The sequence below is a fragment of the Bradyrhizobium sp. 35 genome, assembly GCF_023073215.1.
GTDB lineage: Bacteria > Pseudomonadota > Alphaproteobacteria > Rhizobiales > Xanthobacteraceae > Bradyrhizobium > Bradyrhizobium canariense_D.
The window spans coordinates 168160-283502 of sequence record NZ_JADPJC010000144.1; the positions used below are offsets into that span (position 1 = coordinate 168160).

The following is a 115343-nucleotide window of genomic DNA, read 5'->3' on the forward strand; positions in this document are numbered from 1 at the left end:
GCGACCGGGGACCACATGCGCGAACGAGGCCGCGACCAGGCCGGCAACAAGCACGGCGAGCCAGCGCGCGGTCACCTTCGAGGTGCCGTTGCCGCGTTGGACCACCGAGATCCAGCCCATGCAGAAGCCGAGCAGCAGCGAGCCGATCAGCCAGCCCAGATGGAACGAGACGAGATAGGGCATCGTCACCTCACCAGAAATTCGATGCGGCGGTTCTGCGCCTTGGCGTCTTTGCTGTCATTGCCGGCGACGGGCTGCGTGCTGCCGTAGCCGACCGCGGTGAACCGGTTGCCAGGCAAGCCGGCCTTGACCAGGTAGTCGATCACCGCCTTCGCGCGCTTCTCCGACAGTGCCTGGTTGAAGGAATCCTCGCCGTCGGCATCGGTATGCCCGGCGACCTCGATATTGGTGGTGGGACATCGCAATGCCGTCTCGATCAGATGATCAAGAATGCCGGCGGAATCCGGATCGATCTCGGCGCGCTTCGCCCCGAAGCGAATCTTGGCCTTGGCCAAGAGCTCGGAGAACAATTGCTGGCACACGGTGCCGTCGACCGGCCCGGCCGCGGGTTTCACCGTGATTTCCGGCTTGTACTGCCAGTTTTTCGGAAAATCCTTGCCGAGGCCTGCGCGGATGTCGTTGGCGGCACCTTCATAGAGCGCATCGCCCGACAGCTTCACCTCGCGGTCGGACACGACGAGCGTGCCGGTCGACAGTCGCGACAGCGCGCCGAGCGCTGCGACCACGGCGGGGCTGAAGGAGCCGGGCGCGCCGACGCTGGCCTTGAGATTGTCGACAACCTTTTCGTTGAAGAATTTCCGCGACGCGCTGGTGGCGATGGCCGCGTGGACATTGTTGTCGGGAACATAGCCGGTCAGCGTCACCGTCGCGGCCACCGGATCCTTGTAAGCCTGGAACACGTAAGGCGGCGCCTTGACATCGTTGGCGGCGATCGAAAAGCCCTCGGGCAGGTTTTTAAGGGCCGCTGCGACCGCTTCGCGGCCGCCGAGATCGCGCGCCATCCCTGACAGAGTGACTTTGGTGTCTGTGATCGTGATCTTGCCGTCCTTGAGCTTGCCGATCTGGTCGAGCAGCAGCATCGCAGCCGCCTCGAACCGCGGCGGTGCGCCGCGGGCCAAACCCATCTGATCGGCCACCTCGGTGCCGCCGACCTCCTTGCGGGCCGCCTCGGTCAGGCGGCCCTTCATCGACGGCAGGGGCGCGGAGCCTGACAGCGTCACCCGCACCACGTCGCGCTCGGCGTTCCAGACGAAGGGCTTTGCCTCGGGCACGAGGCGGGTCCGGTCGTCGACCAGGCGCACGCCGGGGACGGTCTCGACCGCCACAACAGCGTCGCGGCGCCCCTCCTCAGAAAACGCGTCCGCAGCCAGGCTGACGTCGCGGCCATCCACCGCGATCCGGGTCTTGTCCAGAACGGTATCCTTTAGCGCCGCCGAGCTGCGGGCGGAAAGGTCCGCCTCGACCGGCAAAGTGTTATTCCAGGCCGCAAATCCCCACATGACGGCCAAGGGGATCAGCCCCGGCCACCATTTGCTGGCCCACCTGAAAAGCTTGTGCATTCGACGACCCGAACTCTGGAACCGGAGACAAAACAAACCCTTGGCAGGCTGTCAAACCGGAAATGACGCCCTTCCGAAGGCCGGGCCTGGACAATTGGAATAACTTTTTCTTCAAGGGTTCTTCCGTAAGTTGAAAGCGGAATGCCAAAGTCCGCCAGCGGGTCATGAAACAACTCCGTAACAACGTCATCCGCGCCGGGCTGGAAGCACTCTATTTCAGCGGCGCCCACCACCTGTTGCGTCCGCTTTTGTCGGGCGTCGGCGCCATATTCATGCTGCATCACGTGCGGCCGGCCCGCGGCGCGGCGTTCCAGCCGAACCGGCATCTCGAAGTCACCCCCGAATTCCTGCGTGCCACACTGCGCCACCTGCGCGCGCGCGAGATCGACATCGTCAGCATGGACGACCTGCACGAGCGGCTGGTGCGGCGCCGGTTCGACCGCCGCTTCGCCGCCTTCACGCTCGACGATGGCTATCGCGACAATCTCGATTTTGCGCTGCCGGTTCTGCGCGAATTTGACGCGCCCTTGGCGGTCTATGTCGCCAGCGATTTCGCGGAGGGGACGGGCCGGCTGTGGTGGGAGGCGCTGGAGGCCGTGATCGCCAAGACCGAGCAGATTGAGGTGACGATCGGCAATGCCGCGCTGCGGCTCGATGCGACGACGCCAGCCGCCAAGCAGGTGGCGTTCGATCGCCTGCACGACTGGTTGCGCGCACTGCCCGGCGAGCACGATCTCAAGCGCGAGATCGAGGCGCTCTGCACGAAGTACGGCGTCGACATGGCCGCGCTGTGCCGCAGCCTCTGCCTGTCCTGGGACGAGGTGAAGACATTTGCCGCCGATCCCCTGGTCACGATCGGCGCGCATTCCGTCAGCCATTGCAATCTCGCCAAGCAAAGCGAAGCGATCGCCACGCAGGAGATGGCCGTGAGCCGCGCGCGGATCGAGCAGGCGCTCGGCCGCAACGTTCAACATCTGGCCTATCCCTATGGCGATCGCGAGGCGGCGGGCGAGCGTGAATTCGTGCTCGCTGCATCCGCCGGCTTCAAGACCGCGGTGACGACGCGGCCCGGCATGCTGTTCGCCGAAGACGCCGGCCGCATGACGGCGCTGCCACGGGTCTCGCTCAACGGCAATTACCAGGACACGCGGATTCTGCCGGTGCTGACCTCGGGCGCCGCGACCGCGATGTGGAACGGCTTCCGCAGGATCGCGGCGGCTTAATCTCTCCGTCTTGGCTGCCCGAACTCGGACGTCGCATGGCGAAAGCCAGGACGACGATGCGGCACTTTCCTTGACTCCCCTCCCTACCCCGCTCAAAACGTCGCCAAACACCAAGGGAGGCACCATGTTCAACGATCTGTTCTCGCTCAAAGGCCGCGTCGCGCTGGTGACCGGTGGTTCGCGCGGCATCGGCAAGATGATCGCGGCGGGATTTCTCAGCGCGGGAGCCGCGAAGGTCTACATCACCGCGCGCAAGGCAGGACCTTGCGAGGCCACCGCGAGAGAGCTGTCAGGCCGATATGACGGTGAGTGCATCGCGCTGCCGATCGACATCTCGACCGTCGACGGCTGCGACAGGCTCGCTCGCGAAATCATCAAGCTGGAGCCGAAGCTCAACATCCTCGTCAACAATGCAGGGGCTGCCTGGGGCGCGGAGTTCGACGAATTCCCCGAAAGCGGCTGGGACAAGGTGATGGACCTCAACGTCAAGTCGCTGTTCTTCCTGACCAAGGCGCTGGCCAAGCCGCTGCGCGCGGCGGCTTCGCATGAGCGGCCCGCCAAGGTCATCAACATCGCCTCGGTTGACGGCATTTTCGTCAATCCCGGCGAGACCTACTCCTATGCCGCGAGCAAGGCCGCGGTGATCCATTTGACGCGGCGCATGGCGACGAAACTGATCAAGGACAACGTCAACGTCACCGCGATCGCGCCCGGCGCGTTCAAGTCCGACATGAACCGGGCTGCGCGCGACCATTCGGACGAGGTCGCCAAGCGCATTCCGGCGCGGCGGATCGGAACCGACGAGGACATGGCCGGCGTGGCGATCTATCTCGCCTCGCGCGCGGGTGACTACGTGGTCGGCAACACCATCGCGGTGGATGGCGGCGTGGTGTACGCGAACGCGGGGCTGGAGATCGCGGGGTAGGCGGGGGCGCGTCAGCACGACGCCCTCACCTCACACTCCGGTGTAGTCCCGGCCTTCGCCGGGACGACAGGTGAGTATGTAGCGCGGCCGTCGCGCCTCGCTGGCGGCCCTTACGACTCGATCCTCACATATTCGAAATCGCCGGGCTTGTTGTCGATGCCGACTTTCGGCGGTGAGATCCAGGAGGCGAACTGGCCGGTCTCGGTGACGGGCTGCATCAGCGAGGTGATGAAGTCGCCGTCCGCGGTCGAGGGCAGCCATTCGTCCTTGCGCTTCGCCCAGGTGGCATCGTCGATCAAAATGCCGTCGGGCGTCGCGTGGATGCCCTTGAACTCGCCGATATGGCGGTGGAAGGCGACGTTGGGCAGCTTGAGCTGAAACTGGTAGCCCGCGGTCGAGATCACCTTGTTCCAGCGCAGCATGCCCTTGACGCAATCCTGGCTGTAATCGTCGCGCAGGCGCATGTTGAGCGCGGTCAGCGCCGGCTCGTCGACGAGCTTGATCTCACCGTCGATGAACTTCAGCACCGGATAGGTGGCGTTCTTGAGCTGATGATCGTCGTCGATCTGGGTCTCGTGATAGCGACCCTTGATGCCGGTGTTGAAGGCGTTCGCCGCGTTGGTCGAGACTTCCGAGCCAAACAGATCGAGCGACAGCGTATAGTGCAGGTTCAGCTTCTTCTGAATGGTCGGCAGGTCGATCACGCCGAGCGCGCGGACCTTCGCGATGTCGGTGGGATCGGTGATGCCGGCTTCGCGCATCGCATCGCAGGTGCGCTGCACGACGCGGGTGATGCCGGTCTCGCCGACGAACATGTGGTGCGCTTCTTCCGTCAGCATGAAGCGGCAGGTGCGCGACAGGGGATCGAAGCCGGACTGCGCAAGCGAGTGCAGCTGCATCTTGCCGTCGCGGTCGGTGAAGTAGGTGAACATGAAGAAGGACAGCCAGTCCGGCGTCGCCTCGTTGAAGGCGCCCAGCATGCGCGGCGAGTCGGCGTCGCCCGAGCGGCGGCGCAACAAATCGTCGGCCTCTTCACGTCCGTCGCGACCAAAGTACTTTTGCAGCAGGTACACCATCGCCCAGAGGTGACGGCCTTCCTCGACATTGACCTGGAACAGATTGCGCATGTCGTACAGCGAGGGCGCGGTCTTGCCGAGATGGCGCTGCTGCTCGACGGAGGCGGGCTCGGTGTCGCCCTGGATCACGATCAGACGGCGCAGCATGGCGCGATACTCGCCCGGGACTTCCTGCCAGGCCGGCTCGCCAAAATGCTCGCCGAACGGCACGACGCGGTTCTCTTCCTGGGGAGCAAGGAGAATGCCCCAGCGATACTCGGGCATCCGCACATAGTCGAACTTGGCCCAGCCGCGCGGATCGACCGAATAGGCGGTGCGCAAGTACACCAGCGATTCCTGGAAGCCTTCCGGCCCCATGTCTTTCCACCAGTCCATGTAGCCGGGATGCCAGCCTTCCAGCGCCTTGAGCACCTGGCGGTCTTCGGCCAAATTGACGTTGTTCGGAATCTTGGTCGAGTAGTCGACGTTCATGATGTTCATGGAAGACCTCCCGTGTGGGACTAGTTCATTAAATCGCGGGCATCGAATTGTGGGATCGCGAATAGCGAGGCGAATGACGTCTCTATTCGCTATTCGCCACTCTCCATTCGCGCTCTACACTCGCGTCATATCGAATTTCGGCTTCTGGCCGCTGCCGTAGCGGCGCAGCGCGCCTTCCTCGCCGACCGCGTTGGGGCGCTGGAAGATCCAGTTCTGCCACGCGGTGAGGCGCGAGAAGATCTTCGATTCCATCGTCTCGGGGCCGACGAAGCGCAGGTTGGCTTCCATGCCGGTGAGGCTGTCGGGCGAGAAGCTGGCGCGCTCCTCCAGGAACACGCGGACCTCGTCGTCCCAGTCGATGTCGTCGAGTGCGAAGGTGACGAGACCGAGCTCTTCGGCCTGCTCGGCGTCCAGCGCGGTGCCCGTCGTGGCTTCCGCGCGTTCCACATCGGACGGATCGGCCTGGAAGCGCGACTGAAGCCGCGTCAGGCCATGGCTCATCGGATACGGGCCAAAATTCATCGCTGACAGTTCGATCGACGGCGGCGGGCGGTTGTCGCCCTGGCGCGTGCCGATCAGCATGTAGGAACGGTCGGCGGCGAAGACGAGCTCGGCGAGCGTGCCGGCGAAGCAGGAGCCGGGCTCGACCAGCGTCACCAGCGTGCGCGAGGTGACGTCGATGCGCTTCAAGACACGCTTCCAGTAGTGCCTGATTTCGTTGACCAGCCAGTGCGCCTTGTTGGCTTCGAGGAAGGCGTCGCAGGCGAGCACATGGGCGCGGTCGCCGTGACTCTTGAACACCAGCATCGCGATCTCGAGCTCGTTGATACGCAGATGCAGGATGGCGTCGTCGAGTTCGCGCGCGACCTGGAGCGGCCAGAACGCGACACCCTGCGCCATCATCCCGTCGATATCGGCGGGCGGCGCGGCTTCAGGCGCCTTGATCGAGATCGTGGCGATGCGGGCGGCGCGGTCGACGTCGACGGTGACAAAGCCGTAGCGGATGCTCGTCTCATCGATGATGCGCTTGAGCGGCGTCAGCGCGATGCCCTTGCCGCTGCCCTTGCGCTTCGAGGCCTGGGCGAATTCCCTGGCGCGCTCGGCAACCTTGCCTTCGAGCTTGCTGTTCGGCGCGATCTCGTCGACCAGGCGCCATTGCACGGCGCGCTTGCCCTTCACGCCTTCTTCGATGGTGCAGAAGAAATCGGCGTGATCGCGGCGCACCTTGCGCTTGTCGACCACACGCGTGAGGCCGCCGGTGCCCGGCAGCACCGCCAGCAGCGGCACTTCGGGCAAGGCGACGGCGGACGCGCCGTCATCGGCAAGCATGATGTAGTCGGTGGCGAGCGCGAGCTCATAGCCGCCGCCGGCGGCCGAGCCGTTCACGACGGTGATAAAGCGCTGGCCGGAATTCTCCGACGAGTCTTCCATGCCGTTGCGGGTCTCGTTGGTGAACTTGCAGAAATTGACCTTGTGGGCATGCGTCGAGCCGGCGAGCATGCGGATGTTGGCGCCGGCGCAGAACACGCGGTTCTTGGCCGAGCGCATCACCACGACCTTCACCTCGGGGTGCTCGAAGCGCAGGCGCTGGACCGCGTCGGCAAGCTCGATGTCGACGCCGAGATCGTAGGAATTGAGCTTGAGCAGATAGCCCTCGAACAGGCCGCCATTCTCGTCGACGTCCATGGTCAGGGTGGCGACGTCACCGTCAACCGCGAGCTTCCAGTGCCGGTAGCGGGACGGCTCGGTCTGGAAATCGATGAATGTCGCGCCGCCTGCGAGGCGCCGATCTTCCTCGGCCATGGGCCACCCTTGAGTTCGTCTTGGTTTACCGTTAGATGCACAATAATGCATATTGTTGGGCGCGTCTAGACTTTAACGGCCCATACATGCATTTTGTTGCATGTCCTCTCCTAGGGCCGCTGCTGCAAATTGCTCAATCGCGTGAAGCGTCGCTCCCGGAGCTTCGCGATGCGGAGAATGCGCCGCGCCTGACATGACTTTCAAATCGACCGGGCAATAGCATTCGTGCTGCGCGATCTCGGCCTGACGCAGCGTCCCGTATTGGTCGTCCACGCCTTGAAGGATCAGGACGGGAACGCGGATATAAGCGAGATATTCCGAGATATCCCAGTCGCGGAATTTGGGATCGAGCCAGGCGGCGTTCCAGCCGTAGAAGGCGTTGTCGACGTCCGTGTGCCAGCGCGCGAGCTTTGCCTTCAGGTCGGTGGTCTCAAATGCCGTCTTGATGTCCGCAATCGACTTCACCGAGATGTCCTCGACGATGAAATGCGGCGCGATCAGTACGAGGCCGTTCAGGCGATGATCCTGATGCGCGCCGGCATAGATCGTCGCGATCGACGCGCCGTCGGAATGGCCGAGCAGCAGGCCACGCCTGAAGCCGATCGCGTCGAGGATCTTCGGCAGCACGTCGAGTGCCTCGCGCTGCATGTAGTCGAGCGGCCGCGGCAGCGCGACCTTGCTCGACTGGCCGTAGCCCGCGCGCGAATAGACGAAGATGCCGGCGGAGGTCGCCTCTCGCAGCTTCTCGGGGAAGTCACCCCAGAGCCCGACCGAGCCGAGGCCTTCATGCAGCATGACGATGGTCGGTGCATCGGCGGATTGCGGCGCCAGCCATTTGTATTCGAGGCTGGCGTCGCCGATGCTGAGGAAGCCGGTGGGGGCGAGGTTGGTCATGCTCTGTCGCTCTTCTCTCTCCGTCGTCAAGCCCGGCCATGACGACCTGTTGTCAATTCGCCCCGTCCCGCAGCTTGAACCGCTGGATCTTCCCCGTCGCCGTCTTCGGCAAGGAATCCACCACGTCGATCCAGCGCGGATATTTCCACGGGCCGATCTTCTGCTTGACGTGATCCTTAAGCATCTCCTGCAGGCCCGCCGTCGTCGCGCCGGGGCGCAGCACGACGAAGGCCTTGGGCTTCAGCAGACCTTCCGGATCGGCTTCGGGCACGACGGCAGCTTCCAGCACGGCGGGATGCGTGATCAGCGCGCTCTCGACCTCGAAGGGCGAGACCCAGATGCCAGAGACCTTGAACATGTCGTCGGCGCGGCCGCAGAAGGTATAGCGGCCCTCGGAATCCCTGACATATTTGTCGCCGGTGCGGGTCCACGGCCCCTCGAACGTGCGGCGGCTCTTGTGGCGCTGGTTCCAGTACCCCTCGCCGGCGGAGGGCGCATCGACCAGGAGCTCGCCGACCTCGCCGTCGGCGACATCCTGTCCGGCCTCGTTGACAAGCCGCACCGCATAGCCGGGCACCGGTTTGCCGGAGGAGCCGTATTTGATGTCGCCGGGCGCGTTCGACAGGAAGATGTGCAACAGCTCGGTCGAGCCGACGCCGTCGAGAATATCGACGCCGAAGCGCGCCCTCCAGCTGTTGCCGACGGACTCCGGGAGCGCCTCGCCGGCCGAGGTGCAGATGCGGAGCGACTTGCCGCCGCGCCCGCTCTTCATCGCTTCGTCGTTGAGCATCGCCGCGAACAGGGTCGGCACGCCGTAGAAGATCGAGGGATTGTAGCGGTTCATCAGGTCGAACATGCGTGCGGGCGTCGGCCGTTCGCTGTTGAGCACCACGCTGGCGCCGACCGACATCGGAAAGGTCAACGCATTGCCGAGGCCATATGCGAAGAACAGCTTTGCCGCGGAAAGACAAACGTCGTTCTCGCGAATGCCGAGCACCTGCTTCGCATAAGTGTCCGCGGTCGCCTGCATGTTCGAATGGATGTGCCGCACGCCCTTGGGCATGCCGGTCGAACCTGAGGAATACAGCCAGAATGCCGGTTCGTCGGAATGGGTGGCGGCGGTGGTGAACTGATCGCTCTCGTCCGCAATCTCCTCGGCGAGCTGCTTGTGGCCGTTCTGTTTGGCGCCGGAGACCACGACATGCTCCAGATCCGGCATGCGGCCGACGACGTCCTTGATGACGGGATAGAGCGCTTCCGAGACGAACAGCACGCGCGCGCGGCAATCGGCGAGGATGTAGGCGTATTGATCTGATGTCAGCAGCGTGTTGAGCGGCACCGGCACGATGCCGGCGCGGATCGCGCCCAGAAACACGATCGGGAAGTCGACCGTATCCAGCATGATCATGGCCACGCGCTCTTCGCGGCGGCCCCCGAGCCGGCGCAGCATGTTGGCGGCGCGCCGCGTTTCGCGCTGGAGCTCGCCATAGGTGAGGCGTGAGACGGTGTCGTCGAAGGCGAGCTTGTTGCCGCGTCCCTCCTCGACGTTCCGGTCGAGCAGCCAGGTCACCGCGTTATAGGATCCCTCGCTCACGGACTTCTCCCCTGAATTTAGAATTATAATTCATAGAAAGACACCGCCTCGGCTTGCTGTCAATGCCAGCAGGCACTATGTTTCATTAATACGCGCCGCAGGACCTCTTTAAAAGAAGACATCCGCTCAAGCAGGCCCATGATCCGCAGTCCATGACCGACAGTCCCGACGCCGAATCCCGATTTCTCGAACAGCTCGGCCAGCGCGTGCGCACCATGCGCGCGCTGCGCGGCATGTCGCGCAAGGTGCTCGCTAAGGTATCAGGAATATCGGAGCGCTACATCGCGCAGCTCGAAAGCGGCAAGGGCAACGTCTCCATCGTGCTGCTGCGCCGCGTCTCCGACGCGATGGGCGCGCATCTCGAAGACCTGCTTCCCTCGGCCGATCCGACCCCGGACTGGCAGATGTTTCGCGATCTCCTGCGCAAGGCGACGCCGGCGCAGGTCGCACAAGCAAAAGATCTGCTCGCAGGCGGCAGCGCCTCCGCGCCGCGGCGCGCGCCGTTCTGCGGCATCGCGCTAATCGGCCTGCGCGGCGCCGGCAAATCGACGCTTGGGCGGATGCTGGCGAAGAAGGTCGGCTGGAGCTTTGTCGAGCTCAACAAGGAGATCGAGCAGCAGAACGGGCTGTCGGTCGCCGAGATCATCGCGCTCTACGGCCAGGAAGGCTTTCGCCGCATGGAGCAGGCGGCGCTGCAGCAGCTGCTCGCGCGCAACGAGCTGATGGTGCTGGCGACCGGCGGCGGCATCGTCTCCGAACCTCTGACCTTCGACCAGATCCTGTCGTCGTTCTACACGATCTGGCTGAAGGCCGAGCCCGAGGAGCACATGGCCCGCGTCCGCCGCCAGGGCGATTTGCGCCCGATGGCCGACGACCGCTCCGCGATGGCGGAGCTGCGCAACATCCTCTTGAGCCGCGAGCCGCTATATGCGCGCGCGACGGCGGTGGTCGACACGGCGGGGCTGTCCGTCGATGCCGCCGCGGCGCGCCTGGTTGATGCGGTCCGGCCGGTGCTGCAGAACGAAGCGCGCAGCTTCGGGCTGCGCAGCGTCGCGCTGTAGGTCCGAACTCCCATGACCGAGAGCGACGTCGCAATCGCCATGTTCGAGCGGATCGGCGGCAGCGCCACGATCGATCGACTGGTCGATCGCTTCTACGACCGGATGGATACGCTGCCGGAGGCGAAGATCATCCGCGCGATGCATGCGGACGACCTCGGCCTGATCAGGGATGTGCTGAAGCGCTATCTCACCGAATGGACCGGCGGCCCGAAACTCTATTCGGTCGAGAAGGGCCACCCGCGGCTGCGCCAGCGCCACATCGGCTTTGCCATCGGCGATGCCGAGCGCGACGCGTGGATGCTCTGCATGCGCGGTGCGCTGGAGGAGACGGTTGTGGACGCCGCAGCGCGGCAGGACCTCGACAAGGCGTTGTCCGGCCTCGCCGACTGGATGCGCAACCGCTAGTGATTTTTGCACGGGCGCGTAGCCCGGATGAGCGAAGCGACATCCGGGTCTTCACGATGACTTTCCCGGGTATCGCTTCGCTCACCCGGGCTACAAGAGTTGCGACCGCAACGCCTCCGCGCCCTCACGCAACAGCGGCAAAAATCGCTCGATCAATTCCTGCGCCGGCACGCGATCGACGTGCGCGCCCATGTTAATGGCGGCGACGATCACGCCGTCGTAGCGGCGGACGGGGACCGAGATCGAGCGGAAATGCGGCTCGGCCTCGCGGTCCACCAGCGAATAGCCCTGCGCGCGATCGGCGACGGTGCGCGCGAGCAGCACCTTGGGATCGGTTACCGTCTGCGGCGTCAGCGCTTCGCGCTTCGTCGCCGTCAGGCGCGCAGCAAGCTCGGCATCGTCGAGTTGACCGAGCATGGCGCGGCCGACCGAAGTGCAGAAGGCCGGAAGCCGGTAGCCGATTTCCAATCCGCCCGAGAACATCCGCGCCGGACTGCTGCGCGCGATGAACACGACCTCATCGCCGTCGAGCACCGCGAGCGAGGAGATTTCGTTGGCCGCTGTCGCGACGCGGTCGAGCACCGGTTGCAGGACCGTGACGAGTTGGCTCGACCGCAGATACGACGCGGCGAGTGTCAGCACATGTGGCGTCAGCGAGAACAGCTTCCCGTCGCCACTGACGAAGCCGCCGCGCTGGAGCGTGAACAGCATGCGCCGCGCGGTGGCGCGGGGAAGCTCAGCGGCACGGGCGAGATCGCTCAGCGTCATCGGGCCGGCCGTGATGCCGAAGCATTGCAGCAGGCGCAGCCCGCGATCGAGGCTCTCGACGAAATCCGTCGCGCGTTCGTCGCTCTCGCTTCGCTTCAGCTTGGGCATGGTGTCGGGTCATTCGTGCAAAATAGTGCTTGCTGCCGCGTCAAGGCATGCCATAATTCGCCCATTCGTTCAATAGGCGAACAAACGCCATTCCATAAAGGATGCACTCGCCATGATGAGCCAGGAGCAGAACGACCTGATCACCCGCACCGGTGCGAAGGACCCCTGCGGGAAGCTGATGCGAAGCTACTGGCAGCCGGCGGCGCTGGTGGACGAGCTCGACGGCGATCGACCGATCCGTCCCGTCAGATTGCTCGGCGAAAGCCTGGTGCTGTTCCGCGACGAGACGGGGCGTTACGGCCTGATCGATCGCCACTGTGCGCATCGCGGCGCCGATCTCGCCTTCGGACGGCTCGAGCATGGCGGCCTGCGTTGCGCCTTCCATGGCTGGCTGTTCGACGCCACCGGGCAATGCATCGAGACGCCGGCGGAGCCGAAGGACTCAAAGCTCTGCCAGAACATCCGTCAGCGCTCTTACCCTGTGGTGGAGAAGAGCGGCATCCTCTGGGCTTATCTCGGCGAGGGCGAGCCGCCGGCATTTCCCGAGCTCGACTGCTTCGTCGCGCCCGGCACGCACACCTTCGCGTTCAAAGGCCACATGGCCTGCAACTGGCTCCAGGCGCTCGAAGTCGGCATCGACCCCGCGCACGCCTCCTATCTGCATCGCTTTTTCGAGGACGAGGACACCTCGACGGCCTACGGCAAGCAGTTCCGCGGCACATCGGCAGGCAGCGACTTGCCGATGACGAAGATTTTGCGCGAATACGACCGCCCGATCATCAATGTCGAGCACACCGAATACGGCCTGCGGCTGATCGCGCTGCGCGAGATCGACGAGGAGCGCACCCATGTGCGCGTCACCAACCAGCTCTTTCCGCACGGCTTCGTCATCCCCATGAGCACGGAGATGACGATCACACAGTGGCACGTGCCGGTCGACGACGAGAACTGCTACTGGTACGCGATCTTCACCAGTTATTCGAACCCCGTGGACAAGCAGAAGATGCGCGACCAGCGGCTCGAGCTCTATGAGCTGCCGGATTACAAATCGCGCAAGAACGGGACGAACGATTACGGCTTCGATCCGCACGAGCAGCAGACGGCGACCTATACCGGCATGGGCACCGACATCAACGTCCACGACCAGTGGGCGGTGGAATCGATGGGCGCGATCCAGGACCGCACCCGGGAGCACCTCGGCACGAGCGACAAGGCGATCGTGCAGTACCGGCGCCTGCTGCGGCAGGAGATCGAGAAGGTCGCAGGCGGCGAGAAGCCGATGCTGCATCTCGACGAGGCCACCGCACGTTCGATCCAGGGTCCGGCGACCATGGACGGCATCGGGCCGACCCGAGGCTGGGAGATCTACTGGATGGAAGTCGACGTCAAGCGCCGCCGCAGCGCGCCGTGGACGGCGCCGGTGCCGAAGGAGATCGCGGACAACGTGCATCGCCTGACGGCGGCGGAGTGATAATGCAGTTCGCCGCTAGCGAGGCGAGACGGCGGCTCCACATTCTCCGCTGTCATGCTCCGCGAAAGCGGGGCATCCAGTACGTCGCGGCCTCTCGTGAACACACGGACGTCTCTGGAATACTGGATCGTCCGCCTTCGCGGACGATGACAGTGTGCGCTATACTCTCGCCGAGCAAGAAGGAACTGCCAAAGTGACTTTCGTCGCGCGTCATGCGCTGTGGTCGGATGAGCAGAAGGACGCCGCATTGCGCGTGCGGCGCATCGTCGACGAGAAGAATCTCGAGGTCATCCGCCTCGCCTTCCCGGACCAGCACGGCATTTTGCGCGGCAAGACCATCGTCGCCTCCGAGGCGATCGCCTCGCTGGAGAGCGGCTGCTCCATCACCACCACCATGCTCGCCAAGGACACCTCGCACCGCACGGTGTTTCCGGTGTTCACGTCAGGCGGCGGCTTCGGCATGAAGGAGATGGAGGGCGCGGCCGACGTGCTGATGGTCGCCGATCCCACGACGTTTCGCGTTTTGCCATGGGCGCCAACCACGGGCTGGGTTCTCTGCGACCTCTATTTCAACGACGGCCGTCCCGTGCCGTTCGCGACGCGCGGGCTCTATCGCAAGGTGCTCGACGAGCTCGCAAGTCGCGGCCATGATTTCGTGGCAGGCCTCGAGGTCGAATTCCACATCTTCAAGCTCGACGATCCGCATATGCGCCCGGAGGATGCCGGCCAGCCCGGCACACCGCCTTCGGTGAGCCTGCTCAGCCACGGCTATCAATACCTCACCGAGCAGCGCTTCGACCAGATGGAGCCGGTGCTGGAGATCTTGCGGCGTGACATCGTCGCGCTCGGTCTGCCCTTGCGCTCGGTCGAGGTGGAGTTCGGGCCGAGCCAGTGCGAATTCACCTTCGCCCCGAAGAAAGGCATTGAGCCCGCGGACAACATGGTGCTGTTTCGCTCTGCCGTGAAGCAGATCGCGCACCGCCACGGCTATCACGCCACGTTCATGTGCCGGCCGAAGCTGCCGAACCTGTTCGCGAGCGGCTGGCATCTGCACCAATCGGTGGTCTCGCGCGCGAGCGGCGAGAACCAGTTCATGGCCAAAGACGGCGGCGAGCCGCTCAGCGCGTTCGCCCGCGCCTGGCTTGCGGGCCTGCTCGACCACGCCCGCGCGTCGACCGTGTTCACCACCCCGACCATCAATGGCTACAAGCGCTACCGCTCCTATTCGCTGGCGCCGGACCGCGCGATCTGGGGCCGCGACAATCGCGGCGTGATGATCCGCGTGCTCGGCGACGCCGGCGACGCCGCCACGCGCCTGGAAAACCGCATCGGCGAGCCCGCCGCCAATCCCTATCTCTACATGGCCTCGCAGATCCTCTCCGGCCTCGACGGGGTCGACCGCAAGCTCGATCCCGGCCCGTCGGCCGACACGCCTTACGAAACCAAGGCGCCGCTGTTGCCGAAATCGCTGCGCGACGCGGTCAGCGCGCTGAAGGACGATCCGTTCTTCCGCGAAAAGCTCGGGCCTGAGTTCGTCGATTATTACACCCACATCAAGAATGCCGAGATCGACCGCTTCCTGTCCGAGGTGACCGACTGGGAGCACCGCGAATATTTCGAGGTGTTTTGAGCCAGACACGCCCTCACCTCCCCGTGAGGCGACTTCGTCCGCTCAGTTCCGACGACATTTCACCGCTCCCGACGAAGCCATTTTCCAAGGCCCACGAAAACCGCCGGAAAGACGGGCGATGTAGATTTGCTCCGTGATCAACAAAGGAGTTCGGTCATGTGGGGTCATCTGTTCAGTTTGATCTATCGCCTGTCCTGCCGCGCCACTCTGATTGAGATCGGGGCGGGTCGCTCGTCGCGATAGAGGCCCAGCGGATTTAGGTAAGAGCGATTGACTAGCGAACGGAGGGTGTCATGCGAAAGCTGATCCTGATCGCGGCAATGTCGCTGCTGGCAAGCCAGGCCTATGCCGGCGGACCACGGAGCCTTAGCCTTGCGGCGACAAATGCGAGCCAGCAGACCGCCGAGCCGGGAACGACAGCAGCCACGCCGCCACAAGCTCCGGCGGCAGCACCCACGAATGTCCAGACGGCGACCACGGCCGCAGCTTCAACGTCTCCGGCAGCGACTGCGACGACAACCGCGATCGCTCCGGCCGCAACTCAGTCCAGTGCCGCGCCGATTGCCAGCACAAGAGAAATGACCAAGCCGAAACGTCGCCAGCCATCCACCGAGGCCCGCGTGATTCGCGAACTGCATCGGCACGGGATTTACTGGTGATTGCCAATGTCGTCCTGGCGAAAGCCAGGACCCATTACCCCAGGGAAAAGTTGTCGCACGCGGCTGCTAACCGCCAATCTTCGCCAAACTGAATTCGGTGGCTATGGGTCCTGGCTTTCGCCAGGACGATAACGTATGAGCGGCGCCCAGCATCGCGCCCTCACCCTCAAATCCCTAGATATTTGTGCTGCAGATCCGGCTCAGCCAACAGCTCGTCCGAGGTGCCGCTCCATACCGTCTTGCCGCGCTCGATGATGGTGTGGCGGTCGCAGATGCGGGCGAGGTGGTCGACGTTCTTGTCGACGACCAGGATCGACTGTCCCCGGCTCTTGAGCAGCGACAGGCAGCTCCAGATCTCTTCGCGGATCAGAGGCGCCAGGCCTTCGGTCGCTTCATCCAGGATGAGCAGCTTCGGGTTGGTCATCAGCGCGCGGCCGATGGCGAGCATCTGCTGCTCGCCGCCGGAGAGCTGGTTGCCCATATTGGAAGCGCGCTCGGCCAGGCGAGGAAACATCACGTAGATCGCCGCCAGCGTCCAGGGATTGCTGCTGCCGAAACGATCGGCCGCTGCCGCGACAAGGTTTTCGCGCACGGTGAGGTTCGGGAAGATCTGCCGCCCCTCGGGGACGAGGCCGACACCGAGTTGCGCGATCCTGTAGGACGGCTGCGTCCGCACTTCCGAGCCCGCAAAGCGGATGCTGCCGGCGCACGCCGGCGTCAGGCCCATGATGGATCGGATGGTCGTGGTTTTGCCCATGCCGTTGCGACCCATCAGCGAGACCATCTCGCCTGATTTGACCGACAGGGACAAGCCGAACAGCACCTGGGACAGGCCGTAGCAGGTCTCGATGCCGTCGACCTCGAGCAGCGTGTCATCCATGGTGCGTCACCACATGGGCCTCGCCGAGATAGGCGCGCTTGACGTCCTCGTTCGCCCGAATCGCGGCCGGATCGCCGGAGGCGATGACGCGGCCATAGACCAGCACGGAGATGCGGTCGGCGAGCGCAAACACCGCCGGCATGTCGTGTTCGACCAGGACGATCGAGACCTCCTTGCGCAGCTCCTGGAGCAGCTGCACCATGCGCTGGGATTCGGTGACGCCGAGTCCCGCCATCGGCTCGTCGAGCAGCAAAAGTTTCGGCTTGCTTGCCAGCGCAACCGCCAGCTCGATCTGGCGACGCTCGCCATGGCTGAGCCTGGACACCAGGACATCGGCACGATGGACGAGACCGACGCGATCGAGCGCGGCATGCGCGGCATCGCGCAGGCCCTTCTCCTTGCGTGCATCGGCGAAGAAGCGGAACGAGGTGCCGGCATGCGCTTGCGCCGCGAGCGCGACATTGTCGGCGGCGGTGAAATCGAGCAGCAGCGAGGTGATCTGGAAAGAACGTGCCAGGCCCAGCGCGCAGCGGCGATAGGCCGGCAGATAGGTGATGTCGCGCCCCGCCAGCGAGACGCTGCCGGAATGCGGCTCCAGATGCCCTGTGAGCTGGCTGATCAGCGTGGTCTTGCCGGCGCCGTTCGGGCCGATGATGGCGTGCAGCTCGCCTGCCGCAACGTCGAGCGAGACGTTGTCCGTCGCAATGATGCCGCCGAAGCGGCGCACCAGCCTGTCGACGCGGAGCAGCGGCTCAGCCACGATTGAGCCTCCCGAGCAGGCCCATGATGCCGCCGCGGCCGAACAGCACGATCAGCAGCAGCAGCGGACCCATGATCAGCGCCCAGTATTCGGTGAGCTGCGACAAGAACTCTTCCAGCAACAAATACACCACCGCGCCGATGACCGGACCGAACAGCGTGCCCATGCCCCCGAGGATCACCATCACCATGAGGTCGCCGGAACGGGTCCAGTACATCGCGGCCGGGCTGACGAAATCGGTGTTGTTGGCGAGCAGCGCGCCGGCGAGGCCGCACATCATGCCCGAGATGACGAAGCAGACCAGCTGGTAGCGTTTCGAGGGAAAGCCGATCGCCTGCATGCGCTGCTCGTTGGAGCGCAGGCCCTGCAGGACGAGGCCAAAGCGCGAATTGACGATGCGCCAGATCAGGAAGACCACGCCGAACAGGCAGGCGAGGCAGAGATAATAGAATTGCGTGCGGTTCGACAGATTAATCAGCCCGGAGAAGTCGCTGCGCTTGTAGACGGTGAGGCCGTCATCGCCGCCATAACGCGCCAGCCCCGAGGCGACGTAATAGGCCATCTGCGCGAACGCCAGCGTGATCATGATGAAATAGACGCCGCGGGTGCGCAAAGACAGCGCGCCGATCACCAACGCATAAAGCGCGGAGGCCGCAAGCGCGACCGGAAACTGGATGAAGCCCGAGCCCACGCCTTCCTGCGCCAGCATGCCGACCGCATAGCCGCCGATGCCGAGATAGGCGGCGTGGCCAAAACTCATCATGCCGCCAAAACCCATGATGAGGTTGAGGCTCGCGGCCGCCAGGGCCAGGATGACGATGCGGGTGAGCAGCGTCAGGATGAAGATGTTGCCGGATGCTTGCGAATAGAGCGGCAGCAGCACGAGACCCGTCAGCAGCAGGACCGTGACGACCTTGCTCACAGTGAAAGCCTTCATCGGCGGTTGGCCGGAAACAGCCCCTCCGGACGCACCACCAGCACGATAGCCATCAGCAGATAGATCAGCATGGAGGACAGCGCGGGCGCGGCGGTGGAGGCCGCGGCGCCGCTCAGCACCTGCCGCAGCAGATTGGGCAGGAAGGCGCGGCCGAGGGTGTCGATCATGCCGACGAAGATCGCGGCCAGGAACGCGCCGCGGATCGAACCGATACCGCCGATCACGATGATGACGAAGGCGAGGATCAGAATGTTCTCGCCCATGCCGATCTGCACGGTGAGGATCGGCGCCTGCATCAAGCCGGCAAGGCCCGCGAGCGCGGCACCGAGACCGAACACCAGGGTGTAGAGCAGCTTGATGTTGATGCCGAGCGCACCGATCATCTCGCGATTGGAGGCGCCGGCCCGGATCAGCATGCCGATGCGGGTGCGCATCACGCCGAGATAGAGCAGCAGCGCAACCAGCAGCGCCACGACGATGATGGCGAGGCGATAAGCGGGATAGTGAATGCCCGGCAGGATCGGCACCGGCACGGTGAGCCAGGCCGGCAGCGGCAGCGCAAGGCCGGCCGGCCCCCAGATCAGCCGCACGGCCTCGTTGAAGAACAGGATCAGGCCGAAGGTCGCGAGCACGTGGTCAAGATGGTCTCGTCCGTAGAGATGCCGCAGCGCGGTCATCTCGAGCACGATGCCGAGCACGAGCGTCGCGCCGAGCGCCAATAGCGCACCGAGCAGGAAGCTGCCGGTCCAGGCTGCGAAGGTCGCGGCGAAATAGGCGCCCATCATGTACAGCGAGCCGTGCGCGAGGTTGACGAGATCCATGATCCCGAACACCAGCGTCAGGCCGGCGGCGAGCAGGAACAGCAGCAGGCCAAACTGCAATCCGTTCAAGAACTGTTCGACGACGAGCAGCATCAAAACTCTTTCAGGCGCACGCAGGTTCGCGCCGATGTTCGAACACGGTCGCCATCAGTGAAAGAGCTCCCCCTGCCTGGACAAGGCGGAAAAATGGGTAATGGCAGTATCGTTCCGAGGCAAGAGCGATTCGACACCCAACATGCACTTTGTTGCATGCCGATGCATCCGATCGGTCCTGGCCCTGCAATCGGTCTTGCAAGAAGACTGCCGCGCAGGATGGGTCAACCTGCCGCACCCAAACGGATCACCCTCCCTCCGTTGCGGGAGAGAGGGTGTGAATTCGTCGCAACGTGTGGATGGAGACGCCTAGTGCGACGTCATCTGCCGGCGAAGGTCATCCGGCTCGGCAAGCACGCTGTTGGCCGTCGAGGCCTCCAGCGCCGCCATCCGGAACAGATAGGCGAGCGTCGCCAATCCGGTGTCTTCCGCCATCTGCGCGAGTTCGAGCGCCATGTCGGACATGTAGCCCAGATTTTCGTCCTTGATCTGCGCCATGATCTGGCTGTCCCGCATCATGTTCGACATCTCAGGCGCTCTTTCGTTGCGCGGCAGCGAGGCCGCAGAGGTTGGCAAGGGCGATGCAATTGATACGCGGACCGTCCTGTTGGACGATGGAAGGCACGCCGATGCGATCATGCAGGGCATCGAGCGTCTCGCGGAGAATGTCGATCGTCGCCGCCATGGTCCATGCGTTCTCCACCAGTGCCGGCAGACCGAGCGGGGTCACGACGAAGCCGGCCTCATGAAAGCGCGGCAACCACCAGGTTTCCATGATCGCGCTGACCTGCGCGATCCCCTGACCGAGGCAGAACTCCTGCACGGCCGCCATCAGTTGCAGGTTGAGCGCGCCGTCGCGGCGATCGCGCACGACGAAGTAGCGCGACCATTCCCAGACCAGAGGATCCACCGGGTAGCCGCGCACCGCTGCCAGATGGGGAAAGACCTCGCTCATCATCGAAGGCTTGGTGGTCGGGTAGAGCCGGTGACCGCCGATGACGCGGCGTCCCTCCAGCGCAAGCAGATAAACGGTGTCCTCGTCGTCATAGGAATCGATTTCGCGGCAATCCGGCCTGCGCAGCGTCTCCCAGCGCCGCTCTTCGACGAAGATGTCGTGCCGCAGCCGAAAATGCTGATCGAGTACATCTTCGTAAAGGTGGCGATTTACTGCAGAAATGGCGTGAATCATGAAAACCCCCATTCATCCTCAATGGAGGGCACCCTCTGCGAAAAGAGGATGGTTCGGTATTGGGAAATTTCCCAGTACGTCGCTTAGGGATTGATGATCTTGTTGCGAATCGCCAGTGCTACCGCATGCGTACGGTTGACGGCTCCGAGCTTGCGCCCGGCGGTTGCAAGATGCTCTTCGGCGGTGCGCTGCGTGATGTGCAGGATCTCGCCGATTTCCCAGGCCGATTTGCCCTGCGAGGCCCAGGCGATCACCTCGCGCTCGCGCGGGGTGAGGCGTGCCGAGGGATACGGCGCTGGATCGAGCAGACGGCGAATGTGGTCGAAGCCATACATCGCCATCAGGTGCAGTGCCGGCTTGCTGCGGGGATTGAGGTCGAGATGGACGCCCCCGAGCGACACCGCGGCCTCGTAGCCGGTGAGTCCGTGGATCGGCACAATGAAGCCGCGCGTCATGCGAAAATCGGTGGCGCGGTTCATCACCTCGGCCGCGTTCGGCTCGAGCTCCGCATCATAGGGTGCTTCCGACCATTCGAACGGGTTGACTGACTGGCGGCACAACCGCACCACCGGGTCGAAACGGTCGTAGTTATTTTCGGTGTAGAGACCAAACCAGCCCGCGGGCCAGCGCTTGGCGAGCACCATCTGTGCAAACTGTTGGTCGGGATTGGGCAACCCCGTCACGATGATAGTTTCAAAACCGAAGCGACCAAAGGCCGATTCGAGCGCATTCATGGCGTCGGGCACCTTGCGATAGGCCCCAAGCCCCTCGATGAAGTCGAGCGCTTCCCGGCCATAATCCACGGCGGACATCGGTGCGTTTCCTGACCCTCGCTGTGCGATATAGCACGTCTTGGGGCACTGCCTCAATTCACGGATTCCGTAGTTTCCCGGTATCCCATTGACCCCGAAGGCTTAATCTACTTGTGGAAGAAGGGACGTCAAGATACACCTACAATGTCTGAAGCGGGGAAACCACGATGGAAGACGAGGACATCGCCCTCAACAGCGTGCTCGGCCTGGAACTCAACCGCGTATTTTTCGCCGTCCGCGAAACGGCAAACAAGCAGAAGATCATCGAGTTCGCACGCGGGGTGCTGCAAAGCGAGCGCAGCAAGCCGGCAGAGAGCGCCACGCCGGACGGACCGGCGAGCTAGCACGCAATTGCTGTGAGCGCACGAACGGTCCGTTCGGCGCCATGCCTTCCTCTGATCTGAACCGAACAACCGAACGCGAATGTTTCCTTCCTTCTCCCCTTGTGGGAGAAGTGGCATAGGCGGCCTTCGGCCGCCGTTCTTAAAACAAAACGCCGACGCTTCGCATCGGCTATGGCGCCGGATGAGGGGTTGTTTCCACGCGTTCAAATGCGCGAGGCTCGTGCGGGGAGAGAACCCCTCACCCGCCTCGCGCTATCGCGGCGATCCGCCCTCTCCCACAAGGGAAGAGGGAAAGGCAGCGCCGACCACGATTACCTTCGGATGCCCAGGACATGATGACGCTGCGCCAGGTTGAAGTGATCCGTGCCGTGATGGTGACGGGCACGATCGGCGGCGCGGCGAAGCTGCTGAACGTTTCGGCGCCGGGCATCAGCCGCCTGGTGAAATATACCGAGCGCTCGCTCGGCATCCGCTTCTTCCAGCGCCAGAACGGCCGCTATTTCCCGACGCCGGAAGCCGAGAACATCTTCGAGCAGATCAACGGCGTCTACAAGAAGGTCGACGACCTCTCCGAGATCATCTCCAAGATCGGGCGCGGCGGATTGTCGGAATTGCGCATCGGCTCGGTGCCGAGCATTTCGCAAGTCATGGTGCCGCGCGCGATCGAGCGGGTCCGGCGGCGCTATCCGGATTTGGGCATCGACATCAACATCCTCAAGCTCGAGGAAGCCATCGACTATCTCATGCTCGGCCGCGGCGAGTGCGTGGCGATGAGCTATCGCCTGGAGCATTCCGGGCTCGACTTCATGCCGCTCGCCTCGGGCGAGCTCTATTGCATCGTGCCGCCGGGCCACGAGCTCGCCGGCCGCAAGCAGGTCTCCGCCGCCGAGATCACGCGCTATCCGCTGATCGGCATCGATCCCAATGATCCCTACGGGCGGATCATGGCCGAGATCTTCGCGCGCCACCGCCTCGAGTACAACATCACCATCCGCGCCCGCTTCGGCACCACGGTCTGCGCGCTGGTGAAGGCGGGGCTCGGCATCGCCATCATCGACCAGTTCACGGTGGCCCATGGGGGCTATCCCGGCATCGAGCTGATCAAGATCACCGAGCCGACGCGATTCGACACCTATATCGCGGTGAAGCGCGGCGCGCCGCTGTCGCTTCATGTCGAGTATTTCATCGAGTCCCTGCGCGCGGAGATGCGCGCGGTCGAGCCGTCGCGGGGCAAAGGCAGGGCCGCGCCGCCACGGGCGCGGAAGAGATAACATTATGTTAGGTTTGCAGCACAAAAGGGTAATTGTGTTAGGCCGAGGAAAGGCTATCGTTCCTGGGGGAAGCCCCTTGGAATTGGGCGGATCTCCCCGCTAAAGGCCGGGATCAAACGCTCCCAACGAGACGATAGCGAACCATGTCAAAGCGCGGACCCGCCGCACCCAAAAAGCTCCTGACCGGCCTGATCGGCGCACCCATCGCGCATTCTGCCTCCCCTGCCATGCATGAGCGCGCCGCGGAGGGGCTTGGGCTGCGCGGCCATTACCAGCTCATCGAGGTCGCCGGCGCCGACGCGGGCGGGCTCCGCATGATGCTCGAGGGCGTGCGGCGGCTCGGCTTTGCCGGCGTCAACGTCACTTTTCCCTACAAGGAGGCGGTGGTCCCGCTGCTCGATGAACTGGCACCGGGTGCCGCCGCCATGGGGGCGGTCAACACCGTCGTCGTCAGGAACGGCCGGCTGATCGGCCACAACACCGACACGACGGGCTTTGCGCGCGCCGTCGCGCCGCTGCTGGCGGCCTCTGGAAACGCAGTCGCCGTGATCGGCACCGGCGGCGTCGGCAAGGCGATCGCGTTTGCCCTGGCGAGCCTTGACGTGACCGACATCCGTATCTTCGACAGCGAGCCGGCACGCGCCGAAAAACTCGCCGCGCTGCTCGACAAACAGGGTGGCGCCAGGGTCGCCGCAAGCGTCGAGGCCGCGCTCGACGGCGCAACGGGCCTCGTCAACGGCACGCCGGTCGGCATGCTGCCGAACCGGGAAACGCCGGTCGCGCCGACGCTGCTACGTCAAAACCTGTGGGTCGCCGACGCCGTCTATTCGCCGCTGATCACGCCGCTGCTGGCGGCTGCCCAAGCCAAGGGCGCGCGGATCATGACCGGACGGGAGCTTGCGATCTACCAGGCCGCCGACGCTTTCGAACTGTTCACTGGCCTTGCCCCATCCACCGAGATCATGGGAGAGGCATTCGACGAGGTGATGGCGGCACGAAGCTCGGCCTATCACGCAGCGTAACCGAAACGGCCGGACACAAGGCCGCGGACACCATCACGAAACAGGAGGAGAAACCATGAAATCGACTTTGCTGGCGGGCGCCCTGCTTGCCTTCGCGACTGCAACCAGCGTGCACGCCCAGGCGATCAAGCTCGCCGACGTCGCCGAGCTTTCCGGGGGCGGCGCCACCGTCGGCACCAACTGGAAGAACGGCATCGACCTCGCGATCGAGGAGATCAACGCCAAGGGCGGCGTGCTCGGCCGCAAGCTCGAAGTCACTCATGCGGATTCGCAATCCAACCCGGGCGTCGCGCGCGCGCAGGTGCAGAAGGCGCTCGACGCCGAGCCCTATGTGCTGCTCGGACCCGGCTATTCCGGCTCGGTGAAGGTGACCGCGCCGCTGGCGGCCGAAGCCGGCATCGCGCAGATCATGGGTGGCGAAGCCGCCGAGCTGACGCAAGGCGGAAACAAATTCCTGTTCCGCACCTCGTTCGGCCAGCAATCCTCGATGCCGAAGGTCGCCAAATACATTCACGACGACATGAAGGCGAAGTCGGTCGCCGTGGTCTGGGTCAACAATGACTTTGGCCGCGGCGGCCGCGATGTCGTCGTCAAGGAGCTCGACCGTCTCGGCTCCAAGGTCGTCGCCGATCTCTCCACCGAGGCGGGCCAGGCCGATTTCGCCGCCGACGTCGGCAAGATCAAGGCCGCCAATCCCGACGCCGTATTCGTCTATTTGAACGAGGAAGAGAGCGCACGCATCCTCAAGGAGCTGAAGCGCCAGGGCGTCACCGCACCGCTGATGGGCGAGACCACGCTGATCGGCCAGAAGGTGATCGAGCTTGCGGGCGATGCCGCCAACGGCGCGCGCGGCCATGTCGGTCTCACCACCGACGCGCCGGTCGACCTGATCAAGGCGTTTCGCGACAAGTTCGCGAAGAAGTACAATTACGTGCCCGACCATAACGGGCTGAAAGGCTATCTCGCGGTCTACATGGTGAAGGCCACCACCGACAAGATGGGCAAGGTCGATTCCAAGGCGTTCGCCGACACCCTGCATGGCCTGACCATCAAGGCCGCCGACGAGCCGGGCATCTTGATGGACGTCACCTTCAGCGAGACCGGCGACATCGACCGCCAGAGCTTTCTGGTCGAGGTGGTCGAAGGCAAGCAAGTCGTGAAGCAGGTGCTGCCGAAGGTGAAGTGAGGTCTTGCCCTTCTGCCTCGCCCCGCCCTTCGCGGGGAGAGGGAGAAGGACGAGCGAGGAGAGCGGGGAGACAGAGCGCGAGCGCCGAGAGGGGAAAATGTCCAATCTGTTCGATCTTCTGGTCGCTGGACTTGCCACCGGCGCGATCTATGCGCTGGTCGCGGTCGGCTTCACGCTGCTGTGGCAGACCTCGCAGACCATCAATTTCGCACAAGGCGAGTTCGTGATGCTGCCGGCGTTCCTGATGCTGGCGGCGATGCATGCCGGCGCGCCGTTCTGGCTCGCGATCATCCTCGGCATCCTGCTTTCGATGCTCCTGCTCGGCCTCGCCTTCAAGATGCTGCTGGTGGATCCGATGTTGCGCCATGGCGTGCTGCCGCTCGCGATCGCGACCATGGCGCTCGCGATCGGTCTCAAGGAGGCCGTAAAGCAGTTCTTCAGCGCCGAAGCCTCACCCTTCCCCTCGATCGTGCCGACCGGCGACGTCTCCATCCTTGGCCATGCCGTCTCGCTGCAAAGCATCGGCGTCCTCGTCCTCGCCATCCTTGCCGTCTTCGGCTTGACTGCGCTTCTCAACCGCACCTCGCTCGGCCACCAGATGCAGGCGGCGGCGCAGAACCCGACGGTGGCGCGCATCATCGGCGTCCCGGTCGAGCGCATGATTCTCCTGACTTTCCTGATCAACGCGTTCCTGGTCGCTCTCGCCTCGCTGTTGATCACGCCGATCTACCTCGCGAAATTCACGTCGGGCGAGGTACTGGGCCAGGCCGCCTTCATCGCCGCGATCGTCGGCGGGTTCAACCAGGTGCGCGGCGCGATCGCAGGCGGCCTCCTGATCGGCGTGCTCGACAATCTCGCGGCCGCCTATGTTTCAACGCAGTACCGCGCCGCCGTGCCTATGATCTTCCTGATCGCCGTCATCCTGTTCCGACCGCAGGGCTTGCTCGGCCGTGCCGAGGAGCGCACCGTATGAGCGGCTTCGCCAAACCTCTCAAGATCGCGTTCGGCCTCATCGTGGTCGCTGCGCTGATCGTTGTCCCCATGAACTTCAACCGCTATGGCCTGTTCATCCTGAGCCAGTGGGCGGTGATGGCCATCGCCGCAATGGGCCTCAACCTCACACTCGGTTATGCCGGCCAGGTCTCGCTGGCGCAGGGCGCCTTCGTCGGCATCGGCGCTTACGCCGCGGCGATCATGACCACGCATGGCTGGCCGCTGCCGGCGGCGATCGTCGTCGCGATCGGCTTGAGCTTCGCGGTCGGCTGGGTGCTCGGCTATCCCGCGCTGCGGGTGCAGCATCACTACCTCGCCTTCGTCACGCTCGCCTTCTCCACGCTGGCCTTCCTGGTATTTCGCAACGAGAGCTGGCTCACCGGCGGCATCTACGGCATCTCCAATATTCCGCGTCCGCACATTTTCGGCATCGCGACCAACAAGCCGCTGCCGTTCTACTATGTCTGTCTCGGCTCGCTCGCTATCGTGTCGCTCGCGGTGTGGTGGCTGATCCGCTCGCCGTGGGGCCGCGCCTTCATGGCGCTGCGCGAAAACCCGCTGCGGGCGCAGTCGCTGGGCGTCGACACGCGGCGCTATACGCTGATGGCGTTCGCGATCGGCTCGGCGCTCGGCGGCGTCGCGGGGGCGCTCTATGCGCCGCTGACGCAATATATCGATCCCGTGCCGTTCAACCTGTCGCTCTCGCTCGACCTCCTGATGATGGTGATCGTCGGCGGCGCCGGATTCTTCCTGGGTCCGTTCCTCGGCGCGATGATCGCGGTGCTGTTGCCGGAGTGGCTGCGCTTCACCGAGGGCTATTATCTGATGCTCTACGCGATCGCGGTGATGGGGCTGCTGATCTGGTCGCCGACCGGCATTTTGGGAATCCTCGACCGCTATCTCGCCGAACGCCGCACCAAGGCGGCCTCCGCCCAGCGCGCCGTCGCAAAGTCCCGGCTGGAGACAGTGCAATGAGCGCGGTCCTCGAAGTCACCGACATCAAGAAGAATTTTGGCGGCATCAGCGCCGTCGGCGGCGTCTCTTTCGACGTCCGCGAGGGCGAGATCCTCGGCCTGATCGGCCCGAACGGCTGCGGCAAGTCGACCCTGTTCAACTGCATTCTCGGCCAGCTCACGCCGAGCGGCGGCGAGGTCAAGCTCGACGGCAAGGTCGTCACGGGCTTGCGACCCGCCGAGCTCAACAAGCTCGGGGTCAGCCGCACCTTCCAGCTCCTGCAGGTGTTCCCCAAACTCTCGGTGCGCGAGAACCTGATCCTCGCAGGCCAGGAGCACCAAGGCAGCATGGCCTCGCGCCTGGTCGGCCGCTCCGATGCCGGACTGACGGAGGCCGCCAACCAGATGATCGGCTTTTTCAAGCTCGATCATCTCGCCGACGAGCCGGCCGGCGGGCTCTCCTACGGCCAGCAAAAACTGCTCGACGCCGCCATGGCCTTCATGGGCGGACCGCGCCTGGTGCTGCTCGACGAGCCAGCCGGCGGCGTCAACCCGTCGATGTTGACGGATCTGAAGGAGCGGCTGGTGGCGATCAACCGCGAGAAGAACGCCACCTTCGTCGTGATCGAGCACAACATGGAATTCGTGATGTCGCTGTGTTCCCGCGTGATGGTGATGGCGGAGGGCAAGGTGCTGGCGATGGGACGACCGGACGAGGTGCGAAAGAACCCCGCCGTGATCGAAGCCTATCTCGGACATTGAGGAACCAGCCATGAGCGATCCGATCCTCTCGGTTCACAATCTCGTCGGCGGCTACGGCAAGATGACGATCCTGAACGGCACCACTTTCGCCGTGCCGCAGGCCACCATCACCACCATCATCGGCCCGAACGGCGCCGGCAAGTCCACCGTGTTCAAGGCGATCTTCGGCCTGCTCAAGCTGCGTGAGGGCAAGATCAACTTCGCCGGCCGCGACGTCACCCATTTGAGCCAGCGCGCGCTGCTCAATGCCGGCATCTGCTACGTGCCGCAGGGCCGCAACATCTTTCCCGAGCTGTCGGTGCGCCACAATATCGAGCTCGGAGGCGTTTCGGCGGGCAAGGGCATCGACCTGCAGAGCCGGATCGAGGCCGCGCTCGACCTGTTCCCGGCGCTGCGGCGGAAATCGACGCAGCAGGCCTCCACGCTATCCGGCGGCGAGCAGAAACAGCTCGAAATCGCCCGCTCGCTGCTGCTCGAACCGAAGCTCGTTCTGATCGACGAGCCCTCAATCGGCCTGTCGCCACTGATGGTGCAGCAGACTTTCGACATCCTGAAGAGCTTGCGCGACCGCGGTGTCACCATTCTGATGATCGAGCAGAACGCCCGCTCGGCGCTGGAGATTTCCGACATCGGGATCGTGCTCGAGCTCGGCCAGACCCGCATGGTCGACAAGGCGGAGCGCATCTTGAACGACCCGCGGATCGGCCAGCTCTTCCTCGGCGGCGCCATGGAGGAGAGCGCAGCATGAGCGCGCCAAGGCGCATCGCCGTTGCCGGCGCCGGCCTGATCGGCCGCCGCCATATCGAATTGATCAACGCTTCACCAGACTGCGTGCTGGCGGGCATCGCCGACCCTTCGCCTGCCGCAAAAGAGTTCGCGCAGACGCGCACCACACCCTGGCATTCGGATCACCGCACGTTGCTGGCGCAGGAAAAGCCTGATGGCCTGATCATCGCCTCACCGAACGCGCTGCACTTCCAGATGGTGCTCGACTGTGCCCAAGCCGGCGTGCCCGCGCTGATCGAGAAGCCGGTGACCGATACGGTCGCGGCCGCGCAGCGCCTGTGCGCGGCGATCAGGCGGACCGGCGTGCCGATGCTAGTCGGCCATCACCGCCGGCACAATCCGATCATCAAGGCCGCACGCGAGACGGTGGCGACCGGCAAACTCGGCCAACTCACGGCTGTGGTCGGACTGTGGCTCCTGAAGAAGCCCGACGATTACTTTGATGTGGCGTGGCGGCGCGAGCATGGGGGCGGCCCGCTGCTCATCAACCTGATCCACGACATCGACAATCTCCGATTCATCTGCGGCGAGATCACCGAGGTGCAGGCGTTGACGTCGAACAAGGTTCGCGGTTTCGCCGTCGAGGACACCGCCGCGTTGCTGCTGCGCTTCGCCAACGGCGCACTGGGAACGGCGACCGTGTCGGACGCAACGCCGGCGCCATGGAGCTGGGAGCTGACCTCGGGCGAGAACACTGCGTACCCGAAGCGGGATCAGCCCTGTTACATCCTCTCCGGCACCGCGGGCTCGCTGTCCGTGCCGAATATGGAGCTTTGGTCCTACGCGCGAGAGCCCGGCTGGCACGCGCCGCTGTCGCGCGAGACCATCACGCCGCCGGCATTCGATCCATTGGCCGAGCAGCTCCGGCATTTCCTCGCCGTGATCGCGGGCCATGAACAACCACTGATCGCGGTCGAAGACGCAATGGGCACACTTGCGGTCGTCGAAGCCGTCAGCGAAGCGGCACGCACGGGCCAGAAGATATCGCCGGGCCAAATCATGGAGCAGGCAGCATGACCAAACGCTCGATCGCAACGGTCTCACTCTCCGGCGCTCTCGACGAAAAGCTCCGCGCCATCGCATCCGCCGGATTCGACGCGGTCGAGATTTTCGAGAACGATCTGCTGTCGTTCGGCGCAGGTCCGCGCGACATCGCAAAGCTCTGCGGGGACCTCAATCTCGAGATCTGTGCGTTTCAGCCGTTCCGCGATTTCGAAGGCATGCCGGAGCCGCAGCGTTCGCGAAACTTTGCCCGCGCCGAACGCAAGTTCGACCTGATGCAGGAGCTCGGCACCGATCTGCTGCTGATCTGCTCCAACGTGTCGCCGGCCGCGCTCGGCGGCATCGACCGCGCCGCGGATGATTTTCGCGAGCTTGGCGAGCGCGCGGCCAAACGGTCTTTGCGCGTCGGCTACGAGGCATTGGCCTGGGGACGCCACGTCAACGATTACCGCGATGCCTGGGAGATCGTGCGGCGCGCCGATCACCCCGCGATCGGTGTCATCCTCGACAGCTTTCACGCACTGGCTCCCGGCTTTCCGGTCCGCGCGATGCCCTCGATCCCCGGCGACAAGATCTTCCTGGTCCAGCTTGCAGATGCGCCGAAGCTCGAGCTCGACATCTTGTCGTGGAGCCGGCACTTCCGCTCCTTCCCCGGCCAGGGCGACCTGCCGGTCGGCGAGTTCATGGCGGCGATCGCGGCGACCGGCTATGCCGGGCCGCTGTCGCTGGAGATCTTCAACGACCAATTCCGTGCCGGCTCGGCCGTGCAGACCGCGGTCGACGGCCTGCGTTCGCTGATCCTGCTGGAGGACCAGCTTGCACCGGATTGGCCAAAGCTCATCGGCGAACCCTTGGCGCCCAAGCCCAAAAGTCGCGGCACGGGATTCATCGAGTTTGCCGTCAACGAGACCAAGGCCGGCGAACTCGCCCGCCTGCTCGCGCAGCTCGGTTTCCGCAAGACCGGCAAGCATCGCAGCAAGGCGGTGGAGCGCTGGTCGCAAGGCAAGGTCGAGCTCGTCGTCAACTCCGAGACCGACGGCTTTGCGCATTCGCACTACGTGACGCATGGCCCCGGCGTCTGCGCCATCGCGCTCGATATCGACAATGCCGGCCTCGTTATGCAGCGCGCCGAAACACTGAAAGCGCGCACCTTCTATCAGCCGGTCGGGCCGGGCGAGCTCGAGATTCCCGCGATCCACGGCGTCGGCGGCAGCCTGCTTTACTTCCTGGACCAGGCCGGCAAGAACTGGGACACGGATTTCGAACAGGTACCGAGCGACGCTCGCGCGGACGCCCTGCTGGCCGTCGATCACATCGCGCAGTCGATGCCCTATGACGAGATGCTGTCGTGGCTGCTGTTCTACACCGGCATCCTCGACCTCAAGCGGCTGCCGCAGATGGAGATCGCCGATCCCAGGGGCCTCGTGCAAAGCCAGGCCGTCATCAACGGCGACCAGAGCCTGCGCTTCGTGCTCAACGGCTCATCCGCCAACCGCACGCTGCCGGCCCGCTTCATCTCGGAGTTTTTCGGCTCGGGCGTGCAGCACGTCGCATTTACGTGCCGGGATATCTTTGCGGCAGTCGCGGAGATGCGCAAGCGCGGCGCGGATTTCCTGGATATCCCGGATAATTACTACGACGACGTCGAAGCCAAATACGACCTCGCACCCGAGCTGATGAGGCAGCTGCGCGCCAACCACATTCTCTACGACCGCGAGGGCGACGGAGAGTTTTTCCAGGTCTACACCCACATCTTCGACGAGCGGTTTTTCTTCGAGATCGTGGAGCGGCGGGATTATCAGGGCTTCGGCGCGGCCAATGCCGGGATCAGGCTTGCCGCGCAAGCGCGCGAGGTGCGGCCCGCGAGCATGCCGCGCGTGTAGCTTACTTTCCCTCTCTCCTTGTGGGAGAGGGTGGCTTGCCGCAAAGCGGCGAGACGGGTGAGGGGTTCTCTCCGCGAGACCTTACTTTTGAATACGCGGAAACAAACCCCTCATCCGGCGCTTCGCGCCACCTTCTCCCACAAGGGGAGAAGGGGTATCGTGCTTGTGGCTACTTCATCGCGCATTTGTCGTGGAAGCGATCCTGGTCGTTCTCGACGATGGTCGCGACCGTCTTCAGCGAGAGCTGGCCTTCGCCGTCCTTGACCACGTCCTGGAGGTAGAAGTTCTGCACCGGGATGTGGTTCTTGCCGTACTTGAACGGGCCGCGCAGCGACTTGAAGTTGGCCTTCTCCATCTCGGCCTTCATCGCGTCCTTCTTGCTGGTGTCGCCCTTCACCGCGACCACGGCGCTGTTGATGAGCTGGGCCGCGTCGTAGGCTTGCGCGCCGTAATAGGTCGGACGCAGCCCGGGGTACTTCTTGCGATAGTCGGCGACGAAGCGCTTGTTCTGCTCGTTGGGCAGATCATTCACCCATTCCTGCGCACCGGGCACCCCGAGCGCGTTCTCCTTTTGCAGCGGCAGCGACAGCTCGTCGACGGTGAAAGCCGTGTAGAGCGGCATCGTGCTCTTCAGCCCGGCCTGCGCATATTGGTTGAGGAACTGCACGCCGGCTGCACCGGGATAGAACACGAAGATCGACTCGGCACCCGAGGCCCGCGCCTTGGAGAGCTCGGCGGAGAAGTCGAGCTGGCTCGGCCAGACCGTGTATTCCTCGCCCTTGACCTCGCCCTTGAACGTGCTCTTCACGCCCGCCAGCATGTCCTTGCCGGCGGCGTAGTTCGGGCCGATCAGGAACACGCTCTTGACGCCCTTCTGGTTCATGTAGAGGCCCATGGCGGCCGGCGTCTGGTCGTTCTGCCAGGAGGTCGAGAACACGTAAGGCGAGCAGAGCTCGCCCGCGAGCTGCGACGGACCGGCATTGGCCGAGATCAGGAAGGTCTGCGAGTCCACGGCGGTCTTGAGCGAGGCCAGCAGCACGTTCGACCAGATGTAGCCGACGATGAAGTCGACCTTGTCGGACTGCACCAGCTTCTCGGTCTTCTGCTTGCCGACGTCGGGCTTCTGCCCGTCGTCCTCGTAAATCACCTCGACCGGCTTGCCGTCCATCTTGCGGCCGATGTGATCCAGCGCGAGCTCGAACGAATTGCGCATGTCGTTGCCGATCACGGCGGTCGGGCCGCTGAAGGTCGAAACGAAGCCGATCTTGATGGTGTCGCCGGCGGATGCCGGGCCTGCCAGCACCAGCGCCGCTGCGCCCGCCAGCCAGAATGCCGTCCTCATAACCACTCCCCTCCATATTATTATGCCCGGAAGCAGGGTGATTGCCGCCCCGGGGTCATCTCTATTGAACGCAAAATCTGTCGCGCCGCCAATGGTTCAGCGCCCGCCCTGCACCATATTTCGCCCCGAACGGCGATAGCAAGAAATATAATTCTACTTACTTCGGCTAAGGCTGCGGCGCTTTCTCGCGGGCGCGATACATCCGGCCTATGCCTCGATTGACGACGGCTATTGGACCGCGGCGCCTGATCAGCGTTTAGATGAGGATAGAGCCGCGAGATTCGGAGGGGCGCATCATGACCACGACACCGCACCGCGTCGTCATCGTCGGAGCCGGTTTCGGCGGGCTGGAGGCGACCCACCGGCTCGCCGGCAGCCCGGTCGAGATCACGCTGATCGACCGCCGCAACCATCATTTGTTCCAGCCGCTGCTCTATCAGGTCGCCACCGCCTCGCTCGCCACCAGCGAGATCGCCTGGCCGGTCCGGCACCTGATGCGCGACCGGCGCGATGTGACGACGCTGTTTGCGACGGTCAGCGGCGTCGATGCCGACAGGCGCTGCGTGCTGATCGACGACGGCAGCGAGGTGCCTTACGACACGCTGGTGCTCGCCACCGGCGCGCGTCACGCCTATTTCGGCCACGACGAATGGGAGCAATGGGCGCCGGGTCTTAAAACACTGGAGGACGCGACCACGCTGCGCCGTCATATCCTGGTGGCGTTCGAGCGCGCCGAGCGTGAGACCGATCCGGCCAAACGCGCGGCACGATTGACTTTCGTCATCGTCGGCGCCGGCCCCACCGGCGTCGAACTCGCCGGCACCATCGCCGAGATGGCGCACCACACCTTGCCAGCCGACTTCCGCAACATCGACACCAACAAGGCGCGCGTGGTGCTGATCGAGGCGGGTCCGCGGGTGCTGGCAGGCTTTCCAGATGATCTCTCGGCCTATGCCCAGGCCTCGCTGGAGAAGATCGGCGTCGAGGTCGTGCTCGGCCAAGCCGTCACTGAGATCAACCGCGAGGGCGTGGTGTTCGGCGGCAAGCTGCTCGAAGCCAAGACACGAATCTGGGCCGCCGGCGTGCGCGCCTCGCCCGCGGCGGAATGGCTGGGCGCACCGGCCGATCGCGCCGGGCGCGTCCAAGTGGAGGCCGATCTTACGATCCCCGGTCATCCCGAGATCTTTGCAATTGGCGACACCGTTTTGATCAACGCCTGGGACGGCAAGCCTGTGCCCGGCATCGCGCCGGCCGCCAAGCAGCAGGGCCGTCACGTGGCCGAGACCATCAAGGCCCGGCTGCGCCAGGAGCCGACAGGCCCGTTCCGCTACAAGCACTCCGGCAGCCTCGCGCAGATCGGCAAGCGGCTCGCGGTGATCGACTTCGGCCGCATCAAGCTGCGCGGCACCATCGCGTGGTGGATCTGGGGCATCGCCCATATCTACTTCCTGATCGGCTTGCGCCATCGCCTCAGCGTCGCCCTGAGCTGGCTCTGGATCTACGCCCGCGACCAGCGCGCTGCGCGGCTGATCACGCAGGGATCGAGCAAGGTGGTGTAGGGCTTCTTCTTCCTCTCCTCGTTCTTACGGCGAGAGGGTTGGGGTGAGGGGCCTCTCCGCGAACGAGATATTGGTGAGACCTGTACCCCCTCACCCGGATCGCAAGAGCGATCCGACCTCTCCCCGCGAGCGGGGAGAGGTTAAGTGAGGCGCGATCGCCGCCCCTACTTCACCAGCTCGCACCCACCTTCCGCGAGCGGTCGAAACGCCTGCTCCGCAGAGATCGTCGAAACCAGCTTGTAATAGTCATACGGATATTTCGACTCCTCCGGCTTCTTCACCTCGAACAGATACATCGGATGCACGACGCGGCCGTCCTGGCGGATCGTGGTGTCGCCGAACAGCTTGTCCTTGCCCTTGAACTTTTTCATCTCGGGCACGGCATCCTTGGCATTGTCGCTGCCCGTGACGGCGACCGCGTTGAGATAAGCGAGCGTGGAGGCATAGACCCCGGCCTGGTTGCCGCTCGGCATCTTGCCGTTCATGCCGGGCCGCGCCGCGAAGCGCTTGGCGAAGGCGCGGGTGTCGTCGTTCATGTCCCAGTAGAAGGCCTCCATGAGCTGGAGCCCTTGCGCGACCTTGATGCCCATGCCGTGGACGTCGTTGATGAAGAGCAGGAAGGCGACGAGTTTTTGTCCGCCCTGCTGTATCCCGAACTCGGCCGCCTGCTTCACCGCGTTGATGGTGTCGCCGCCGGCATTGGCGAGCCCGATCACTTGGGCCTTCGAGCCCTGCGCCTGCAACAGGAAGGACGCGAAGTCGGACGTGCCGAGCGGATGCTTGGAGGAGCCCAACATCTTGCCGCCATGCGCCTCGATGTATTTCTGGGCTTCCGCCTCGATGCCCTTGCCGAGTGCGTAGTCAACCGTGAGGAAATACCAGTCCTTGCCGCCGCGCGACATCATCGCGGCCGCCGTGGTGTTGCCGGTCGCCCAGGCGTCGTTGACCCATTGGATGGTGTTGGGCGAGCAGGCCTTGCCGGTGAGATCGGAGCTCGCGGTGGACGACGCGAGGAACGTCATGCGGCTATCGCGCAGCAGCGTGTTGATGGAGAGGCCAACGGCCGAGTTCGGCACGTCGACGATGGCGTCGACGCCCTCGACATCGAGCCATTTGCGCGCGATTGCATTGCCGACGTCGGCCTTGTTCTGGTGATCGGCATAGACGATCTCGACCTTGATGCCCTTGCCGCCGCCGTTGAAATCCTCAGCGGCCATGCGCGCGGCCTCGACCGAGCCCATGCCGTTGGTGTCCTGGAAAATGCCGGAGATGTCGTTGAGCACGCCGACGCGCACGACATTGTCCGAGATCTCGGCATTTGCCGCGCCGCCAATCAGGCTCGCGGCCAGCGCAAGCGTCCACTTCAAGTTCTTCATTGTTCCCTCCCCTGTCGTATTTGTTGTTTGCGATGACGACAGCGTCAGGCTGGCGTGATGCGCACAGGCAGGCTGTCGAGCCCGCGCAGCGTGTTGTTGAAGCGGCGCTGCGGCTCGCCCATGATCTCGATCTTTGCGATCCGGCGGGCCAGCGCCGCGAGCATTGTCTCGCCTTCGAGCCGCGCGACCAGCTGGCCGACGCACATGTGAATACCTGAGCCATAGCCAACATGGCCGGACGTGCGGCGGGTTATGTCGTAGCTGTCGGGCTTGTCCCAGCGCCCCGGATCGCGATTGGCAGCCGCCAGGAACATCAACACCTTCTCGCCCTCACCGATGGTCGCGCCTGACAGTTCGACTTCGCGCGTGGTCGTGCGGAAGAAGGTCTGCACCGGGCTTTCAAAACGAACGGCCTCCTCGAAAGCGTTGCGCGCCAGCGTAAAATCGTTGCGCAGGCGCTGCCACTGCTCAGGGAAGCGCGCGAGACAGTAGACCGCTGCACCGATGCCGTTGACGGTGGTGTCGAGGCCCGCTGACAGAAGCGAACGCACCAACAGCGGCGCTTCGGTCGCGGTGATGGCACCCTCGCCGACATGGGCGTGGATGCAGGCGCCGATGCCGCCGGGCGTGAGGCTGTCCCGCTGGCACTGCTCGGTGACGTAGGCCTGGTGAGGCGCCGAGCGCGCGATCGCCTCGTTGCGCAACTGGTTCGGCGGGCCGAAGGCGTTGAACACCAGGCTCGCATAGGGAATGAGATTCTCGCGTCCCTCAGGCTTAAGCCCGAGCGCATCTGGGAAGATCGACAGCGGATAGGCCTCGGCAAGGTCCGTGATGGCATCGAAGTTGCGCTTCTCCAGCAGCGCGTCCACACGCTCTTCCGCTGCCGCGGCAAAGCGGTCGCGCAGCCCCTTCATCACCGTCGGCGACAGCACCTTTGAGAGCACGGCGCGGGTGCGGGTGTGCTCGGGAGGATCGGCCTCGAGGATCAGGCTGGGCGGCCGCCACGGCGTCTCCTTCGCGAAATCGGCGAGGCCGACGCCACGACTGGAGCAGAACGTTGCGGGATCGTTCAGCACGGCATGAACTTCGGCATAGCGCGCCACGCCATAGACGTTCCACTTGTCGAGATAGACGACAGGTCCCGCCTCCCGCAGCAGCTCATGCGTGGGATAGGGATCGGCGAAAAAATCCATCGCGAACGGATCGACGTCGAGATGCGGGACGGCCGACGAACCGCTAATTTCCTGGGAGCTGGAAGTGCTCATGGAAGTCCTCCCTCATTTTGATCTTGTGAAAGGGCCGCGCTTACCTTTAGGTCTCCAGACACGCCGCGAGACAGAATCCCGACATGCCGCCGCCTTCGACCAGAGCCCGCCAGAAACCTGCGCCCGCCGAGACGGGACCGACGCTCGATCTTGACCGCTACGTCCCCGCGTTCATCACCTTCATCGCCAACAAGCTCTCGAACAGCGCCACCGCGTTCTATCAGCGAGAGTTCGGCGTCAACGTCACGGAATGGCGGATCATGTCGCTGCTCGCGATCGAGCCCGGCATTCCCGCCTCGCGCATCTGCCACGTCATCGGTTTCGACAAGGGCCCGGTGAGTCGGACGCTGGCCGGCCTGGAAAAGCGGGGGTTGATCTCGATCCGTACCGATCCCAATGACGGGCGCACCCATTCGATCTCGCTGACGGCGAAGGGCCGCGCCATCCATGACAAGGTGATCGTCGCTGCATTCGAGCGCGAACGGCGCCTGTTGTCCTGCCTGGACAAGGACGAGCGCGAGGTGCTGATCGACCTGTTGCGCCGCCTGCATGAAAATCTCGGCGCGGTGACCGGCAGCACCGAGACCTGACGGGCCACACAGCGGGCGCTGAGCCCTGTCATTTCCAGGCATGCGCCAACATTCGCCGGCGGCACCCTCTCTGCCGAGCATAGCTTCCTCCGATCCGACGCGGCGGTTCCTCCCGCCGTCATCCGTGTCTGGAACGGTTCGCATAAATTAGTTGCTTGGGCAACAAAAGAATCGTGCAGCATAATGCGGCAGGGCGGCTGGCGTAGTTGGGTTTGCCGAGCTCTCTTGTCCCGGACGCGCTGCAGCGTGAAACGCTGCTGCGCAGAGCCGGGATCCAGAGATGCCAATCACGAAGAATGGCCCCGGCTCTGCAGCGCATCACTGCGTGCTGCGCTGCGTCCGGGGCACAGGCCCAAGCGCTACAGACCGATCCACTCGCCCGGCGCATCGTCATCCAACCGCGCCACCGCATCGGCACGGCGCGTCAGCACCGCGCGCTGGTTGATGTAGCCCTTGTCGGTGATCTCGCCGCCGTCGACCGACGGCGGCTCGGCGAGCAGCAACGCGCGCGTGGCGTGGCCGGAGGAGTTGGCGCCGTGTTGCTTCAGTTTCGCCAGCCCCCGCGCGATCGCGGCTCTGATCTTCTCATGCGCGAGCACGTCGTTCACGCCTGCGGTCTCGGGCAGGCCGGCATGCGCGCGGCACGCAGCGATGTTCGGAAACACCAGGAAGCGCACCTCGTCGCCGCCATGGCCGGTGACGACGATGTCCTGCGCGAGCGGCGCCAGCGCGGCGATGCCGGCGAGGCGCAGTGTGCCGACACTGACCCAGGTGCCGGAATTGAGCTTGAAATCCTCCGCGACGCGGCCGTCAAAGAATAGGCCGCGTTCGGGCCGGTTCGCGTCGGCGAACTTCACGGCATCACCGATGAGATAAAAGCCCTCGTCGTCAAAAGCCTGCCTGGTCAGCTCCGGCGCCTTCCAATAGCCCGGCGTGACGTTGGGGCCGCGCACGCGCACCTCCAGCTTGTCGCCGGAGGTAACGAGCTTCAGTTCGGTGCCGGGAATGGGCACGCCGATATTGCCCGAGCGCTCCGCGAGGAAATGGCAGTCGGTGGCCAGCGGCGACGTCTCGGTCGAGCCCCAGGCCGAGACCATCGGCATCGCGCGGCCAACAGTCTTGACGGAGAGTTCTTCCAGCGCATCCCAGAGATTCTGCGGCAGCGCCGCACCGGCGTAGAACGCGAATTTCACCTCGCTGAAGAAGCGGCGACACAGCTCCTCGTCGCCGCGCAGCGCCGCGATCAACATGTCGAAGCCGCGCGGCACGTTGAAATAGACCGTCGGCATCACGCTTCTGAGGTTGGCGAGCGACATCGCAAACAGACCGGGCGCCGGCTTGCCGCCGTCGATATAGAGCGAGCCGCCATTGCGCAGCACGAGATTGAAATTGTGGTTCGCGCCAAACGTGTGGCTCCAGGGCAGCCAGTCGAGAATGACCAGATCGTCGCGCGCCCGTTCGAGAAAAGTCCAGGTCTGCGCCTTGGCCTGCTGGCTGGACGTCAGCATGCGCTGGGTGTTGATCACGGCTTTCGGCGTGCCGGTCGAGCCCGAAGTGAACAGGAGTTTTGCGATCGTATCGGGCGTCACCGCGGCGAAGGCCTTTGCGACGTCGGGGCTCTCGGGCGTTGCCGCGATAGTGCGAAAGGCCAGCGCATCGGCATCGTCGGCATTGCCGCTGATAATCTGCGCGCTATGCAGCGGCTTGATCGCGGCCAGCGCCGCCGCAAACGGCCTCGTCGCGGAGACATAGATCGCGGCGGGCTCAAGCAACGCGATCATGCTCTTGAGCTTGTCGAAGTCCTTTGACATCAGGGAATAGGCCGGCGAGATCGCCGCCGAGGGCACGCCGACATGCTGCGCCGCCAGTGCCAGCAGCGCATGATCGATGCTGTTGTCGGAGAGGATCGCGAGCGGGCGCTCCGCGCCGAGACCGTGCGCCAGAATCCAGGACGCCGCCGCGCGCACCTGGCGCAGCGCCTGCGCATAGGTAACGGTGCTCCATGGCGCTTCGGCACTGCTGCGCTCGGCGAGGAAAATCGCGTCGGGCCTCTGCCGCGCCCATTGCTCCAGCCAGTCGCCGACGCAGCGCGCGCCATCGCGCAGAGGCTCGGGCGAGCGCAGCACGATGCTGCCGTCGGCGCGATGCTCGGCAACGGTTCTGGGTGTCGCAAACAGGCTCGAAGCATCACCGCGTGGGGCGGCTGTCATGGTTTCCTCCTCGCCCGGAAGCCGGGACCGGTCGCAGCCTCGTCGCGGACCGCGTTGGCCAGCATGTTGGCCACGACAATTGTTGGGGCGCAAGCTGGGGCCAGGTGGGACGGCCCGCCGCCGTTCAAAGGGCTGGTCGCCGCGCATCCGCGGCATGGATTGCTGGCTGCACCTGATCTAGCTGCCTATTATTTGCGCAAATGCTCGTAACAGGGCGCTGACACGAAGGTCCGCCGGAGCTCGAAATATCCCACAAGCCACTGATCTCTCGGTAATATCCGCAGCACTTGTCCTGCCCGGATTCTGTACACAATGGCACATCGCTTGCTTCGATCGGGGTGAAGAGACGTAGCCGGAGATTTGTCGCCATGAAGGCTGAAATGGGGGCTGAGCAGCCTGAAACGGTCGCCGCGATCGTGGCCGCGCATCGCGCGGGCACGCTCACACCGGCGCAGACGGTCGCGCGCACCTATCAGCGCATCCGCGACCACAACGACCCCGCCGTCTTCATCAGCCTGCGCGACGAAAAGGACGCGATCACGGAGGCCGAGAAGCTCGCCACCAAGGACGCCGCCAGCCTGCCGCTCTATGGCGTGCCGGTCGTGGTGAAGGACAATATCGACGCGCTGGGATTTCCGACCACCGCGGCGTGCCCGGCCTTCTCGTATACCCCGACACATGATTCGACCGCGGTGCAGCGGCTGCGCGCCGCCGGCGCGATCATCATCGGCAAGACCAATCTCGACCAGTTCGCGACCGGCCTTGTCGGCGTGCGCTCGCCCCACGGCATCCCCAGAAACGCGATCCGCGAGGACCTCATTCCCGGCGGCTCGAGCTCGGGATCGGCCACCGCCGTCGGCGCCGGGCTGGTGCCACTGTCGCTCGGCACCGACACCGCCGGCTCAGGCCGCGTGCCGGCGATGCTCAACAACATCGTCGGTCTCAAGCCGAGCCTCGGCATGATTTCGACCGCTGGCCTGGTGCCGGCCTGCCGGACGCTCGACTGCATCTCGGTATTCGCTTTGACGGTCGACGACGCCGCGCTGGCGCTCTCCGTGATGGCAGGTCCCGATCAGGCAGATCCGTTCTCGCGCGACCGGCCGCTTGGCGCGATCACCCCGCTCCCGGCAAACCTGCGCCTGGGCGTGCCGCGCAGCGGACAGCTGATCTTCTTCGGCGACAAGAAGGCGGAAGCGGCTTACGCCGAGGCGCTGAAGCGCTGGACCGCGCTTGGGGCAACGCTCGTCGAATTCGACCTCGAGCCGTTCTATGAGACGGCCCGACTGCTCTACGAGGGACCGTGGGTGGCCGAGCGCTATCTCGTGATCCGCGACCTGCTCGCCTCGGCACCGGAGGCGATCCATCCCGTGACGCGCGAGATCACCGCGGCCGGTGCGCGGTTGACGGCGACGGACACCTTCTCCGCGCTCTATCGTCTGCAGGGCCTGCGCAAGATCGCCGAACGCACCTTCACCAATATCGACGCGCTGGTGCTGCCGACGGCGCCGACGGCCTATACGACCGCGCAGGTGCGGGCCAATCCGGTCGAGCTCAACAGCCGGCTCGGCACCTATACCAATTTTGTCAATCTGCTCGATCTCTGTGGTCTCGCGCTGCCGGCGGCGATGCGCGCCGACGGCATCCCGTTCGGCATCACAATTCTTGCACCCACCGGGCACGATGCGCTGCTCGCCAGCATCGGCCGCGTGTTCCATGCCGATACCAAACTGACGCTTGGCGCAAAGGGCGTCGTGCAAGCCGCGCTGGCGCCGCTTGCCGCAAGCGGCGTCGACGAGATTCCCATCGCCGTGGTCGGCGCGCATCTGTCCGGCATGGCGCTGAACGGCGAACTGAAAGCGCTGAACGGCCAGCTGATCGAGGCAACCAGGACCGCGGCGGACTACAAGCTCTACGCATTGAAGACCACGCCGCCAAAGCCGGGCATGCTGCGCGTCGAGGCCGGCAAGGGCGCGTCGATCGAGCTGGAAATCTGGTCGCTGTCGTCGTCCGCCTTCGGCAAGTTCGTCAACGCGATTCCCGCGCCGATGGCGATCGGCACGGTGCGGCTGGCCGATGGCCGCAGCGTGAAGGGATTTCTCGTCGAGCCCGAGGTGCTGGGCGAGGCTCGCGACATCACCGCGTATGGCGGCTGGCGGAAGTATATGGCGGAAGCTACGACAGCGTAGGTCTCGTAGGTGGGCAAAGCGAAACGTGCCCACCATCACCGTCAGCTTGGGGAGATGGTGGGCACGGCGCTTTGCGCCTTTGCCCACCCTACGCAACCGTGCGCGCGCCCCTAAACCGACACCGCGTAGATCTCGTACTCCCCGCGCACCAGCTCGATATGCGCGCGCATCGCGGCGGCGGCGCCCTGCTTGTCGCCGCGCATGATGGCGACGACAACGCGGTCGTGCTCGGCTTGCGACTTGGCGAGACGGCCGAGATTGCGGAACTGGGCGCGGCGAAACGGCTGTACGCGCACGCGCGTCGCCAGCGTGATCTCGGCGATGTAGCCGTTCTGCGATCCCGCATAGATCGCGTTGTGGAAGCGCTCGTTGACCTCGTGGAAGCGCTCGGGATTGCCGGCGTAGCTCAACACCCGCAGTTCTTCGTGGATGGCTTCCAGGCCGTGACGCTCAGTGGCGGACATGCGCTCGGCGGCAAGACCCGCACACAGCGCCTCAAGCTCCGCCATGGCCTCGAACATGCCCGTCAGCCGTTCGAACGAGGGCTGCGCCACCACCGCGCCGCGATGAGCGCGCGCTTCGACGAGGCCGCTTGCCACGAGCTGACGCAGGGCTTCCCGCACCGGCGTGCGCGAAACGCTGAAGCGGCGCGCGATGTCGGTCTCGTCAAGCGGCGCACCGGGTGGCAGAGCTCCGCGCACGATCTCGTCGGCGAGCTGCAGGCGCAGCTCCTCGGCGCGCGTGACCTTGTGCGCTGACGGCGCCCCCCGGTCGACACGCGGCACCGCCGGTTCGGCCGGCAGCGCTCCGGGCGGAAGATCGTCAAGCGTCATACGGTCAGGTCTCTTTCGACTCGTCGATGATGCTGACATGGGCGGCGACGACGCGCCAGCCCTCCGGGAATTTTACCCAGGTCTGCATCTGCCGGCCGACCTTGCCCGGCATCGTGTCGCGATAGAACAGGGTGGAGGCAACCGCGGTGTCGCGGCCATAGCTGGTGATCACGGTTTTCGCGGTGCGGCGATTGAGGCCGACCGCCGAGCGGCCGGCGCGAAAGCCGGAGATTGCTTCATAGCCGTAGAGGTTCTCGCCGATGCCATAGCGCAGCGTGCGGGGATCGTTGCGGAAGAGCTCGCCGAGCACGGCGACGTCGTTGGTGATCAGGGCCTGCTCATAGCGCTCGAACGCAGCTTTGACGTCTGCGATCACCTCGGGGAGATCGATCTCCATCTCAAAATCCTCTTGGGCTGGGCGCGGCGGCAACACCCATCTTCTCCAACGCGAACGCGACGCGCAGCGCGATGTCCTCGCGCCATGGCGCGGCGATGATCTGCACGCCGATCGGCAGCGGATCGAGCGGCACCGGCACGGCGACCACAGGCAGGCCGATGAACGAGATCGGCTGGGTGTGGATGCCGATATTGGCGCGCACCGGCATCTCGACGCCGCCAAGATTGAAATTGACCTGGCCGAGCTTCGGCGCGGTGCATGGCGTCGCCGGTGCGATCAGCACGTCGACGGATTTGAAAATCTCGGCGAGTTGCGCGCGATACCAGCGGCGGAATTTTTGCGCGCGGTCGACCAGCGGCGCCGGCACCATGGCGCCCGCAATCAGCCGGTCGCGCACGGCGGGATCGAAATCGTTCGGCCGCTTGCGCAGCCGATCGAGATGCAGCGAGGCGCCCTCGGTGGTGGTGATGACATAGGCCGCCGCGCGGGCGCGCGCAGCTTCGGGCACGTCCACCACGCGCGTTGCGCCCAGCGCCTTGGCGACGCGGCTGACGGCTTCGACAGCTTCCGGAAACAAATTGGTCTGGAAGTACCCGCCGGCGATCGCGATGCGCAGGTCGGACACCGGATTGGCAAGCAGCGGTGTCGTCGGCTCCAGACCACGTGTGGTGGTGCAGGCGGCATCGTCGGCATCCGGTCCCTGCATGGCGTCATAGGCCAGCGCGAGATCGGTGGCGGAGCGCGCGAACGGGCCGAGATGATCGAGGCTCGCGACGAACGGGAAAGAGCGCGCACGCGAGAGCCGGCCATAGGTCGGCTTCAGGCCGAAGATGCCGCAGAACGAGGACGGCACGCGGATCGAACCGTTGGTGTCGGAACCGAGCGCGATCGGCACCAGCGCGCCACCAACGGCGCTGCCCGAGCCGCCGGAGGAGCCGCCGCTCATCCGCGTCGTATCGTGCGGATTGCGCGAGGGACCGTCATGGACGTTCTCGCCGGTGAAGTCATAGGCGTATTCACCCATGTTGAGCGCACCGACCAGCACGGCGCCGGCCGCTTCCATGCGCTCGATCAGCGTGGCATCGCGCGTGGCGGGTGCGCGATCGCGGTTGATCTTCGAGCCTGCGCGCGTGGCGAGGCCTGCGACGTCGAACAAGTTCTTCACCGCGAACGGCACGCCGGCCAATGGGCCGACGGACTTGCCGGCGGCGATATCGGCATCGATTGCGCGCGCTTTGGCGCGGGCGCGATCGGCGGTGATGTCGGTAAACGCATTGAGGATGGTGTCGTGCTGCTTGATGCGCGCAAGCGCGGCTTCGGTCGCATCGAGCGCGGACATCTTGCGGCCCGCAACCGCGCTCGCGATCTCGGAGGCCGTCATCTCTGGCTTGGTCGTCATGGCGGCGTCAGACCGTGAACACGGGCGCCGGCTCGGTCTCGTCCGGCAGCGCGAATTCGTCGACGAGGCGGCCGAGCCGCAGCGAGACCTCGAGATTGGCGCGGATGGACGCCCTCCATGCTTCCTCGACGGGCAACGCCAACGCTTTGGTGACAGCGTCGATATAATCGTCCAACGGTTCGGCCATCACGCTCCCAAACAAGCTCTCAGTGTGCGCTCTGTCTGCAGCGGCGGATGCGGGATCGCCGTCAGCAGCTCCTTGGTGTAGTCGTCCTGCGGATCGCTCAAGACCCGCTCGGAAGATCCTTCCTCGACGATTCGACCCGACCGCATGACAATGACACGATCGCACAACAAGCGCACTACGTTCAAATCATGCGAGACGAACAGATAACTCATACCTAGTCGGGCCTTGAGGTCCTGGAGCAGATTGAGGACCACGGCCTGGACCGAAACGTCGAGCGCGGCGGTCGGCTCGTCCAGGATCACGAGTTTCGGGTGCAGGGCGATGGCGCGGGCGATGCCGACGCGGGCTTTCTGGCCGCCCGACAATTGGTGCGGGAAGCGATCCAGCAGATTGTGCGGCAGGCCCACCATGGTGGCGAGCTCCTCGCAGCGGGCGCGGAGCGCGTCGCGCCCCCTGACGTCGCCGAGCTGCATGATGGGATCGGCGATGGCACGCACGGCGGTGAAGCGCGGGCTGAGGCTGTCGGTCGGATCCTGGAACACCATCTGGATGCGGCTGCGCTGCGGCAGCCGGGCAAAGCCGGCGGGCGCGATGCCGCCGATGTCCTCGCCGTCGAACTGGATCAGCCCCGAGGTCTGATCCAGCAGCCGCATCACCATCATCGACGTGGTCGATTTGCCGCAGCCGGACTCGCCGACCAGGCCGACGCTCTCGCCGTGACCGATCGAGAAGCTGATGCCGTCGACGGCGCGGAACACGTCCGGCTCGACCGGCGGCTTGCGGCCGAACAATTTGCCGAGCGTGGCGGTGGCGCCCTGGCGGGGATATTCCTTGACCAGCTTGTCGATGAGGAGAAGGGGCTGCCCGCTCTTCCTGGCCTCGTCCTGCGAAGCCTGATGGATGGCCCGGTCAGGCCCGGCCACGACGGCTGAGCCTTCCTCCTCCGGCAACAGATCCCGCAGGCTCACGCCGAGCCGCGGCGTCGCGCGCATCAGCTTCTTGGTGTAGGGGTGCTGCGGGTTGGCGAAGATGTCGGCGGCCTTGGCGGTCTCGACCACCCTGCCCTTTTCCATCACGACGACGCGGTCGCAATAAGCAGCGGCGAGGCCGAGATCGTGCGTGATCAGGATGGTGGACATTGCCTTGCGCTTGGTCAATTCCACGATCAGATCCATCACCGCCTTCTGCGTGGTGACGTCCAATCCGGTCGTCGGCTCGTCCGCGATCAGTAGCTGCGGATTGCAGGCGAGCGCGAGCGCGATGACGACACGCTGGCACATGCCGCCTGACAATTCGAACGGATAGGCGTGATAGCGCTCGCGCGGGCGGGCGATCTTGACCTGCTCCAGCGCCTCGATCGCCTTCTCGCCGCGGTCCGAAACCATGGCCTGCTGGACATGGGTGCGCAGCACGTCCTCGATCTGGTCGCCGACCTTCCGGATCGGGTTGAGCGCGGCGCGCGGATTCTGGAAGATCATCGAGACTTCGCGACCGCGCAGATCGCGCATCTGGTCTTCGGTCGCGGCCTTGACGTCGATGCCCGAGAACATCACCGAGCCTTCGGCGATCCGCCCCGCACGGTCGAGAATGCGCATCACCGCATACGACGTCACCGATTTGCCGGAGCCGGACTCGCCGACGATCGCAAGCGTCTCGCCCTTGGCGACGGAAATGTTGACGTGCTGCACCGCCTTGACGATGCCGCGGCGGGTGGTGAATTCGACGGTAAGGTCCTGGACGTCGAGCAGCGGCGGGGCGGTCATGGGCACCTCCCAACTAAAAATGGCGAAAACAACCCCATGCACAGTAGAATGAGGTTGATTTCATTGGGGAATTTCGAGCGAAAAAGTACGCCTAACCCAGCCATCACGTCCTCCGCTGGGGGTCGACGATGTCGCGCAGGCCGTCGCCGAGGAGGTTGAAGCAGAACACGGCGATCATCAAAGCGAGGCCCGGGAATAGCGCGATCCACCATTCGCCTGACACCATGAAGCCGGCGCCTTCGGCGACCATGATGCCCCATTCGGCCGTCGGCGGACGGACGCCGAGGCCGATGAAGGAGAGACCGGCGGCATTGAGGATGGCGTAGCCCATGGTCAGCGACATCTGCACGATCATGATCGGCATGATGTTCGGCAGGATATGCACGAGCAGAATGCGGAATTCGCCGTTACCGGACAGACGCGCGGCCTGCACGAAGCCGGCGTTACGGCGGACATTGGCTTCGGCGCGCGCAACGCGGGCGTAGAGCGGGAAGTTCACGATGGCGGTGGCCAGGATGATGTTCTGCACGGTGTTCCCCAGCGCGGCGACGATGCCCATGGCCAGCACGAACAGCGGGAACGCCATGATGGTGTCGGCGACGCGGCCGACGATGCGATCGGTCCAGCCGCCGAAATAGCCGGCCGCGATGCCGGCGAGCCCGCCCATCAGGAACACCAGGGCGACGGAGGCGACCGCGATGAACGTATCGAGCCGCGTCGCCACCACGACCCGGCTGAAGATGTCACGGCCCAATTGATCGGTGCCGAACCAGTGCGCGGCCGACGGTGGCTTCAGCGACGCCACGGTGTCGGACGCCAGCGGGTCATACGGCACCACATAGGGGCCGAAGATCGCGGCAAGGAGGATCACGATCAGCAGCGCGAATGCAAAGCCGGTGACCTTGTTCTCGCCGAGCACGTAGCGGGTCTGGTCGAGGAGCGCGACGAGACCCGACGTGCGCGCGGGGCCGACGGGTTCAACAGCAGGCGCAACGGTGCTCATGATTAGCCCTCCAACCGCACGCGCGGGTCGATCACGCCATAGAGAATGTCGATCACGAGATTGAGCAGCACGTACATCACCGCCATGGTCAGCACGAACCCCTGCACCGGCGCGAAGTCCGACGAGATCAGCGCTTCGACGGCGTAAGAGCCGATGCCTGGCCAGGCGAACACTTTCTCCACCAGCACGTTGGCGCCGAGCAGGAACGAGAACACCATGCTCAGCGTGGTGATGACGGGGAGCATCGCGTTGCGGAAGGCGTAGGTGACGATGACGGTCGCCGGCGACAGGCCGCTGGCACGCGCGGTGCGCACGAATTCGGAGGACAGCACCGCCAGCATCGAGGCGCGCGTCATGCGCGCGATCGGCGCCAGCGAGAAGATCGCAAGCGTCGTCGCCGGCAGGATGAGCTGGCTGCATGCCGAACGGAACGCCTCGAAGTCGCGCGCGATCAGGGTGTCGATCAGATAGAAGCCGGTCACTGTCGGCGGCGCGCTGTAGAACACATCGAGCCGGCCGAGCGGCGCGGGCGACCAGCCGAGCCGGAAATAGAACACATAGACCAGCACCAGACCTGTGAAGAACACCGGCAGCGAGACGCCGGCCGTCGTCGTCACACGGCAGAGATGGTCGACCCATGAGCCCGGCCGCGTCGCCGCCAGCACGCCGAGCGGAATCGCGATCACGACCGAGACGATGAGGCCGAGCAGCGTCAGCTCGGCGGAGGCCGGCAGGCGGTTGCGGATCTCGGCTGCGACCGGCTGGCCGGTCGTGAGCGAGTTGCCGAAATCGCCATGGGCGAGATCGTTGGTGTAGCGAAAGAACTGCTCGATCAGCGGCTTGTCGAGGCCGAGTTTTTTCCGGATCTGCTCGACGGCTTCTTTCGTTGCGGCGGGGCCGGCGAAATACGCCGCGGGATCACCGGGCAATGCGCGGGTCAGCAGGAAGGTGACGATGACGACCCCGATCAGCGAAGGAATCGCGAACATCAGGCGCTTGCCGATCATGGTCAGCATGGCGACTTCCTCTTGCGCGTTGAATGAACCCGACACGCGGCCACTCGCTCCGCTGCGTTCCCTCCCCCCTTGTGGGGGAGGGCTAGGGAGGGGGGTGGCTCCGGGAGAGATCGGAGTTTGTGGCTACCCCTCTCCCCACCCCTCCCCCACAAGGGGGGAGGGAGCCTGAAAAGCGTGCTCACCTCACTGCGAAGGACAGCGCCCGCCATCCCCTTACCCCTTCGCCATCGCGCGATAATCCAGCCTCCGGTGGAACCAGTATTGGTAGCCGCTGATGTTCTTCTGCATCGCGACGTTGACGAACGGCTGGTACAGCGGGATGCGCGGGATGTCGCTGTAGGCGAGGTCGACGAAGCCCTTCACGTCGGTGTCGTAGGTCGCGGTGTCGCCGGTCGCGGCGGCCGCGCGTGCGCCGTCGATCAGCTTGTCCATCTCCGCCGACTTGTAGCTCATGGTGTTGAAGACGGAATTATTGCCGTGATAGCACCAGTAGAAGAAGTATTCGGGGTAATCGAGCCAGCCCGAGAATACGTTGGTGAAGAGCGGCATTTCCTTCTTGTTCAATTCGGTGCGCCAGTTGGCGCCGGGCACCTTGTTGATGGTGGTCTTGATGCCGATCTGGGCCAGGCTCTCCTGCACCAGCACGCAGAGCGGCTCGTTGACGCCGGCGAAGTTGAGGTCGAACGAGATCGTGGTCTCGAAGCCGTTCGGGTAGCCGGCCTCGGCCAGCAGCGCCTTCGCCTTGTCCATGTCGGTGTTGTATTTGTGCGGCTGCGGCCAGGCGACTTCGGTTGGCTTGTCCTTGGGCGCGCCGAACATCGGGTTAGCCAGCCCGAACATCACCGCGTCCATGATCTTCTGATAGGGAATCGCGCAGGCGACCGCCTGACGTACCTTGGGATTGTCGAACGGCGGCTTGGTCACGTTCATGCCGATATACTGGATGCCGTTGGAGAACGGCAGCGACACCACGTTGAGCTTGCCGCTCGCCTTCATCTCCTGGAAATCCTTGAACGGCAGCTCATAGGAGATGTCGGCGTCGCCGCGCTCCAGCAGCGCGCGGCGATTGCCGGCCTGCGGCACCATGCGCCAGATCACGCGCTTGATCTTCGGCAGCGGGCCGCCGACCCAATCGTCGTTGCGCTCCATCACCACTTCGGTGCCGGCGGTCCACTTCGTCACCTTGTAGGCGCCGGAGCCCGCGGTCTGCTGCTTGGTGAATTCGAGTCCCCAGGGATCCTTCTCGCTGGCGTTCTTCTTCACCAGCTCGGAATTGATGATGCAGGGCACGATCACCGCGAGATCGGGGATCGTCAGCTTGTCCTTCTTCAGGAAGTCGACACGTACCGTGTAGTCGTCGATCACGACGAACTGCTCGGGTTTCGTGAGCGAGCCCGCGCTCATCTGGAAGGTGGGGAATCCGCCGACGCTGACGGCTCGGTCGAGCGACCACTTCACGTCCTTGGCGGTCACAGGCGCGCCGTCGTGGAATTTGGCGTTCTTCTTCAGCTTGAAGGTGACCGACCTGTCGTCGATCTTGAAGTCCTCGGCGAGTTCGCCCTTGAACTTGTCGCGGTCGTAATAGGGCACGCCGCCGGGGCCGGTCTTCATCTCGTGGCTGAGCAGGCGGTCGTAGCAATTCCAGGACACCTCATAGCCGGGCACGTTGGTGCCGACGCCGTGGATATCGAGATTGTTGGGGCCGCCTTCCGAGACGATCAGCAGCGTCTCCGAGCGCGCATCGGCCTTGGCCGACGAGATCACGGACGGCATGGCCGGAAGCGCCGCGCCTGCGGCCAATCCGGAAACGGACTTGAGGAAATCGCGGCGCTTCATGGAATGGCTCCAACACAAAAGTTTTCTGGTTGGAACTGGATTCGCAAGGTTCGTGCCAAGGCTTAAGCAAGGATTAAACCAGCTAAGCCTATGAAATGTTTATAGGAAAAGGCTGCTATCCGGGCCGTCGATCAGAAGCCAAGCCGTCGGACATTGCATACAAACAGGTATATTTGCCTAAAAAATATGCTTCGAGAATACCAGCCTATTGCGTGAGCGCGTCTCGCCCCTAGGTGGCGCGGCTATCGATCGCGGCCCGTCACCCCGGCCAGATCAGTTCCTGAAGTTCGACCAGATCATCCGCCTGCTCCTGCCAGCCCTCGATGCAGATGTGGCTGTTGAGGTCGCTGGCGCGATGCAGCAGCATCAGGGCCATCAGCCGTCGCTTGAGCGCGAAGTCGAGCTTCGCATAGCCAAAGCCTTCGAGCAGGTTGCGCACCCTGCCCGGCCGGCCCGCTGCCATGAAGGCGCTAGGGCCGAGCAGATCGTAGTCCCGCCATCCCGCCAGCACGTCGCCGAAGTCGAACAGGCCGGCGAGAGACCATTGATCGTCGTGGCGGGCGAGCAGGAAGTTCTCCGGAATGTATTCGCCGATCAGGATCACCGGCGACGCATCCATCGGAATGAGCGCGGCCGCATCACGCAGGAGATCGTCGAGGCCGGCGAGGAATTTCGGCGCCAGGCCGAGACGCGTGTGCCGCGCCTTGCAGCCCTGCATCTGGGCCCGCATGAAGTCGTCCCAGCGCGGCTGGATCTGCGCGAGTGAGCCGAGCGGCGCGCGCTGCACGGCGGCGATGGTCTCGCCGATCTGTCGCAGCACGCGCTCCTTCTGCGCTTCCGGCAACGACGGCCAGACCTCCGAGCCGAGCGTGCCGGCAAGGCGCGTGATGATCAGATAAGGCCAGCCGTCGCGCTCGCCTTCCGCGACGATCTCGGGAATTGGCAAGTCAATGCGACCGGCAAGCTGGGCCAGCGAGCCGTGCTCGGAGACGAACTGCGCGCGGAGCAGCGGCGGGAAGATTTTCAGGATCAGGCGATCGCCGAGCCCGACCACGAGATTGGTGCCGGTGGCAAACACGTGCGGCGCGCTGGCATCGAGATCGTGGCTGCGGGCGATGTCGAGTGCGATCGGCAGCCATCGCGGAGGGTCGGCGCGAAAGGCGCGAAAGCTTGCCGCGTCGGCGAGGTGGGGGAGTGGCATCGACATCGTAACCTAACGGCTGTTGAGCTCGTCATGCCCGGGCTTGTCCCGGGCATCCACGTTCTTCGTGCTGCGGCCAAGGCGTGGATGGCCGGGACAAGCCCGGCCATGACGCTGTGGAACGGCCTTGCGCCTTAACGCCGAGCTACCATCCCTCCCCCTACCTATCCGGGCTGGCGCGCTCGAACTGGCGCAGGATCTTGTTGCCGCGTTCGACCGCAGCATCGAGCGCGGCTTGCGCGCTCTTGCGGCCGGCAAAGGCCTGCTCCAGCTCGTCCTCGATCGCGCCGCGGATCAGCACGAAGGAGCCGAGCCGGATGCCCTTTGAATTCTCCGTCGGCGGATGCAGCGTGATCTCTTCGAACGACATCGCCGAGCCCGGATTGCGCTCGTAAAAACCTTGCGCGCGCGTCAGCTCGAAGGCGGCGCGGGTGACAGGCAGATAGCCGGTGTTCTGGTGCCAGGCGGCCTGCACGCCGGGCTGCGACAGATAGGCGAAGAATCGTGCCACGCCTTTGTATTCCTCGCGCGGACGGTCGCGCAGCACCCACAGCGTGGCGCCACCGATGATCGAATTCTGCGGCGCACCCTTCACGTCGGGCCAATACGGCATCATGCCGTAGCCAATCTCGAACTTCGAATTCGCCTTGATGTCGGCGCGCGTCGCCGAGGAGCCGATGAAGATGCCGCATTCGCCGTTCTGGAAGCGCGGCTCGGCCGACTGGCCGCGGCCGCTATAGTCGAACACTTTCGTTTTCTGCCACTCGCTGAGCTCGGAGACGTGACGCACGAGAGACGGATTGTTGATGGTCAGCTCGGCATCCAACGCGGCAAAGCCGTTCGCCCGCGTTGCCAGCGGCAGATTGTGGAAGGCTGAAAAATTCTCGACATGGATCCAGGACGGCCAGGAGGTGGTGAAGCCGCACACCGCGCCGCGATCGCGCAGGCGTTTTGCAGCAGCGCCAAGCTCCGGCCAGGTCTTCGGCGGCGCCTCCGGATCGAGCCCTGCGTCGCGGAACATGGTCTTGTTGTAATAAAGAATCGGCGTCGACGAATTGAAAGGGAAGGACAAGAGATTGCCGGCCGCATCGGTGTAGTAGCCGGAGACCGCGGGAAGGTAGTCATTGAGCGAGAACGGCTCCTTCATGTCCCGCATCAGGCTGAACACGGGATAGATCGCGCCCTTGGCCGCGGTCATGGTGGCGGTGGCGACCTCGTTGACCTGGACGATCGCGGGCTGGCTGCGCGAGCGGAAGGCGAAGATCGCGGCCGTCACCGTCTCGGTGTAACTGCCCTTGTAAGTTGGCACCACGCGATAATCCGGCTGCGAGGCGTTGAAGTCGGAGGCGAGCTTTTCCAGTTGCCGGCCGAGTTCGCCGGACATGGCGTGCCACCACGCGATGTCGGTCGCGGCACGCACCGGCGCGGCCAAGGAGAGCGCCGCAAAGGCGGCGACGACCTGCAAAAGGCGCGATGCTGAAGTCACGATGGCTCTTTCCATGCCGCACCGACGAAAGCGGCTGCCCCTGCTTAAGGCGCGGCATTTGCGGTTTCAACCGGGAATGAGCCCCGGCCGCGCCGCACAATCACGTCGAGGCGCCCGGCGGGATGGCCTTCCCACGACCATCTGCTAGATTGCATTGAACCTTTTCCTCCCGCCATAGACTCCACCACTGAGGGGTTGAGTGTGCCAGTGTTGAACCGTGCCGAACGCACGCGGACCGGGGTGGTTTTCGTCGCGCTTTTGATCGCCCTCTGCGCGACGGGAGCTGCTGCGCGTGAGTTCCGCGCCGCCGACACCCAGACCGAGGATTATCCGACCGTGCAGGCGCTGCGCTACATGGGCGCCCTGATCGCCGAGCGCAGCGGCGGTCGGCACGAGGTCAAGGTCTTCCACTCCCGCCAACTCGGCGAGGAGAAGGAGACCATCGAGCAGACCCGGGTCGGTGCGATCGATCTCAACCGGACCAATGTGGCGCTGATCGGCAATTTCGTTCCGGCGATGAACGTGCTGGCGATGCCGTTCCTGTTCCGGTCCATCGAGCACATGCAGAAGGTGCTGGACGGGCCGATCGGCAGCGAGATCCTCGGCAGCTTCGAGCCCTACGGCTTCGTTGGCCTCGCCTTCTACGATTCCGGCGCGCGATCGATCTACAACGGCGCCCGCCCGGTCAGAAACGTCGCGGACCTCAAGGGATTGCGGATCCGGGTGCAGCAGTCGGAGTTGATGAGCCAGATGATCCGCGCGCTCGGCGCGGAGCCGGTCGAGATGCCCTATGGGCAGGTGCTTGCCGGGCTTGCCAACCACCTGATCGACGGCGCCGAGAACAACTGGCCATCCTACGTGACGACGGACCATTACAAACATGCCGGCTATCTCGCCCTCACCGAGCACACCATGAGCCCCGAAGTGCTGGTGATTTCGCTGAAGGCCTGGAAAAGCCTGTCGGCCGACGAGCAAACCATCTTCAGGGAAGCCGCACAGCGCTCCAGCCGCTTCATGCGCGAGAAATGGCGCGACCTGGAGGAGCAGTCGCAGCGCAAGGCGGAAGCAGCGGGCGTCACCATCGTCAGGGATATCGACCGCAAGCCGTTCGAAGACGCGATGGTCGCGATCTACGCCAAGGCCGGGCAGGATCCGGCCGCGGCCGCGCTGATCGAACGCATTCGCAAGGTGGAGTGAGGCCTCTTGCCCGGGCTTGGACACAGCGAGCATGCAGACAGGTCGCCCGGCCCGATGGGGCGGCTGCGCGCGCGGCTGGTCGGCGTGCTCCGGGCGGTGCCGATCCGTTGGCGCATCCTGTCGATCGCGGCGCTGAACTCCGCCGTGGTCATCGTGCTGGTCGGGCTGATCTGGAACGGCTCGCAGGTGCTCGGCTCGGCCTGGGACGACGTGCGCCAGGTGCGCGAATCCGACCGGATTCTGGCGCTGCTCGAAAGCGAGACCGGGCGGCTGCACAATCTGATCCACCGCTACATCAACCAGCCGAGCCCCGACCTGTTCGCCGAGATCCTGCTGCTGCGCGAGGCGGTGCTGGGGACGCTGACCAATCGCGCCGCCAAGGACCCGATGCTGTCGGGCTCGGTCGAGGAGCTGGAGCGCACCACCGACCGCTTCCTCAACGGCTTCGGCGAGCTGCGCGGCGTGCAGGCCACCATCGCGAAGACCTACGAGGATCAGGTGCAGGGACCGGCCAGGGACATGGCCGGCCTTTACTCCATCATCGAAGGCGCCACCGGCCATCGCGACGCGCTGATCTGGCCTTCGCTGGGCAAGTCGCGCGAGGCCTTCACCGCGATGCTGGTCGCGGCCAATTCCTACTATCTGTCGCTGTCATCGGGTGCGGCCGACGACGCCCGCCGCAACACCGAGACCATCGAGAAGACCATCCCCGTGATGATCGATCTCGCCGACAACGACCTCCAGCGCATGGCGCTGCGACGACTCGCCGCCCGGACCGCCGCGCTGCGCGAGGGTTTTGCAAAGCTCTCCGAGCAGCTCACGAACCGTACCGAGCTGCTGCGCAACACCATCGACGCCAACCAGGCCGAGGCGATCGGCGCCATCGACGATCTCTCCACCAAGATGCGCCAGCGCGAGCAAAAGGCGCAGGAGACGTTCGACCGCACGCTGGCGGACATTTCCCGTCGCGTTCTCTCCATCGCCGTGATCTTCCTCGGCATCATCCTCACCGCCGGCGTGCTGATCGCGCTGTCGATCCGGCTGCCGCTGCAGCAGATCATGGCGGCGATGCGCGCGATCACGCTCGGCGACCTCGGCCGCGAGGTGCAGGGCACGCGCGCGCGCGACGAGGTCGGAGCCATGGCGCGCGCGGTGGAAGTGTTCCGCGAGAACGCCATCGCGAAGCGCCAGACCGAGGACGAGCTGCGCGCGTCCAAGGAGAAGGCCGAAAGCGCGCTGCTCGAGCTCAACGCCGCGCAGCAGAATCTGATCGATGCCGAGAGGCTCGCAGCCCTCGGCGGCCTCGTCGCCGGCGTCGCGCACGAGGTCAACAACCCGATCGGCATCAGCCTCACCGTTGCGTCGAGCTTTGCCCGGCGCACCGAAATCTTCGAGGCCCAGCTCAAGGGCGACGGCGGCCTGCGCCGCTCGCAGCTGGAAGAATTCGTGCAGTCCTCGCGCGACGCCTCGCAGCAGCTCGTCGCCAATCTCCAGCGCGCCGGCGAGCTGATCCAGTCGTTCAAGCAGGTCGCGGTCGACCGCTCCCATGCCGAGCGGCGACAGTTCTCACTGAGCGAAGCCACCGAGCAGATCATCGCGAGCCTGCGGCCGGTGTTGAAGCGGTCGCCGATCACGCTCCATGTCGACATGCCCGAGGGGCTGCTGCTCGACGGCTATCCCGGCTCCTACGGCCAGATCCTGACCAATTTGTTCCTCAACGCCGCCAACCACGCCTTTGCCGACGGCCGCGCCGGCACGATCACGATCTCGGCGCGGCCGCGCGGGGCCGACGACGTCGAGATCATCTTCACCGATGACGGGGCCGGCATGACCTCCGACGTGCAGCGCCAGGCCTTTGACCCATTCTTTACCACCAGGCGCAATGAAGGTGGCACGGGACTCGGCCTCCATATCGTCTACAACCTCGTCACCCAGCAGCTCGGCGGTCGCATGATGCTGGAATCCAAGCTGGGACAAGGCACTACTTTTCGCATTATCATGCCCCGGGTCGCCAAGGGCGGCGGGCAAAGCACAGAGACTGACGGGACTTCTCAATGGCCGAACAGGACGATGTCCTCCACCTGATCGACGACACCGGTACCGCATCGGAGGATGTTGACGCCCGGAAATGGAAGATCGCCGTCATCGACGACGATCCGGCCGTGCATGACGGTACGCGTTTTGCGCTCTCGGACTATTCCCTCAACGGCCAGGGCCTGGAGATCCTCTCCGCCCATTCCGCGGCCGAAGGTCGCAAGCTGATGGCCGCGCACAACGACATCGCCGCCGTGCTGCTCGACGTCATCATGGAGACGGACGTCGCCGGCCTCGAGCTGGTCGAGTACATCCGCAACGAGCTCAAGAACGAGACCGTGCGCATCATCCTGCGCACCGGACAGCCCGGTCAAGCGCCTGAACGGCGCGTGATCGTGCAGTACGACATCAACGACTACAAAGCGAAGACCGAGCTCACCGCCGACAAGCTGTTCACCTCGCTGACCGCGGCGCTGCGCTCCTACCAGCAGCTCGAGCGCATGCTGCAGACAAGGCGCGGGCTCGAGATCATCATCGACGCGGCTTCGACGCTGTACGATTTCAAGTCGATGCAGCGGCTCGCCGAGGGCGTACTGACCCAGCTTGCCTCGCTGCTCAACGTCGATTGCGCCGGTATCCTGGTTTTGCGCGACAATGGCGGCATCGACCCCGAGCTCTCGGTGCTCGCCGGCAGCGGCTGCTACAGCCGCTTCATCGGCACCACCTCGTCGAAGGCGCTCGACCCCGATCTGCGCGCGATGGTGGAAGCCGCGTTCCAGGGCCGCAAGAACGAATTCGCCGACCACCGCAGCGTGATCTATTTGCGCACCGGAAGCGGCCGCGAGGTCGTGGTGCTGCTGCAGGCCGAGCGCGAGCTGTCCGAGACCGACCGCTCGCTGGTAGAGATCTTCTCCAGCCGGCTCTCGATCGCCTTCGACAACGTCATCCTCTACCAGCAGCTCCAGGCCGCCAACACCCAGCTGGAAGACCGCGTCGCCCAGCGCACCCGCGCGCTGATGCAGGCCAACCGCCGCCTCTCGGCGCAATGGCTGCGGCTGCAACGCGCCAACGGCTTCAAGAACGAAATCCTCGGTACCGTTGCCCACGATCTGAAGAATCCGCTCGGCGTCATCCTCGGCCGCACCGAGATGCTGAAGGAGTTGATCTCGACCGGCGCGTCGTCAGGCGGCGTCGTGGCCCAGGTCGATCACATCCGCGATGCGACCAAGCGCCTGACCACGATGGTCGATCATCTGATCTCGGATGCGATGGCCGATGCCTTCGACATCACCATCCGCCGCGAGCCCGTCGACGTCGCGGCCCTGGTCAAGGAGGTCGCCGAGGCCAACCAGCCGCTCGCCGTCAACAAGCAGCAGGCGATCAGCGTCACCGCGCCCGTCAACGTCGTCACCATGTGCGACACCGACCGCATTCGCGAGGCAATCGACAATCTGATCAGCAACGCCATCAAATACTCACCGATCGGCGGCAAGATCGGCGTCGTCGTCAGCCATGAGGGCGGCGACACCATCGTCCGCGTCAGCGACGAGGGCGCCGGCCTGTCGCCGGAGGATCTCGGCCGCCTGTTCGGCCGGTTCCAGCGGCTGTCGGCAAAACCGACCGCCGGCGAGAGCTCGACCGGGCTTGGGTTGTCCATCGTCAAGCGTATTATCGACATGCACGGCGGCGAGGTGACCGCCGAGAGCGAGGGCCCCGGCAAGGGCTCGACCTTCACCATCACCCTCCCCGCGACCGAAATTTCGTGATCTCAGGACCATGACCCAAAGCCAGCACATCATGATCGTCGACGACGAGGCCCCGGCCCGGGAGATGGTCGGCGATTACCTCAAGATGCACGGCTTCACCGTGACGCTGTGCGACGGCGGTAAGTCGTTGCGCACGGCGATCGACGGCAGCATGCCCGACCTCGTCGTGCTCGACCTCAACATGCCGGAGGAAGACGGGCTCTCGATCATCCGCGACCTCAAGAGCCGCATCAACGTGCCGGTGATCATGCTGACGGCGACGGCAAGCCCGATCGACCGCGTCGTCGGCCTCGAGCTCGGCGCCGACGATTACGTGGCCAAGCCGTGCGAGCTGCGTGAGCTGATGGCACGCATCCGCTCGGTGCTGCGCCGGAGCGCGCCGGCGAAAGCCGTGGCGGACGCGGCGGCTGCGAAATCGGACAAGGAGCAATTGGTACGGTTCGGGACCAAGTGGCTCGATCTCGAAGCGCAGGCCTTGCGCGACGACGAGGGCAACGAGCACCCGCTGACCGCATCCGAGTTCGGGCTCTTGAAAGTGTTCGCGGCCAATCCGAAGCGCGTGCTGTCGCGCGAGCGCCTGCTGGAATTGGCCAATGCCCGCGACGCCGAAGCCTTCGACCGCGCCGTCGACCTGCGCATCATGCGCATCCGCCGCAAGATCGAGCCCGATCCGGCAAAACCCGCCGTGATCCGCACCATCCGCGGCGGCGGCTATTTGTTCTCGCCGGCGGGTGAGAAGGCGTAGGGGCTCCATTGTCGTCCTGGCGAACGCCAGGACCCATTACCCCAGGCAGAGATTGTGGCGCGAGCTGGCAACCACACGTCTCCGCAAAACGTCTCCCTGGGGTAATGGGTCCTGCATCGGCGCTCGCTTTGCTCGCTTGTCCAGGACGACACGGGGAGTGCGAACGCAAAAGCCCGAAATACGTTCCCGGCGCCTCCGCTGGCGGCCTAATCCCCACCCCCGTATTTTCCGTACCTTGAAATTCCACGCTTTTTTGCCCCGAATGTTTCGTCGCGGCTAATTCGACGAAACAATTTGTCGGCGCACGAAACCATTTTCCGCTTTTCGTGCAGACGTCCCGAAACGTTGGCTCATTAACACTTTGGTCCAAGGAAACGCCGCTCGGTTGCGGCGCTACGGGGAGCCAAGTCAATGCCGAACGTCATCGCCATCAACGCCCAAGCCAGCCAGAGCATCATTGCCGCTCAGGCGACCTCGGACGACATGCTTCTCGAAAGCATTGCCGACGGCAACCGGACGTCCATGCACATCCTTTATTGCCGGCACAATGTGCGCGTCTACCGCTTCATCCTGCGGATCGTGCGCGACGCGACTACGGCGGAAGACCTGGTGAGCCAGGTGTTTCTGGACGTGTGGCGGACCGCCGGCCAATTCCAGGGCCGCTCGCAGGTTTCGACCTGGCTGCTCTCGATCGCCCGCTTCAAGGCGCTGACTGCGATGCGCCAGCGCCGCTTCGAGGACATCGACCAGGAAGACGTGCGCCAGATCGCCGATGGTTGCGACACGCCGGAGACCTCGCTCGACCGCAGCGACACCAGCGCCATCCTGCGCGCCTGCGTCCAGAAGCTGTCGCCCGCGCATCGCGAGATCATCACGCTGGTCTACTACCACGAGAAGTCGGTGGAGGAGGTCGGCCAGATCATCGGCATCCCGCAGAGCACGGTGAAGACCCGGATGTTCTACGCCCGCAAGCAACTGGCCGAATTGCTTAAGGGCTGTGGCGTCGAGCGCTTCGCCGCCTGAAATTCAGATATTTCAATGGGATAGGCCATTGGCTTTGGCCCTATCTCGGACACGGAAGTGTTACCGCCGACGAAACAATTGAAACAAAGCACAACATCAGGCGGAAAAACTTCCCTCCTATAAAGCTCACATACGGTTTCGTTAAACCTCCCAAGACCTCCAACGACCCGGACGGGATGCCCCCCTCCGGGTCGTTTTGTGTTTGGAGCAGACAGCTGCGGCAGCAGCACTCCCGTCACGAAGGCGTGACGCGGCGTAACGACTGCCTCGCTCATCCCGAACTGCCCTCGTGACCCTCTCCACGAGTGCCCCATGCTCGAACTTCTCTTCGCTGCCCTCGCCGGCATCCTCACCATCGCCGCGCCGTGCACGCTGCCGATGCTGCCGATCCTGCTCGGCGCCTCAATCGGCCGCAGCTCGCATCTTCGTCCGGCGATGATCGCGCTCGGCTTCGTCATCTCGTTCTCCGCGACCGCGCTGCTGCTCGGCGCCATCACGCGGCTGTTTAATTTCGATCCGAACGTGCTGCGCGAAGCGGCCTCGATCCTGCTGCTCGGCTTCGGCCTGTTGATGCTGTGGCCGGCACCGTTCGAATGGCTGTCGATCCGGCTCAACGGCTGGCTCGATCTCGGCAACTCCAGCGCCACGCAGCGCGAGGGCGCACTCGGCGGGCTCGTGCTCGGCACCACGCTCGGCCTGGTCTGGACGCCCTGTGCCGGCCCGGTGCTCGGCTCGATCCTGACGCTGGTCGCAACGACTGAGAAGGCGACCTGGGCCGGCACGCTGCTGATCGCCTACGCCATCGGCGCGGCGATTCCCATGCTGGCGATCGCCTATGGCGGGCAGGCCGCGACCACGCGCGTGCGCAGTCTCGCGCGCATTTCGCCACGGCTGCAGCAGGGCTTTGGCGTCGTCGTGATCGGCTTCGCGCTCGCCGCCTACTTCCAATACGACACGCTGATCGTGGCGTGGCTCACCGGCTTCTATCCCACCGGCCAGATCGGCCTGTGATCATCCCTCAGCTTCACCGGAGGATCTTTCCATGACTTTCAAACTGCTCGCCGTCTCCGCCGCACTGATCGGCATCGCCGTAACAGGCGCCGTCATCCCCGGCATCTGCGACGAGGCCGCGCGCGCTGTCCCTGTCGTCACCGCCGCCGCCAGCCAGGACACCGCGCCCGACTTCGCCGGCATCAACAACTGGTTCAACTCGAAGCCGCTTAATATCGCCGATCTCCGCGGCAAGGTCGTGCTGGTGGACTTCTGGACCTATGGCTGCGTCAACTGCGTCAACACGCTGCCGCACGTCACCGATCTCTATGCCAAGTACAAGGACAAGGGCCTCGTCGTGGTCGGCGTGCACACGCCGGAGTTCCCGTTCGAGCGCTCGGCCTCCAATGTGCAGGCGGCGCTGAAGCGCCACGGCATCACCTATCCGGTGGCGCAGGACAATGATTCCAGGACCTGGAACGCTTACCGCAACCGATATTGGCCGGCGCAGTACATCATCGACCAGAACGGCAAGATCGTATTCCAGCACGAGGGCGAAGGCCGTTATGACGAGATCGACCGCACCGTGGCAAAGCTGCTGAACGCCAATAGCTGACGCCCGGCACGGGTCGCGCCCTTGTTGCTTGACTCCACGGACCCGTCCGTGGAGTTTCGCGGGCCACGTAATCAGCCGCCCGCGATGGACGACGCCACCAACAGCACCGACATTCGCCTTCGCGAGGGCGCCTCGATTGCGCAGCGGCTGGTCATGTCCGGCTTTGCGGCTGCCGTTGCGCTGTGCTTCACGCCGGGCCTGTTCACACACGATCCCCTGGAGGTGATCATCTCCGTGGTCGCGCTGCTCGTTGGAGCAGCGTTCGTCGCTATCATCATGCTGGCGCCGGCGGTGGTGTGGATCATCACGCCGGACGAGATCTTGATCGGCGAGCAGCGCCCGTTCGGAAAACTGCGGACGCGGATCGTCGCCAAGGACGACATCAAGGGATTGCAGGTTCCCGGCAGCAAGAGGGCGAAAGCCCGCTTTCAGCTGGCCTTCACGCTGGCCTCCGGAGAACGCCTGACCTCGCCGCCGATCTCCGACGTCACCCATGTGCACGACACGGTGGCGCGGATCGCCGCGCAATTCGACGTCCCCGACGTCGAGTCTCCGGTCAATCCGCTCGATGCCAGCAATCCCGAGATGCGTCTCGGCGACCCCCTCGAGCCGTTCTCGAAGAGAGACATCAGGATCGTCGCACTGATCGTCGTCGCATTGTGCGCCGTTCCCTACGCCTACAGGCTCTGGCGTGGCCTGTCGCCCGGGTCGGTCGACATCGTGCTGCTGCCCGTCGGCGCGCTCGCCGCTTTTGGCGTTTCCCGTTATGCCAACCTTGTGACCGGCGCGTTCTGGATCATCCGCCAGGGCGATATCCGGATCGAACGCCTGTGGGGCGACGGCACGTTGCGCGCCGACCACATCGAAGGGCGCGACGTCAAGACGATCACGGTCGAGCGCCGCGGCCGCTCCGAGGACGAGCACTGCATCGTCGTGATCCGATTGCAGTCAGGACAACGGTTTCGCAGCCCTCGCATCGGTTCGAGGCCTGAGGCCCGGGCCGTGGGGACGGAGATCGTCCGGCGGCTCGGGATCGCGGCTGAGAATAACCAGATCTGACAGGCCGCGCGCGGTGAGGATGCTGCGACCACTGCTTTTCGCGCCATCCCCCGTTTGTGGCATTGCGCGCGGTCCGTCAAAAAACCAAAGCATTCTCGTGACATATGGTCTAAGGGTGCCTTGAACTTGCCATGAAGATGGCCCTGAGATTTGATGGTTCCAGATGATTTGGCTTTGGCCGCGGGGAGAGCTTGAAATGACGGATTTTCGTCGCCTGACCGGGGTGTTTGTGGCTGCGATCGGCCTGATCCTGTCCGCGCCCCACGCCTACGCCCAGCAGCCCGACCGCGGCGACGAGCCGGGCCTGGTCGCCGACGATGCCTATGAGCTCGATCCGGAATGGCAGAAGCAGGTCGTCTACTTCCGCACCACCGAAGCGCCCGGCACCCTCATCATCTCGACCGCCGAACGGCATCTCTATCTGGTGCAGCCTGGCGGTCGTGCGATCCGCTACGGCATCGGCGTCGGCCGCGACGGTTTTCAGTGGCAGGGTCTGGTGAACATCACCAACAAGAAGGAGTGGCCGGACTGGACGCCGCCGCCGGAGATGATCCAGCGCCAGCCTTATCTGCCGCGCTTCATGGCCGGCGGCCCCGGTAATCCGCTCGGTGCGCGCGCCATGTATCTGGGCACCACGGTCTACCGCATCCACGGCACCAACCGGCCCGACACGATCGGCACCAAGGTCTCCTCCGGCTGCTTCCGGCTCGTCAACCGCGACGTCGCCGATCTCTACGATCGCGTCCCTGTCGGCACCAAGGTCGTCATCCGGCAGAAGCCCGAACTCTGATCTCCTCGCATTAGCGAATATTCCTTTTCCCGATTTTTCGAGAGAGCAACATGATGCGCACTTTTCGTGGCGGCCTGCTGATCGGGCTCGCAGTCGCCGTGCTGGTCGCCGTCCTGGCCATCATCTATGAATTCTACGACACCCGCACGTTGAAGCGCACCGTCCGCCGCGGCGAAGTGCTGTGCGGCGTCAACAAGGGCCTGCCGGGCTTCTCGATCCCCGACGACAAGGGCAACTGGACCGGCTTCGACGTCGATTTCTGCCGCGCGGTGGCTTCCGCGATCTTCAACGACCCGAGCAAGGCGAAATTCGTCGCGCTCGATGCCAACGAGCGCTTCAAGGAATTGCAGAGCCGGAAAGTGGACATCCTCTCGCGCAACTCGACCTGGAGCATGGCGCGCGAGCTCGACTACGATCTCTATTTCCCCGCGGTCGCCTATTACGACGGCGCAGGCTTCATGCTGCCGCGCGCGCGCAACAAGGAGACCGCGCTGGACCTGACCGGGAGCAAGGTCTGCGTCCAGACCGGGACCACCACGGCGCTCAACGTCGCGGATTACTTCCGTGCCAACAACATGAAGTATGAAGAGGTGAAGTTCGACAAGCTGGACGACGTCGTGAAAGCCTACGACACCGGCAAATGCGACACGCTCTCCGCCGACGTCTCCCAGCTCTACGCGCTGCGGCTGAACCTGTCGAAGCCCGGCGACAGCATGATCCTGCCGGACATGATCTCCAAGGAGCCGCTCGCCCCCGTCGTGCGCCAGCGCGACGACGACTGGATGATGATCGTGAAGTGGACGCTGTACGCGATGATCAACGCCGAGGAGCTCGGCGTCTCCTCGGAGAACATCGACGAGGCCCTGAAGTCGAAGAAGCCGGAAGTGATGCGGCTGGTCGGCACCGAGGGCAATTACGGCGAGCAGCTCGGCCTGACCAAGGATTGGGTGGTCCGCATCATCCGCCACGTCGGCAATTACGGCGAGATGTACGAGCGCAACATCGGCGAGAAGTCGAAGCTGAAGATCCCGCGCGGCATGAACCAGCTGTGGAATGCGGGCGGCGTGCAGTACGCGCCGCCGGTGCGGTAAGAGGTCTTTGTCGTCCCGGCCTAGTGCGCAATTGCGCACGGGGGGCCGGGACCCGTAACCACCATCGGAAATTGTAGCGGCAGCTAGCAACTCCGAGTCTTTCTCAAACTGCTCCCTGGGGTTATGGGTCCCGGCCTTCGCCGGGACGACACCTCTATTCGAGGCGCAGCTGTGCCCATTGGTACCCTCGCCTCAATACCCCCGCGCCCTTGCCAGCTGCTCGGTGTGGTAATTGGCGTCGCCGAACAATTCCTCGCACACGCGCGCGCGCTTCATAAAGAAGCCGATGTCGAACTGGTCGGTCATGCCCATGCCGCCATGCATCTGCACGCCTTCCTGCACCGCGCGCGTGGCGGTGGTGCCGGCGCGGGCTTTCGCCACTGCGACGGCTGACGCCGCCTTGGCGACGTCCGTATCGAGCGCTTGCAGCGCCTTCATCACGGCGGCGCGGGTGATCTCGATATCGACATAGAGTTCGGCGGCGCGGTGCTGCAGCGCCTGGAATTCGCCGATCAGCTTGCCGAACTGCTTGCGGCTCTTCAGGTACTCGACGGTACGGTTGAACACCTCTTCGCTCAGACCCACCATTTCGGAGGCCACTGCGCCCCGCCCGATATCGAGCACGCCGTGGAGCAAGCCGGCTCCCTGGTCGACTTCGCCGAGCACGCTGTCGGCATCGACCTCGACATTGGCAAGCTCGATCCGCGCCGCATTGTGCGCGTCGACCATGATGGTGCGCTCGATCGCAACGCCCTTGGCCTTGGGGTTGACCAGGAACAGCGTCAGCCCCTCGCGCTCGCCGGCTGAGCCGGCCGTACGCGCAGCGACGATGAGGAGATCGGCAACGTGACCGTCGACCACCAGCGCCTTGGCGCCGGAGAGTTTGAAGCCGTTGCCGGCGCGCACGGCCTGGAGGCTGGTCTGAAGCGGGCGGTGTTTTGCGCCCTCGTCGATCGCGAGCGTCGCGAGCAGGGAGCCGTTGGAAATCTTCGGCAGATACTCCGACTTCTGCGCGGCATTGCCGCCACGGTTCAGTGCCGAGGCCGCGACCACGCTGGTTGCGAGGAAGGGCGAGGGCATCAGCGTGCGGCCGATCTCCTCCATCACCACCCCGGCCTCGACATAGCCGAGGCCGCTGCCGCCGAACTCTTCCGGCACCAGCAAGCCGGCAAAACCCATCTCGGCGAAGGAATGCCAAAACTCCCTGGAGAAGCCGATGGGGTCTTTGCTATCGCGCAGATGCCGCAAATGCGACACCGGCGCCTTGTCGCTGATCAGCCCGCGCGCGCTGTCGCGGAGCATCGATTGTTCTTCGGTGAGGACGAGGGCCATGTGCAATGTCTCTAACGTCTGGCGGAATGCATGTCTGTTGTTGTCATTCCGGGGCACGCGAAGCGTGAACCCGGAATTTCGAGGTTCTCAGGTGCGCAACCGCGCACCTTAGTTCGGTCCTGCGGACCGCCCCGGAACGACGCTGGGGTTACGCCCCCGGCAAATCGAGGATGCGCTTGGCGACGATGCCGAGCATGACCTCGGTGGTGCCGCCCTCGATCGAGTTGGCCTTGGTCCGCAGCCAGGCGCGCGGACGCGCTCCTTGTTTCGAACGCTCGCTCTCCCATTCCAGCGCATCGACGCCGCCGGCCGACATCAGGATCTCGTAACGGCGCTTGTTGAGCTCGGTCCCGTAATATTTCATCGCCGACGAGAACGCCGGATGGGCCTGACCGGCCTTGGCGAGATCGACCGCGCGCTCGGCGCAGGCGCCAAGGGCCGCTTCGTCGACGTCGAAGCTGGCGATGCGGCCACGCAGCATGGAATCGTCGAGCCGTCCCTGCGCATCGGTGCCGACGGAATCGGCCGCAATCTGGCCCAGCGGACGGCCGACGCCGCGCTCGCCCATGCCTGATATCATCGCGCGCTCATGCTGGAGCAGATATTTTGCGACGTCCCAGCCGCGATTGACGGTGCCGACCACATGCGATTTCGGCACGCGGACATTGTCGAAGAAAGTCTCGCAGAACGGCGAGTAGCCGGAGATCAGGAGGATCGGTTTGGTCGTCACGCCCTTCGAGGTCATGTCGAACAGGATGAAGCTGATGCCGTCATGCTTCTTCGCGGCGGCATCGGTGCGAACGAGGCAGAAGATCCAGTCGGCGTAGTTGGCATAGGAGGTCCAGATCTTCGACCCCGTAATGATGAAATCATCGCCGTCGCTCTCGGCGCGGGTCTGCAGCGAGGCGAGATCGGAGCCGGCGTTCGGCTCGGAATAGCCCTGACACCAGCGGATCAGGCCCGCGGCGATCTTTGGCAGATGCTCCTTCTTCTGGGCATCGTTGCCGTATTTCAGCAGCGCCGGCCCGAGCATCCAGATCCCGAAGCTCGACAGCGGGGGCCGCGCGCCGATCCTGGCCATCTCCGCGCGCAGCACCTTGTGCTCCGCGGCGCTTAAGCCCCCACCGCCATATTCCTTCGGCCAGTCCGGTACGGTCCAGCCCTTGTCGCGCATGCGTTCGAACCAGATGCGTTGCGGCTCGGACGAAAATTTTGCGTTACGTCCACCCCAGAACACGTCGGCGTCGGACGTCGCGGGCTTGCGCATTTCCGGCGGGCAATTGGCTTCCAACCAGGCGCGCGTTTCGCTGCGGAATGTTTCGAGATCGGCGGTCTCAGTCTCGCTGGCCCTGGAGTCAGTCATAGGTCGTTTCCATCAATCTATGTCGGTTTGTTGGGCGCGACTCTGGGCCAAGCTCCCGCGGAATTCAACCACTTCCGTGTCACGCATCCGCTATAGTCGCCGCCACGGCGAGCTTGAAAACAAAGAGGAAACAACAATGCGCCTGAAGCTTCTTTCGCCTGGCGAAATGAACGAGAGCCAGCGGCAGACCTATGACGAGTCGATTGCCGGCAAGCGCGGCAGGCCGCCGGCACCGATGATGGCCTGGCTCAACAGCCCCGACATGGCCCGTCACGCCACGCGGCTCGGCGAGGTCCTGCGTTACGATACGATATTTCCCGCGAAACTTTCGGAGATCGCGATCCTGGTGACGGCGCGGCACTGGACCGCCCATTACGAATGGTACGCGCACAAGCGGCTGGCGCTTGCGGGCGGCATGGACCCTGACATCATCGACGCGATCCGCGACCGCCGCACGCCCGTCTTCGACGATCCCAGGGCTAAGATGATCTACGACGTCGCAAAATCGCTGCATGAGGGCCACGGCGTCGAGAAGGGCCTCTATGACGAGGCGGTGAAGCTGCTCGGCGAGCGCGGCGCGGTCGAGGTGATTGGTCTCTGCGGCTATTACACGCTGGTGTCGATGACGCTGAACACGTTTGAGTTCGAGCTGCCGGAGGGCGAGGTGCGGGAGCTGTCGTAAGTTGCCTATCCGGAAACGCTGGGTTTCGGGATCGGCCGGTAGCACTGTCCCGAGGCCGGACTTATGTGGAGTTCATCAACGGAGCAGCCGCATGTCGCAAAACCAAGCCGTCGCCGCCGGCACCAGGATCGGCCACGTCCATCTCAAAGTCGCCGATCTCGATCGCGCGCTGGGCTTCTATTGCGGCGTGCTCGGTTTCGAGCTGATGCAGCGCATGGGCTCGGGCGCGGCCTTCATCTCGGCCGGCGGCTATCACCACCACATCGGGCTCAACACCTGGGAGAGCAAGGGCGGCTCGCCGCCGCCGCCTGATGCGACCGGGCTCTATCACACCGCGATCCTCTATCCGACGCGGCCGGCGCTGGCGGATGCGTTGCACCGCGTGCTCTCGGCCGGCATTGCGCTCGACGGCGCCAGCGACCACGGCGTCAGCGAGGCGCTGTATTTGCGCGATCCGGACCAGAACGGTGTGGAGCTGTATTGGGACAAGCCGCGGGAGCAATGGCCATTCGGGCCGGACGGCAAGCTTTCGATGTTCACGAAGCGGCTGGATGTGGAGGAGCTGCTGAAGCAGCGGGAGGCCTAGTCCGCACCTCGCCACTGCACGAGCCTCAGGACCCATCCGGCCACATAGAGCCCGACGCCGAACACGGCATGCGTGAGTAGCGTGTTGAGACGCGCCACGTTGGGACGTGGCGCGTGATGGGCTGCAATGCCGAGGCCCATGCCCGGCTGCATGATCAGGAAAGGTGCCGCCACGCTGCCGATTCCGACGATCAATGCGGGGCCGACACGCGGGGAATGCAGCCAATCGAGCCCCCAGATCGCCAGCAAGACGGCCGCGAACGCAATGCCGATCAGGTAGTGCGCGGCCCACCCAATCAGGCGCTCGCGTGGAGCCGGATCGGGTGCCGCGATCTTAAGATGCCGATACTGTCCGCGCGCGAGCAGGATGAGCCAGCGACCTAGGAGTCCATAGTCTAGCGATGGGATTCCAAGAACATGCGCGCGGAGAACTGCCCAACCATCGATCACGGCCGTTGCACCGGATCCGATCAAGGCGGCGCCGACCAGAAATTCAATCATTTCACCCATTCGAGACCTCGCCTGCCGCGTCGGTTGAAGCCCGCGCCTGGATCATCCAGCATGCGGCGGTAAAACGGATCGCATCTGCCTCCACGTAGGGGGCGAAGGCGGGCCGCACCGCATCCACGACCCTTTCGCGCAATCCCCTGTCGGCGTCCTGCAGGATCGTTCCGACGGGTCCCAGCCAACCGACATAGCGAGCGAGTTCGCTGGCAGGAAAGCGGCATGGAATATCCACCGGCCGGATGTCGATCTCGGTCCAGCCGCTCTCCAGCAGGATGGTCCTGACCCGATCTTTGTCAGCGAAGGCGAACTGCCCCGGACCGCCGGATGGACGGGCAGGCATATTCGGCAGAAGGGGCGCGGCGGCTCGTTCGGCCGCCGTCATGAACGGATTCTCCGCTGCGCCCCGCCATGCAACGACGGCGAGCCCGGCGCCTTCGGCGGCAGCGCGCCTCAGATTTGCGAAGGCCGCAACGAGGTCTTCGAAGAACATCACGCCGAGACGTGAAATGATCGTATCGAAGCTCGCCGGGTCGAATTTATGGTGCTGCGCATCGGCGCAGATAAAGCTGGCCGAGGTGCCTTCGCGCTCGGCGCGGGCCAGCGCCGCCCCGATCATCGGCGCGGAGATGTCGATGCCGACCACACGGCTGCCTTGCCCGAGCTTTCGAGCGACCGCAACGGTCAGACCACCAGTGCCGCAGCCGACGTCCAGAACGCGACGATTGGAGCCGGCAGGAACGGCCTCGCACAGCGGCCTCTCGAATTGCTTGAACATCTCATCCAGGATGTCCTGGGTCTCGACCCAGGCGCGTCCGGCGGGACCATTCCAAAGCCTCATCTGCTCAATCGCCTTCTGCATAGCGTCCATGATGGTTTCCCCTTTCGTCTTGCCTTGGCGGCGTTGGACGCGGCATACTGCCAGTTCAAGTGAACTTGAGGTCAAGAGGCGTGATGACGATCGATATCGCCGAAGTCGCACGGCGCTCCGGTGTTCCGGCGTCGACGCTGCGATTCTATGAGGAAAAGCGGTTGATTGCCCCGATCGGCAGGCGCGGCCTGCGCCGGCTGTTCGATCTGGAGATCCTGGATCGCCTGGCGCTGATCGCGCTGGGGCGCGCGGCGGGCTTCTCGCTCGATGAAGTTGCCCGGATGTTCGCACCCGACGGAAGGCCGCGTATCGACCGGCGGAAGCTTGCCGCCAAAGCCGACGAGTTGGACCGAACGATCCGCAAGCTTATCGCGATGCGCGACGGCCTGCGCCATGCCGCGGCCTGTCCGGCGCCAAGTCACATGGAATGCCTGCATTTTCGCCGCCTCATGCGGGTCGCGGCATTGGGAAAGGCGAGGTCGCCCAAGCGGGCACCGCGCGCGCCGCGATCAGACTGAAGCGGTCGATCGCCTTGTGTGCCCCCGCACCATGATCAACGCCGCGGCCACCAGCTCCAGCGCAATACACAGATAGAACGGCAGCTCATAGCCACCGGAGAAATCGCGCAGAAAACCGACCACGCCGGGGCCGAACGCATAGGTCACCTGGTTGATCGCAGTGTTGAGGCTGATCAGCACGCCGAACGAGGCGGAATCGAATTCCTGCTGCACGATCAGCGACGGCAGCGTGATGAGATTGCCGACCGAGAAGCCGAATAACGCGCAGGCGGCGATCAGCACGTAATCATTGTGCAAATTGATGACGACGAGAAGCGCCACGGCCTGGCTCAGAAACGACAGCGCCGAGGCGAGCCGCTGGTTGAGTCGGTCGATCACCAGCGAGAACAGCACCCGGCCGATCACCGCCATCGCGGTCAGCACCGCAACCGCGACGGCCGCGCGCTCGCGCCCGATCACGGGATCGAGGAACGAGATCAGGTGGACGATGAAGCCGACCTGCGCGAACAGCACCAAAGCAAAGGCAATGGTCACGGTGAGGAAGCCGACATCGCGCAACGCCTGGCTACGAATCTGCGCCGACGATTGCGGCTTCGTTTTCGTCGCGGCGCGCCGGCCATGGAGATCGGGCGGGCGGCCGACGACAATCAGGATCACCGGCACGAGCAGTACCAGCATGGCGCCGGCGACGATAAACATAGCGCTGGCGAAGCCGACATGGCCGATCAAGCTCACCAGCAGCGGCACGCCGACGATGCCGCCGAAGCTTGCGCCGTTCAGCGCGAGGCTGATCGCCATGCCGCGCTTCTGGTCGAACCACAGGCTGATCGTGTTGGTGATCATGGCCAGGCTCGTGCCGGCCCAGCCGAAGGCGAGCACGGCGTTCGCGAGATAAAGCTGCCACGGTTCGCGCACCGCGCCGATCGCGACCGCCGCGGCCGACATCGCCAGCGTCCCTGCGATCAGGCCGAGGCGCGGGCCGTACTTGTTGACGGCTTCGCCGACGAAGACGACGAGCAGCGCGCCGAACAGATAGAAGAACGTCGTGGCCGACGAGATCAGCGAGGCCGACCAGCCGTGCGCACGCTGGAGCTCGGCGACATAGACGCTCTGGCCGTAGAAGCCGAGCCCCCAGCCGAAGGTCGCGAGCAGGAAGCAGACCGCAACGATGCGCCAGCCTTCGTAGCGGAGAGAGGATTCGTCGACGGATCCGTCGTGTCGAGGGTTATCGAGCATGCCGCTTACTCCGTCATGCCCGGACTTGTTCCGGGCATCCACGTTCTTCGATCCGCGCGCTCAAGACGTGGATGGCCGGGACAAGCCCGGCCATGACGACATCTAGTAACCTTCACCAGAAAATCACTTCGACCTGGATCGAACTATCAACGCTGCTGACAGCCTCCCGCCATCTCAGATCGCATCCGGGAACTCGCCCATGGCCGCGTCGAGCCGCGCTTTGCGGCGACGGGTCCAGGACGCCAGCGAGAGCACGGCGAGACCGAGCAGCACCGGCGGAAACACCACCATGTTCACCGCGGACCAGCCGTAACTGGCGAGCAGTTGGCCGGACGAGAACGAGCCGATCGCCATCATGCCGAACACCAGGAAATCGTTGAAGGCCTGCACCTTGTTGCGCTCCTGCGGCCGGTGCGTCTCCAGCACCAGCGCCGAGGCGCCGATGAAGGAGAAGTTCCAGCCGACACCGAGCACGATCAGCGTGGCCCAGAAATGCATCGCGGTGATGCCGGACAGGCCGATGCCGGCCGCGCCGGCCTCCAGCAGCAGGCCGGCGGCAACGATCTTGCGCGCGCCGAAGCGGGCGATCAGCGCGCCCGTGAAGAAGCTCGGCCCGTACATGGCGACGATGTGCCATTGAATGCCGAAATTGGAATCTGAAACGCTCAAGCCGCACAGCTTCATGGCAAGCGGCGCCGAGGTCATCACCAGGTTCATCATGGGGTAGGAGATGACGCCGCACAGCGCCGCTGCGATGAAGCGTGGCTGGGTCACGATCTCGAGCAGCGGCCGCCCGCCATGAAGATCGGCCGGCGCCGGTTTCGGCATGTCGACCCCGGCGACGATGCCCATCGCGATGAGCGCGACAGCCGCCTGGACCAAGAAGCTGAAGGCGAAGAGATAAGGCTGCCAGACATCCATGGTCCATTGCACGAGCTGCGGACCGAGCACGCCGGCGAACACGCCGCCCGCCATTACCCAGGACACCGCCTTGGGTCGGTACGCCGCGCTGGCGCCGTCGGCGGCAGCGAAGCGATAGGACTGCGCCACCGCGCCGTAGAGGCCGCCAAGAAAAGTCGCCAGACAGAACAACGGAAACGAAGCGTGCAGGATCGCGAAGCAGCCGAGCAGGCCGGTGAGCGTACCCAGGCCCGTGCCGATGATGAAGGCCCAGCGGCGGCCGAAGCGACTCGATATCGCGCCGGTCGGCAGCGTGCCGGCCGCAAGCCCCAGCACGTACATCGACAGCGGTACCGTCGCGAGCGACATGTCGGGTGCAAGCGTCGCACCGACGATGGAGCCGGTGGCGAAGATCACCGCCGAATTGGCGCCGGTCAGCGCCTGCGCGGCAGCAAGGCGCACCACATTGGCGCGCACGCGGGCGTCGGCGGCGACCTCATTGGCTGCAGTCACATCCAGCATCGGCATTTCCGCCCCAACGGGCTTTTAAGTGCTTTCAAGGGCTCGCTTGATTCCCGGCACTATGGCGGGACGCGGGAGGGCGGGCAACCGGCGCAAACGGGCGCAGGCCATGTCTCTGACGCAATCGGGCCGATGATAATGGGCCGCGCACTTGACGGCTTGCGCTCGATCAAATCCTATCCGCCGCGACCTTCCGGAGTTTCGTTCATGTCCGTCGACGACAGGCCTACGCTCAGCGCTCCTGACGACGATCCCTGGCTCTGGCTGGAGGAGATCGAAGGCAAGCAGGCGCTCGATTTCGTCACGCGGCAGAACAGCCTGACACTCGACGCGTTCGGCGGAGCGGCCTTCGCGCGCGATCGCGACATCCTCGCGGCGATCTACGATCGTCCCGACAACATTCCCTATGTCAGCCGCCGCGGCACCAAACTGCACAATCTCTGGAAGGACGCCACCAACCCGCGCGGCCTGTGGCGGAAGACTTCCCTCGCGGAGTTTCGCAAACCGCATCCGACGTGGGAAATCATGCTGGATGTCGACCAGCTCGCGGCACGCGAAGGCGAGGACTGGCTGCTGAGCGGCATCACCACGCAGCCGGGAAGCGCGCGCGCCATTTTGGGGCTGTCGCGCGGTGGCAGCGATGCCGTCACCTTGCGGGAATTCGACCTCGACACCAAGAGTTTCGTTGCGGACGGATTTGCGCTGTCGGAAGCCAAGGGCGGCGCCGATTGGCTCGATGCCGACACGCTGCTGCTGTCGAGCGCCCATGGCGAAGGCATGGCGACGAGCTCGGGATATTCCCGGACGGTTCGACTGTGGCGGCGCGGCCAGCCTGTCGATCAGGCGCAGGTGATCATCGAGACCACGGCCGATCATATGGCGATCTCCGGCATCGTCGACGACACCGCTGCGGCCCCGCGCAGCTGGATCGTCGACCAGATCGACTTCTTCAATCATGCGCTCTGGCTGCGCGACGCAGACGGTGCGACGACGAAGCTCGATCTGCCGACCGGCATCTGGTTGCAGGCGCATGGCGACTGGTTCGCGATGAAGCTGCGCGAAGCCTGGTCGATCGAGGGCAAGACCTATGCCGCCGACACCGTGCTCGGCATGTCGCTCTCGGCGTTCCTCGCCGGCAGCCGCGATTTCGCGGTGCTGTTCGAGCCGGAACCTCGCCGCGCCCTGCAAGGCCTGTTCTGGACCGGAGGCAAGCTGGTGCTGTCGATCCTCGACGAGCTCCAGCCGCAATTCGAGATCTGCACGCCGTCGGCCACAGGCTGGAGCCGCGCGTCGCTCGGCGGCCTGCCGCAGATCGGCGTCGTCGACATCTGGCCGCTGGATCGCCATCCCTCCGAGAGCAATGGCGACCTGCTTGCCAATGTGCAGGATCCGCTGACGCCGCCGTCGTTGCTGCTGATCGAGCGCGGCGTCGCGAGCCCGACCGTGTTGAAGCAGGCGCCGAAAACATTCAACGCCGACGGCCTCGTGGTGACCCAGCACGAAGCGATCTCGACCGACGGCGAACGCATCCCCTATGTACAGACCGGCCCCGCCGGCGAGACCGGCGATGCACCGGTCTATATGAGCGCCTATGGCGGCTTCGCCCATTCGGTGAAGCCGTATTACAACCCGTCGCTCGGCAAGCTGTGGCTGGAGCGTGGCGGCACCACGGTGCAGGCGAATTTGCGCGGCGGCGGCGAATTCGGCACGCGCTGGCACGATGCCGGCCGGCTCGCCGGCAAGAAACTGTCGCACGACGATTTCGCCGCCGTTGCCGCCGATCTCGTCCGCCGCGGTGTGACGACGGCAAAGCGCATCGCCGCGCAGGGCGGATCGAACGGCGGCATCCTCATCACCAACATGCTGGTGCGATACCCCGAACGTTTCGGCGCGCTGTTCTGCACCATCCCGCTGATCGATATGCGCCGCTACACGAAGCTGCTCGCCGGCGCGAGCTGGATCGCGGAATATGGCGATCCCGACAAGCCCGAGGAGTGGGACTGGCTCAAGTCCTACTCCGCCTATCACAACGTCAAGGCCGGCCAGCCGTATCCGCCGATCCTGATCGCCACCACGCGACGCGACGACCGTGTCCATCCCGGGCATGCGCGCAAGATGGCGGCAAAGCTCCAGGCCATGGGCTACGAGGCCTGGTTCTACGAGCCTGAAGCCGGTGGCCACGGCTACGGCAAGGACAACAAGGAGCGCGCCGGGTTCGAGGTGATTGGCTTTCGGTTCTTAAAGGACAAGATCGGGTGGAAGGACGAGGGCTAGCGTTTGCGGCGCTGACATCTCCGCACGGTCATGGCCGGGCTTGACCGGGCCATCCACGCCTTAGCTGGTGCACGAAGAACGTGGATGCCCGGGACAAGCCCGGGCATGACGACCTCCTATCGCGCGAATACCAAGGTCAGATTGTTCGCGGGCATGTCCATCGTATCGACAAGGCGAAGACCAACGCCGCGGGCAAGCGCCTCGACATCGGCGATGTCACGCACGCCCCAGTCGGGATTGCCTTCACGCAGGGAGGTGTCGAACACCGCATTGCTGAGCGCGATGTGCTTGCCGCCGCGCTTGAACGGGCCGTAGAGGAACAGCTTGCCGTCGGCCCGCAAATAGCGGCCGGCGCCGGCGAACAGACCCTCGGCGACGCTCCATGGCGCGATGTGGATGACATTGGCGCAGAACAATGCGGCAAGACTCGACGGCCCCTGCCCGCTTTTCATCTCCGGGCACCAGTCCGGATCGGTGAGATCGATCCGCAGCGGCGAGCGGATGTTTTTGAGACCTGAATGAACGCGCCAGGCCTCGATGCTCTTGAGGTGGCGCTGGTTGAGATCGCTGGGCCACCAGATCAGGCCGGGCGTGTGACGGGCGAAGTAGACCACGTGCTGGCCGGTTCCGCTGCCGAGCTCGACCACGTTGCCGGTGCAGCCGGCGAGATGCCGTTCCAGTGCCGCCCAGAGCGGCTCGTGATTGCGATGAAATGCCGGCGCATCGAGCCGCCCATCCGACTCGACCCGACCGCCATCCCTGCCGAATTCGACGACATATTCAGCCAAGTGAGGTCCCCTTGAAAAAACGAGAACGCGATGAAAACAGGTTGAGCGCCCAAACGCTCAGGAAACAGCCGGCCCGCGCCACGGTCCCTAACTCTCGGACCAAGCCGGCTGAACAAATAATCTCTTTAGTTGCAATCGGGAAGATATTAACTCCATTTTGTCGCGTGGATAGTCTTGATTGTCAGGCGGCGCCCTTTGTGCTTTGGAACGCTTCTATTTCGTAATCGAGACCATCGCATAACGCCTCGGAATAACGCCTTGACCGCCTTTTCCCGGACGCCCGTTCTGTTCATCTTGCTGGCCATTGCAGCCGGCCTCGCCACCCCGGCGTGGGCGCAGTCCGCTGTGGCCGACGGCCAGAAACTCGCTTTCGACCGCGGCAAGGGCAATTGCCTGACCTGCCATGTCATCAGGGGTGGCGACCTGCCGGGAACGATCGGGCCGGAACTGAAGGACCTCAAGGCCAAGTACCCCGATCGCAACGAACTGACCGCGATCATCTTCGACGAGACCAAGCGCAATCCGCAGACCATGATGCCGCCGTTCGGCCGGAACCGGATTTTGACCGAACAGGAGATCAGCGCGATCGTTGATTTCCTGCAGACCCTGTGACTTCAGGCATGCCACGAGATTTGGTTGGGAGACCAGAGATGACCACACTCACCGGCCCAAGCGCGACGCGGCGCCTGATCCTTCAGGGCGCAGCCTCGGTCGCGTTGCTCGGCCTCGGCAATCTGCCGTTCGGCGCCGCGCCCGCGCGCGCCGCGGCCAACGACAAATATCCGGAAGAGGCGTTCAAGCAAAAGAGCGAGGCTGACGCCATCAAGGCGCTCTACGGCAAAACCGCCGAGCCGTCCGACAAGGTCAAGCTGGACGCCCCCGAGATCGCCGAGAACGGCGGTGTGGTGCCGATCTCGGTGACGACGACACTCGACAAGGTCACCTCGATTTCATTCTTCGTGGCCGAGAATCCCAGCGCGCTGGCCGCCAGCTACAGGATTCCCGAAGGCACGATCCCTGCTGTCGCCAACCGGCTGAAGATGGCCAAGACCACCAACGTGGTCGCGATCGTGGAGGCCGACGGCAAGCTCTACAGCGCGACCAAAGAGGTCAAGGTCACCGTCGGCGGCTGCGGCGGCTAAGCGAGGAAGATCGAGATGGCATCCAGCATTCGCGTCCGCGCCACCACCAACGGCGACATCACCGAGGTGCAGGCGCTGATCCAGCACCCGATGGATACCGGCTTCGTCAAGGACGCCAAAGGCGAACTGATCCCGGCGCATTACATCCAGCAGCTGAAATTCGAATGTAACGGCAAGGACGTCTTCGTTGCCGATTGGGGCACCGCGGTCTCGAAGGACCCCTACGTCAAGTTCAGCTTCAAGGGAGCCAAGAAGGGCGACGATCTCAAGGTCTCCTGGACCGATAACAAGGGTGCGTCGGACACGACCACTGCGAAGATCTCGTGATGAAGGCCCGCACCACCATCCTGCTTGGTTCGTTGAGCGCCGCGCTCGTCGCGTTGGCCCTCACCTCTCCACGCGTGGTGGCGGCCGACAAGGTCGATCCCATCGCCGATGCCAAGGCGTTCCAGAACTTCTTCTTCCAGAAATTCCCTGATGTGAAGCACGAGGATTTCGTCAACGGTCCTTATTCCATGAACGAGGACATGAAGCGGCAGTGGCAGGAGAAGGAGGAATTCCCGCCCTACGAGTTTGCGCTCGACGCCGGCAAGGAGATGTTCGCCACCCCGTTCAAGAACGGCAAGACCTATGCGGACTGCTTCCCGAACGGCGGCATCGGCATCCGCCAGAACTATCCTTATTTCGACGAGAAGGAAGGCAAGGTCGTCACGCTGGAGCTGGCGCTCAACCGCTGCCGCGAGGCCAATGGCGAGGCGCCCTATTCTTACGTCAAGGACGAGATGGCCTCGCTCACGGCGTACATGGCCTTCACCTCGCGCGGCAAGCCGATGGACATCAAGATCCCCGACGATCCTCGCGCGCTCGCGGCATTCGAGAACGGCAAGCGCTATTTCTACACCCGCCGCGGCCAATTGAATTTCTCCTGCGCGAGCTGCCATGTGCAGAGCCCGGGTGAGCGCATCCGCGCCGAGATCCTGGCGCCGGCGCTTGGCATTCTGAACGCGATGCCGATCTACCGCTCCGAATGGAGCGGCATGGGCACCACCAGCCGCCGCTTCGTCACCTGCAACAGCCAGACCCGCGCGGTTCCGCTGGAGCCGCAGGCGGATGAATATCGCGACGTCGAATATTTCCTGTCCTACGTCGCCAACGGCCTGCCGATATCGGGACCGGGAGCGCGGCCATGAAGCTGTCACTCCCTTTCGTCCGGCTGCTTGCCTTGCTGCTTACCCTCGGGCTCGCGCCGGCGGCGCGCGCGGCAGATGAGGCAGACTACAAGGCGGCCTTTGCCGCCGCCGAGGCCGCCTCCAAGGAGGCCGCCGGCATGCGCAACCAATGGACCGTGACCGTCTCGACGCTGGCCGCCGCAAAGAAGGCGGCCGATGGCGGCGATTTCGACCGCGCCGTGGCCGCAGCCAGGGAGGCCGAGGCGCTGGCGAAGGCGTCGATCTTCCAGGCGATTTCCGAAAAAGAAGCCTGGAAGGCGATGGAAATCCGTTAGACTGTTCGCTTGTGCAACAGCCTTGCGACCGTGAGAGGGCGCGGAGAATTTCTGGATGGCGATCCGCCGCCGCGATTTCCTGAAGAATGCAGGCCTTGCTGCCGCATCGCTGAGCCTGCCGCGGCTTGCGCTCGGTGCTGAGGCTGCGAGCATTTACGACCTCGAACGGTTCGGCAATGCGCGCATCCTTCACCTCACCGACACGCATGCGCAACTCAATCCAGTCTATTTTCGCGAGCCCAGCGTCAATATCGGGATCGGCGAGATGGCGGGACGGCCGCCGCATCTGGTCGGCCGCGCCTTTCTCGACCGTTTCGGCATCAGGCCCGACAGCGCGGATGCCTATGCCTTCAGCTGCTTCGAGTTCGAGAAGTCCGCAGGCCGCTTCGGCAAGCTCGGCGGCTTCGCCCATCTGAAGACGCTGATCGACCGCTTGCGTGGCGATGTCGGCGAAAAACGCTCCGTGCTCGTTGACGGCGGCGACCTCTGGCAAGGCTCGGGACTTGCCAACATCATGCAGGGCCGCGACATGGTCGAGGCCGCAAACCTGCTCGGTGTCGAGGCGATGACCGGGCATTGGGAATTCACCTATGGCGAGCAGGCGCTGCGCGACAATCTCGCGCGCTTCAGGGGCGAGTTTCTGGCGCAGAACGTTTTTCTCACCGAGGAAGCCGCATTCAATGATGCCCCGGCCTTCGACAAGGCGACGGGACGCGTGTTCAAGCCCTCCGTGATCAAGGAGCTCGGCGGCCATCGCGTCGCGATCGTCGGCCAAGCCTTCCCTTACGTGCCGATCGCGCATCCCAAACGGTTCACGCCGGACTGGTCCTTCGGCATCCGCGAGGAAGAGCTCCAGAAGCATGTCGACGGCCTGCGCGGCACCGACAAGGTCGATGCGGTCATCCTGCTGTCGCATAACGGCATGGACGTCGATCTCAAGCTCGCAAGCCGCGTCACCGGTATCGACGTCATCCTCGGCGGCCATACCCATGATGCGATCCCGCAGCCCATCGCCGTGAAGAATGCGAGCGGCACGACGCTCGTCACCAATGCCGGCTCCAACGGAAAATTTCTGGCCGTGCTCGATCTCGCGCTCGACAAGGGCAAGGTCGGCGACGTCAAATATCATCTGCTGCCGGTCTATTCCGAGCTGTTGAAACCCGATCCCGGGATGGCCGAACTGATCGGCCGGTTGCGGGCACCCTTCGTCACCGACTGGTTGGAGAAGATCGCGACGCCCGATCGCCTGCTGTATCGACGCGACAATTTCGCCGGCCCGGTCGACGAGCTGATCTGCAGCGCGCTGCGCACCGAGTTCGACGCCGAGATCGCGCTGTCGCCGGGCTTCCGCTGGGGCGTCACCGGACTGTCCGGCCAGGCACTGACGATGGAGGATTTGCTCGCGGAAACCGCGATCAGCTATCCCGAGACCTATGTGCAGGAGATGACCGGCGCGGAGATCAAGGACGTGCTGGAAGACGTCTGCGACAACCTCTTCAATTCCGATCCCTATTACCAGCAGGGCGGCGACATGGTGCGCGCCGGTGGGCTCAGCTACACCTGCACGCCGACGGCGACGATCGGCAGCCGGATCTCGGAGCTGAAGCTCAATGGCGGCAAGGCGCTCAGTGCCAGCCACCGCTACAAGGTCGCGGGCTGGGCCTCGGTCAACGGCCAGCAAGGCGCGCCGGTGTGGGATGTGGTGGCAAAATATCTGCGCTCGGGCCGGATGTTTCAGGAGCGGCTCGGCTCCGGCGTCACGCTAAAGGGCGTCGAGGGTAATCCGGGCATCGCAGGACAGGGATGATGCGGTCGCAAACCCTATCCGCGATGCTGCTGGCGCTGTTCGCCTGGGCGGCGATGCCACCGGCTTTCGCGCAGCAGGTGCCGCTCCAGGACAAGCCGTTCGCCGAGCACAAGATCGTGCTGCAGCTCTCCGATGGCGATGCCAGGAAGCAAGCTCTGGTGCTCAGCGTCGCCAACAATTTGCTGAAGGCCTACGACCCCGACAAGGTCGCAATCGAGGTGGTGGCGTTCGGTCCCGGCATCGACCTCCTGTTCACCGGCAGCGAGCGCCGCAAGCAGGTCGAGAGCCTGATCGCGCAAGGCGTACGCTTCGACATCTGCCTCAACACTGTCGACACGATCGAGCGGGAGACCGGCAAGCGGCCGGAGTTCATCCCTGCCGCTACGCCGGTGCAGGTCGGGGTCGGGCAGATCCTGTTCCTCAGCGAGAACGGATACACGGTGGTGAGGCCCTGAGCCTTTTGTCGGGGCGAAGCGTCGCGGCATACTCGGTGTCATCGCCGGCGAAGGCGGGCGATCCAGTACTCCGAGACCGCGAGGGGTACGGGAGGGCGCGGCGTACTGGATTCCCCGCCTTCGCGGGAATGGCAGCCGTGGCTAGGTGACGCCCACCCGCCCGTCACAGGAATAAAAATCTTCCAAATTTTCTTGCTTACACAGTGAATTGCTTCTCTTGTAAGCCCGAAATGTAATAGAATCTCGGGGTAGTTCACGCCGGGTCTTGCCATGATCTTCCGCCAGCTCTTCGACAGTGTTTCGGGCACCTACAGCTATCTCCTGGCGAGCCGCGCCGGCGGCGAGGCGCTGATCCTCGATCCCGTGCTGGAGAAGGTCGACCGCTACTGCCAGCTCCTGCGCGAGCTCGATCTCAAGCTGGTCAAGGCCGTGGACACCCATCTGCACGCCGACCACGTCACCGGCCTCGGCGAGCTGCGCGACCGCACCCATTGCATGACCGTGATGGGCGACCAGACCAAGGCCGACGTGGTGGCGATGCGGGTTGCCGACGGCGACAAGGTGACGATCGAGGGCCTGTCGCTCGACGTGATGTACACGCCCGGCCACACCGACGACTCCTACTCCTACTTGATGGGCGACCGCGTCTTCACCGGCGACACGCTGCTGATCCGCGGCACCGGCCGCACCGATTTCCAGAACGGTTCGTCGCGCGCGCAGTACGATTCGATCTTCAACCGCCTGCTCAAGCTGCCCGACGAGACCATGGTGTTCCCGGCGCATGACTACAAGGGCGACACCGTCTCCACCATCGGCGAGGAGAAACGCTACAATCCGCGGCTCCAGGTGCGCTCGGTCGACGACTATATCGAGCTGATGGCCAATCTGAAGCTGCCCAATCCGAAGATGATGGACGTCGCGGTGCCCGCCAACATGCATGTCGGCCTGCACCAGGAGGAGCTGGAGAAAGAGGGCCGCGTGCTCCGCGCCGTCGAGGCGATCCGCAGCCTCGGCCGTCCCGATATCCTGCTGGTCGATTTGCGCGAGACCAATGAGCGGATGAAGCACGGCATGCTCGAAGGCGCGCTGCATACACCCTATCCGTCCGTTGAGGACAGCCTCAAGCCCGGCGGCATGCTGCGCGAGGTCGCGGCCGCCACCGGTCGCCGCGTCGTGTTCTTCTGCGCCTTCGGCGAACGCTCTGCGATGGCTGTCGCCGCCGCCAAGGAGGCCGGGCTCACCAACACCGCCCACATCGCCGGCGGCATCGATGCCTGGAAGAAGGCCGGCGGGCCGGTGGTGCACTGACCGCCTTGAGATAAGTCAGGAACTGCACATATCTTCCGGATAGGTTTGGGCGCAGCATCACTGTCCGGGACCAGCCATGGCCAAGATCGGCAAGCCGAGCGCGCCGCCCAAAATTGCGGACGACGCGCCAGCAAAAGACAAGGCGAAGAAGCCTCAGCCTCCGCGCGACACCGAAGACGATGATTACGAAGACGGCGACATCGCGACACCAAAGCGCGACCGCTACGGGCCGGACGACGAGCCGTTTTGAGGGGCTCGTCTCTTGCCACGCTCTCAACTGTCGTCCTGCCCCGCGCTACTGCCATGCGCCTGCGTTCATGGACAAATAACCGCTCTGCCCGATAGTTTGCGCGTCTCCAAAGGACGTGAAACGGAACTGCAATGGTCGACGTTCTCGCCGCACCGCAGCAAGGCAAGGCGGACAGCGCGCTACGCACGCTGACGGGAATTTCGATCGCGCATTGGGTCAGCCATTTTCATCTGCTGGTCCTGCCGATGCTGTTTCCCTTCCTCAAAAATCAACTCGGCGTCGGCTACGTCGAGCTCGGCTTCGCGCTGACCGTGTCGGCCGTGGTGTCGGGGCTGACGCAGGCGCCGACCGGCTATCTCGTCGACCATTTTGGCGCGCGAAAGATTTTGCTGGGCGGCCTCACCCTCGGCGGCCTCGCGCTGATCCTGCTTGGCCTGCATCTCAGCTACACCTCGCTGATCGCCTGCGCCGTGCTGCTCGGGCTCGCCAACAGCGTCTACCATCCCGCCGATTACGCCATCCTCGCCGAGCACATGGACGAAGCGCGGATGGGCCGCGCCTTCTCGATCCATACCTTTGCCGGCTATTTCGGCGGCGCGGTGGCGCCGGCGATCGTCGCCGCGATGGTCATCGTGTCAGGCGGTGTCGGTGCGCTGATCGCATCGGGCGTGATCGGCGTTCTGGTCGCGGTGTTGCTGGTGACCATGAACATTCCCGATGCCGGCGCGCACAAGACCAAGCCAGGCACCGAGAACGCACCCAAACAGGCCGTGATCACGCCGGCGCTGATCACGCTGACGGCACTGTTCATGCTGCTCAGCCTGTCGGTCGCCGGCATCAACAATTTCGGCGTGGTGGCGCTGATGAGTGGCTATGGCGTGACCTATTCCGCGGCCAATGTCGCGCTCACCGCCTTCCTCGGTGCAAGCGCCGCCGGCGTGCTCGCGGGCGGCTTTCTTGCCGACCACACCGAGCGCCACGGCTATGTCGCCGCCGCCTGCTTCGCCGCGAACGCGGCGATCGTGCTGCTGATCGCGCTGGTCACGCTGCCGGGCTGGGCGCTGACCGCCACGATGGCGGCCGCGGGATTCCTCTCCGGCGTGATCGCGCCTTCGCGCGACATGCTGGTGCGCAATGCAGCACCTCCCGGCGCGGCGGGGCGCGCCTTCGGCATCGTCTCCACCGGCTTCAATCTCGGCGGCATCGTCAGCCCGCTGTTGTTCGGCTGGATTATGGACCAGAGCGCGCCGCATTGGGTGTTCGGCGCATCCGTGATCTTCATGGTCGCGACGGTGGTGCTGTCGCCGTTCACGGAGCGGAAGCGGCAAATCGCGGCTTGAGCAACAAACTCAATTGTCGTCCCGGCCTAGTGCGCAATTGCGCATAGGGGCCGGGGGTCCATAACCACGAATCGGAGTTGTGGCGCAAAGCTGCCAACTCCAAGTCTTCGCCAAACTAAAAATCGTGGTTATGGATCCCGGCCTTCGCCGGGATGACAGTTGTGATTGGGTTGGCTGAAGTGGCCCCTTACGTCGGCGACACCGCGCTATTCAGCGGCGCTGCCTGCGGAGCAGCTCCACCGGTCAGCCTGGCCTTTTCCGTGTTGGGCCAGAGCAGGAGCAGCCCGAGCGCACCGGAGCCGACCATGATCGCGGCGTTGATGGTGAAGCCGGTCATGTAGCCGTCGAGCATGCTGCCGGCGCGCTGGATTACGCTGCCCATCACGAGCGGCGCGATGATGCCGGAAAGCGTATAGAGCGCACCGTAGATCGCGAGAACCGCGCCGCGCTGCGACGTCGGCGTGAACTCGCCGAGCATGGGCGGGCAGACGACGTAGATCGCGCCGCACAGGCCGGAGCCGACCACGAGCAGGGCGATCTGGAGGCCGGCACCTTGGACGTGCGGCATCATCGCGAGGATCAGGCCGCCGACGATCAGCGGCACAGAGCCGAGCACGCCGCGGGAGATCCGCGACGTGTAGCCGCGTGCCAGCATCACCTGCGAGATCCAGCCCGTGAGAATGACGATGGTCGCCCCGAACACCCAGGGCAGGATCGAGACGAAGCCCGCCTGAGACTGCGAGAAGCCGAGGCCCTTGACGATGAAGGGCGTGAACCAGGTGAGCCCGAGCGACAGCGCCCAATAGGCGCCGAAGGTCGCGGTCACACAGCCGATGAAAGTGCGCGATGTCAGAAGCTGGAGATAGGGTATTTTCGGTTCGATCACGGCCGATGCGTGGGTGTCCAGCGGGCCTTCCTTGCCGAGTGCGAGCCAGGCGGCGACCCAGATCAGGCCGACGATTCCAAGCGCACCGAACGCATAGTGCCAGGAATGATTGACGATGATCCAGTTCAGCGCCGGGACCGCCAGGATCACGCCAAAGGCCGAACCTTGCGACAGGATTGCGGTCGGCATCGTGCGCTTCTCGTCGGGGAACCATTTGTAGACTGCGTGCATCGCCACCGAGGCCGCCGGGCCTTCGCCGGCGCCGAGCACGATGCGGCAGATCAGGAGTGTGGTGAAAGAGACGGTGCCGACCATCGGAAACTGCGTCAGCGCCCAGATCACCGCGAGCGTCAACAGCACCCAGCGGGTCGGTACCTTGTTGACGATGAAGCCCACCACGATCGCCGAGATCGAGAACAGGAAGAAGAACGACGAGCCGAGCAAACCGAACTGCTCGGGCTCGAGCTTCAGCTCGGTCATGATCGGAACGCCCGCGAGACCGACGACGATCTTGTCGGCGAAGTTCACCAGCATGAAAAGAAACAGGAGAAATGTAACGGTCCAGGCGCCCTTTGGCGTTTGCTTTTGCGTTTGCTTTTGCGTTTCCTTCGACGTTTCCTTGGACATCCCCGTCATCTTGCCCGCCGCGGGCTGCGTTGCCTGAGCGCTCATCGTTCTCCCCGTCGTCCCTTTTTGGCACTTTTTTGATGTGGTCCTCTTAGGAGCTAACAACGGCTTCAATACCAACGCAACCCGGCATTTCCGCAGCAAGTGTGCTACGCAGCAATTCCGCTAATTCCGTCCGGCGCCATTCATCGTGCTGAGCATCCGAAACCTCTCCAAGACGTTCTCTTCGGCCGGTGAGCCGGTCCATGTCCTGCGCGGCGTCGATCTCGATCTCAAGGCCGGCGAACGCGTCGCACTGACCGGCGAGTCCGGCAGCGGCAAGAGCACACTGCTGCACCTGATCGCAGGGCTCGATGCCGCCGATGGCGGCACGATCCGACTGGAAGACACGGAGGTCACCAAATTGTCCGATGCGGGACGCGCGGGCCTGCGGCGCGACCGGATCGGCCTGGTGTTTCAACAATACAATCTGATCCCGAGTCTGTCGGTCGGGGATAATCTGGTGTTTCAGGCACGGATCGCCGGCCGGTACGACGAGGCTTGGTACAAGGAGCTGATCGAGCGTCTCGGGCTTGGCGGCCTGCTCAAGCGTTATCCAGAACAATTGTCGGGCGGACAGCAGCAACGGGTCGCGATTGGCCGGGCCCTGGCGACGAAGCCGTCGTTGCTGCTGGCGGACGAGCCGACCGGCAATCTCGACGAGGCCACCGCCGAGGACGTGCTGGCCTTGACGCGCGACCTCGTCACGCGCACCGGCTGCGGCTTTCTGATGGTGACGCACAGCCTGCATCTGGCCGCCGCACTCGATCGCCACGTCAACCTGCATGCCGGGCGGATCGCATGAGGCGCGCGCTCTGGGTCCTCGCCGTGCTGCTCAGCCATTGGCGGCGCCACAAGATGCAGTTCGCGACGCTCCTGATCGGGCTGATCGCGGCGACTGCGCTGTGGAGCGGCGTGCAGGCGATCAACCAGCAGGCCCGCAGCGCCTATGACCGCGCCGCGGCAACCTTCGGCGGCGCGCGCACGCCGATGCTGGTCGCGCCTGATGCCGCGACTTTTCCGCAGGAGCTGTTCGTCAAGCTGCGCCGCGCCGGCTGGCCGGTCTCGCCGATGCTGGAGGGACGGGTCCAGGTCAACGGGCGCTCGGTCCGGCTGCTCGGCATCGAGCCGGTGACGCTACCGGTCGATGTCGGCAACGCACCGCGCCTCGGCGCCGCCGATCTGAGCAGCTTCGTGGCGCCGCCGGGCCAGACGCTGGTGGCAAAGGAAACGTTGACCGACTTGCAGGAGCGGGAAGGCGCAGCGCCGCCGATCAGCAACGGCGCAATACTGCCGCCGCTGCGCGTGCTGCCGCAGCTCGTGCCCGACGTGCTCGTGGTCGATATCGGCGTGGCGCAGCGGCTGCTGAACAAGCCGGACCAGATCTCGCGGCTTCTGATCGGCAAGCCCAAGGGCAAGCCCGCGCCCTTAGCGAGCGTCGTCGGCGACCGCTTACAGCGGGTTGAGCCGGATGCGGAGACCGAGCTGGAGCGTCTCACCGACAGCTTTCACCTCAACCTCACCGCGTTCGGCCTGCTGTCGTTCTTCGTCGGTCTTTTCATCGTCAATTCAGCCGTCGGCCTCGCCTTCGAGCAGCGGCTGCCGATGCTGCGCACGCTGCGGGCCTGCGGTGCCTCGGCACGACTGGTCAACACCGTGCTGGTGGTCGAGCTCGTGGCGCTGTCGCTGGTCGCAGGCCTGATCGGGCTCGCCTGCGGCTATTTCATTGCAGCCGCGCTCTTGCCCGACGTCGCAGCATCCCTGCGAGGGCTCTACGGCGCGCAAATCCCGGGGCAGCTCAGCTTGCGTCCCGAATGGTGGCTCGCCGGGATCGGCATCAGCATTGTGGGCGCGCTTGTTGCCGCGGCGACCAGCCTGATCAAGGCTGTCAGGATGCCGGTGCTGGCGACCGCGCAGCCGCGCGCCTGGCAACAGAGGCAGAGCCGTTGGCTGATCCTGCAGAGCGGGGCTGCCTGCGCCGTGTTCGCCGTCGCGCTGTTGCTGCTCCAGTACGGGCAATCGCTGATCGCGGGCTTTGGCGTGCTGGCAGCGCTGATGCTCGGCGCGGCGTTGATCTTGCCGGCCTTCCTCGACATCATCCTGCAAACCGGGCAGCGTTTCGCGCGAAAACCGCTCGCGCTGTGGTTCTGGGCGGACAGCCGGCAGCAGCTCTCGGGATTGTCGCTGGCGCTGATGGCGCTGCTGCTCGCGCTCGCCGTCAATGTCGGGGTGTCCACCATGGTGGAAACGTTCAGCCGCACCTTCATCGGCTGGCTCAACGGGCGGCTCGCAGCCGACGTCTACATCAGCGCCTCCGACAATGCGAAAGGCGTCGCGATCCGCAACTGGCTGAAGGAGCGCAGCGATGTCCAGGCGATCCTGTCGGGCGGACGTGCCGAGGCGCAGGTGCAGGGCCAGCCGGTGGAACTGCTCGGCCTGCCCGATCACGCGCTCTATCGCGAGCGCTGGCCGCTGCTCGAAGCCGCACCCGGTGCCTGGACACAACTCATACCCGGCAATGCCGCTTTCATCAGCGAGCAGCTGAGCCGCCGCCTCAACGTCCGCGTCGGTGACGTCGTTGACGTCCCGGCGCCGGGCGGGACCTGGGAGCTCGACATCGTCGGCATCTATGCCGACTACGGCAACCCCAAGGGACAGCTGGCGGTGAATGTCGCGGCGCTGATCCGGCATTTTCCGCAGACGCCGCAGACGCGCATCGGTCTCATCGTCGCGAAGGAGAATATCCCCGGTCTGATCGCGGCGCTGCAGAAGCAGTTTGCGCTGGACGACCGCAGCGTCGCCGACCAGGCGACGGTGAAGGCGGAATCGATCCGCATCTTCAACCGGACCTTTGCGGTGACCTCGGCGCTGAACGCCTTCACCCTCGGCGTCGCCGGGATCGCGCTTCTGACCAGCCTTCTCACACTGGCGAACTCGCGCCTGCCGCAGCTTGCGCCGCTCTGGGCGATCGGTATCACGCGGCCACGCCTTGCCGCGATCGAATTGACCAAGACGCTGTCGGTCGCGCTGTTCACGTCTCTGCTGGCGGTGCCGCTCGGGCTGCTGGTGGCGTGGTGCCTGATCGCGATCGTCAATGTGAAAGCGTTCGGCTGGCGGCTGCCGTTCCATGTATTTCCGTTGCAACTGGTCGAGCTGGTGGCAGTCGCGCTGTTCGCCTCGTTGCTTGCCACCCTGCCGCCGATGATCCGACTTGCCCGGATGCAGCCGGCGAGCCTCGTCAAGGTGTTTGCCAATGAGCGCTGATGGGATTTCGCGGCGCACCTTCGCCGGCGGCATCGCCGCGCTCGCGGCAGTCCGCCGCGCAGGCGCGCAAGGCTATGCCGGGCTCGGCGAGACAGCCGACGGCTTTGCCAAGGTCACGCCGGGGAAGACGTTCGCCTTTCCGGACGATCACGGGCCGCATCCGGAGTTTCGCATCGAATGGTGGTATCTCACGGCGAACCTCGTCGATGCCAGCGGCGCGGCTTGCAGCCTGCAATGGACGCTGTTCCGACAGGCGACGCAGCCGGGGCCGCAGGGCGAAGGCTGGGCCAATCAACAGGTGTGGATGGCGCATGCCGCGGTAACGCGCGCCGACACCCACCGCTTCAACGAGCTGTTTTCCCGCGGTGGTGTGGGACAGGCCGGAGTCACGGCGAAACCGTTCTCGGCCTGGATCGACGATTGGGAGATGAACGGATCCGAGCGCACCGAAGATCGCGCTTTAGCGCCGCTGACGCTGAAGGCCTCGGGCGCCGACTTCAGTTACGTGCTGACGCTCGAGGCCGATCGTCCGGTGGTGTTGCAGGGCGCCGGCGGCTACAGCCGTAAATCGGAGCGCGGTCAGGCCTCCTATTATTACAGCCAGCCGTTCTATCGCGCCCGCGGCACGCTCACCATCGACGATAGGACGGTCGATGTTTCCGGCCAGGCCTGGATGGACCGCGAATGGAGCAGCCAGCCACTCGATGCCGACCAGACCGGCTGGGACTGGCTGTCGCTGCACCTGTCATCCGGTGACAAGCTGATGCTGTACCGGCTCCGGCAGAAGGACGGCAAAGATTATCCGTTCGGCAACTGGATCAGCGCGATGGGCGAGACGCAGATGATCGCGGGCGACGACATCCAGATGATGCCGAAAGCGACGGCTGAGGTCGCGGGACACAAGCTCCCGGTGGAATGGCACATCGCGATCCCCTCGCGGTCGTTCTCGATCCAGTGCAAGCCGCTCAATCCACAGGCGTGGATGGGGACCGGTTTTTCCTATTGGGAAGGGCCGATCAGCTTTGCCGGTACGCATGACGGCGTTGGCTATCTCGAGCTGACCGGGTATTGAACCGGGACCTCTTCGAAGGGACTAGCGATGCATCACCTCACCGCCCTCGTCACGCTGCTGGCGATCCTGTTCTACTTCTTCACCTCCATCAACGTGTCGCGCTCGCGCACCAAAACCGGCGTCAAGGTGCCGGCAATGTCGGGCCATCCGGATTTCGAGCGCGCGTTCCGGATCCAGATGAACACGCTGGAATGGATGCCGATCTTCCTGCCGTCGCTCTGGCTTTTCGCGATTTACATCAGCGATTCCGGCGCAGCGGCGATCGGCGCGGTCTGGATCGTCGGCCGCATCGTTTACTTCATCGGCTATTCGAAGGCCGCCGCAAAACGCGGCCCGGGATTTTTTATTCAGGGTATCGCGGCCATTGCGCTGTGGGCGGGGGCGCTGGGGGCGGCGGTGCTGCGACTGGTGTGAGGCAGCCGACATACGGCCACTTGCCCCGCCGTCGTCCTGGCGGAGGCCTGGACCCATAACCACAGGACACGGTTATGGGCACGATGGCGGCGACAGCTTGTTTCAACAAGCGGCTGTCGGGGTAATGGGTCCTGGCTTTCGCCAGGACGACATAGAGATCCTCACTTCGTCAGCGGGCAGCCGCTCTCCTTGGCAGTGAAGAACGCCTTCTCGCCGGGAACGACCGCGAGCTGCTTGTAATAGTCCCAGGGCTTCTTCGATTCCGCGGGCTTCTTGACCTCGAACAGATACATGTCGTGGACCATGCGGCCGTTCTCGAGCACCTTGCCGCCTTGCGCGAAGTCGTCGTCGACCGGCAGCTCCTTCAGCTTCTTGGCGACCGCATCCGGATCCTTGGACCCGGCGGCCTTGACCGCCTTGAGATAGCTCAGCGTCGCCGAATAGGTGCCGGCCTGGATCATGTTCGGCATCCGGCCGGTGCGCTTGAGAAAGCGTTCGCCGAGATGGCGCGTGCGGTCGTTGATGTCCCAGTAATAGCCCTCGGTCAGCACCAGGCCTTGCGCGGCCTGCAAGCCGAGGCCGTTCACTTCGGCGAGCGTCATCAAGAGGCCCGCGAGCTTCTGGCCACCGGAGACGATGCCGAACTCGGACGCCTGCTTGATCGAATTGGTGGTGTCGAGGCCGGCATTGGCAAGGCCGACGATCTTCGCCTTCGAGCTCTGCGCCTGGAGCAGGAAGGAGGAGAAGTCCGAGGAGTTGAGCGGCACGCGCACCGAACCGAGCACCTTGCCGCCATTGGCGGTGACGATCTCGCTGGTGTCCTTCTCCAGCGCGTAGCCGAAGGCGTAGTCCGCGGTGAGGAAGAACCAGCTGTCGCCGCCGGCCTTGGTCAGCGAGCCGCCGGTGCCGACACCGAGCGCGCGGGTGTCATAAGCCCAGTGGAAGCCATAGGGCTGGCAGGCATCGCCGGTGAGGCGCGAGGTCGCAGCGCCGACGACGATGTCGATCTTCTTCTTTTCCTTGGAAAGCTCGTGGATCGCGAGCGCGACCGATGAGGTCGTCAGCTCCGTGATCATGTCGACGTTCTCGACATCGTACCAGCGGCGCGCGATCGAGGTCGCGAGATCCGGCTTGTTCTGGTGGTCGGCGGTGACGAGCTCCACCTTCTGGCCCAGCACCTCGCCGCCGAAATCCTCGATCGCCATCCGGGCGGCCTCGACCGACCATTTGCCGCCGTAATCGGCGTAGACGCCGGACTGGTCGTTGAGGATGCCGATCTTGACGCCTTGCGCAGAGGCCGGCGCGGCCAGCAGCAAAGCCGAAATTGCGACAGCGGCCAAAAGTGCTGATTTCATCTGTTAGCTCCCAGCAGTTTTCTGTTTTGAAATCGCGCGGATACTAGTGAAGAACCCCGGCGGTGCCCATCCATTGCATGTTGGTCGTTAGTATGAAGGGCGTGCCAAGCAAACGGCGTCGTCCCGGCCTAGTACGCAATTGCGCACGGGGGCCGGGACCCATACCGCGGAATCCCTCGGTTGCGGTCGGTAGGAGTACCGAACGACGAATCTTCACTAAACCACGTTCGAGGGTTATGGGTCCCGGCCTTCGCCGGGACGACAGCGTGAATATTGAAGGGTCGGTGGCGCGCCATTTGATACTTATCAGCCCACCGCCTTCGGCTTCCCCTCGTTCTTCCCCTCGGCCAGGTTCCGCACCACCACATAGAAGATCGGCGTGAACAGAAGCCCAAACAGGGTGACACCGATCATGCCGAAGAACACGGCGACGCCGACGGCTTGCCGCATCTCCGAGCCCGAGCCGGACGAGATCACCAGCGGCAAGACGCCGAGGATGAAGGCGAAGGACGTCATCAGGATCGGCCGCAGGCGCAGGCGGCAGGCGTCGATCACGGCCTCCAGCCGCGGCTTGCCTTCTTTCTCGATGTCGCGCGCGAACTCGACGATCAGGATCGCGTTCTTTGCCGCCAGCCCCACCAGCACGACGAAACCGATCTGGGTGAGGATGTTGACGTCCTGCCCCATGATGCGCACGCCGATGGTGGCCGCCAACAGGCACATCGGCACGATCAGGATCACCGCGAACGGCAGGGTCCAGCTGCCGTATTGCGCGGCAAGCACCAGATAGACGAACAGCACGCAGATCGGGAATACGTAGAGACCCGCATTGCCGCCCGTGATCTGCTGGTAGGACAGATCGGTCCACTCGAAGCTGAAGCCACTCGGGAGGGTGTCGTCGGCGAGCTTCTTGATCGCGTTGAGCGCGGTGGTCGAGCTGGTGCCCGGCGCCGGCTCGCCCTGCAGCTCGGAGGCCGCGTAGAGATTGTAGCGCGCGACGCGGTCAGGGCCGGAAACGTCCTTGAACTCGACCACGCTGCCGAGCATCACCATGTCGCCGGAGGCGTTGCGCGTGCGCAACCGCGAGAGATCGCTCGGCTCTTTCCGGAACGGGAAGTCGGCCTGCGCGGTGACGTGGTAGGTGCGGCCGAACAGGTTGAAGTCGTTGACATAAGTCGATCCGAAATAGGTCTGGATCGTGTCGTTGATGCCGGCGATGGGAACGCCGAGCTTCTGCGCCTTGGTGCGGTCGATGTCGACGAAGAGCTGCGGCGTATTGGCCGAGAACGGCGAGAACACGGAGGGAGCGAGCAGCGAGGGCGATTTGCGCGCCGCGGCGACAAGCTCGTCAGTAGCCGCGGCGAGCATCTCCGGCCCACGGCCCTGGCGGTCCTGGATGCGGATGGTGAAGCCGCCACCGGTGCCGATGCCGGGCACGGCCGGCGGCGGAATCACGATGATGAAGGCACCCTGAATCGCGGCCAAGCGTTTGCGCAGCTCGACCGTGATGGCGTTCGCAGACAATCCTTTCTTGATCCGCGCCTCGGGCTCGTCGAACACTGGGAAGAGCGCCGCCGCGTTGCCGGCCTGCGTCCGCGTCGCGCCGGAGAAGCCGGCGAAAGCGGCCACGCGGATGATACCCGGCGTATCCAGCGCGATCCGCTCGATCTCGCGCACGACCTCGGTGGTGCGCGCCAGCGAAGCGGCGCCCGGCAATTGCACGGAGATGATGACGTAGCCGCGGTCCTGCGCCGGAATAAAGCCTTGCGACGTGGTGGCGATCAGCCAGCCGGCGCTGCCGATCAGCACGACGTAGATCAGGATCATCACCGCCGAATGCCGGATCACGAAATTGGCGAGGCCGGCGTAGCCATGCGCGAGACGGTCGAACACGCGGTTAAACACGCCAGTGAAAGCGTTCCAGCCGCGTGCAACAAGATTCCAGCGCGCGGGCGGCCGTTTCTCCTCGTGGGGGACGAGGAGAAGCGAGGCCAGCGCCGGCGATAGCGTCAACGAGCAGAAGCAGGAGATTGCGGTCGCGACCGCAATGGTGACGGCGAATTGCTGGAAGAACTGACCCGAAATTCCGCCCAGAAATGCGGTCGGGACGAACACCGCGCACAGCACCAGCGCGATCGACACCAATGCGCCGCCGACCTCCTCCATGGTCTTCAGCGCGGCATCGCGCCGGCTCATGCCATGCTCGAGATGCCGCTCGACATTCTCGACCACCACGATGGCGTCGTCGACCACGATACCGACGGCGAGAACGAGCCCGAACAGCGTGAGATTGTTGATCGAGAAGCCGAGCGCCGCCATCACCGCGAAGGTGCCGACCAGCGAAACCGGAATCGCGATGATCGGAATGATCGCGGGACGCCATCCCTGCAGGAACACCAGCACGACGACGACCACGAGCAACATGGCCTCGTAGATGGTCTTGATCAGCTCGTGGACGGACTGCGCGATGAACTCGGTCGGGTTGTAGCCGATATTGAAGTCGAGGCCTTTCGGAAAGGTCTCCTTCAGCTTCGTCATGGTGTCCGAAATGTTCTTCGCGGTCGCGAGCGCGTTCGATCCCGGCCGCTGCGTCACCAGCATGGCGACCGCCGATTTGCGCAGCAGGAAGCTGTTGGTGGAGTAGGCGAGAGCACCAAGCTCGATACGGGCGACGTCGCGCAGGCGCACCGTGCGGCCGTCGGAGCCGGCCTTGATCAGGATGTCCTCGAACTGCTTCTGGTCTTTCAATCGCCCGGTGAAGGTGAGGTTCGGCTGGAAGGCGCGGTCGGCGATCGGCGGTTCGGCGATCTGGCCGCCCGCGATCTGCACGTTCTGCGCGCGGATCGCGGCGAGCACCTCGGTTGCGGTCAGGCCGAGATTGGCGATCCGGTCAGGATCGAGCCATAGCCGCATCGAATAATCGCGCGCGCCGAAGATCTGGATGTCGCCGACGCCGTCGATCCGCAGCAGCTGATCGCGGACCTGGAGCAGCGCATAGTTGGAGATGTAGAGCTGGTCGAACGTGTCGTCGGGCGACAGCATGAACACGACCATCAGGATGTCGGGCGAGTTCTTGCGCGTGGTGACGCCGTTGCGCTGAACCTCTTCAGGCAAACGCGGCTGCGCGATCGCAACGCGGTTCTGCACCAGCACCTGGGCTTTGTCGAGATCGGTGCCGAGCTTGAAAGTGACGGTGATGGTGAGCTGGCCGTTCGAGGTCGCCTGGCTGTAGAGATACAGCATGTCCTCGACGCCGTTGATCTCCTGCTCGATGGGTGCGGCAACCGTGTCGGACACGGTCTGCGCGGAGGCGCCGGGATATTGCGTGGTGACGACGACGGTCGGCGGCACCACTTGCGGATATTCGGAGACCGGCAGCGTGGTATAGGCCAGCGCGCCGACGATCAGCAGCACGATCGACAGCACCATCGCCAGGATGGGCTGGTTGATGGAGAGACGGCCAAGATTCATGATTTGCCACCGGCGGGCGCTGGTGCCGTCTGCGGTGCGACCTTGGCACCGACGCGGGCGCGCTGGATGCCGTTGACGATGACGCGGTCGTCCGCCTTCAATCCCTCGCGGATCACGCGCAGGCCCTCGTCGAGCGGTCCGAGCGTCACGGGACGCGCCTCGACGGTGTCGTCCGGCTTGACCACGAACACGATCTTGCGGGACTGGTCAGTTGCGACCGCAACGTCGGGGATCAGCAGCGCTTCATAGGGCGCGCTGCCGATCAGTCTGATACGCCCGAACTGACCGGGCAGGATCGAAAGATCGGTGTTCTTGACCACGGCGCGGCTGCGCAGCGTGCCGGTGGAGACATCGAGGCGGTTGTCGAGGAAATTGATGCTGCCTTCACGGGATGGTTTCGTCTCGCCGGCGAGCGTCACCTGCACCGGGTTCGCCGTATCGCGCGAACTCGGGCGGCGGCCTTCGAACCACAGCTTGCTGTATTTGATGAAGGTCGCCTCATCCATGTCGAAATAGATATAGATCGGGTCGAGCGTCACGATCGAGGTGAGCAGCGTCGACGTTCCGGTATCGCTGCCCTGCACGAGATTGCCAGGGCTGACAAGGTGGCGGCTGACGCGGCCGGTCAGCGGCGCCGTCACATGCGTGAATTCGATATTGAGCTTGGCGACTTTGAGCGCACCCTCGGCCTGTGTTTCGGCAGCGTGCGCAGCCTGCAAGGCCTGACGGCGCTGATCGACCACCTGCTCGGAGACGGCGCTGGTCTGCACCAGGCTCAAACCGCGATCGAGCTCCCGCTTTGCAAGCTCCACCTTGGCACGGGCATCGGAAAGCTGCCCCTCGGCCTGCGTGGCCACCGCCTCGAACGGACGTGGGTCGATGACGTAGAGCAGATCGCCCTGACGCACGATGGCGCCATCCTGGAATTCGACAGAGTTGACGAACCCGCCGACGCGCGGGCGGACCTGCACCTCCTCCATCGCCTCGAAGCGGCCGGTGAACTCGTCCCAATCGGTGACGGTGCGCTTGACCGGTTGGGCGACGGTTACCGGCGCCGGCGGGGGAGCGCTCGCTTGCGAGGCCGGCTGGCCGCAACCGGTGAGCACGAACGCCGCGGCGAGAAGGCCGACGATGGCGTAAGGCCGAGGCGAAACGAAATCGTGCGTTTTGACAAATTGCTCGCTTCCGTCCGGTCCAGTCATCCCAGGTCCTCGCATCAAAGCCGCGGAAAAAGCAGGGTACGCCTGTACCCGCGGGCGCCACAAGATGGGTGGCAATGATGAACTCTTCAAGACCAAAGCGCAGGCAATGCTCGGAGGAATGCCCTGGCCGGATGACGGGTTGACAGGGCTTGTTGGCCTCTCCCCGTAAGCCGGGAGAGCAAGCGGAGAGTGCGTTAGCGTCTTCGCACATGACGGGCGGAGCCGGCTCGGCTAGATTGCTCCTCATAAAACAAGACGAATTGTCCGGGGAGGACAGGCGTGCACCAGGGACGTGTCGTTTACGGCGCGATCGAGGAAGTCGTGTTCGGCCACCCCGCGGCCGAGGCCGTGGTCGCCCAGATGGACCGGCTGGGGACGCGCCGCGCCTTCCTGATGGTCTCGGGCACGCTCAACCGGCAGACCGACGAAATCGCCAAGATCAAACAAGCCCTGGGCACAAATTGCGCGGGCGTCTTCGATGCCATGCCGGCGCACACCCCGCGCGAGGCGGTGATCGCCGCCACCAATGCGGCGCGCGAAGCGGGCGCCGACCTGATCGTCACCGTGGGCGGCGGCTCGATCACCGACGGCGCCAAGGCGGTGCAGCTCTGCCTCGCCAACGGCATCGACGATGTCGACGGCATCGAGCGTATCCGCGTGCACAAGGGCGTCGCGCCCGAGATGACGGCGCCGACCGTGCGTCAGATCAGCGTGCCGACCACGATCGCCGGCGGCGAGTTCAGCTCGATCGCAGGCGTCACCGACCGCACCGCCCATGTGAAACAGATGCTACGGCATCCGCTCAGCGTTCCGCGCGCGACCATCCTCGATCCCGCCATCACCGTGCACACGCCGGAATGGCTATTCCTCTCGACCGGCATCCGCGCCATCGATCATTGCGTCGAGGCGATCTGCTCGCGCGAGACGCACCCCTATGCCGACGCGCAATCGGTGAAGGGCCTCGCCATGCTCGCCGACGCGCTGCCACGGGTGAAGGCTGACCCTGCTGACCTCGACGCGCGAATGGATGCGCAGATCGGCACCTGGCTGTCGATGGGCGCGCTCGCCGCTGGCGTGCCGATGGGCGCGAGCCACGGCATCGGTTACGTGCTGGGCGCAGCCTTCGACGTACCGCATGGCTACACCTCCTGCGTCATGCTGCCGGCCGTGATGCGCTGGAATGCGCGCGACAATGCCGAGCGCCAGATGATCGTCGCGGCCGCAATGGGCTTTCCCGGCCACGCGGCAGCCGATGTGCTCGATGCCTTCATCCGCTCGCTCGGCATGCCGCGCAGCCTCGCCGATGTGCGCGTCTCGCCGGAGCATTTCGACGCCATCGCGGACGCTGCGATGCGCACGAACTGGATCCCGCGCAACCCGCGCAAGATCGACAGCCCCGCTCAAGTGCGCGAAATCCTGCTTCTTGCCGCATGATCCAAAGCCGGAGGACTGATGTACCCAGGTCAGCATGCCCGCCTGCGCCCACTCCAGCCCGCCTTCATCATGGCGACGACCGGCGAGGCCGTCACCTATCGCGAGCTCGATGCGCGCAGCAATCGGCTGGCGCACCTGTTCCGCAAGTATGGCCTGAAGCGGCTCGACCACTACTCGATCTTCATGGAGAACAATTCCCGCTACCTCGAAGCCTGCGGCGCGGGCGAGCGCTCCGGCCTCTACTACACCTGCATCAACTCGTTCCTGACGCCGGGCGAGTTCGCCTATCTCCTGGTCAACAGCCAGTCGAAAATCCTGATCACGTCGGTTGCGAAGCTCGATATCGCCCGCGAGGCGATCAAGGTCTGCCCCGACATCAAGCTGTGCATCGTCGCCGACGGCCCGGGCGAGAGCGAGCGCATCGTCGGCCTCACTGAGGTAACCGCCGACCTGCCGAAGACGCCGATCCCGGATGAATGGCTCGGCACCGCCATGCTGTATTCATCGGGCACGACGGGACGGCCAAAAGGGATTCTGCGGCCGCTTCCGGAGGAGCCGCCGAAACACAATCTGCCGTTGTTCGATTTCCTGACAAAGCTTTGGCACTACCGCGAGGGCATGATCTACCTGTCGCCGGCGCCGCTCTATCATTCGGCGCCGCAGGCCGCCGTGAACCTCACGATCCGCATGGGCGGCACCGCGATCATCATGGAGAATTTCGATCCCGAGCGTTACCTCCAGCTCGTCGAGCGGTGGGGTATCACTCACACCCAGTTGGTGCCGACGATGTTCTCGCGCATGCTCAAGCTGCCGGAGGAGGTGCGCACGCGCTACGACCTGTCGTCGCTCGAGATCGCGATCCATGCCGCCGCGCCCTGCCCCGCCCTGGTCAAGGACGACATGATCAAATGGTGGGGACCGATCATCCACGAGTACTACGGCGCGACCGAAGGCCTTGGCTTCACCGCCTGCGACAGCGCGGAATGGCTCGCCCATCGCGGCACCGTCGGCAAGGTCCTGCTCGGCGATCTCCACATTCTCGACGAAAACATGAAGCCATGCCCGACCGGCACGCCGGGTCAGGTCTGGTTCAAGACGGCCTCGCCATTCGAATATTTCAACGACCCGGAGAAGACCAGGGAAGCGCGCTCGGCCGACGGCAGCATGAGCACGGTCGGCGACGTCGGCTATGTCGACGAGGATCGTTTCCTTTATCTAACGGACCGCGCGACCTTCATGATCATCTCCGGCGGCGTGAACATTTATCCGCAGGAGTGCGAGAATCTGTTGATCACCCATCCGAAGGTTGCGGACGCCGCGGTGTTCGGCGTGCCCAATTCCGATCTCGGCGAAGAGGTGAAGGCGGTGGTGCAGCCGATGCCCGGGGCCGTGCCGGGCGAGGCGCTCGCCGAGGAGCTGATCGCGTTCTGCGGGGCGTCGCTGTCGCGGCAAAAGGTGCCGCGCTCGGTCGATTTCGAGAAGGAGTTGCCGCGGCTGCCGACGGGGAAGCTGTACAAGCGGCTGCTGCGGGACCGGTATTGGGGGAACAAGGCGTCAAGGATTGTGTGAAGGGCCGCTGTCGCCGGAGAAACTTCCCTCTCATCGTGAGAGACACCCCTGCGGCCTTCCGTCGTCCGAATTGCCGAGAGAGTAGCGGACCTTGACGGTTGCCTCACCGCGCACGCGCCGCTATCGTCGGGACAAACAGGCCGCAAAAGGCCGATGTCCAGGGAGGACGAGGATGCGGAGCGTACGGGCGCTCGCCGCGACGGCGGCGCTATCTTTGCTTGCGTTTTCGAGCGTTGCACTCGCCAGCGAGCCCAAGCAGGGCGGCATTTTGCGGATGTACCACCGCGACAGTCCCGGCAATGCCTCGATCCACGAAGGCGCGACCTACTCGCTCAACGTTCCCTTCATGCCGGTGTTCAACAACCTCGTCATCTACAAGCAGGACGTGGCGCAGAACAGCATGGACACCATCGTGCCCGAGCTCGCCGAGAGCTGGGCCTGGGTCAACGACAACAAGACGCTGACCTTCAAGCTACGCCAGGGCGTGAAGTGGCACGACGGCAAGCCGTTCACCTCGGCGGACGTCAAATGCACCTTCGACATGCTGATGGGCAAGTCGCAGCAGAAGTTCCGGCAGAACCCGCGCAAGAGCTGGTACGAACAGGTCAACGACGTCTCCACCAACGGCGATCTCGAGGTCTCCTTCAATCTGAAGCGGCCACAGCCTTCGCTGCTGGCGCTGCTCGCCTCGGGCTACACGCCGGTCTATCCCTGCCACGTCTCGCCCGGCGACATGCGCACGCACCCGATCGGCACCGGGCCGTTCAAGTTCGTCGAGTTCAAGGCCAATGAATCGATCAAGCTGACCCGCAATCCCGACTATTGGCGCAAGGGCCGGCCCTATCTCGACGGCATCGAGTTCACCATCATCCCGAACCGCTCCACCGCGATCCTCGCGTTCGTCGCCGGCAAGTTCGACATGACCTTCCCGACCGAGGTGAGCATCCCGCTGCTCAAGGACGTCAAATCGCAGGCGCCGAACGCGGTCTGCGTGGTCGAGCCCAACAATGTCGCCACCAACATCATCGTCAATTCGTCCGCGCCGCCGTTCGACAATATCGACATCCGTCGCGCCATGGCGCTGTCGCTCGACCGAAAGGCCTTCATCTCGATCTTGTTCGAGGGCCAGGGTGACATCGGCGGCACCCTGCTGCCGCCGCCGAATGGGCTGTGGGGGATGCCGAAGGAGATGCTCGAGACCATTCCGGGCTACGGCCCCGACATCAACGCCAACCGTGAGGAAGCGAAAAAGCTGATGCAGAAGGCCGGCTATGGGCCGGATAAGCATCTCGCCGTCAAGGTCTCGACCCGCAACATTCCGGTCTACCGCGATCCTGCGGTGATTCTGATCGATCAGCTCAAGAGTATCTATATCGACGGCGAGCTCGACGTGGTCGAGACCGCAAACTGGTTCCCGAAGATCGCGCGGAAGGATTACATGCTCGGGCTCAATTTGACCGGCAATGCCGTCGACGACCCCGACCAGTCCTTCTACGAGAACTATTCCTGCGGCTCCGAGCGCAACTACACCAATTACTGCAACAAGGAGATCGAAAAGCTGTTCGACGTGCAGTCCCAGGAGACCGACATTAACAAGCGCAAGAAGCTGGTGTGGGACATCGACAAGAAGCTGCAGGAGGACGTCGCCCGCCCGATCATCTTCCACGCACGTACCGGCAGCTGCTGGCAACCTTACGTCAAGGGCGTGACGGTGATGTCGAACAGCTCCTACAATGGCTATCGCTACGAGGACGTCTGGATGGACAAGTAGCGCGGGCGGCTGACGGGTTCGACGGGAGGCGATGCATGTTTGCCTATCTGGTGCGGCGCCTGTTGCTGATGCTCCTGACCCTGTTCGGGATCTCGATCGTCATCTTCTTCCTGCTGCGCATCGTCCCCGGGAATATCGTCGACATCCTGTTCGCCGCCGCGGGCTATGTGGACCCCGCCGACAAGGCCAATCTGGAGAAGGAGCTCGGCATCGACCAGCCGCTGGTGGTGCAATATTGGCACTGGATCAGCGGCTTCCTGCGCGGCGATTTTGGCTACTCCTACGTCTCCGAGAAGCCGGCGCTCCAGGAGATCCTGCCACGGATCCCGATCACCGCACGGCTCGCGGGCCTGGCGCTGTTGTTCTCGACCTCGATCGGCATCCCCCTTGGCGTGATCAGCGCGGTGAAGCAGGGAACGAGGCTCGACTACGCATTGCGTGTGGTGAGCCTCAGCGGATTGTCGCTGCCTTCGTTCTGGCTTGGCCTGCTCATCCTCACCGCCTCGGTGGCGATGTTCAACCAGATGCCGATCTTCAACCCGAATCCAGCGACTTGGCTGGAAGCGTTTGCGACCTATGCCGTGCCCGCCGCAGCCGTCGGCTTCCGCAGCGCGGCACTGACCATGCGCATCACGCGATCCTCGATGCTGGAGGTGCTGCGGCAGGACTATATCCGCACCGCGCGTGCCAAGGGCGCATCGGACGCCGCTGTGAACTATCAGCATGCGCTGAAGAATGCGATTCTGCCCGTCATCACCGTGATTGGCATCGAAGCGGCGTTCCTGATCGGCGGCCTCATCGTGACGGAGACGGTGTTCAACATCCCCGGCGTCGCGCGCTTCCTGGTCGAGGCGATTCGCTGGCGCGATTATCCGATCGTGCAGAACCTGGTGATGCTGATTGCCATCGTCGTGGTGAGCGCGAATTTCATCGTGGACATGCTGTACGCGGTGTTCGACCCGCGTATCCGGTACACGGATTAGGAGAACCTGTTGGCTGCGATCGACTATGACGTTGAACTGAGGCGCGCCGGGGCGCACGCGACCGTCGGCTGGCGGCGCGTGCTGTTTTTGGCGCAGCGGCATGTGCTGGGCGCGGCCGGGCTCGTCATCATGACCCTGTTCGTGTTCACCGCGATCTTCGCCGACTTCATCGCGCGTTACGATCCGCTGACGATCGATGCCGCTCGGGCACTGGCGCGTCCAAGCCTGGCACACTGGATGGGCACGGATTCCTTCGGCCGCGATGTCTTCAGCCGCATCATTCATGGCGCGCGGATCTCGCTCGCGGTCGGCATCGGCTCGACGGCGCTCGGCGGCAGCATCGGCGTGATCGTCGGCCTCACCTCCGGCTATCTCTCCGGCTGGGTCGATCTCGTGTTCCAGCGCGTCTCCGATGTCCTCCAGGCGCTGCCGCTGCTGGTGCTGGCCCTGATCATGACCGCGGCGCTTGGGCCGTCCTTGCCGAACGTCATCATTGCGATCGCCATTCCGCTGATCCCGACCGTCTCGCGCGTCATCCGCGCCAACACGCTGGCGCTGCGCGAGCTGCCATTCATCGAGGCCGCCAAGTCGATCGGCATGAGCGAGGTACGCATTGCGCTCCGTCACGTGCTGCCGAATACGCTGGCGCCGCTGATCGTGCTTGCGACGGCCCAGCTCGGCTCGACTATCCTCACGGAAGCCTCGCTCTCCTTCCTCGGCCTCGGCATTCCCGAGCCGTACCCGTCGTGGGGGCGCATGCTCTCTGAATCCGCCGCCGAATATGTCCGCACGGCGCCATGGCTGGTGATCTTCCCGGGCATCGCCATCAGCCTCGCGGTGTTCGGCGCCAATCTGTTCGGTGACGCCTTGCGCGACATCCTCGATCCCCGGCAGCGCGGCTGATGGCTGAGAACTCCGATCTCGTGATCGAGGTGAAGAACCTGAAGACGGTGTTCTTCACCAACTCCGGTCTGTTCAAGGCCGTCGATGATGTTTCCTTCACGGTGAAGCGCGGCGAGACGCTGGCGATCGTCGGCGAATCCGGCTGCGGCAAGAGCGTCACTGCACTATCGCTGATGCGGCTGGTGCCGGATCCACCCGGCCGCATCGTCGGCGGCTCCGTCACGCTCGAAGGCACCGACCTTCTGACGCTGGACGAAGCAGAGATGCGTGCCGTCAGGGGCAACCGCATCTCGATGATCTTCCAGGAGCCGATGACCTCGCTCAATCCGGTGATGCGGATCGGCGACCAGATCGTCGAGACCGTGCGGCTGCACCGGAACATGTCGAGCAAAGAGGCCCGGGGCATCGCAATCGAGATGCTGCGCCTGGTGCGCATCCCCGAGCCGGCTCGGCGCGCGCGGGAATATCCGCATCAGCTGTCCGGCGGCATGCGCCAGCGCGCCATGATCGCGATGGCGCTGGCGTGCCGGCCGGTGCTGCTGATCGCGGACGAGCCCACGACCGCGCTCGACGTCACCATCCAGGCGCAGATTCTGGCGCTGATCCTAGACCTTCAGAAAGAGCTCGGCACCGGGCTCGTGCTGATCACGCATGATCTCGGCGTCGTCGCGCAGACCGCGCAACGCGTCATCGTGATGTATGCGGGACGCAAGGTCGAGGAAGCGAGCGTCGAGGCGCTGTTCGCCGCGCCAAAGCACCCCTACACGCGCGGATTGATGGCATCGATCCCGGCGGTGCCGGCGCCCGGCGTTGCCGCGCCGGCACGGTTGAACGAAATTCCCGGCACCGTGCCGTCGCTGGTGGGGCTGCCCAAAGGTTGCGCGTTCGCGCCACGCTGCAAGCTCGCGATCAAGCGCTGCGAGGCCGAATATCCGCCGCTCATCGATTGGGGCGGCGGCCATCTCGCGGCCTGCTGGCGCGCAGCCGAAGTGGCGGAGGTGGCATGACCGACGCACTGCTCGAAGTCACCGAACTCAAGAAGCACTATCCGGTGCGCGCCGGCGTGTTGCGCCGACAAATCGGCACAGTGCATGCGGTCGACGGCGTCTCGTTTTCGGTTGGGGTCGGGGAGACGCTGGGCCTTGTCGGCGAATCCGGCTGCGGCAAGTCGACGGTGGCGCGCAGCGTGCTGCGGCTGGTCGAGCCGACCTCGGGCCAGATTCGCCTCGAAGGCGAGGACATCACGCATCTCTCCAAGTCCGCGCTGCGGCCACACCGTCGTTCGATGCAGATCGTATTCCAGGATCCTTTCGCCTCGCTCAACCCGCGCATGACTGCCGGAGACATCGTGGGCGAGCCGCTGTTCGTGCACGGGCTCGCGACCGGCAAAGCGCTGGAGGCACGTACCGCACAGCTGTTCGAGCAGGTTGGCTTGCGGCCCGACCAGATGCGCAACTTCCCGCATCAATTCTCCGGCGGCCAGCGCCAGCGCATCTGCATCGCCCGCGCGCTGGCGCTCGGGCCCCGCCTGATCGTCTGCGACGAGCCGGTCTCCGCGCTCGATGTCTCGATCCAGGCGCAGGTGATCAATCTCCTGATCGATCTGCAACGGCAGCACGGCTTCTCCTACCTCTTCATCGCGCATGACCTCGCCGTGGTCGCCCATATCAGTCACCGCGTCGCCGTGATGTATCTCGGCCGCATCGTCGAGATCGCGGACAAGGACGAGCTGTTCCGCAATCCGCGCCATCCCTACACGCAGGCCCTGCTCGCCTCGGTACCGGTCGCCAACCCGCTCGCCAAAAAGCTCGTGCCGCTGGTCGACGGCGACGTGCCAAGCCCGGTCAATCCGCCGCCGGGCTGTGCGTTTCACACCCGCTGCCGGTATGCGATGGAGCGATGCAGGACGGAACGACCGGCGTTGGTGGACGCGGGGGACGGGCACCAGGTGGCGTGCTTGCTCAATGGCGGAACGGGGCGGAGCCAGTAGCTCCGCTGTCGTCCCGGCCTTCGCCGGGGCGACGAGTTGAGCTTGCCGCCCTACTCAGCCCCGATCTCCGCCACGATCCGGCCCGTTGTCACCTGCTCGCCCTCGGCGACGTCGATCGCGGCGACGACGCCGTCGATGCCGGCCTTGTGGACATGCTCCATCTTCATCGCTTCCAGCGTCATCACCGGCTGGCCGGCAGTGACGCGGTCGCCCGGCTTGACCAGGACGGCAACGACGCGGCCGTTCATGGCAGCGCGAACCTTGCCGTCTCCGTTGCTTGCGGCCGCCTTCGGCGCGGCGAGGGTGAGATCGGTCGCCGCGAGCGGGATGCCGCGGCGCTGGAGGTGGAGCCGGTCGCCGTCGCGCAGGAATTTGGCACTGTCCATCACGCCGTCATGGCGGAAGCGAATCACGTCGAGATCGAGTTGGTCGATCTCGAACTTGTCTTGCCGGCCGTCCCTGGCAACAATGTAGCTGCCATCGCGCTCGCGCCAGACTTCTAGCTCAAGCGCCTGGCCTGCGATCTCGATTTTCGCCGGCAGCGGGAACGTTGCCGCGAGGCTCCGTCCGCGGCGCCACGACGGTGCCTGGGGGTTCGTGACGTAGAGCAGCAGGCCGGCCAAGGCCATGTCGAATGCGGCGTCCGCGCGCGGCGCCAGCAGCTCGTCGCGATGGGCACCAATGAACGCCGTGGTCGCCTCGCCTTTGGCGAAGCCGGGATGACGCAGGCATGACATCAGGAAAGTCTGATTGGTAGTCACACCAAATCCGGTCAGTTGCTCCAGGCCGACGATCAGCCGCCCCCTCGCCTCCTCGCGGGTCGCGCCATGGCCGATCACCTTCGCGATCATGGAATCGTAGAACGACGGAATCTCGGAGCCCGATTGCAGCGCATGTTCGACGCGGATGCCATCCGGCACCTGCCAGCGCGCCATGCGCCCGGACTGCGGCATGAAATCCTGCGCGGCGTCCTCCGAGCACAGCCGCACCTCGATGGCGTGGCCTGTGAAGCGAATGTCCTGCTGCTTGAGCGGCAGCGACTCGCCGCGCGCGACGCGCAGCTGCAATTCGACGAGATCGAGCCCGGTGATGGCCTCGGTGACGGGATGCTCGACCTGGAGACGCGTATTCATCTCCATGAAGTAGAATCCGCCGCTCGCATCGAGCAGAAATTCGAGCGTGCCGGCGCCCTCGTAACGCAACGCCTTCACCGCGGCGACCGCGACCTCGCCCATCTTCGCACGCAGGTCGGGCGTGACTGCGGTCGACGGCGCCTCCTCGATTAGTTTCTGGTGCCGCCGCTGCACCGAGCAGTCGCGCTCGCCAAGATGGATGGCGTTGCCATGGCTGTCGCCGAACACCTGAATTTCGATGTGACGGGGATTCTGGATGGCGCGTTCGAGGATCACCGTGGGATCGCCAAACGCCGCCTTCGCCTCGGACCGCGCGCTACGCAGTGCCTCGGGGAACGAATTGGCATCCGCAACGAGCCGCATCCCGCGTCCACCGCCGCCGGCGACCGCCTTGATCATCACGGGAAAGCCGATCTCTCTCGCCTCCGCGAGCATGACTTCATCGCCCTGATCGGCGCCCTGATAGCCGGGCACGACGGGCACGCCGGCCTTTTTCATGATCTCCTTGGCACCGGCCTTGTTGCCCATTGTCTCGATCGCCTGCGGCGACGGGCCGATGAAGACGAGGCCGGCATCCTTGCAGGCTTGCGCAAACTCCTCGTTCTCGGCGAGGAAGCCATAGCCGGGATGAACGGCATCCGCGCCGCTGGCCTTTGCGGCCGCTATGATCGCGGCGATGTTGAGATAGGACTGCGCCGGCAGCGCTTCGCCGACTCGCACGGCCTGGTCGGCCTGTTGCACATGAAGCGCATCCCTATCCGCATCCGAATAGACCGCGACGACGCCGAGGCCGAGCTTCCGCGCGCTGCGCATCACCCGCAGTGCGATCTCGCCGCGATTGGCGATCAGGACCTTGAAGAACGGCCGGTGCTGCACTGATCCGTTCCTCATGGGCGGGCCACCGAGAATTGCATGCGCTGTGGGCTCCGCGCGTCACCTTCACGACAGATCGCGAGCACTTCGGACAGCACCGCGCGGGTGTCGCGCGGATCGATCACGCCGTCGTCGAGCACGCGCGCGCTGGTCGAGAACACGTCCATCTGGCCGTCGAACACGCCGACGATCTGCGCCTTCATGCCATCGAGCTTTTCTTTTTCGACCGGCTTGCCGCGACGCGCGGCTGCGGCTTCGGTGACGATCGCCATGGTCTCGGCGGCCTGCTCACCGCCCATCACGGCAGTCTTGGCGTTGGGCCAGGAGAAGCAGAAGCGCGGATGGAAGCCGCGCCCGCACATGCCGTAATTGCCGGCGCCGAACGAGGCGCCGCAATAGATGGTGATCTGCGGCACTGTCGCCGACGTCACCGCCTGGATCATCTTGGAGCCATGCTTGATCATGCCGGCTTCTTCGTAAGCTTTGCCGACCATGTAGCCGGTGGTGTTGTTCAGATAGAGCAGCGGCGTTCGGGTTTGGCAGCACGCCTGGATGAAATGCGTCGCCTTGTTGGCACCGGCCGGATCGAGCGGACCGTTGTTGGTGATGATGCCGATGGTCTGGCCCTCGATGCGGGCATGGCCGCAGACGGTGGCCGGGCCGTAGTTCGGCGCCATCTCGGTGAAGTCGGAATCATCGACGATACGTGCGATCACCTGCTTCATGTCCACGGAGCGCTTGTGGTCCATCGGCATAATGCCGAGCAGTTCGTCTTGATCGTAGCGCGGCGGCTTATATTCCGCGCTCGCCCTGCCCGGCCGTTCCCATTCCAGCGCCGCCATGATCTCGCGCGCGATGCGCAGGGCGTCGCGGTCATCCTCGGCGAGGTAGTCGCCAAGTCCCGACACCTGCGTGTGCATCTCGGCGCCGCCAAGCTCCTCTTCGGTCGCGATCTCGCCGGTGGCGGCCTTCAGCAGCGGCGGCCCGGCGAGGAAGGCGCGGGTGCGGCCACGGACCATGACGATGTAGTCGGACAGGCCGGTCTGATAGGCGCCGCCGGCGGTCGAGGAGCCATGGGTTACGGTCACGACGGGCAGGCCCGCTGCGGAGAGTCGCGCGAGATTGCGGAAGATGTTGCCGCCGCGGACAAAGTCTTCGACGCGGTAGCGCAGGAGATTGGCGCCGGCGCTTTCGACCAGCTGGACGTAAGGCAGCTTGTTCTCCAGCGCGAGCTCCTGCACGCGTATCGTCTTGTCGAGGCCGTAGGGCTGAAGCGCGCCGGCATCGATGCCGGAATCGTTGGCGCTGACCATGCAACGGATGCCCGAGACGAAACCGATGCCGGCGATGACGCCGCCGCCGGGGACGCTCTTGTCCGGATCAGATACGTCGAACATGTAGCCGGCGAGCGTGGACAGCTCGATGAAGGGCGCGCCGGGATCGAGCACCAGCGCGACGCGCTCGCGCGGCAACAGCTGGCCGCGCTTGTGGAAGCGGTCTTTCGCCGCGGCTGATGCCGCACGCGTGCGCTCTTCCAGCGCGCGCATGCGGTCGATCAGGCCAAGCATGCCGTCGCGGTTGGCGCGATAGGCGGCACTGCCGGGAGAAATCGTGTTTTCGAGAATGGACATAACTCAATCCTGCTCGTCATTGCGAGGAGCAAAGCGACGAAGCAATCCAGGCGCATCCATGGAAAGATTCTGGATTGCTTCGCTTCGCTCGCAATGACGGTTGAGGCGATAATTTACCTATTCGTCCCAAAAATCTTTCGCGCTTCCGCCGGGCTCGCGATCTCGCGGCCGGCACGGCGGGCGCAGGCGGCGATGGCGTCGATCAGCTGGCCGTTCGACGTTACCTTCTTGCCGTCGGCGAGATAGAAGGCATCTTCGAGACCGGTGCGCAGATGACCGCCGAGCTCCGCACAGCGCTGGTGCAGCGGCCAGATTTCTTCGCGGCCTATCGCGGTGACCTGAAATTGCGCCTCGGGACGCTTCAGCTTGATCAGGATCGGCAGCAGATCGGGATCCGACGGCATGCCGGAGGCGACGCCCATCACAAAGTTATACTCGAGCGGGCCCTTGTACATGCCGACCTGGCGGTACATGCCGACGCAGCGGACGATGCCGACGTCAAAACATTCGAATTCGGGGATGGTACCGACCGCGTTCATGACGTCGAGATAGTCCTTCACCTTCTCGACCGCATTGTCGAACATCATCGGCGGCCAGGCCCAGCTGTTGTCGGCCTTCACCTTCAGGTAATTTAGCGAGCCGGCATTGCAGGCCGCGATCTCCGGCCTGGTCTCGCGGATACAATCCAGCGCACCGTTGTAGTTCGGCCCGGAGACGCCGGAGGTGTGATTGATGATCACGCCAGGGCAGGCTTCGCGAATCGCCTGCTGGATCTCCTTGCTGACGCTGACCTCCCAGGACGGCAGATGCCCCTTGTCCGGCGCCTGCTGACGCAGATGGATGTGCATGATGGACGCGCCGGCATCGAACGCAGCCTTGGCCTCGCGCGCCATCTGCTCGGGCGTGACAGGCACGTTGTGCTGCTTCGGGTCGGTGAGCACGCCGTTCAGCGCGCAGGTGATGACGGCCTTGTCGCTCATGCCTTGAATGTCTCGCACGTTGATAATTCAACGTTTGCGATCATGTGATGGGCGGCAGGCGGCTTCTTGCGCGGAGAAGCTGGAAAAAGGCGATAAACCGTAGGGTGGGCAAAGGCGCTCTTGCGCCCTTCCCACCATCTCTCAATACCTCGCGAAGATGGTGGGCACGCTTTCGCTTTGCCCACCCTACGAGACGACGCTAGCTCGCCTCCGCCAGCCTCACGGTCTCGCTGCTGCGATAGATCGCGAGATCGCGCGAGCCGACGAAGATCGCGCGCGGCTTCAGGCCGTAGAAGCGGCGGATCGAGTGGCTGAAATGGGTGGAGTCGGGATAGCCGATGTCCTGCGCGAGATGGGCGAGGTTGAGGTCCTGGTTGGCGAAGTGCAGCAGGTGACGCGCCCGCTTCCAGGCGCGGAAGGAGCGGAACGAGATGCCGGTCTCTTCCTTGAACAGATGCAGGAAGCGCGAAGCGGAAAGTCCGGCCTCCGCCGCGCATGTGTCCGCCGTCACGGGTTCGCCCGTGAAGCGGCCGATACGGGCGACCGCACGCGTCACGCGGGGGTCGAGCACGCGGCGCGGCAGCGCCTCGCCAAAACACATCTGGTCGAATTCGGCGGTGGTGATGTCGCCGTAGCGACGCTGGCGCAGCAGCGTGTAGGCGGCGAGGATCTTGCGGGCATAGACGGCCCTGTCGGGTCCGGTGAGCCGCTCGGCCAGGACCTCGATCACGCCATCGGGCATGCTCTCCGGCTCCAGCGTCACGCTGATCGCGGTGCGGTAGTCGCTCGCAATGGAATGCCGCTGGTTCGGTAGGGTAACGAACAGCTCGCCGGTGGCGAGCGCATCATCGATCGTCAGATGCAGACTGCCCTTCACCGCGACATAGACATGGCAGCAGCCGGGCGTCCGCTTGCGGGGGCGGCCGAGCAGGCCGGCATAGAATACCCGCTCCGGCGTGATCAGCATCAAATGGTCGGATTCGCGACCGTTATCTTCCATTGGGATCCTCCTCGCGCGGCTCTTTGGCCGCTGCGGACGGAGGTCACCTTAGCGGAAATCTGGGCGCTGTCACGGCGGGATAGCGCTATCATGAAGCGCAAAACAGCGGCAGTCCCGACGACCCGGAACTCCCGGCAACATGGCCGTCCCGGCTTTCGCCAGAACGACAATCAGGCCCTCACCCTTGGCGCCACGTTCTGCTCGACGCCGGCCTGTTGCTCCGCAGCAACCGCGCGCTTGAAACCATCCCGTTGCTGCAAGCGTGCCCAATAGGCTGCGACATTTGGCCCAAAATCCTTGGCAAGCCCGATAGTATCGGCGAGGCGGAGCGCGTAACCGATCACGATGTCGGCGGCAGTGAAGCGGCCCGCGCACAAGGCCTCGGTATTTGCGGTGGCTGCCTCGACGGCGCGCAGGCGGCCCAAAAACCATTTGGCATAGTCGCCGGCGACCTGCGGATTGCGGCGCTCTTCCGGCTCGAGCTGGGTGTATCGGAGCACCAGCGTCTGCGGGAAGGTTAACGTGGCGTCGCTGAAATACATCCAGTTCACGAACGCGCCATAGGCGGGATCTTCGGGTCCGACCATCAGTGGCGTCGGTCCATGCTTGATGCCGAGATAGTGGCAGATGCCGGAGGACTCGGTCATTTTCGTCTCGCCGTCGACCATGAAGGGAATCGTGCCCAGCGGATTGAGCGCGAGATACTCCTTGGCGAAGACCCGCGGCGGGAACGGCAGCATCTTGAGCTCGTAGGGCAGCCCCATCTCCTCCAGCATCCAGAGCGGACGGAATGAGCGCGCGGCGTCGCAGTGATAGAGCGTGATCATCAGGAACTTCCTTTGCTGCCGGGCAGCGTCCCCATCATCTTGCACAGGACCATCAGCATGACCTCGTCGGCGCCGCCGCCGATCGATGTCAGACGGCTGTCGCGATAGGCACGGCTGACCGGCGTCTCGTTGGTAAAGCCCATTCCACCCCAATATTGCAAGCAGGCGTCGGTAAGCTCGCGGCCGAGTCGCCCGGCCTTCAGCTTGGCCATGGTCGCAAGTTTCGTGACATCCTCGCCCGCCACAAGCGCCTCTCCGGCACGGTAGATCAGCGCGCGCAACAGCTCGACCTCGGTCTGCATCTCCGCGAGCTTGAAATGAACGACCTGGTTGTCGAGGATCGACTTCCCAAAGGCCTTGCGATTGCGGGTGTATTCGATGGTCTCGTTGATAATGTATTCATGCGCCTTCAGGCAGGCGGCCGCACCCCAGAGCCGCTCCTCCTGGAACTGGATCATCTGGTAGGTAAAGCCCTTGCCCTCCTCGCCGATCCGGTTGCGCTTGGGCACGCGGACATTGTCGAAGAAGATCTGCGCGGTGTCGGAGGAACGCATGCCCATCTTGTCGAGCTTGCGCGCGACCGTGACGCCCTTGGTCTTCATGGGCACACAGATCAGCGATTTGTTGCGGTGAACGGACCCGTCGCCCGTATTGGCGAGCAGACAGATCCAGTCGGCCTGGGTGCCGTTGGTGATCCACATCTTGCCACCATCGATGACGTAATCGTCGCCGTCCCCGCGCGCATTGGTCTTGATCGAGGCCACGTCAGAACCCGCGCCGGGCTCCGAGACGCCAATGCAGGCCACATAGTCGCCAGAGATCGAGGGCGCCAGGAATTCGCGCCGCACTTCATCGGAGCCGAACCGCGCCAGCGCAGGAGTCGCCATGTCGGTCTGCACCCCGATCGCCATCGGCACGCCGCCGCAATTGATCGCGCCGAGTTCCTCCGCCATCATCAGCGCATAGGAATAGTCGAGGCCGGAGCCGCCGAATTCGACCGGCTTGTTCAGCCCGAGAAAGCCGAGCCTGCCCATCTTCCTGAACAGCTCGTGCGCCGGGAAGATGTCGGCCTTCTCCCATTCATCGACATGCGGATTGATCTCGTTGGCAATGAATTTTTGCAAGGAACGGCGGATCTCGTCGTGGTCGGCGGTGAACAGCATCTTGTTAGCCCAGTTCTTGGTATCTCTGAGGTGCTCGTCATGGCCGGGCTCGTCCCGGCCATGACGGAGAAAGAGGTCACAACCCCATCTGCCGCGACGCGAGATCCTTCATGATCTCCTCGGTGCCGCCGCCGATCGCGTTGACCTTGACCTCACGGTAGATGCGCTCGGCCTTGATGCCGCGCATGAAGCCGGCGCCGCCAAAAATCTGCACCGCTTCCGAGGCGCAGAACGCCATGGTCTGGGTCGCCTGGTTCTTCATCATGCAGATTTCGGCGACCGGGCTTTCGCCCTGCTCCAGCCGCCAGGCCAGCATCTCCAGCATCGCTTGCGATGCGGCGACCTTCTGCGCCATGTCGACGATCTTGTGGCGGATCACCTGGTGCTGCGCGAGCGGCTTGCCGAAGGTCTTGCGCTCCTTGGCGTAGGCAATGGCCTCGTCGAGGCAGACGCGCGCGAACGCGGTGCAGCCCGCCGCCATGCCCATGCGCTCGCTGTTGAAATTCCGCATGATGATCTTGAACCCCTGGCCTTCCTCGCCGATCAGGTTTTCCGCCGGTACGCGGCACTCGTCGAAATGCAGGGTCGCGGTGTCGGAGGCCCACCAGCCCATCTTCTTCAGCTTTGTCCGGGACAGGCCGGGCGTATCCCCCTCGATCAGGAGCAGGCTGACGCCGCCGGCGCCCTCGCCGCCGGTGCGCACCGCAACGGTCAGATAGTCGGCACGCATCCCGGATGTGATGAAGGTCTTCTCGCCGCTCACGACGTAGTGATCTCCGTCGCGCCGCGCCTTGGTGCGGAGGCCCGCGACATCAGAGCCGCCGCCCGGCTCGGTGATCGCGAGCGCGGAGATTTTCTCACCCGCGAGCACCTGAGGCAGCACGCGCGCCTTCACCTCGGGGCGCGCGGCCCGCGCGACCGGCGGCGAACCGATCGTATGGCTCATCAAGCTGGCGCTGACACCGCCGGCGCCAGCCCGCGCCAACTCCTGGCTGGCGACGATCCTCATGAACTGGTCGGCGGCGATCCCGCCATATTCCTCGGGGAAACCGAGTCCCAAGAGCCCGATCTCGGCCGCCTTGCGATAGAGCGCGCGGGGGAATTCACCGGCCTCATCCCACTCGTGGGCGAAGGGCGCAATCTCCTTGTCGACGAAGCGGCGCATCACCTCGCGAAAGGCGTCATGCTCGGCGGTATAGAACGGGCTCATCATCGCACTCTCGCCTTGCTGGCGGATTCGTCTCGTCCACCATGGCCGGAACCTTGGCGGCTCACTTGCGCGGAGTGGCTGGCCGAGCCCCGCTCCAAGCAAGCTCGCTCTAGCAACTCAACGCAAGACGATTTTCATCGCTCGCGCGCCAACTCCGGATCAAAAAAAGGATGGTGCACAAACTCCGGCTGGCCCTTGGGCCATGCCGGGCATGGTGCATGGCAATAGGGACGCGGGCGGCACAAGTCCGCCGAGGGAGGAATTCTTGGCCGTTCGTTACTACGACTGGATCGCCCACCATGGCCGCCGCACACCGAACAAGATTGCGGTGATAGACCTCGCGAGCGAGCGCCGCTTTACCTATGCGCAGCTCGACGCGCGCATCTCGCGTCTCGCGTCATTTCTGCGCCATGCGCTGAAAGTCTCGCGCGGCGAGCGGGTCGCGGTGCTGGCGCTGAACACGACCGATACGCTGGAGGTGCAATTCGCCTGCGGGCGGTTAGGTGCGATCTTCGTGCCGCTGAACACCCGCCTCACCGTTCCCGAACTCCAGTTCATCACCGCAGATTGCGCGCCGAAGGTGATGATCCACGACACCGATCTCGCCGAAACGGCGCTGGCCGTGGCAAGGCTCTGCGGCATTGCGACGAGCCTGCTGCTTGGCCCCAGCGGGACTTATGAGGCCGGCATCGCCGCCGCAAAGCCACTCGAGAAAATCGAGGAGGTGACCCTCGATGACGTCTCGACCATCATGTACACCTCGGGCACAACGGGTCATCCCAAGGGCGCCACCATCACCCATGGCATGACCTTCTGGAATTGCGTCAATCTCGGCGGCCCCGCCTGCATCGGGCCGTCCTCGGTGCTGCTCACCGTGCTGCCGCTGTTCCACACCGGCGGCCTGAATTGCTACACCAATCCGGTGCTGCACGCCGGCGGCACCGTGATGATCATGCGCGCCTTCGATCCCGGCACGGCGCTCGGCCTGATCAACGATCCCGCACAGGGCATCAACGTGTTCTTCGGCGTGCCCGCGATCTACCAGTTCATGGCCCAGCATCCGGCGTTCGCGACCACCGACCTCGGCCGGTTGATCGTGGGAGGTGTCGGCGGCGCACCAATGCCGGTGCCGCTGCTCAAGGTGTGGGAGGCGCGTGGCGTCGCACTCCAGCAGGGCTACGGCATGACCGAGACCTCGCCGGCCGTGCTGGTGCTCGACCGCGAGGATGCGGCACGGAAAGCCGGCTCCGCCGGCAAGCCGGTGCTGCACACGGAAGTGCGCATCGTGCGTCCTGACGGCGGCGACGCCGATGTCGGCGAACTCGGCGAGCTCTGGGTCAAGGGACCGAACATTACGCCCGGCTACTGGAACAGGCCGGAGGCGAACAAGACGTCGTTCACCGATGGCTGGCTGCACACGGGCGACGCGACACGCGTCGATGAGGAAGGTTTTTATTACATCGTCGACCGCTGGAAGGACATGTACATTTCCGGTGGCGAGAACGTCTATCCGGCCGAGGTCGAGAACGTCCTGCACCAACTCGACGCTATCGCGGAAGCCGCCGTGATCGGCATTCCCGATCCGCAATGGGGCGAGGTTGGCCTCGCCATCGTCGCGGCCAAGCCCGGCCAGCGGTTGACCGAGACAGATGTCTTCGCGCACTGCGCGGCGAATCTCGCGCGCTTCAAATGTCCACGCCAGGTCCGCTTCGTCGATGCGTTACCCCGCAACGCCACCGGCAAGATCCACAAGCCGACCTTGCGCAAGGAATTCTCAGGCGCCTCGGAAGTCGACAAGAAAGCCGCCAACGCCTGATCAAAGCGCCCCTCTCGC

At 64.5% G+C, this 115343-nt stretch carries 102 protein-coding genes and 1 pseudogene (1 of these 103 running past the window's edge); 57 read left to right on the forward strand and 46 right to left on the reverse strand.

All coding sequences use genetic code 11. The annotated features are described in order from the left end of the window. On the reverse strand, nt 1-183 hold the 5' portion of the coding sequence (locus tag IVB36_RS29540; RefSeq protein ID WP_018456056.1) for a membrane protein. The gene continues 114 nt to the left of window position 1, outside the view; 183 of the gene's 297 nt are visible here — the first part of the coding sequence; its start codon is at nt 181-183; the stop codon falls past the left edge of the window. Nucleotides 184-185: 2 nt separating this feature from the next. After that, complete coding sequence (locus tag IVB36_RS29545; RefSeq protein ID WP_247394026.1) at nt 186-1580, reverse strand: OmpA family protein; 1395 nt, start codon at nt 1578-1580, stop codon at nt 186-188. A gap of 164 nt (nt 1581-1744) precedes the next feature. Between IVB36_RS29545 and IVB36_RS29550 the strand changes: the two genes are divergently transcribed. Further along, entirely contained in the window at nt 1745-2803 is a 1059-nt protein-coding gene (locus IVB36_RS29550; protein ID WP_247394028.1) for a polysaccharide deacetylase family protein, read from the forward strand. A 124-nt stretch (nt 2804-2927) separates the two neighbouring features. After that, a complete protein-coding gene (locus tag IVB36_RS29555) occupies nt 2928-3728 on the forward strand; it encodes an SDR family oxidoreductase (protein WP_018456053.1) in 801 nt (266 codons plus the stop codon). Nucleotides 3729-3838: 110 nt separating this feature from the next. On the opposite strand, the gene boxB is transcribed toward IVB36_RS29555, so the two are convergent. The 4 genes from boxB to IVB36_RS29575 all read right to left on the reverse strand — a co-directional run bounded on the left by boxB (nt 3839) and on the right by IVB36_RS29575 (nt 9575). Further along, entirely contained in the window at nt 3839-5275 is a 1437-nt protein-coding gene (gene boxB, locus IVB36_RS29560) for a benzoyl-CoA 2,3-epoxidase subunit BoxB (RefSeq protein WP_026233075.1), read from the reverse strand. A gap of 123 nt (nt 5276-5398) precedes the next feature. After that, entirely contained in the window at nt 5399-7087 is a 1689-nt protein-coding gene (gene boxC, locus IVB36_RS29565) for a 2,3-epoxybenzoyl-CoA dihydrolase (RefSeq protein WP_247295966.1), read from the reverse strand. Between the two features lie 72 nt (nt 7088-7159). Continuing rightward, on the reverse strand, nt 7160-7981 hold the full coding sequence (locus tag IVB36_RS29570) for an alpha/beta hydrolase (RefSeq protein ID WP_018456050.1): 822 nt from the start codon (nt 7979-7981) through the stop codon (nt 7160-7162). A 52-nt stretch (nt 7982-8033) separates the two neighbouring features. Next, the gene (locus tag IVB36_RS29575) at nt 8034-9575 is read right to left on the reverse strand and encodes a benzoate-CoA ligase family protein (protein ID WP_247394030.1); all 1542 of its coding nucleotides are present in this window, start codon (nt 9573-9575) and stop codon (nt 8034-8036) included. A gap of 140 nt (nt 9576-9715) precedes the next feature. Here IVB36_RS29575 and IVB36_RS29580 point away from each other — a divergent pair. Next, nucleotides 9716-10636, forward strand: a pseudogene (locus IVB36_RS29580) (helix-turn-helix transcriptional regulator); the annotation flags it as partial. 12 nt (nt 10637-10648) lie between these two features. Continuing rightward, nucleotides 10649-11041: a group II truncated hemoglobin gene (locus tag IVB36_RS29585; protein WP_018456047.1), complete on the forward strand. Its 393-nt coding sequence runs from the start codon at nt 10649-10651 to the stop codon at nt 11039-11041. Nucleotides 11042-11131: 90 nt separating this feature from the next. On the opposite strand, the gene IVB36_RS29590 is transcribed toward IVB36_RS29585, so the two are convergent. Next, the gene (locus tag IVB36_RS29590; RefSeq protein WP_018456046.1) at nt 11132-11917 is read right to left on the reverse strand and encodes an IclR family transcriptional regulator C-terminal domain-containing protein; all 786 of its coding nucleotides are present in this window, start codon (nt 11915-11917) and stop codon (nt 11132-11134) included. A gap of 112 nt (nt 11918-12029) precedes the next feature. Here IVB36_RS29590 and IVB36_RS29595 point away from each other — a divergent pair, with 112 nt between their 5' ends. The 3 genes from IVB36_RS29595 to IVB36_RS29605 all read left to right on the forward strand — a co-directional run bounded on the left by IVB36_RS29595 (nt 12030) and on the right by IVB36_RS29605 (nt 15677). Beyond that, complete coding sequence (locus tag IVB36_RS29595; protein ID WP_204513152.1) at nt 12030-13388, forward strand: aromatic ring-hydroxylating dioxygenase subunit alpha; 1359 nt, start codon at nt 12030-12032, stop codon at nt 13386-13388. Between the two features lie 193 nt (nt 13389-13581). After that, the gene (locus IVB36_RS29600) at nt 13582-15018 is read left to right on the forward strand and encodes a glutamine synthetase family protein (protein ID WP_026233074.1); all 1437 of its coding nucleotides are present in this window, start codon (nt 13582-13584) and stop codon (nt 15016-15018) included. 293 nt (nt 15019-15311) lie between these two features. After that, nucleotides 15312-15677: a hypothetical protein gene (locus tag IVB36_RS29605; RefSeq protein WP_039799580.1), complete on the forward strand. Its 366-nt coding sequence runs from the start codon at nt 15312-15314 to the stop codon at nt 15675-15677. A 166-nt stretch (nt 15678-15843) separates the two neighbouring features. On the opposite strand, the gene IVB36_RS29610 is transcribed toward IVB36_RS29605, so the two are convergent. The 7 genes from IVB36_RS29610 to IVB36_RS29640 form a co-directional block, all read right to left on the reverse strand. Then, the gene (locus IVB36_RS29610; protein ID WP_247394032.1) at nt 15844-16557 is read right to left on the reverse strand and encodes an ABC transporter ATP-binding protein; all 714 of its coding nucleotides are present in this window, start codon (nt 16555-16557) and stop codon (nt 15844-15846) included. Beyond that, nucleotides 16550-17317, reverse strand: coding sequence for an ABC transporter ATP-binding protein (locus IVB36_RS29615; protein WP_018456042.1), 768 nt, complete (start codon nt 17315-17317; stop codon nt 16550-16552). The genes IVB36_RS29610 and IVB36_RS29615 overlap by 8 nt, the downstream gene beginning before the upstream one ends. Next, complete coding sequence (locus IVB36_RS29620; RefSeq protein WP_018456041.1) at nt 17310-18254, reverse strand: branched-chain amino acid ABC transporter permease; 945 nt, start codon at nt 18252-18254, stop codon at nt 17310-17312. The genes IVB36_RS29615 and IVB36_RS29620 overlap by 8 nt, the downstream gene beginning before the upstream one ends. Next, nucleotides 18251-19168, reverse strand: coding sequence for a branched-chain amino acid ABC transporter permease (locus IVB36_RS29625; RefSeq protein WP_007615745.1), 918 nt, complete (start codon nt 19166-19168; stop codon nt 18251-18253). The genes IVB36_RS29620 and IVB36_RS29625 overlap by 4 nt, the downstream gene beginning before the upstream one ends. 309 nt (nt 19169-19477) lie before the next feature. Continuing rightward, nucleotides 19478-19696: a hypothetical protein gene (locus tag IVB36_RS29630; RefSeq protein ID WP_026233073.1), complete on the reverse strand. Its 219-nt coding sequence runs from the start codon at nt 19694-19696 to the stop codon at nt 19478-19480. A 1-nt stretch (nt 19697) separates the two neighbouring features. After that, nucleotides 19698-20357: an acyl-homoserine-lactone synthase gene (locus IVB36_RS29635; RefSeq protein WP_018456038.1), complete on the reverse strand. Its 660-nt coding sequence runs from the start codon at nt 20355-20357 to the stop codon at nt 19698-19700. Nucleotides 20358-20440: 83 nt separating this feature from the next. Beyond that, nucleotides 20441-21169, reverse strand: coding sequence for a LuxR family transcriptional regulator (locus IVB36_RS29640; RefSeq protein WP_018456037.1), 729 nt, complete (start codon nt 21167-21169; stop codon nt 20441-20443). A 167-nt stretch (nt 21170-21336) separates the two neighbouring features. On the opposite strand from IVB36_RS29640, the gene IVB36_RS29645 reads away from it, so the two are divergent. The 10 genes from IVB36_RS29645 (at nt 21337) to IVB36_RS29690 (ending at nt 31371) form a co-directional block, all read left to right on the forward strand. Next, the gene (locus IVB36_RS29645) at nt 21337-21513 is read left to right on the forward strand and encodes a hypothetical protein (RefSeq protein ID WP_018456036.1); all 177 of its coding nucleotides are present in this window, start codon (nt 21337-21339) and stop codon (nt 21511-21513) included. Between the two features lie 332 nt (nt 21514-21845). Beyond that, a complete protein-coding gene (locus IVB36_RS29650; RefSeq protein WP_018456035.1) occupies nt 21846-22784 on the forward strand; it encodes a LysR family transcriptional regulator in 939 nt (312 codons plus the stop codon). Between the two features lie 143 nt (nt 22785-22927). Continuing rightward, the gene (locus IVB36_RS29655) at nt 22928-23806 is read left to right on the forward strand and encodes a shikimate dehydrogenase (RefSeq protein WP_018456034.1); all 879 of its coding nucleotides are present in this window, start codon (nt 22928-22930) and stop codon (nt 23804-23806) included. Between the two features lie 55 nt (nt 23807-23861). Then, entirely contained in the window at nt 23862-24992 is a 1131-nt protein-coding gene (locus IVB36_RS29660) for an ABC transporter substrate-binding protein (protein WP_018456033.1), read from the forward strand. Nucleotides 24993-25089: 97 nt separating this feature from the next. Continuing rightward, entirely contained in the window at nt 25090-25965 is an 876-nt protein-coding gene (locus IVB36_RS29665; RefSeq protein WP_018456032.1) for a branched-chain amino acid ABC transporter permease, read from the forward strand. Then, complete coding sequence (locus IVB36_RS29670; RefSeq protein ID WP_018456031.1) at nt 25962-26960, forward strand: branched-chain amino acid ABC transporter permease; 999 nt, start codon at nt 25962-25964, stop codon at nt 26958-26960. Before IVB36_RS29665 ends, IVB36_RS29670 begins: the two co-directional genes overlap by 4 nt. Continuing rightward, the gene (locus tag IVB36_RS29675; RefSeq protein ID WP_018456030.1) at nt 26957-27700 is read left to right on the forward strand and encodes an ABC transporter ATP-binding protein; all 744 of its coding nucleotides are present in this window, start codon (nt 26957-26959) and stop codon (nt 27698-27700) included. Before IVB36_RS29670 ends, IVB36_RS29675 begins: the two co-directional genes overlap by 4 nt. A 10-nt stretch (nt 27701-27710) precedes the next feature. After that, nucleotides 27711-28448 (forward strand): ABC transporter ATP-binding protein, encoded by a 738-nt coding sequence (locus IVB36_RS29680; protein ID WP_018456029.1) that lies wholly within the window; start codon nt 27711-27713, stop codon nt 28446-28448. Continuing rightward, nucleotides 28445-29503, forward strand: coding sequence for a Gfo/Idh/MocA family oxidoreductase (locus tag IVB36_RS29685; RefSeq protein WP_018456028.1), 1059 nt, complete (start codon nt 28445-28447; stop codon nt 29501-29503). The genes IVB36_RS29680 and IVB36_RS29685 overlap by 4 nt, the downstream gene beginning before the upstream one ends. Next, a complete protein-coding gene (locus IVB36_RS29690; protein ID WP_018456027.1) occupies nt 29500-31371 on the forward strand; it encodes a sugar phosphate isomerase/epimerase and 4-hydroxyphenylpyruvate domain-containing protein in 1872 nt (623 codons plus the stop codon). The genes IVB36_RS29685 and IVB36_RS29690 overlap by 4 nt, the downstream gene beginning before the upstream one ends. Nucleotides 31372-31540: 169 nt before the next feature. On the opposite strand, the gene IVB36_RS29695 is transcribed toward IVB36_RS29690, so the two are convergent. Next, nucleotides 31541-32713, reverse strand: coding sequence for an ABC transporter substrate-binding protein (locus tag IVB36_RS29695; RefSeq protein ID WP_018456026.1), 1173 nt, complete (start codon nt 32711-32713; stop codon nt 31541-31543). A 296-nt stretch (nt 32714-33009) separates the two neighbouring features. Between IVB36_RS29695 and IVB36_RS29700 the strand changes: the two genes are divergently transcribed. Continuing rightward, on the forward strand, nt 33010-34272 hold the full coding sequence (locus IVB36_RS29700) for an NAD(P)/FAD-dependent oxidoreductase (RefSeq protein ID WP_018456025.1): 1263 nt from the start codon (nt 33010-33012) through the stop codon (nt 34270-34272). A gap of 164 nt (nt 34273-34436) precedes the next feature. Here the strand turns inward: IVB36_RS29700 and IVB36_RS29705 are convergent, their stop codons facing one another. Both IVB36_RS29705 and IVB36_RS29710 read right to left on the reverse strand, forming a co-directional pair. Next, nucleotides 34437-35648, reverse strand: a complete 1212-nt coding sequence (locus tag IVB36_RS29705) for an ABC transporter substrate-binding protein (protein ID WP_018456024.1) — start codon at nt 35646-35648, stop codon at nt 34437-34439. Nucleotides 35649-35692: 44 nt separating this feature from the next. Beyond that, entirely contained in the window at nt 35693-36913 is a 1221-nt protein-coding gene (locus IVB36_RS29710) for a cytochrome P450 (RefSeq protein WP_018456023.1), read from the reverse strand. 83 nt (nt 36914-36996) lie between these two features. Here IVB36_RS29710 and IVB36_RS29715 point away from each other — a divergent pair, with 83 nt between their 5' ends. After that, a complete protein-coding gene (locus tag IVB36_RS29715; RefSeq protein ID WP_018456022.1) occupies nt 36997-37503 on the forward strand; it encodes a MarR family transcriptional regulator in 507 nt (168 codons plus the stop codon). A gap of 359 nt (nt 37504-37862) precedes the next feature. On the opposite strand, the gene IVB36_RS29720 is transcribed toward IVB36_RS29715, so the two are convergent. After that, a complete protein-coding gene (locus IVB36_RS29720; RefSeq protein ID WP_085357700.1) occupies nt 37863-39713 on the reverse strand; it encodes a feruloyl-CoA synthase in 1851 nt (616 codons plus the stop codon). A gap of 368 nt (nt 39714-40081) precedes the next feature. Here IVB36_RS29720 and atzF point away from each other — a divergent pair, with 368 nt between their 5' ends. Next, entirely contained in the window at nt 40082-41899 is a 1818-nt protein-coding gene (gene atzF, locus IVB36_RS29725) for an allophanate hydrolase (protein WP_026233071.1), read from the forward strand. Between the two features lie 110 nt (nt 41900-42009). On the opposite strand, the gene IVB36_RS29730 is transcribed toward atzF, so the two are convergent. The 10 genes from IVB36_RS29730 to ugpB form a co-directional block, all read right to left on the reverse strand. Beyond that, nucleotides 42010-42732 carry a GntR family transcriptional regulator gene (locus IVB36_RS29730; protein WP_018456019.1) on the reverse strand — a complete coding sequence of 241 codons (723 nt, stop codon included), beginning with the start codon at nt 42730-42732 and terminating at the stop codon, nt 42010-42012. A 4-nt stretch (nt 42733-42736) separates the two neighbouring features. Continuing rightward, on the reverse strand, nt 42737-43129 hold the full coding sequence (gene hpxZ, locus IVB36_RS29735; RefSeq protein ID WP_018456018.1) for an oxalurate catabolism protein HpxZ: 393 nt from the start codon (nt 43127-43129) through the stop codon (nt 42737-42739). 1 nt (nt 43130) lies between these two features. Continuing rightward, on the reverse strand, nt 43131-44528 hold the full coding sequence (locus IVB36_RS29740) for an AtzE family amidohydrolase (protein WP_018456017.1): 1398 nt from the start codon (nt 44526-44528) through the stop codon (nt 43131-43133). 7 nt (nt 44529-44535) lie between these two features. Beyond that, nucleotides 44536-44715 carry a DUF4089 domain-containing protein gene (locus IVB36_RS29745; RefSeq protein WP_018456016.1) on the reverse strand — a complete coding sequence of 60 codons (180 nt, stop codon included), beginning with the start codon at nt 44713-44715 and terminating at the stop codon, nt 44536-44538. Beyond that, on the reverse strand, nt 44715-46478 hold the full coding sequence (locus IVB36_RS29750) for an ABC transporter ATP-binding protein (protein WP_247394033.1): 1764 nt from the start codon (nt 46476-46478) through the stop codon (nt 44715-44717). Before IVB36_RS29750 ends, IVB36_RS29745 begins: the two co-directional genes overlap by 1 nt. A 103-nt stretch (nt 46479-46581) precedes the next feature. Further along, complete coding sequence (locus IVB36_RS29755; RefSeq protein ID WP_018456014.1) at nt 46582-47481, reverse strand: ABC transporter permease; 900 nt, start codon at nt 47479-47481, stop codon at nt 46582-46584. A 2-nt stretch (nt 47482-47483) separates the two neighbouring features. Continuing rightward, complete coding sequence (locus IVB36_RS29760) at nt 47484-48497, reverse strand: ABC transporter permease (protein ID WP_018456013.1); 1014 nt, start codon at nt 48495-48497, stop codon at nt 47484-47486. Nucleotides 48498-48710: 213 nt separating this feature from the next. After that, a complete protein-coding gene (locus tag IVB36_RS29765; protein ID WP_018456012.1) occupies nt 48711-50333 on the reverse strand; it encodes an ABC transporter substrate-binding protein in 1623 nt (540 codons plus the stop codon). Between the two features lie 259 nt (nt 50334-50592). After that, complete coding sequence (locus IVB36_RS29770; RefSeq protein WP_247338302.1) at nt 50593-51540, reverse strand: aminoglycoside 3'-phosphotransferase/choline kinase family protein; 948 nt, start codon at nt 51538-51540, stop codon at nt 50593-50595. A gap of 154 nt (nt 51541-51694) precedes the next feature. Continuing rightward, on the reverse strand, nt 51695-53035 hold the full coding sequence (gene ugpB / locus IVB36_RS29775; RefSeq protein ID WP_026233069.1) for a sn-glycerol-3-phosphate ABC transporter substrate-binding protein UgpB: 1341 nt from the start codon (nt 53033-53035) through the stop codon (nt 51695-51697). A gap of 186 nt (nt 53036-53221) precedes the next feature. Here ugpB and IVB36_RS29780 point away from each other — a divergent pair, with 186 nt between their 5' ends. From IVB36_RS29780 to IVB36_RS29825, 10 genes are all read left to right on the forward strand, one after another. Beyond that, the gene (locus tag IVB36_RS29780) at nt 53222-54217 is read left to right on the forward strand and encodes a TRAP transporter substrate-binding protein (RefSeq protein ID WP_026233068.1); all 996 of its coding nucleotides are present in this window, start codon (nt 53222-53224) and stop codon (nt 54215-54217) included. 54 nt (nt 54218-54271) lie between these two features. Then, nucleotides 54272-56302: an ATP-binding protein gene (locus IVB36_RS29785; RefSeq protein ID WP_018456008.1), complete on the forward strand. Its 2031-nt coding sequence runs from the start codon at nt 54272-54274 to the stop codon at nt 56300-56302. Next, entirely contained in the window at nt 56272-58017 is a 1746-nt protein-coding gene (locus IVB36_RS29790; RefSeq protein WP_018456007.1) for a DUF3369 domain-containing protein, read from the forward strand. The genes IVB36_RS29785 and IVB36_RS29790 overlap by 31 nt, the downstream gene beginning before the upstream one ends. A 10-nt stretch (nt 58018-58027) precedes the next feature. Next, nucleotides 58028-58762, forward strand: a complete 735-nt coding sequence (locus tag IVB36_RS29795; RefSeq protein ID WP_018456006.1) for a response regulator — start codon at nt 58028-58030, stop codon at nt 58760-58762. Between the two features lie 411 nt (nt 58763-59173). After that, on the forward strand, nt 59174-59785 hold the full coding sequence (locus IVB36_RS29800) for a sigma-70 family RNA polymerase sigma factor (protein ID WP_018456005.1): 612 nt from the start codon (nt 59174-59176) through the stop codon (nt 59783-59785). A gap of 312 nt (nt 59786-60097) precedes the next feature. Further along, nucleotides 60098-60796 carry a cytochrome c biogenesis CcdA family protein gene (locus IVB36_RS29805; protein WP_018456004.1) on the forward strand — a complete coding sequence of 233 codons (699 nt, stop codon included), beginning with the start codon at nt 60098-60100 and terminating at the stop codon, nt 60794-60796. Nucleotides 60797-60827: 31 nt separating this feature from the next. Next, complete coding sequence (locus IVB36_RS29810) at nt 60828-61391, forward strand: thioredoxin family protein (protein ID WP_018456003.1); 564 nt, start codon at nt 60828-60830, stop codon at nt 61389-61391. 84 nt (nt 61392-61475) lie between these two features. Further along, nucleotides 61476-62450, forward strand: coding sequence for a hypothetical protein (locus tag IVB36_RS29815; protein WP_018456002.1), 975 nt, complete (start codon nt 61476-61478; stop codon nt 62448-62450). 196 nt (nt 62451-62646) lie between these two features. Then, on the forward strand, nt 62647-63240 hold the full coding sequence (locus tag IVB36_RS29820) for a L,D-transpeptidase (protein ID WP_018456001.1): 594 nt from the start codon (nt 62647-62649) through the stop codon (nt 63238-63240). A 53-nt stretch (nt 63241-63293) separates the two neighbouring features. Then, entirely contained in the window at nt 63294-64331 is a 1038-nt protein-coding gene (locus tag IVB36_RS29825; protein ID WP_026233067.1) for an amino acid ABC transporter substrate-binding protein, read from the forward strand. A gap of 192 nt (nt 64332-64523) precedes the next feature. Here IVB36_RS29825 and IVB36_RS29830 read toward each other — a convergent pair whose 3' ends face one another. Both IVB36_RS29830 and IVB36_RS29835 read right to left on the reverse strand, forming a co-directional pair. Continuing rightward, nucleotides 64524-65663 carry an acyl-CoA dehydrogenase family protein gene (locus IVB36_RS29830; protein ID WP_018455999.1) on the reverse strand — a complete coding sequence of 380 codons (1140 nt, stop codon included), beginning with the start codon at nt 65661-65663 and terminating at the stop codon, nt 64524-64526. Nucleotides 65664-65811: 148 nt separating this feature from the next. After that, nucleotides 65812-67026, reverse strand: a complete 1215-nt coding sequence (locus IVB36_RS29835; RefSeq protein ID WP_085349645.1) for an acyl-CoA dehydrogenase family protein — start codon at nt 67024-67026, stop codon at nt 65812-65814. A gap of 136 nt (nt 67027-67162) precedes the next feature. Between IVB36_RS29835 and IVB36_RS29840 the strand changes: the two genes are divergently transcribed. Beyond that, nucleotides 67163-67708 carry a carboxymuconolactone decarboxylase family protein gene (locus tag IVB36_RS29840; protein WP_247394036.1) on the forward strand — a complete coding sequence of 182 codons (546 nt, stop codon included), beginning with the start codon at nt 67163-67165 and terminating at the stop codon, nt 67706-67708. A 91-nt stretch (nt 67709-67799) separates the two neighbouring features. Further along, the gene (locus tag IVB36_RS29845; RefSeq protein WP_018455996.1) at nt 67800-68294 is read left to right on the forward strand and encodes a VOC family protein; all 495 of its coding nucleotides are present in this window, start codon (nt 67800-67802) and stop codon (nt 68292-68294) included. Here the strand turns inward: IVB36_RS29845 and IVB36_RS29850 are convergent. Both IVB36_RS29850 and IVB36_RS29855 read right to left on the reverse strand, forming a co-directional pair. Beyond that, the gene (locus tag IVB36_RS29850) at nt 68291-68803 is read right to left on the reverse strand and encodes a DUF2938 domain-containing protein (RefSeq protein ID WP_018455995.1); all 513 of its coding nucleotides are present in this window, start codon (nt 68801-68803) and stop codon (nt 68291-68293) included. The two genes, IVB36_RS29845 and IVB36_RS29850, sit on opposite strands and share 4 nt — an antisense overlap. Beyond that, nucleotides 68796-69551, reverse strand: a complete 756-nt coding sequence (locus IVB36_RS29855; protein WP_247394154.1) for a class I SAM-dependent methyltransferase — start codon at nt 69549-69551, stop codon at nt 68796-68798. The genes IVB36_RS29850 and IVB36_RS29855 overlap by 8 nt, the downstream gene beginning before the upstream one ends. On the opposite strand from IVB36_RS29855, the gene IVB36_RS29860 reads away from it, so the two are divergent. Next, on the forward strand, nt 69453-69731 hold the full coding sequence (locus tag IVB36_RS29860; protein WP_247371729.1) for a hypothetical protein: 279 nt from the start codon (nt 69453-69455) through the stop codon (nt 69729-69731). The genes IVB36_RS29855 and IVB36_RS29860 overlap by 99 nt on opposite strands. Before the next feature lie 17 nt (nt 69732-69748). Beyond that, nucleotides 69749-70186 carry a helix-turn-helix domain-containing protein gene (locus tag IVB36_RS29865; protein ID WP_026233065.1) on the forward strand — a complete coding sequence of 146 codons (438 nt, stop codon included), beginning with the start codon at nt 69749-69751 and terminating at the stop codon, nt 70184-70186. Here the strand turns inward: IVB36_RS29865 and IVB36_RS29870 are convergent. Both IVB36_RS29870 and IVB36_RS29875 read right to left on the reverse strand, forming a co-directional pair. Continuing rightward, nucleotides 70178-71422 (reverse strand): MFS transporter, encoded by a 1245-nt coding sequence (locus tag IVB36_RS29870; protein WP_018455992.1) that lies wholly within the window; start codon nt 71420-71422, stop codon nt 70178-70180. The genes IVB36_RS29865 and IVB36_RS29870 overlap by 9 nt on opposite strands. A 174-nt stretch (nt 71423-71596) precedes the next feature. Next, nucleotides 71597-72844: an MFS transporter gene (locus tag IVB36_RS29875; protein WP_018455991.1), complete on the reverse strand. Its 1248-nt coding sequence runs from the start codon at nt 72842-72844 to the stop codon at nt 71597-71599. Between the two features lie 207 nt (nt 72845-73051). On the opposite strand from IVB36_RS29875, the gene IVB36_RS29880 reads away from it, so the two are divergent. After that, nucleotides 73052-75118 carry a prolyl oligopeptidase family serine peptidase gene (locus IVB36_RS29880; protein ID WP_247394038.1) on the forward strand — a complete coding sequence of 689 codons (2067 nt, stop codon included), beginning with the start codon at nt 73052-73054 and terminating at the stop codon, nt 75116-75118. Nucleotides 75119-75234: 116 nt separating this feature from the next. On the opposite strand, the gene IVB36_RS29885 is transcribed toward IVB36_RS29880, so the two are convergent. Continuing rightward, complete coding sequence (locus IVB36_RS29885; protein WP_018455989.1) at nt 75235-75906, reverse strand: DUF938 domain-containing protein; 672 nt, start codon at nt 75904-75906, stop codon at nt 75235-75237. Nucleotides 75907-76164: 258 nt separating this feature from the next. Here IVB36_RS29885 and soxX point away from each other — a divergent pair, with 258 nt between their 5' ends. The 10 genes from soxX to IVB36_RS29935 all read left to right on the forward strand — a co-directional run bounded on the left by soxX (nt 76165) and on the right by IVB36_RS29935 (nt 83712). Next, complete coding sequence (gene soxX / locus IVB36_RS29890; RefSeq protein WP_018455988.1) at nt 76165-76518, forward strand: sulfur oxidation c-type cytochrome SoxX; 354 nt, start codon at nt 76165-76167, stop codon at nt 76516-76518. Between the two features lie 38 nt (nt 76519-76556). Then, a complete protein-coding gene (gene soxY, locus IVB36_RS29895; protein WP_018455987.1) occupies nt 76557-77048 on the forward strand; it encodes a thiosulfate oxidation carrier protein SoxY in 492 nt (163 codons plus the stop codon). 15 nt (nt 77049-77063) lie between these two features. Further along, nucleotides 77064-77375, forward strand: coding sequence for a thiosulfate oxidation carrier complex protein SoxZ (gene soxZ, locus IVB36_RS29900; protein WP_018455986.1), 312 nt, complete (start codon nt 77064-77066; stop codon nt 77373-77375). Beyond that, on the forward strand, nt 77375-78238 hold the full coding sequence (soxA, locus tag IVB36_RS29905) for a sulfur oxidation c-type cytochrome SoxA (RefSeq protein ID WP_018455985.1): 864 nt from the start codon (nt 77375-77377) through the stop codon (nt 78236-78238). Before soxZ ends, soxA begins: the two co-directional genes overlap by 1 nt. Then, nucleotides 78235-78552 (forward strand): hypothetical protein, encoded by a 318-nt coding sequence (locus IVB36_RS29910; protein WP_018455984.1) that lies wholly within the window; start codon nt 78235-78237, stop codon nt 78550-78552. The genes soxA and IVB36_RS29910 overlap by 4 nt, the downstream gene beginning before the upstream one ends. Nucleotides 78553-78607: 55 nt before the next feature. Next, entirely contained in the window at nt 78608-80359 is a 1752-nt protein-coding gene (gene soxB, locus IVB36_RS29915; protein WP_247394040.1) for a thiosulfohydrolase SoxB, read from the forward strand. Beyond that, complete coding sequence (locus tag IVB36_RS29920; RefSeq protein ID WP_018455982.1) at nt 80356-80814, forward strand: hypothetical protein; 459 nt, start codon at nt 80356-80358, stop codon at nt 80812-80814. Before soxB ends, IVB36_RS29920 begins: the two co-directional genes overlap by 4 nt. 270 nt (nt 80815-81084) lie before the next feature. Continuing rightward, nucleotides 81085-82122, forward strand: coding sequence for an MBL fold metallo-hydrolase (locus IVB36_RS29925; RefSeq protein WP_018455981.1), 1038 nt, complete (start codon nt 81085-81087; stop codon nt 82120-82122). A 76-nt stretch (nt 82123-82198) separates the two neighbouring features. After that, the gene (locus tag IVB36_RS29930; RefSeq protein ID WP_018455980.1) at nt 82199-82372 is read left to right on the forward strand and encodes a hypothetical protein; all 174 of its coding nucleotides are present in this window, start codon (nt 82199-82201) and stop codon (nt 82370-82372) included. 131 nt (nt 82373-82503) lie between these two features. Further along, nucleotides 82504-83712, forward strand: coding sequence for an MFS transporter (locus tag IVB36_RS29935; protein ID WP_018455979.1), 1209 nt, complete (start codon nt 82504-82506; stop codon nt 83710-83712). Nucleotides 83713-83899: 187 nt separating this feature from the next. On the opposite strand, the gene IVB36_RS29940 is transcribed toward IVB36_RS29935, so the two are convergent. After that, complete coding sequence (locus tag IVB36_RS29940) at nt 83900-85270, reverse strand: MFS transporter (RefSeq protein WP_247295946.1); 1371 nt, start codon at nt 85268-85270, stop codon at nt 83900-83902. 145 nt (nt 85271-85415) lie between these two features. On the opposite strand from IVB36_RS29940, the gene IVB36_RS29945 reads away from it, so the two are divergent. The 4 genes from IVB36_RS29945 to IVB36_RS29960 are packed head-to-tail and all read left to right on the forward strand — an operon-like array spanning nt 85416 to nt 90014. Then, nucleotides 85416-86069, forward strand: a complete 654-nt coding sequence (locus tag IVB36_RS29945; protein WP_018455977.1) for an ABC transporter ATP-binding protein — start codon at nt 85416-85418, stop codon at nt 86067-86069. Continuing rightward, nucleotides 86066-88528 carry an ABC transporter permease gene (locus tag IVB36_RS29950; protein ID WP_018455976.1) on the forward strand — a complete coding sequence of 821 codons (2463 nt, stop codon included), beginning with the start codon at nt 86066-86068 and terminating at the stop codon, nt 88526-88528. The genes IVB36_RS29945 and IVB36_RS29950 overlap by 4 nt, the downstream gene beginning before the upstream one ends. Beyond that, complete coding sequence (locus tag IVB36_RS29955) at nt 88518-89600, forward strand: lipocalin-like domain-containing protein (protein WP_247394042.1); 1083 nt, start codon at nt 88518-88520, stop codon at nt 89598-89600. The genes IVB36_RS29950 and IVB36_RS29955 overlap by 11 nt, the downstream gene beginning before the upstream one ends. Nucleotides 89601-89627: 27 nt before the next feature. Next, nucleotides 89628-90014: an MAPEG family protein gene (locus tag IVB36_RS29960; RefSeq protein ID WP_018455974.1), complete on the forward strand. Its 387-nt coding sequence runs from the start codon at nt 89628-89630 to the stop codon at nt 90012-90014. 161 nt (nt 90015-90175) lie between these two features. Here IVB36_RS29960 and IVB36_RS29965 read toward each other — a convergent pair whose 3' ends face one another. The 3 genes from IVB36_RS29965 to IVB36_RS29975 form a co-directional block, all read right to left on the reverse strand. Further along, a complete protein-coding gene (locus tag IVB36_RS29965; RefSeq protein ID WP_026233063.1) occupies nt 90176-91369 on the reverse strand; it encodes an ABC transporter substrate-binding protein in 1194 nt (397 codons plus the stop codon). Between the two features lie 306 nt (nt 91370-91675). Further along, nucleotides 91676-94840, reverse strand: a complete 3165-nt coding sequence (locus IVB36_RS29970) for a multidrug efflux RND transporter permease subunit (protein WP_018455972.1) — start codon at nt 94838-94840, stop codon at nt 91676-91678. Beyond that, nucleotides 94837-96042 (reverse strand): efflux RND transporter periplasmic adaptor subunit, encoded by a 1206-nt coding sequence (locus IVB36_RS29975; RefSeq protein WP_018455971.1) that lies wholly within the window; start codon nt 96040-96042, stop codon nt 94837-94839. Before IVB36_RS29975 ends, IVB36_RS29970 begins: the two co-directional genes overlap by 4 nt. Nucleotides 96043-96321: 279 nt before the next feature. Here IVB36_RS29975 and IVB36_RS29980 point away from each other — a divergent pair, with 279 nt between their 5' ends. From IVB36_RS29980 to IVB36_RS30010, 7 genes are all read left to right on the forward strand, one after another. Further along, on the forward strand, nt 96322-97476 hold the full coding sequence (locus IVB36_RS29980; protein WP_018455970.1) for an iron-containing alcohol dehydrogenase: 1155 nt from the start codon (nt 96322-96324) through the stop codon (nt 97474-97476). An 18-nt stretch (nt 97477-97494) separates the two neighbouring features. Beyond that, complete coding sequence (locus IVB36_RS29985) at nt 97495-99045, forward strand: AMP-binding protein (protein ID WP_247295941.1); 1551 nt, start codon at nt 97495-97497, stop codon at nt 99043-99045. A gap of 172 nt (nt 99046-99217) precedes the next feature. Further along, the gene (locus tag IVB36_RS29990; RefSeq protein WP_085361917.1) at nt 99218-100816 is read left to right on the forward strand and encodes an ABC transporter substrate-binding protein; all 1599 of its coding nucleotides are present in this window, start codon (nt 99218-99220) and stop codon (nt 100814-100816) included. A gap of 35 nt (nt 100817-100851) precedes the next feature. Beyond that, complete coding sequence (locus IVB36_RS29995) at nt 100852-101799, forward strand: ABC transporter permease (RefSeq protein WP_018455967.1); 948 nt, start codon at nt 100852-100854, stop codon at nt 101797-101799. Nucleotides 101800-101808: 9 nt separating this feature from the next. Continuing rightward, nucleotides 101809-102702 carry an ABC transporter permease gene (locus tag IVB36_RS30000; protein WP_018455966.1) on the forward strand — a complete coding sequence of 298 codons (894 nt, stop codon included), beginning with the start codon at nt 101809-101811 and terminating at the stop codon, nt 102700-102702. Beyond that, nucleotides 102702-103709: an ABC transporter ATP-binding protein gene (locus IVB36_RS30005; protein ID WP_018455965.1), complete on the forward strand. Its 1008-nt coding sequence runs from the start codon at nt 102702-102704 to the stop codon at nt 103707-103709. The genes IVB36_RS30000 and IVB36_RS30005 overlap by 1 nt, the downstream gene beginning before the upstream one ends. Then, nucleotides 103706-104692, forward strand: a complete 987-nt coding sequence (locus IVB36_RS30010) for a dipeptide ABC transporter ATP-binding protein (RefSeq protein WP_018455964.1) — start codon at nt 103706-103708, stop codon at nt 104690-104692. The genes IVB36_RS30005 and IVB36_RS30010 overlap by 4 nt, the downstream gene beginning before the upstream one ends. Nucleotides 104693-104742: 50 nt before the next feature. Here IVB36_RS30010 and IVB36_RS30015 read toward each other — a convergent pair whose 3' ends face one another. The 7 genes from IVB36_RS30015 to IVB36_RS30045 all read right to left on the reverse strand — a co-directional run bounded on the left by IVB36_RS30015 (nt 104743) and on the right by IVB36_RS30045 (nt 113512). Then, a complete protein-coding gene (locus IVB36_RS30015; protein ID WP_247394044.1) occupies nt 104743-106716 on the reverse strand; it encodes an acetyl-CoA carboxylase biotin carboxylase subunit in 1974 nt (657 codons plus the stop codon). Then, entirely contained in the window at nt 106713-108329 is a 1617-nt protein-coding gene (locus IVB36_RS30020; RefSeq protein WP_018455962.1) for a carboxyl transferase domain-containing protein, read from the reverse strand. Before IVB36_RS30020 ends, IVB36_RS30015 begins: the two co-directional genes overlap by 4 nt. A gap of 113 nt (nt 108330-108442) precedes the next feature. Then, complete coding sequence (locus tag IVB36_RS30025; protein ID WP_018455961.1) at nt 108443-109309, reverse strand: 3-keto-5-aminohexanoate cleavage protein; 867 nt, start codon at nt 109307-109309, stop codon at nt 108443-108445. Between the two features lie 199 nt (nt 109310-109508). Beyond that, the gene (locus IVB36_RS30030; protein ID WP_018455960.1) at nt 109509-110309 is read right to left on the reverse strand and encodes an AraC family transcriptional regulator; all 801 of its coding nucleotides are present in this window, start codon (nt 110307-110309) and stop codon (nt 109509-109511) included. 170 nt (nt 110310-110479) lie between these two features. Continuing rightward, on the reverse strand, nt 110480-111136 hold the full coding sequence (locus tag IVB36_RS30035; RefSeq protein ID WP_018455959.1) for a glutathione S-transferase family protein: 657 nt from the start codon (nt 111134-111136) through the stop codon (nt 110480-110482). Further along, nucleotides 111136-112299 (reverse strand): acyl-CoA dehydrogenase family protein, encoded by a 1164-nt coding sequence (locus IVB36_RS30040; RefSeq protein ID WP_247295935.1) that lies wholly within the window; start codon nt 112297-112299, stop codon nt 111136-111138. Before IVB36_RS30040 ends, IVB36_RS30035 begins: the two co-directional genes overlap by 1 nt. 76 nt (nt 112300-112375) lie before the next feature. Continuing rightward, nucleotides 112376-113512 (reverse strand): acyl-CoA dehydrogenase family protein, encoded by a 1137-nt coding sequence (locus tag IVB36_RS30045; RefSeq protein ID WP_018455957.1) that lies wholly within the window; start codon nt 113510-113512, stop codon nt 112376-112378. Between the two features lie 262 nt (nt 113513-113774). Between IVB36_RS30045 and IVB36_RS30050 the strand changes: the two genes are divergently transcribed. Beyond that, on the forward strand, nt 113775-115325 hold the full coding sequence (locus IVB36_RS30050) for a long-chain fatty acid--CoA ligase (RefSeq protein WP_026233060.1): 1551 nt from the start codon (nt 113775-113777) through the stop codon (nt 115323-115325). Nucleotides 115326-115343 lie beyond the last annotated feature (18 nt).

Excerpts from the sequence above, each read along its gene's own strand:
- IVB36_RS29545 (WP_247394026.1), bottom strand. The coding sequence starts at position 1,580 with ATGCACAAGCTTTTCAGGTGGGCCAGCAAATGGTGGCCGGGGCTGATC.
- IVB36_RS29550 (WP_247394028.1), top strand. The coding sequence starts at position 1,745 with ATGAAACAACTCCGTAACAACGTCATCCGCGCCGGGCTGGAAGCACTC.
- IVB36_RS29555 (WP_018456053.1), top strand. The coding sequence starts at position 2,928 with ATGTTCAACGATCTGTTCTCGCTCAAAGGCCGCGTCGCGCTGGTGACC.
- boxB (WP_026233075.1), bottom strand. The coding sequence starts at position 5,275 with ATGAACGTCGACTACTCGACCAAGATTCCGAACAACGTCAATTTGGCC.
- boxC (WP_247295966.1), bottom strand. The coding sequence starts at position 7,087 with ATGGCCGAGGAAGATCGGCGCCTCGCAGGCGGCGCGACATTCATCGAT.
- IVB36_RS29570 (WP_018456050.1), bottom strand. The coding sequence starts at position 7,981 with ATGACCAACCTCGCCCCCACCGGCTTCCTCAGCATCGGCGACGCCAGC.
- IVB36_RS29585 (WP_018456047.1), top strand. The coding sequence starts at position 10,649 with ATGACCGAGAGCGACGTCGCAATCGCCATGTTCGAGCGGATCGGCGGC.
- IVB36_RS29590 (WP_018456046.1), bottom strand. The coding sequence starts at position 11,917 with ATGCCCAAGCTGAAGCGAAGCGAGAGCGACGAACGCGCGACGGATTTC.
- IVB36_RS29595 (WP_204513152.1), top strand. The coding sequence starts at position 12,030 with ATGATGAGCCAGGAGCAGAACGACCTGATCACCCGCACCGGTGCGAAG.
- IVB36_RS29605 (WP_039799580.1), top strand. The coding sequence starts at position 15,312 with ATGCGAAAGCTGATCCTGATCGCGGCAATGTCGCTGCTGGCAAGCCAG.
- IVB36_RS29610 (WP_247394032.1), bottom strand. The coding sequence starts at position 16,557 with ATGGATGACACGCTGCTCGAGGTCGACGGCATCGAGACCTGCTACGGC.
- IVB36_RS29620 (WP_018456041.1), bottom strand. The coding sequence starts at position 18,254 with ATGAAGGCTTTCACTGTGAGCAAGGTCGTCACGGTCCTGCTGCTGACG.
- IVB36_RS29625 (WP_007615745.1), bottom strand. The coding sequence starts at position 19,168 with ATGCTGCTCGTCGTCGAACAGTTCTTGAACGGATTGCAGTTTGGCCTG.
- IVB36_RS29630 (WP_026233073.1), bottom strand. The coding sequence starts at position 19,696 with ATGTCGAACATGATGCGGGACAGCCAGATCATGGCGCAGATCAAGGAC.
- IVB36_RS29635 (WP_018456038.1), bottom strand. The coding sequence starts at position 20,357 with ATGATTCACGCCATTTCTGCAGTAAATCGCCACCTTTACGAAGATGTA.
- IVB36_RS29640 (WP_018456037.1), bottom strand. The coding sequence starts at position 21,169 with ATGTCCGCCGTGGATTATGGCCGGGAAGCGCTCGACTTCATCGAGGGG.
- IVB36_RS29645 (WP_018456036.1), top strand. The coding sequence starts at position 21,337 with ATGGAAGACGAGGACATCGCCCTCAACAGCGTGCTCGGCCTGGAACTC.
- IVB36_RS29650 (WP_018456035.1), top strand. The coding sequence starts at position 21,846 with ATGATGACGCTGCGCCAGGTTGAAGTGATCCGTGCCGTGATGGTGACG.
- IVB36_RS29655 (WP_018456034.1), top strand. The coding sequence starts at position 22,928 with ATGTCAAAGCGCGGACCCGCCGCACCCAAAAAGCTCCTGACCGGCCTG.
- IVB36_RS29660 (WP_018456033.1), top strand. The coding sequence starts at position 23,862 with ATGAAATCGACTTTGCTGGCGGGCGCCCTGCTTGCCTTCGCGACTGCA.
- IVB36_RS29665 (WP_018456032.1), top strand. The coding sequence starts at position 25,090 with ATGTCCAATCTGTTCGATCTTCTGGTCGCTGGACTTGCCACCGGCGCG.
- IVB36_RS29670 (WP_018456031.1), top strand. The coding sequence starts at position 25,962 with ATGAGCGGCTTCGCCAAACCTCTCAAGATCGCGTTCGGCCTCATCGTG.
- IVB36_RS29675 (WP_018456030.1), top strand. The coding sequence starts at position 26,957 with ATGAGCGCGGTCCTCGAAGTCACCGACATCAAGAAGAATTTTGGCGGC.
- IVB36_RS29680 (WP_018456029.1), top strand. The coding sequence starts at position 27,711 with ATGAGCGATCCGATCCTCTCGGTTCACAATCTCGTCGGCGGCTACGGC.
- IVB36_RS29685 (WP_018456028.1), top strand. The coding sequence starts at position 28,445 with ATGAGCGCGCCAAGGCGCATCGCCGTTGCCGGCGCCGGCCTGATCGGC.
- IVB36_RS29690 (WP_018456027.1), top strand. The coding sequence starts at position 29,500 with ATGACCAAACGCTCGATCGCAACGGTCTCACTCTCCGGCGCTCTCGAC.
- IVB36_RS29695 (WP_018456026.1), bottom strand. The coding sequence starts at position 32,713 with ATGAGGACGGCATTCTGGCTGGCGGGCGCAGCGGCGCTGGTGCTGGCA.
- IVB36_RS29700 (WP_018456025.1), top strand. The coding sequence starts at position 33,010 with ATGACCACGACACCGCACCGCGTCGTCATCGTCGGAGCCGGTTTCGGC.
- IVB36_RS29705 (WP_018456024.1), bottom strand. The coding sequence starts at position 35,648 with ATGAAGAACTTGAAGTGGACGCTTGCGCTGGCCGCGAGCCTGATTGGC.
- IVB36_RS29710 (WP_018456023.1), bottom strand. The coding sequence starts at position 36,913 with ATGAGCACTTCCAGCTCCCAGGAAATTAGCGGTTCGTCGGCCGTCCCG.
- IVB36_RS29715 (WP_018456022.1), top strand. The coding sequence starts at position 36,997 with ATGCCGCCGCCTTCGACCAGAGCCCGCCAGAAACCTGCGCCCGCCGAG.
- IVB36_RS29720 (WP_085357700.1), bottom strand. The coding sequence starts at position 39,713 with ATGACAGCCGCCCCACGCGGTGATGCTTCGAGCCTGTTTGCGACACCC.
- atzF (WP_026233071.1), top strand. The coding sequence starts at position 40,082 with ATGAAGGCTGAAATGGGGGCTGAGCAGCCTGAAACGGTCGCCGCGATC.
- IVB36_RS29730 (WP_018456019.1), bottom strand. The coding sequence starts at position 42,732 with ATGACGCTTGACGATCTTCCGCCCGGAGCGCTGCCGGCCGAACCGGCG.
- hpxZ (WP_018456018.1), bottom strand. The coding sequence starts at position 43,129 with ATGGAGATCGATCTCCCCGAGGTGATCGCAGACGTCAAAGCTGCGTTC.
- IVB36_RS29740 (WP_018456017.1), bottom strand. The coding sequence starts at position 44,528 with ATGACGACCAAGCCAGAGATGACGGCCTCCGAGATCGCGAGCGCGGTT.
- IVB36_RS29745 (WP_018456016.1), bottom strand. The coding sequence starts at position 44,715 with ATGGCCGAACCGTTGGACGATTATATCGACGCTGTCACCAAAGCGTTG.
- IVB36_RS29750 (WP_247394033.1), bottom strand. The coding sequence starts at position 46,478 with ATGACCGCCCCGCCGCTGCTCGACGTCCAGGACCTTACCGTCGAATTC.
- IVB36_RS29755 (WP_018456014.1), bottom strand. The coding sequence starts at position 47,481 with ATGAGCACCGTTGCGCCTGCTGTTGAACCCGTCGGCCCCGCGCGCACG.
- IVB36_RS29760 (WP_018456013.1), bottom strand. The coding sequence starts at position 48,497 with ATGCTGACCATGATCGGCAAGCGCCTGATGTTCGCGATTCCTTCGCTG.
- IVB36_RS29765 (WP_018456012.1), bottom strand. The coding sequence starts at position 50,333 with ATGAAGCGCCGCGATTTCCTCAAGTCCGTTTCCGGATTGGCCGCAGGC.
- IVB36_RS29770 (WP_247338302.1), bottom strand. The coding sequence starts at position 51,540 with ATGTCGATGCCACTCCCCCACCTCGCCGACGCGGCAAGCTTTCGCGCC.
- ugpB (WP_026233069.1), bottom strand. The coding sequence starts at position 53,035 with ATGGAAAGAGCCATCGTGACTTCAGCATCGCGCCTTTTGCAGGTCGTC.
- IVB36_RS29785 (WP_018456008.1), top strand. The coding sequence starts at position 54,272 with ATGGGGCGGCTGCGCGCGCGGCTGGTCGGCGTGCTCCGGGCGGTGCCG.
- IVB36_RS29790 (WP_018456007.1), top strand. The coding sequence starts at position 56,272 with ATGGCCGAACAGGACGATGTCCTCCACCTGATCGACGACACCGGTACC.
- IVB36_RS29795 (WP_018456006.1), top strand. The coding sequence starts at position 58,028 with ATGACCCAAAGCCAGCACATCATGATCGTCGACGACGAGGCCCCGGCC.
- IVB36_RS29800 (WP_018456005.1), top strand. The coding sequence starts at position 59,174 with ATGCCGAACGTCATCGCCATCAACGCCCAAGCCAGCCAGAGCATCATT.
- IVB36_RS29805 (WP_018456004.1), top strand. The coding sequence starts at position 60,098 with ATGCTCGAACTTCTCTTCGCTGCCCTCGCCGGCATCCTCACCATCGCC.
- IVB36_RS29810 (WP_018456003.1), top strand. The coding sequence starts at position 60,828 with ATGACTTTCAAACTGCTCGCCGTCTCCGCCGCACTGATCGGCATCGCC.
- IVB36_RS29815 (WP_018456002.1), top strand. The coding sequence starts at position 61,476 with ATGGACGACGCCACCAACAGCACCGACATTCGCCTTCGCGAGGGCGCC.
- IVB36_RS29820 (WP_018456001.1), top strand. The coding sequence starts at position 62,647 with ATGACGGATTTTCGTCGCCTGACCGGGGTGTTTGTGGCTGCGATCGGC.
- IVB36_RS29825 (WP_026233067.1), top strand. The coding sequence starts at position 63,294 with ATGCGCACTTTTCGTGGCGGCCTGCTGATCGGGCTCGCAGTCGCCGTG.
- IVB36_RS29830 (WP_018455999.1), bottom strand. The coding sequence starts at position 65,663 with ATGGCCCTCGTCCTCACCGAAGAACAATCGATGCTCCGCGACAGCGCG.
- IVB36_RS29835 (WP_085349645.1), bottom strand. The coding sequence starts at position 67,026 with ATGACTGACTCCAGGGCCAGCGAGACTGAGACCGCCGATCTCGAAACA.
- IVB36_RS29840 (WP_247394036.1), top strand. The coding sequence starts at position 67,163 with ATGCGCCTGAAGCTTCTTTCGCCTGGCGAAATGAACGAGAGCCAGCGG.
- IVB36_RS29845 (WP_018455996.1), top strand. The coding sequence starts at position 67,800 with ATGTCGCAAAACCAAGCCGTCGCCGCCGGCACCAGGATCGGCCACGTC.
- IVB36_RS29850 (WP_018455995.1), bottom strand. The coding sequence starts at position 68,803 with ATGGGTGAAATGATTGAATTTCTGGTCGGCGCCGCCTTGATCGGATCC.
- IVB36_RS29870 (WP_018455992.1), bottom strand. The coding sequence starts at position 71,422 with ATGCTCGATAACCCTCGACACGACGGATCCGTCGACGAATCCTCTCTC.
- IVB36_RS29875 (WP_018455991.1), bottom strand. The coding sequence starts at position 72,844 with ATGCTGGATGTGACTGCAGCCAATGAGGTCGCCGCCGACGCCCGCGTG.
- IVB36_RS29880 (WP_247394038.1), top strand. The coding sequence starts at position 73,052 with ATGTCCGTCGACGACAGGCCTACGCTCAGCGCTCCTGACGACGATCCC.
- soxY (WP_018455987.1), top strand. The coding sequence starts at position 76,557 with ATGACCACACTCACCGGCCCAAGCGCGACGCGGCGCCTGATCCTTCAG.
- soxZ (WP_018455986.1), top strand. The coding sequence starts at position 77,064 with ATGGCATCCAGCATTCGCGTCCGCGCCACCACCAACGGCGACATCACC.
- soxA (WP_018455985.1), top strand. The coding sequence starts at position 77,375 with ATGAAGGCCCGCACCACCATCCTGCTTGGTTCGTTGAGCGCCGCGCTC.
- IVB36_RS29910 (WP_018455984.1), top strand. The coding sequence starts at position 78,235 with ATGAAGCTGTCACTCCCTTTCGTCCGGCTGCTTGCCTTGCTGCTTACC.
- soxB (WP_247394040.1), top strand. The coding sequence starts at position 78,608 with ATGGCGATCCGCCGCCGCGATTTCCTGAAGAATGCAGGCCTTGCTGCC.
- IVB36_RS29920 (WP_018455982.1), top strand. The coding sequence starts at position 80,356 with ATGATGCGGTCGCAAACCCTATCCGCGATGCTGCTGGCGCTGTTCGCC.
- IVB36_RS29925 (WP_018455981.1), top strand. The coding sequence starts at position 81,085 with ATGATCTTCCGCCAGCTCTTCGACAGTGTTTCGGGCACCTACAGCTAT.
- IVB36_RS29930 (WP_018455980.1), top strand. The coding sequence starts at position 82,199 with ATGGCCAAGATCGGCAAGCCGAGCGCGCCGCCCAAAATTGCGGACGAC.
- IVB36_RS29935 (WP_018455979.1), top strand. The coding sequence starts at position 82,504 with ATGGTCGACGTTCTCGCCGCACCGCAGCAAGGCAAGGCGGACAGCGCG.
- IVB36_RS29940 (WP_247295946.1), bottom strand. The coding sequence starts at position 85,270 with ATGAGCGCTCAGGCAACGCAGCCCGCGGCGGGCAAGATGACGGGGATG.
- IVB36_RS29950 (WP_018455976.1), top strand. The coding sequence starts at position 86,066 with ATGAGGCGCGCGCTCTGGGTCCTCGCCGTGCTGCTCAGCCATTGGCGG.
- IVB36_RS29955 (WP_247394042.1), top strand. The coding sequence starts at position 88,518 with ATGAGCGCTGATGGGATTTCGCGGCGCACCTTCGCCGGCGGCATCGCC.
- IVB36_RS29960 (WP_018455974.1), top strand. The coding sequence starts at position 89,628 with ATGCATCACCTCACCGCCCTCGTCACGCTGCTGGCGATCCTGTTCTAC.
- IVB36_RS29965 (WP_026233063.1), bottom strand. The coding sequence starts at position 91,369 with ATGAAATCAGCACTTTTGGCCGCTGTCGCAATTTCGGCTTTGCTGCTG.
- IVB36_RS29970 (WP_018455972.1), bottom strand. The coding sequence starts at position 94,840 with ATGAATCTTGGCCGTCTCTCCATCAACCAGCCCATCCTGGCGATGGTG.
- IVB36_RS29975 (WP_018455971.1), bottom strand. The coding sequence starts at position 96,042 with ATGACTGGACCGGACGGAAGCGAGCAATTTGTCAAAACGCACGATTTC.
- IVB36_RS29985 (WP_247295941.1), top strand. The coding sequence starts at position 97,495 with ATGTACCCAGGTCAGCATGCCCGCCTGCGCCCACTCCAGCCCGCCTTC.
- IVB36_RS29990 (WP_085361917.1), top strand. The coding sequence starts at position 99,218 with ATGCGGAGCGTACGGGCGCTCGCCGCGACGGCGGCGCTATCTTTGCTT.
- IVB36_RS29995 (WP_018455967.1), top strand. The coding sequence starts at position 100,852 with ATGTTTGCCTATCTGGTGCGGCGCCTGTTGCTGATGCTCCTGACCCTG.
- IVB36_RS30005 (WP_018455965.1), top strand. The coding sequence starts at position 102,702 with ATGGCTGAGAACTCCGATCTCGTGATCGAGGTGAAGAACCTGAAGACG.
- IVB36_RS30010 (WP_018455964.1), top strand. The coding sequence starts at position 103,706 with ATGACCGACGCACTGCTCGAAGTCACCGAACTCAAGAAGCACTATCCG.
- IVB36_RS30015 (WP_247394044.1), bottom strand. The coding sequence starts at position 106,716 with ATGAGGAACGGATCAGTGCAGCACCGGCCGTTCTTCAAGGTCCTGATC.
- IVB36_RS30020 (WP_018455962.1), bottom strand. The coding sequence starts at position 108,329 with ATGTCCATTCTCGAAAACACGATTTCTCCCGGCAGTGCCGCCTATCGC.
- IVB36_RS30025 (WP_018455961.1), bottom strand. The coding sequence starts at position 109,309 with ATGAGCGACAAGGCCGTCATCACCTGCGCGCTGAACGGCGTGCTCACC.
- IVB36_RS30030 (WP_018455960.1), bottom strand. The coding sequence starts at position 110,309 with ATGGAAGATAACGGTCGCGAATCCGACCATTTGATGCTGATCACGCCG.
- IVB36_RS30035 (WP_018455959.1), bottom strand. The coding sequence starts at position 111,136 with ATGATCACGCTCTATCACTGCGACGCCGCGCGCTCATTCCGTCCGCTC.
- IVB36_RS30040 (WP_247295935.1), bottom strand. The coding sequence starts at position 112,299 with ATGCTGTTCACCGCCGACCACGACGAGATCCGCCGTTCCTTGCAAAAA.
- IVB36_RS30045 (WP_018455957.1), bottom strand. The coding sequence starts at position 113,512 with ATGATGAGCCCGTTCTATACCGCCGAGCATGACGCCTTTCGCGAGGTG.